General features: G+C 63.3%; 114 protein-coding genes, 1 tRNA gene and 1 riboswitch (1 of these 116 only partly in view). Of the genes, 49 read left to right on the top strand and 66 right to left on the bottom strand.

The features are described from left to right. Positions 1–456: the final stretch of a diguanylate cyclase domain-containing protein gene (locus tag BSY16_RS10555; protein ID WP_069059615.1), read on the top strand. The gene continues 603 nt to the left of window position 1, outside the view; 456 of the gene's 1,059 nt are visible here — the last part of the coding sequence; its start codon lies beyond the left edge, outside the window; it ends in the stop codon at positions 454–456. A 46-nt stretch (positions 457–502) separates the two neighbouring features. On the opposite strand, the gene BSY16_RS10550 is transcribed toward BSY16_RS10555, so the two are convergent. Further along, entirely contained in the window at positions 503–1,108 is a 606-nt protein-coding gene (locus BSY16_RS10550) for a DUF6656 family protein (protein WP_286157120.1), read from the bottom strand. Between the two features lie 299 nt (positions 1,109–1,407). After that, positions 1,408–1,656, top strand: a riboswitch (cobalamin riboswitch). A 162-nt stretch (positions 1,657–1,818) separates the two neighbouring features. Between BSY16_RS10550 and BSY16_RS10545 the strand changes: the two genes are divergently transcribed. Further along, complete coding sequence (locus tag BSY16_RS10545) at positions 1,819–3,063, top strand: aromatic ring-hydroxylating oxygenase subunit alpha (protein WP_069059613.1); 1,245 nt, start codon at positions 1,819–1,821, stop codon at positions 3,061–3,063. A 1-nt stretch (position 3,064) separates the two neighbouring features. Further along, on the top strand, positions 3,065–4,168 hold the full coding sequence (locus tag BSY16_RS10540; RefSeq protein WP_069059612.1) for an FAD-binding oxidoreductase: 1,104 nt from the start codon (positions 3,065–3,067) through the stop codon (positions 4,166–4,168). Positions 4,169–4,183: 15 nt separating this feature from the next. Here the strand turns inward: BSY16_RS10540 and BSY16_RS10535 are convergent, their stop codons facing one another. After that, complete coding sequence (locus BSY16_RS10535; RefSeq protein WP_069059611.1) at positions 4,184–4,837, bottom strand: metallophosphoesterase family protein; 654 nt, start codon at positions 4,835–4,837, stop codon at positions 4,184–4,186. A 32-nt stretch (positions 4,838–4,869) separates the two neighbouring features. Next, on the bottom strand, positions 4,870–5,961 hold the full coding sequence (locus BSY16_RS10530) for a glycoside hydrolase family 25 protein (protein ID WP_069059610.1): 1,092 nt from the start codon (positions 5,959–5,961) through the stop codon (positions 4,870–4,872). 205 nt (positions 5,962–6,166) lie between these two features. Here BSY16_RS10530 and BSY16_RS10525 point away from each other — a divergent pair, with 205 nt between their 5' ends. The 4 genes from BSY16_RS10525 (at position 6,167) to mcpU (ending at position 11,739) form a co-directional block, all read left to right on the top strand. Further along, on the top strand, positions 6,167–6,721 hold the full coding sequence (locus BSY16_RS10525; RefSeq protein WP_502696006.1) for a BA14K family protein: 555 nt from the start codon (positions 6,167–6,169) through the stop codon (positions 6,719–6,721). Positions 6,722–6,907: 186 nt separating this feature from the next. Continuing rightward, positions 6,908–8,680, top strand: coding sequence for an acyl-CoA dehydrogenase family protein (locus BSY16_RS10520; RefSeq protein ID WP_069059608.1), 1,773 nt, complete (start codon positions 6,908–6,910; stop codon positions 8,678–8,680). Positions 8,681–8,690: 10 nt separating this feature from the next. Then, on the top strand, positions 8,691–9,446 hold the full coding sequence (locus BSY16_RS10515) for a crotonase/enoyl-CoA hydratase family protein (RefSeq protein ID WP_069059607.1): 756 nt from the start codon (positions 8,691–8,693) through the stop codon (positions 9,444–9,446). 199 nt (positions 9,447–9,645) lie between these two features. After that, positions 9,646–11,739, top strand: a complete 2,094-nt coding sequence (gene mcpU / locus BSY16_RS10510; RefSeq protein ID WP_069059606.1) for a methyl-accepting chemotaxis protein McpU — start codon at positions 9,646–9,648, stop codon at positions 11,737–11,739. A gap of 64 nt (positions 11,740–11,803) precedes the next feature. On the opposite strand, the gene BSY16_RS10505 is transcribed toward mcpU, so the two are convergent. Continuing rightward, complete coding sequence (locus BSY16_RS10505) at positions 11,804–12,286, bottom strand: RidA family protein (protein ID WP_069059605.1); 483 nt, start codon at positions 12,284–12,286, stop codon at positions 11,804–11,806. A 189-nt stretch (positions 12,287–12,475) separates the two neighbouring features. On the opposite strand from BSY16_RS10505, the gene BSY16_RS10500 reads away from it, so the two are divergent. Further along, positions 12,476–13,174, top strand: a complete 699-nt coding sequence (locus BSY16_RS10500; protein ID WP_069059604.1) for a TetR/AcrR family transcriptional regulator — start codon at positions 12,476–12,478, stop codon at positions 13,172–13,174. A 61-nt stretch (positions 13,175–13,235) separates the two neighbouring features. Here the strand turns inward: BSY16_RS10500 and BSY16_RS10495 are convergent, their stop codons facing one another. Next, positions 13,236–14,486 (bottom strand): class I SAM-dependent RNA methyltransferase, encoded by a 1,251-nt coding sequence (locus BSY16_RS10495; protein ID WP_069059603.1) that lies wholly within the window; start codon positions 14,484–14,486, stop codon positions 13,236–13,238. Further along, positions 14,483–15,235, bottom strand: coding sequence for a TlyA family RNA methyltransferase (locus tag BSY16_RS10490; protein ID WP_069059602.1), 753 nt, complete (start codon positions 15,233–15,235; stop codon positions 14,483–14,485). The genes BSY16_RS10495 and BSY16_RS10490 overlap by 4 nt, the downstream gene beginning before the upstream one ends. Positions 15,236–15,481: 246 nt before the next feature. Here BSY16_RS10490 and BSY16_RS10485 point away from each other — a divergent pair, with 246 nt between their 5' ends. Beyond that, on the top strand, positions 15,482–17,671 hold the full coding sequence (locus BSY16_RS10485) for a methyl-accepting chemotaxis protein (RefSeq protein ID WP_069059601.1): 2,190 nt from the start codon (positions 15,482–15,484) through the stop codon (positions 17,669–17,671). A 60-nt stretch (positions 17,672–17,731) separates the two neighbouring features. Here the strand turns inward: BSY16_RS10485 and BSY16_RS10480 are convergent, their stop codons facing one another. Together BSY16_RS10480 and BSY16_RS10475 are read right to left on the bottom strand one after the other, a co-directional pair. Beyond that, on the bottom strand, positions 17,732–18,049 hold the full coding sequence (locus BSY16_RS10480; RefSeq protein ID WP_069059600.1) for a hypothetical protein: 318 nt from the start codon (positions 18,047–18,049) through the stop codon (positions 17,732–17,734). 219 nt (positions 18,050–18,268) lie between these two features. Continuing rightward, complete coding sequence (locus tag BSY16_RS10475) at positions 18,269–18,727, bottom strand: hypothetical protein (RefSeq protein WP_069059599.1); 459 nt, start codon at positions 18,725–18,727, stop codon at positions 18,269–18,271. Positions 18,728–19,022: 295 nt separating this feature from the next. On the opposite strand from BSY16_RS10475, the gene BSY16_RS10470 reads away from it, so the two are divergent. The 3 genes from BSY16_RS10470 (at position 19,023) to BSY16_RS10460 (ending at position 20,854) form a co-directional block, all read left to right on the top strand. Continuing rightward, complete coding sequence (locus BSY16_RS10470; RefSeq protein WP_069059598.1) at positions 19,023–20,033, top strand: DUF4424 domain-containing protein; 1,011 nt, start codon at positions 19,023–19,025, stop codon at positions 20,031–20,033. A gap of 75 nt (positions 20,034–20,108) precedes the next feature. Beyond that, on the top strand, positions 20,109–20,330 hold the full coding sequence (locus BSY16_RS10465; protein ID WP_069059597.1) for a hypothetical protein: 222 nt from the start codon (positions 20,109–20,111) through the stop codon (positions 20,328–20,330). An 11-nt stretch (positions 20,331–20,341) separates the two neighbouring features. Then, positions 20,342–20,854 carry a Clp protease N-terminal domain-containing protein gene (locus BSY16_RS10460; RefSeq protein ID WP_069059596.1) on the top strand — a complete coding sequence of 171 codons (513 nt, stop codon included), beginning with the start codon at positions 20,342–20,344 and terminating at the stop codon, positions 20,852–20,854. A gap of 12 nt (positions 20,855–20,866) precedes the next feature. Here BSY16_RS10460 and dxs read toward each other — a convergent pair whose 3' ends face one another. The 7 genes from dxs to BSY16_RS10425 form a co-directional block, all read right to left on the bottom strand. Then, positions 20,867–22,786: a 1-deoxy-D-xylulose-5-phosphate synthase gene (dxs, locus tag BSY16_RS10455; RefSeq protein WP_069061491.1), complete on the bottom strand. Its 1,920-nt coding sequence runs from the start codon at positions 22,784–22,786 to the stop codon at positions 20,867–20,869. 263 nt (positions 22,787–23,049) lie between these two features. Further along, the gene (locus tag BSY16_RS10450; RefSeq protein WP_069059595.1) at positions 23,050–23,454 is read right to left on the bottom strand and encodes a DUF1801 domain-containing protein; all 405 of its coding nucleotides are present in this window, start codon (positions 23,452–23,454) and stop codon (positions 23,050–23,052) included. A gap of 19 nt (positions 23,455–23,473) precedes the next feature. Then, a complete protein-coding gene (locus BSY16_RS10445; protein WP_069059594.1) occupies positions 23,474–23,896 on the bottom strand; it encodes a DUF1801 domain-containing protein in 423 nt (140 codons plus the stop codon). A 9-nt stretch (positions 23,897–23,905) separates the two neighbouring features. Further along, positions 23,906–24,112 (bottom strand): hypothetical protein, encoded by a 207-nt coding sequence (locus BSY16_RS10440; RefSeq protein ID WP_069059593.1) that lies wholly within the window; start codon positions 24,110–24,112, stop codon positions 23,906–23,908. A 13-nt stretch (positions 24,113–24,125) separates the two neighbouring features. Beyond that, a complete protein-coding gene (locus BSY16_RS10435; RefSeq protein WP_069059592.1) occupies positions 24,126–24,554 on the bottom strand; it encodes an SRPBCC family protein in 429 nt (142 codons plus the stop codon). Continuing rightward, a complete protein-coding gene (locus tag BSY16_RS10430) occupies positions 24,551–24,874 on the bottom strand; it encodes an ArsR/SmtB family transcription factor (RefSeq protein ID WP_069059591.1) in 324 nt (107 codons plus the stop codon). The genes BSY16_RS10435 and BSY16_RS10430 overlap by 4 nt, the downstream gene beginning before the upstream one ends. A 188-nt stretch (positions 24,875–25,062) precedes the next feature. After that, positions 25,063–25,986 (bottom strand): pirin family protein, encoded by a 924-nt coding sequence (locus tag BSY16_RS10425; RefSeq protein WP_069059590.1) that lies wholly within the window; start codon positions 25,984–25,986, stop codon positions 25,063–25,065. 161 nt (positions 25,987–26,147) lie between these two features. On the opposite strand from BSY16_RS10425, the gene BSY16_RS10420 reads away from it, so the two are divergent. After that, positions 26,148–26,534: an ester cyclase gene (locus tag BSY16_RS10420; RefSeq protein WP_069059589.1), complete on the top strand. Its 387-nt coding sequence runs from the start codon at positions 26,148–26,150 to the stop codon at positions 26,532–26,534. A 46-nt stretch (positions 26,535–26,580) separates the two neighbouring features. Here the strand turns inward: BSY16_RS10420 and BSY16_RS10415 are convergent, their stop codons facing one another. From BSY16_RS10415 to BSY16_RS10400, 4 genes are all read right to left on the bottom strand, one after another. Then, the gene (locus BSY16_RS10415) at positions 26,581–28,737 is read right to left on the bottom strand and encodes a calcium-binding protein (protein WP_069059588.1); all 2,157 of its coding nucleotides are present in this window, start codon (positions 28,735–28,737) and stop codon (positions 26,581–26,583) included. 218 nt (positions 28,738–28,955) lie between these two features. Beyond that, positions 28,956–29,213: an exodeoxyribonuclease VII small subunit gene (locus BSY16_RS10410; RefSeq protein ID WP_069059587.1), complete on the bottom strand. Its 258-nt coding sequence runs from the start codon at positions 29,211–29,213 to the stop codon at positions 28,956–28,958. Between the two features lie 2 nt (positions 29,214–29,215). Continuing rightward, a complete protein-coding gene (locus BSY16_RS10405; protein WP_069059586.1) occupies positions 29,216–30,142 on the bottom strand; it encodes a histone deacetylase family protein in 927 nt (308 codons plus the stop codon). A gap of 69 nt (positions 30,143–30,211) precedes the next feature. After that, entirely contained in the window at positions 30,212–31,162 is a 951-nt protein-coding gene (locus tag BSY16_RS10400) for a zinc-dependent alcohol dehydrogenase family protein (RefSeq protein ID WP_069059585.1), read from the bottom strand. A 20-nt stretch (positions 31,163–31,182) separates the two neighbouring features. Between BSY16_RS10400 and BSY16_RS10395 the strand changes: the two genes are divergently transcribed. Further along, positions 31,183–31,584: an acyl-CoA thioesterase gene (locus tag BSY16_RS10395; RefSeq protein ID WP_286157118.1), complete on the top strand. Its 402-nt coding sequence runs from the start codon at positions 31,183–31,185 to the stop codon at positions 31,582–31,584. Here the strand turns inward: BSY16_RS10395 and BSY16_RS10390 are convergent. Genes BSY16_RS10390 through BSY16_RS10365 form a run of 6 tightly spaced genes read right to left on the bottom strand, consistent with a single transcriptional unit; the run spans position 31,570 to position 36,510 of the window. After that, complete coding sequence (locus BSY16_RS10390; protein WP_069059583.1) at positions 31,570–31,965, bottom strand: GFA family protein; 396 nt, start codon at positions 31,963–31,965, stop codon at positions 31,570–31,572. The two genes, BSY16_RS10395 and BSY16_RS10390, sit on opposite strands and share 15 nt — an antisense overlap. Continuing rightward, positions 31,962–33,155: a thiolase family protein gene (locus tag BSY16_RS10385; RefSeq protein WP_069059582.1), complete on the bottom strand. Its 1,194-nt coding sequence runs from the start codon at positions 33,153–33,155 to the stop codon at positions 31,962–31,964. Before BSY16_RS10385 ends, BSY16_RS10390 begins: the two co-directional genes overlap by 4 nt. Further along, the gene (locus tag BSY16_RS10380; protein WP_069059581.1) at positions 33,133–34,620 is read right to left on the bottom strand and encodes a class I adenylate-forming enzyme family protein; all 1,488 of its coding nucleotides are present in this window, start codon (positions 34,618–34,620) and stop codon (positions 33,133–33,135) included. The genes BSY16_RS10385 and BSY16_RS10380 overlap by 23 nt, the downstream gene beginning before the upstream one ends. Positions 34,621–34,630: 10 nt before the next feature. Further along, on the bottom strand, positions 34,631–35,194 hold the full coding sequence (locus BSY16_RS10375; protein ID WP_069059580.1) for a biotin transporter BioY: 564 nt from the start codon (positions 35,192–35,194) through the stop codon (positions 34,631–34,633). A gap of 36 nt (positions 35,195–35,230) precedes the next feature. After that, the gene (locus tag BSY16_RS10370) at positions 35,231–35,836 is read right to left on the bottom strand and encodes an energy-coupling factor transporter transmembrane component T family protein (RefSeq protein ID WP_069059579.1); all 606 of its coding nucleotides are present in this window, start codon (positions 35,834–35,836) and stop codon (positions 35,231–35,233) included. Then, on the bottom strand, positions 35,830–36,510 hold the full coding sequence (locus BSY16_RS10365; protein WP_069059578.1) for an energy-coupling factor ABC transporter ATP-binding protein: 681 nt from the start codon (positions 36,508–36,510) through the stop codon (positions 35,830–35,832). Before BSY16_RS10365 ends, BSY16_RS10370 begins: the two co-directional genes overlap by 7 nt. Positions 36,511–36,703: 193 nt before the next feature. Between BSY16_RS10365 and BSY16_RS10360 the strand changes: the two genes are divergently transcribed. Continuing rightward, positions 36,704–37,900, top strand: coding sequence for a winged helix-turn-helix domain-containing protein (locus tag BSY16_RS10360; RefSeq protein ID WP_069059577.1), 1,197 nt, complete (start codon positions 36,704–36,706; stop codon positions 37,898–37,900). On the opposite strand, the gene BSY16_RS10355 is transcribed toward BSY16_RS10360, so the two are convergent. From BSY16_RS10355 to BSY16_RS10325, 7 genes are all read right to left on the bottom strand, one after another. Then, complete coding sequence (locus BSY16_RS10355) at positions 37,897–38,550, bottom strand: hypothetical protein (protein WP_069059576.1); 654 nt, start codon at positions 38,548–38,550, stop codon at positions 37,897–37,899. The two genes, BSY16_RS10360 and BSY16_RS10355, sit on opposite strands and share 4 nt — an antisense overlap. Before the next feature lie 120 nt (positions 38,551–38,670). Further along, positions 38,671–39,630 carry a hypothetical protein gene (locus BSY16_RS10350; RefSeq protein ID WP_069059575.1) on the bottom strand — a complete coding sequence of 320 codons (960 nt, stop codon included), beginning with the start codon at positions 39,628–39,630 and terminating at the stop codon, positions 38,671–38,673. Positions 39,631–39,710: 80 nt separating this feature from the next. Beyond that, positions 39,711–41,699, bottom strand: coding sequence for a C1 family peptidase (locus BSY16_RS10345; protein ID WP_083242882.1), 1,989 nt, complete (start codon positions 41,697–41,699; stop codon positions 39,711–39,713). Between the two features lie 88 nt (positions 41,700–41,787). Beyond that, complete coding sequence (ribB, locus tag BSY16_RS10340; RefSeq protein ID WP_069059574.1) at positions 41,788–42,888, bottom strand: 3,4-dihydroxy-2-butanone-4-phosphate synthase; 1,101 nt, start codon at positions 42,886–42,888, stop codon at positions 41,788–41,790. Positions 42,889–42,897: 9 nt separating this feature from the next. Further along, the gene (gene aroC / locus BSY16_RS10335; RefSeq protein ID WP_069059573.1) at positions 42,898–43,995 is read right to left on the bottom strand and encodes a chorismate synthase; all 1,098 of its coding nucleotides are present in this window, start codon (positions 43,993–43,995) and stop codon (positions 42,898–42,900) included. A gap of 108 nt (positions 43,996–44,103) precedes the next feature. Continuing rightward, positions 44,104–44,628, bottom strand: coding sequence for a hypothetical protein (locus BSY16_RS31930; protein WP_150129926.1), 525 nt, complete (start codon positions 44,626–44,628; stop codon positions 44,104–44,106). A 125-nt stretch (positions 44,629–44,753) separates the two neighbouring features. Next, entirely contained in the window at positions 44,754–48,308 is a 3,555-nt protein-coding gene (locus BSY16_RS10325) for a bifunctional diguanylate cyclase/phosphodiesterase (RefSeq protein ID WP_069059571.1), read from the bottom strand. A 270-nt stretch (positions 48,309–48,578) separates the two neighbouring features. Between BSY16_RS10325 and BSY16_RS10320 the strand changes: the two genes are divergently transcribed. Continuing rightward, positions 48,579–48,839 (top strand): DUF1344 domain-containing protein, encoded by a 261-nt coding sequence (locus BSY16_RS10320; RefSeq protein WP_069061489.1) that lies wholly within the window; start codon positions 48,579–48,581, stop codon positions 48,837–48,839. Positions 48,840–48,853: 14 nt separating this feature from the next. Here the strand turns inward: BSY16_RS10320 and BSY16_RS10315 are convergent, their stop codons facing one another. From BSY16_RS10315 to BSY16_RS10300, 4 genes are all read right to left on the bottom strand, one after another. After that, on the bottom strand, positions 48,854–49,435 hold the full coding sequence (locus tag BSY16_RS10315; RefSeq protein ID WP_069059570.1) for a histidine phosphatase family protein: 582 nt from the start codon (positions 49,433–49,435) through the stop codon (positions 48,854–48,856). A gap of 22 nt (positions 49,436–49,457) precedes the next feature. After that, positions 49,458–50,276, bottom strand: a complete 819-nt coding sequence (fabI, locus tag BSY16_RS10310) for an enoyl-ACP reductase FabI (RefSeq protein WP_069059569.1) — start codon at positions 50,274–50,276, stop codon at positions 49,458–49,460. A 132-nt stretch (positions 50,277–50,408) separates the two neighbouring features. Next, complete coding sequence (locus tag BSY16_RS10305; protein WP_069059568.1) at positions 50,409–51,455, bottom strand: DnaJ C-terminal domain-containing protein; 1,047 nt, start codon at positions 51,453–51,455, stop codon at positions 50,409–50,411. A gap of 114 nt (positions 51,456–51,569) precedes the next feature. Then, a complete protein-coding gene (locus BSY16_RS10300; protein ID WP_069059567.1) occupies positions 51,570–52,013 on the bottom strand; it encodes an RT0821/Lpp0805 family surface protein in 444 nt (147 codons plus the stop codon). A 44-nt stretch (positions 52,014–52,057) separates the two neighbouring features. On the opposite strand from BSY16_RS10300, the gene pdxH reads away from it, so the two are divergent. Next, on the top strand, positions 52,058–52,678 hold the full coding sequence (pdxH, locus tag BSY16_RS10295; RefSeq protein ID WP_069059566.1) for a pyridoxamine 5'-phosphate oxidase: 621 nt from the start codon (positions 52,058–52,060) through the stop codon (positions 52,676–52,678). 3 nt (positions 52,679–52,681) lie between these two features. On the opposite strand, the gene BSY16_RS10290 is transcribed toward pdxH, so the two are convergent. Beyond that, positions 52,682–53,737: a polysaccharide deacetylase family protein gene (locus tag BSY16_RS10290; protein ID WP_069059565.1), complete on the bottom strand. Its 1,056-nt coding sequence runs from the start codon at positions 53,735–53,737 to the stop codon at positions 52,682–52,684. Positions 53,738–53,770: 33 nt separating this feature from the next. Beyond that, positions 53,771–53,929, bottom strand: coding sequence for a hypothetical protein (locus tag BSY16_RS32395; protein ID WP_171902406.1), 159 nt, complete (start codon positions 53,927–53,929; stop codon positions 53,771–53,773). A gap of 72 nt (positions 53,930–54,001) precedes the next feature. Here BSY16_RS32395 and BSY16_RS10285 point away from each other — a divergent pair, with 72 nt between their 5' ends. After that, positions 54,002–54,907, top strand: coding sequence for a LysR substrate-binding domain-containing protein (locus tag BSY16_RS10285; RefSeq protein ID WP_069059564.1), 906 nt, complete (start codon positions 54,002–54,004; stop codon positions 54,905–54,907). Here the strand turns inward: BSY16_RS10285 and tldD are convergent. Together tldD and BSY16_RS10275 are read right to left on the bottom strand one after the other, a co-directional pair. Continuing rightward, on the bottom strand, positions 54,904–56,319 hold the full coding sequence (gene tldD / locus BSY16_RS10280; RefSeq protein ID WP_069061488.1) for a metalloprotease TldD: 1,416 nt from the start codon (positions 56,317–56,319) through the stop codon (positions 54,904–54,906). The two genes, BSY16_RS10285 and tldD, sit on opposite strands and share 4 nt — an antisense overlap. Before the next feature lie 78 nt (positions 56,320–56,397). Beyond that, positions 56,398–56,928, bottom strand: coding sequence for an invasion associated locus B family protein (locus tag BSY16_RS10275; RefSeq protein WP_069059563.1), 531 nt, complete (start codon positions 56,926–56,928; stop codon positions 56,398–56,400). 407 nt (positions 56,929–57,335) lie between these two features. On the opposite strand from BSY16_RS10275, the gene coxB reads away from it, so the two are divergent. The 12 genes from coxB (at position 57,336) to rnhA (ending at position 66,807) form a co-directional block, all read left to right on the top strand. Further along, the gene (gene coxB / locus BSY16_RS10270; protein ID WP_069059562.1) at positions 57,336–58,220 is read left to right on the top strand and encodes a cytochrome c oxidase subunit II; all 885 of its coding nucleotides are present in this window, start codon (positions 57,336–57,338) and stop codon (positions 58,218–58,220) included. Between the two features lie 19 nt (positions 58,221–58,239). Next, positions 58,240–59,907: a cytochrome c oxidase subunit I gene (ctaD, locus tag BSY16_RS10265; RefSeq protein WP_069059561.1), complete on the top strand. Its 1,668-nt coding sequence runs from the start codon at positions 58,240–58,242 to the stop codon at positions 59,905–59,907. 66 nt (positions 59,908–59,973) lie between these two features. Beyond that, positions 59,974–60,915 (top strand): heme o synthase, encoded by a 942-nt coding sequence (locus tag BSY16_RS10260; RefSeq protein ID WP_069059560.1) that lies wholly within the window; start codon positions 59,974–59,976, stop codon positions 60,913–60,915. Positions 60,916–60,917: 2 nt separating this feature from the next. After that, positions 60,918–61,058 carry a cytochrome c oxidase system small membrane protein gene (locus BSY16_RS31925; protein ID WP_150129925.1) on the top strand — a complete coding sequence of 47 codons (141 nt, stop codon included), beginning with the start codon at positions 60,918–60,920 and terminating at the stop codon, positions 61,056–61,058. A 2-nt stretch (positions 61,059–61,060) separates the two neighbouring features. Further along, on the top strand, positions 61,061–61,666 hold the full coding sequence (locus BSY16_RS10255; protein ID WP_069059559.1) for a cytochrome c oxidase assembly protein: 606 nt from the start codon (positions 61,061–61,063) through the stop codon (positions 61,664–61,666). Positions 61,667–61,724: 58 nt separating this feature from the next. Further along, entirely contained in the window at positions 61,725–62,603 is an 879-nt protein-coding gene (locus BSY16_RS10250) for a cytochrome c oxidase subunit 3 (RefSeq protein WP_069059558.1), read from the top strand. Between the two features lie 168 nt (positions 62,604–62,771). Then, positions 62,772–63,155, top strand: coding sequence for a DUF983 domain-containing protein (locus tag BSY16_RS10245; RefSeq protein WP_069059557.1), 384 nt, complete (start codon positions 62,772–62,774; stop codon positions 63,153–63,155). A gap of 16 nt (positions 63,156–63,171) precedes the next feature. Continuing rightward, complete coding sequence (locus BSY16_RS10240; protein ID WP_069061487.1) at positions 63,172–63,924, top strand: SURF1 family protein; 753 nt, start codon at positions 63,172–63,174, stop codon at positions 63,922–63,924. A 40-nt stretch (positions 63,925–63,964) separates the two neighbouring features. Continuing rightward, positions 63,965–64,330 (top strand): DUF1304 domain-containing protein, encoded by a 366-nt coding sequence (locus tag BSY16_RS10235; protein WP_069059556.1) that lies wholly within the window; start codon positions 63,965–63,967, stop codon positions 64,328–64,330. A gap of 3 nt (positions 64,331–64,333) precedes the next feature. Beyond that, positions 64,334–65,341 carry a 4-hydroxy-3-methylbut-2-enyl diphosphate reductase gene (gene ispH, locus BSY16_RS10230; protein ID WP_069059555.1) on the top strand — a complete coding sequence of 336 codons (1,008 nt, stop codon included), beginning with the start codon at positions 64,334–64,336 and terminating at the stop codon, positions 65,339–65,341. Between the two features lie 63 nt (positions 65,342–65,404). Then, positions 65,405–66,370 (top strand): homoserine kinase, encoded by a 966-nt coding sequence (locus tag BSY16_RS10225; RefSeq protein ID WP_069059554.1) that lies wholly within the window; start codon positions 65,405–65,407, stop codon positions 66,368–66,370. Beyond that, positions 66,367–66,807, top strand: coding sequence for a ribonuclease HI (gene rnhA, locus BSY16_RS10220; RefSeq protein WP_069059553.1), 441 nt, complete (start codon positions 66,367–66,369; stop codon positions 66,805–66,807). The genes BSY16_RS10225 and rnhA overlap by 4 nt, the downstream gene beginning before the upstream one ends. A 34-nt stretch (positions 66,808–66,841) precedes the next feature. Here rnhA and BSY16_RS10215 read toward each other — a convergent pair whose 3' ends face one another. Next, the gene (locus BSY16_RS10215) at positions 66,842–67,327 is read right to left on the bottom strand and encodes a peroxiredoxin (protein ID WP_069059552.1); all 486 of its coding nucleotides are present in this window, start codon (positions 67,325–67,327) and stop codon (positions 66,842–66,844) included. Positions 67,328–67,399: 72 nt separating this feature from the next. Beyond that, positions 67,400–68,185, bottom strand: coding sequence for a protein-disulfide reductase DsbD domain-containing protein (locus BSY16_RS10210; RefSeq protein ID WP_069059551.1), 786 nt, complete (start codon positions 68,183–68,185; stop codon positions 67,400–67,402). Positions 68,186–68,358: 173 nt separating this feature from the next. Between BSY16_RS10210 and BSY16_RS10205 the strand changes: the two genes are divergently transcribed. From BSY16_RS10205 to BSY16_RS10195, 3 genes are all read left to right on the top strand, one after another. Beyond that, positions 68,359–68,964 (top strand): YqgE/AlgH family protein, encoded by a 606-nt coding sequence (locus BSY16_RS10205; RefSeq protein WP_069059550.1) that lies wholly within the window; start codon positions 68,359–68,361, stop codon positions 68,962–68,964. A 92-nt stretch (positions 68,965–69,056) separates the two neighbouring features. Continuing rightward, positions 69,057–69,248: a CsbD family protein gene (locus BSY16_RS10200; protein ID WP_069059549.1), complete on the top strand. Its 192-nt coding sequence runs from the start codon at positions 69,057–69,059 to the stop codon at positions 69,246–69,248. Positions 69,249–69,363: 115 nt separating this feature from the next. After that, complete coding sequence (locus BSY16_RS10195; protein WP_069059548.1) at positions 69,364–70,431, top strand: zinc-binding metallopeptidase family protein; 1,068 nt, start codon at positions 69,364–69,366, stop codon at positions 70,429–70,431. 13 nt (positions 70,432–70,444) lie between these two features. Here the strand turns inward: BSY16_RS10195 and BSY16_RS10190 are convergent, their stop codons facing one another. From BSY16_RS10190 to thrC, 7 genes are all read right to left on the bottom strand, one after another. Next, entirely contained in the window at positions 70,445–70,846 is a 402-nt protein-coding gene (locus BSY16_RS10190) for a VOC family protein (RefSeq protein ID WP_069059547.1), read from the bottom strand. 66 nt (positions 70,847–70,912) lie between these two features. Continuing rightward, entirely contained in the window at positions 70,913–73,771 is a 2,859-nt protein-coding gene (locus BSY16_RS10185; RefSeq protein ID WP_286157214.1) for an EAL domain-containing protein, read from the bottom strand. Between the two features lie 162 nt (positions 73,772–73,933). Further along, positions 73,934–74,527, bottom strand: a complete 594-nt coding sequence (locus tag BSY16_RS10180; RefSeq protein WP_069059545.1) for a GNAT family N-acetyltransferase — start codon at positions 74,525–74,527, stop codon at positions 73,934–73,936. A gap of 292 nt (positions 74,528–74,819) precedes the next feature. Then, positions 74,820–74,969 (bottom strand): DUF1127 domain-containing protein, encoded by a 150-nt coding sequence (locus BSY16_RS10175; RefSeq protein WP_069061486.1) that lies wholly within the window; start codon positions 74,967–74,969, stop codon positions 74,820–74,822. A gap of 122 nt (positions 74,970–75,091) precedes the next feature. Then, a complete protein-coding gene (locus BSY16_RS10170; protein ID WP_069059544.1) occupies positions 75,092–77,266 on the bottom strand; it encodes a mechanosensitive ion channel family protein in 2,175 nt (724 codons plus the stop codon). Positions 77,267–77,506: 240 nt separating this feature from the next. Then, entirely contained in the window at positions 77,507–78,805 is a 1,299-nt protein-coding gene (locus tag BSY16_RS10165) for a M16 family metallopeptidase (RefSeq protein ID WP_150129923.1), read from the bottom strand. Positions 78,806–78,902: 97 nt separating this feature from the next. Further along, positions 78,903–80,300 carry a threonine synthase gene (gene thrC, locus BSY16_RS10160; RefSeq protein WP_069061484.1) on the bottom strand — a complete coding sequence of 466 codons (1,398 nt, stop codon included), beginning with the start codon at positions 80,298–80,300 and terminating at the stop codon, positions 78,903–78,905. A 325-nt stretch (positions 80,301–80,625) separates the two neighbouring features. Between thrC and BSY16_RS10155 the strand changes: the two genes are divergently transcribed. Continuing rightward, a complete protein-coding gene (locus tag BSY16_RS10155) occupies positions 80,626–81,180 on the top strand; it encodes a hypothetical protein (protein WP_069059543.1) in 555 nt (184 codons plus the stop codon). A gap of 77 nt (positions 81,181–81,257) precedes the next feature. Here BSY16_RS10155 and BSY16_RS10150 read toward each other — a convergent pair whose 3' ends face one another. Further along, positions 81,258–81,947: an HAD family hydrolase gene (locus tag BSY16_RS10150; RefSeq protein ID WP_069059542.1), complete on the bottom strand. Its 690-nt coding sequence runs from the start codon at positions 81,945–81,947 to the stop codon at positions 81,258–81,260. Positions 81,948–82,186: 239 nt separating this feature from the next. Here BSY16_RS10150 and BSY16_RS10145 point away from each other — a divergent pair, with 239 nt between their 5' ends. After that, entirely contained in the window at positions 82,187–83,647 is a 1,461-nt protein-coding gene (locus tag BSY16_RS10145) for a calcium-binding protein (RefSeq protein WP_069059541.1), read from the top strand. A gap of 84 nt (positions 83,648–83,731) precedes the next feature. Here BSY16_RS10145 and BSY16_RS10140 read toward each other — a convergent pair whose 3' ends face one another. Further along, positions 83,732–84,409, bottom strand: a complete 678-nt coding sequence (locus BSY16_RS10140; protein ID WP_069059540.1) for an ArsR/SmtB family transcription factor — start codon at positions 84,407–84,409, stop codon at positions 83,732–83,734. A gap of 129 nt (positions 84,410–84,538) precedes the next feature. Between BSY16_RS10140 and BSY16_RS10135 the strand changes: the two genes are divergently transcribed. Next, positions 84,539–84,868, top strand: coding sequence for an NIPSNAP family protein (locus BSY16_RS10135; RefSeq protein WP_069061483.1), 330 nt, complete (start codon positions 84,539–84,541; stop codon positions 84,866–84,868). Further along, entirely contained in the window at positions 84,865–85,212 is a 348-nt protein-coding gene (locus tag BSY16_RS10130) for an antibiotic biosynthesis monooxygenase family protein (RefSeq protein WP_069059539.1), read from the top strand. The genes BSY16_RS10135 and BSY16_RS10130 overlap by 4 nt, the downstream gene beginning before the upstream one ends. 248 nt (positions 85,213–85,460) lie before the next feature. Here the strand turns inward: BSY16_RS10130 and BSY16_RS10125 are convergent, their stop codons facing one another. Then, on the bottom strand, positions 85,461–87,131 hold the full coding sequence (locus BSY16_RS10125; RefSeq protein ID WP_286157117.1) for a vWA domain-containing protein: 1,671 nt from the start codon (positions 87,129–87,131) through the stop codon (positions 85,461–85,463). 231 nt (positions 87,132–87,362) lie between these two features. Between BSY16_RS10125 and BSY16_RS10120 the strand changes: the two genes are divergently transcribed. Next, on the top strand, positions 87,363–88,493 hold the full coding sequence (locus tag BSY16_RS10120) for a site-specific DNA-methyltransferase (RefSeq protein ID WP_069059538.1): 1,131 nt from the start codon (positions 87,363–87,365) through the stop codon (positions 88,491–88,493). Between the two features lie 337 nt (positions 88,494–88,830). Here BSY16_RS10120 and BSY16_RS10115 read toward each other — a convergent pair whose 3' ends face one another. Both BSY16_RS10115 and mutY read right to left on the bottom strand, forming a co-directional pair. Beyond that, positions 88,831–89,448 carry an HAD family hydrolase gene (locus tag BSY16_RS10115; RefSeq protein ID WP_069059537.1) on the bottom strand — a complete coding sequence of 206 codons (618 nt, stop codon included), beginning with the start codon at positions 89,446–89,448 and terminating at the stop codon, positions 88,831–88,833. Then, a complete protein-coding gene (mutY, locus tag BSY16_RS10110; RefSeq protein ID WP_069059536.1) occupies positions 89,445–90,539 on the bottom strand; it encodes an A/G-specific adenine glycosylase in 1,095 nt (364 codons plus the stop codon). Before mutY ends, BSY16_RS10115 begins: the two co-directional genes overlap by 4 nt. 166 nt (positions 90,540–90,705) lie before the next feature. Between mutY and BSY16_RS10105 the strand changes: the two genes are divergently transcribed. The 3 genes from BSY16_RS10105 to smc all read left to right on the top strand — a co-directional run bounded on the left by BSY16_RS10105 (position 90,706) and on the right by smc (position 95,786). Continuing rightward, the gene (locus tag BSY16_RS10105) at positions 90,706–91,227 is read left to right on the top strand and encodes a DUF721 domain-containing protein (RefSeq protein WP_069059535.1); all 522 of its coding nucleotides are present in this window, start codon (positions 90,706–90,708) and stop codon (positions 91,225–91,227) included. Between the two features lie 173 nt (positions 91,228–91,400). Next, positions 91,401–92,246: a DsbA family protein gene (locus tag BSY16_RS10100; RefSeq protein ID WP_069059534.1), complete on the top strand. Its 846-nt coding sequence runs from the start codon at positions 91,401–91,403 to the stop codon at positions 92,244–92,246. A gap of 75 nt (positions 92,247–92,321) precedes the next feature. Further along, entirely contained in the window at positions 92,322–95,786 is a 3,465-nt protein-coding gene (smc, locus tag BSY16_RS10095; RefSeq protein WP_069061481.1) for a chromosome segregation protein SMC, read from the top strand. Positions 95,787–95,810: 24 nt separating this feature from the next. On the opposite strand, the gene BSY16_RS10090 is transcribed toward smc, so the two are convergent. Next, positions 95,811–96,581 carry an N-acetylmuramoyl-L-alanine amidase gene (locus BSY16_RS10090; protein WP_150129922.1) on the bottom strand — a complete coding sequence of 257 codons (771 nt, stop codon included), beginning with the start codon at positions 96,579–96,581 and terminating at the stop codon, positions 95,811–95,813. Positions 96,582–96,949: 368 nt separating this feature from the next. Between BSY16_RS10090 and BSY16_RS32390 the strand changes: the two genes are divergently transcribed. Both BSY16_RS32390 and ppdK read left to right on the top strand, forming a co-directional pair. Then, on the top strand, positions 96,950–97,096 hold the full coding sequence (locus BSY16_RS32390) for a hypothetical protein (RefSeq protein ID WP_171902405.1): 147 nt from the start codon (positions 96,950–96,952) through the stop codon (positions 97,094–97,096). A 180-nt stretch (positions 97,097–97,276) separates the two neighbouring features. After that, positions 97,277–99,946, top strand: coding sequence for a pyruvate, phosphate dikinase (gene ppdK / locus BSY16_RS10085; RefSeq protein ID WP_069059532.1), 2,670 nt, complete (start codon positions 97,277–97,279; stop codon positions 99,944–99,946). A gap of 58 nt (positions 99,947–100,004) precedes the next feature. On the opposite strand, the gene BSY16_RS10080 is transcribed toward ppdK, so the two are convergent. From BSY16_RS10080 to BSY16_RS10070, 3 genes are all read right to left on the bottom strand, one after another. Beyond that, positions 100,005–100,262, bottom strand: a complete 258-nt coding sequence (locus tag BSY16_RS10080) for a hypothetical protein (protein ID WP_150129921.1) — start codon at positions 100,260–100,262, stop codon at positions 100,005–100,007. Between the two features lie 61 nt (positions 100,263–100,323). After that, positions 100,324–100,704, bottom strand: coding sequence for a hypothetical protein (locus BSY16_RS10075; protein WP_069059531.1), 381 nt, complete (start codon positions 100,702–100,704; stop codon positions 100,324–100,326). A gap of 183 nt (positions 100,705–100,887) precedes the next feature. Then, positions 100,888–101,586: a pentapeptide repeat-containing protein gene (locus BSY16_RS10070; protein WP_069059530.1), complete on the bottom strand. Its 699-nt coding sequence runs from the start codon at positions 101,584–101,586 to the stop codon at positions 100,888–100,890. Positions 101,587–102,014: 428 nt separating this feature from the next. Between BSY16_RS10070 and BSY16_RS10065 the strand changes: the two genes are divergently transcribed. Next, complete coding sequence (locus tag BSY16_RS10065) at positions 102,015–102,920, top strand: DUF1499 domain-containing protein (protein WP_069061479.1); 906 nt, start codon at positions 102,015–102,017, stop codon at positions 102,918–102,920. Here BSY16_RS10065 and BSY16_RS10060 read toward each other — a convergent pair whose 3' ends face one another. Next, positions 102,921–103,862, bottom strand: coding sequence for an MBL fold metallo-hydrolase (locus tag BSY16_RS10060; RefSeq protein ID WP_069061478.1), 942 nt, complete (start codon positions 103,860–103,862; stop codon positions 102,921–102,923). An 11-nt stretch (positions 103,863–103,873) separates the two neighbouring features. Beyond that, positions 103,874–104,170: a cupin domain-containing protein gene (locus BSY16_RS10055; protein WP_069059529.1), complete on the bottom strand. Its 297-nt coding sequence runs from the start codon at positions 104,168–104,170 to the stop codon at positions 103,874–103,876. Between the two features lie 228 nt (positions 104,171–104,398). On the opposite strand from BSY16_RS10055, the gene BSY16_RS10050 reads away from it, so the two are divergent. The 4 genes from BSY16_RS10050 (at position 104,399) to BSY16_RS10040 (ending at position 107,324) form a co-directional block, all read left to right on the top strand. Further along, positions 104,399–104,473: transfer RNA gene (locus BSY16_RS10050), tRNA-Gln, on the top strand. A 223-nt stretch (positions 104,474–104,696) separates the two neighbouring features. Then, the gene (locus BSY16_RS31390) at positions 104,697–105,359 is read left to right on the top strand and encodes a hypothetical protein (protein ID WP_502695974.1); all 663 of its coding nucleotides are present in this window, start codon (positions 104,697–104,699) and stop codon (positions 105,357–105,359) included. Between the two features lie 172 nt (positions 105,360–105,531). Beyond that, the gene (locus tag BSY16_RS10045) at positions 105,532–105,975 is read left to right on the top strand and encodes a DUF3597 domain-containing protein (RefSeq protein ID WP_069059528.1); all 444 of its coding nucleotides are present in this window, start codon (positions 105,532–105,534) and stop codon (positions 105,973–105,975) included. 248 nt (positions 105,976–106,223) lie between these two features. After that, the gene (locus tag BSY16_RS10040) at positions 106,224–107,324 is read left to right on the top strand and encodes a thioesterase domain-containing protein (protein ID WP_069059527.1); all 1,101 of its coding nucleotides are present in this window, start codon (positions 106,224–106,226) and stop codon (positions 107,322–107,324) included. Here BSY16_RS10040 and BSY16_RS10035 read toward each other — a convergent pair. Continuing rightward, positions 107,321–108,043 (bottom strand): hypothetical protein, encoded by a 723-nt coding sequence (locus BSY16_RS10035; RefSeq protein WP_069059526.1) that lies wholly within the window; start codon positions 108,041–108,043, stop codon positions 107,321–107,323. The two genes, BSY16_RS10040 and BSY16_RS10035, sit on opposite strands and share 4 nt — an antisense overlap. Before the next feature lie 203 nt (positions 108,044–108,246). Further along, positions 108,247–108,852: a hypothetical protein gene (locus tag BSY16_RS10030; RefSeq protein WP_069059525.1), complete on the bottom strand. Its 606-nt coding sequence runs from the start codon at positions 108,850–108,852 to the stop codon at positions 108,247–108,249. Positions 108,853–109,166: 314 nt separating this feature from the next. Between BSY16_RS10030 and BSY16_RS10025 the strand changes: the two genes are divergently transcribed. Continuing rightward, positions 109,167–109,871 (top strand): SDR family oxidoreductase, encoded by a 705-nt coding sequence (locus BSY16_RS10025; RefSeq protein ID WP_069059524.1) that lies wholly within the window; start codon positions 109,167–109,169, stop codon positions 109,869–109,871. A gap of 81 nt (positions 109,872–109,952) precedes the next feature. Here the strand turns inward: BSY16_RS10025 and BSY16_RS10020 are convergent, their stop codons facing one another. The 4 genes from BSY16_RS10020 to BSY16_RS32385 all read right to left on the bottom strand — a co-directional run bounded on the left by BSY16_RS10020 (position 109,953) and on the right by BSY16_RS32385 (position 111,858). Then, positions 109,953–110,699 carry a class I SAM-dependent methyltransferase gene (locus BSY16_RS10020; RefSeq protein WP_069059523.1) on the bottom strand — a complete coding sequence of 249 codons (747 nt, stop codon included), beginning with the start codon at positions 110,697–110,699 and terminating at the stop codon, positions 109,953–109,955. Positions 110,700–110,766: 67 nt separating this feature from the next. Next, complete coding sequence (locus BSY16_RS10015) at positions 110,767–111,102, bottom strand: hypothetical protein (protein WP_069061477.1); 336 nt, start codon at positions 111,100–111,102, stop codon at positions 110,767–110,769. 406 nt (positions 111,103–111,508) lie between these two features. After that, on the bottom strand, positions 111,509–111,694 hold the full coding sequence (locus BSY16_RS10010) for a hypothetical protein (protein WP_069059522.1): 186 nt from the start codon (positions 111,692–111,694) through the stop codon (positions 111,509–111,511). Beyond that, a complete protein-coding gene (locus BSY16_RS32385; protein WP_171902404.1) occupies positions 111,691–111,858 on the bottom strand; it encodes a hypothetical protein in 168 nt (55 codons plus the stop codon). Before BSY16_RS32385 ends, BSY16_RS10010 begins: the two co-directional genes overlap by 4 nt. Between the last annotated feature and the right edge of the window lie 102 nt (positions 111,859–111,960).

Here is a 111,960-nt window from a genome sequence, read left to right as displayed (position 1 = left end):
CTTTGTGGCGTCGTCGTCGCCGAGGTCGATGCCGATCGCCGTTTCTCGCCGGCCCAGATCGAGGCCCTTTCGGACCATCTCGTCACCTTCTACGGCGGTCTCATCCGCCAGGTATTTCCGGCCAACGATCTCGCCGTGCGCTTCGACGGCCTGCGCTTCGGCTTCCTGTTCCAGACGTCGGACGAGGGCGAGGTGACACGGCTTGTCGATCTGTTGCGCGCAGCGTTCCAGACGGTTGCGCTCCGCGACCCCCGCACCGGCCGCAATCTCGGCCATCTGACCTTGTCAGCCGGTGTGTGCATGTCGGACCGCGCCGACAGCGCGCTCGACCTCGCATCGGCCTGCGACCGGGCGCTTCTGGAGGCGAAGGGCGCCGGGGGTGATCTCGTCGTCGTCTACGGTCGCGGCGACGAAGTGCCGGTCGGCAAGGAATGGATGCTGTACCGGGCGTCCTAGAGCAATTCCAGCGAGGGTGCGCCGCGGTTCTATCCCCGGAAATGCTCTAAAGCGCGCGGATGATCTTGCGGAGCGCCTCGTTGCGGGCACCGAGCATCAGCACGTTCTTCATGGCAAGTTTCGGGTCGTCGGTGCGGAAGATCACGCCGTTGCCGCGCACCTTGCGGTCGATGGTGAGGCGGCCTTCCTCTTCCGTCGGGGTGATCGCGATGGCGAAATACATGCGGCCCGGCTTCTTCGAAATGCCGGCGAAGAACTGTTCCCCGTCGCCGATCTCGGCACGGAAATTGGTCATGTAGAAGGCCCATTGCACGTTCGGGAATTCCGCAAAGCGGGAATTGGCCACCGTGATGTGGCAGTAGCCGAGATGCGGCGTCTCGGCCAGCGTGCGGTGGAAGATCAGCTTGGGAAACTGGATCGTCTCATGAAAGCCGTTGATACGGTCATGGGTGACGCTGCCCGCCCGCTCCAGCTTGCGGCCGGTGCGCTCGGCCACTTCCTGATAGGAGAGGTAACGCTTCTCGCTTGGGCTCCAGCTGACGTCGCGGTCGATACGGCCGGTCCGGAGAAATTGCGTGTGTACGGCTGCTTTCGGCGGGTTCGCACGCTTGTAGGCAACGGCGTCGTAATATCGAAATTTCGTCTGCTGCACGTGGCGGCACTCCATCCTCGCGCCCTGATCGCAGACGAGTTTAGGAAAACGTCGTTAAGCAATCCTTGCTGTCGCACTCCCAATTCCTGTCCCGGCAACATCGTGGTCGCAATATGACAAGCGTGTGATGCTTGGCCACAGCATCGCCATTGTCGAGGCAATGCGCCGAAAAATTAGGCATATCGCTTTGGTATGACTGGAGAAAGTTACCCCGCCACGCCCTGGCTCTTCTGGAAACAGCTGTCGTCAAATCAGGAGGCCATGTCGTTTTCCGACATGTTGCGCGACGATTCTTGCGTTTAGATAGGAACACTCAAGGTGCCATTCCTCAGGGAGGGTGGAGAATTGGGAAGCCGGTTGAATTCCGGCGCTGCCCCCGCAACGGTGTTGGAGCAAGGTGCAGCAGAAGCCACTGGACGGGAGGTCTGGGAAGGCGCTGCACTGGTTCGGAAGGCATGACCCCGAAAGGTTTTCGACTTTTTGGACGCGGTCATGGCCCGACAAGAACACTCCTCAGCCCGGAAACCAGCCTGGAGAAACGATCGTGACTGGCTGCGGCGGGCGGCCGGGAAGCGTGCACTCCGTGCGGCTTGCCGCGTGGATGCCGTCTCCTTCTGTGCGCCTCATCCGAAAGCAGTTCCAGGAAAAGTGTGAAGCGGTTTTCCGTTCGGAATTGCGTGGCAATAATTTGGATATTCTGAGGATCCGGCATGGACATTCGCAGCGACGTGCTCCGCAAGCTCAAGAACCGGCGCGACGGCTACAGCCTCGAGCAGGCCTTCTACATCGACCAAGACCACTACAAGCTCGATCTGGAGACGATCTGGTATCGCGACTGGCTGTTCATCGGCCATGACTGCGAGATCCCCAAGGCCGGCAACTATTTCACCGTGCAGGTCGGCGATTATCCCGTCGTCATCACCCGCGACCGCTCGGGCACGGTGCGCGCGCTACACAATTCCTGCCGCCACCGCGGCTCGCGCGTCTGCACCCAGAACAAGGGTTCGTCGGCCAAACTCGTCTGTCCCTACCACCAGTGGACCTACGAACTCGACGGCTCGCTGCTCTTCGCCCGTCACATGGCGGAGGATTTCGACAGGACGCAGCATAGCCTGAAGCGCATGCATTGCGAGACCGTCGGCGGCTACATCTTCATCTGCCTTGCCGATGAGGCTCCGGATTTTGCGCCGTTCCGCGCCATGGTCGAGCCCTATCTCGCCCGTCACCGCCTCGGGGAGACCAAGGTCGCCTTCGAAAGCACGATCATCGAAAAGGGCAACTGGAAGCTCGTCTGGGAAAACAACCGCGAGTGCTACCACTGTGCCGCCAACCATCCGGAACTCTGCCGCACCTATCCGGAAGCGCCGAGCGCCACCGGCGTGCAGGGCGCCAAGGATGATCCGGTCATCGCCGAGCATTGGGCGAAGTGCGAGACCGCCGGCCTGCCGAGCGAATTCCGCATGTCGCCGACCGGCCAGTTCCGCGCCGCCCGCATGCCGCTGATCCAGGATGCGGAGAGCTATACCATGTCGGGCGCGCGCGCCGTTGCACGCCCGCTGTCGAGCGACGTGCTGGAAAGCCATATCGGCACGCTGCTGCTCTTCCACTACCCGACGACGTGGAACCACGTGCTGGCCGACCACGCCATCACCTTCCGCGTGCTGCCGCTAGGGCCCGAACTGACGCAGGTCACGACGAAGTGGCTGGTCAACAAGGATGCCGTGGAAGGCGTCGATTACCGTCTCGACGAACTCACCCATGTCTGGACCGAGACCAACGACCAGGACCGCCGGATCGTCGAGGAAAATGCCTTCGGCATCCGCTCGCCGGCCTACCAGCCCGGACCTTATTCGCCGGAAGATGAAGGTGGCGTCATGCAGTTCGTCGAATGGTACGCCAATTTCATGATCGAACGGCTCGACGGCGCCAAGCAACCGCTGTCGCGGGTGGCGTGAGATGACGATCGCCAGCCATTTCCGCCATTTCGACGAACTCAATCCCTGGCACGATCGCCACAACCTTCTCGAATGCGTTGCCGCGACCGTCGAGACGACGGATGTGATGACCTTCACCTTCCGTTCGGATCGCGACAACTGGTTCCGGTATCTGCCGGGCCAGTTCGTCACTCTGGAGCTGCCCGTCTCCGAAGACGAGCCGGTGATGCGCACCTACACGCTGTCCTCGACGCCCTCGCGGCCTTTCTCCGTCGCCGTGACGGTGAAGGCGCAGAAGAGCTCGATCGGCACGCGGTGGATGTTCGATCATCTGAAGCCGGGCATGAAGCTGAAGGCCTTCGGACCGCTCGGCGACTTTTCCTTCGTGCGCTATCCCGCTGAAAAATACCTCTTCATCTCGGCCGGCTCCGGCGTCACGCCAATGATGTCGATGACCCGCTGGATGTCGGATTGCGCACCGCAGTCGGACGTCGCCTTCGTCACCTGCGCGCGCAGGCCGGACGACCTGCTGTTCAAGGCCGAACTCGAATGTCTGGCGGCCCACATGCCGAACCTGGCACTCGGTTTCGTCGTCGAGGGCCACAATCCGCGCGATGGCTGGCATGGCCTGCGCGGCCGCATCGACGCGGCGCGTCTGTCGCTGCTCGCCCCGGATTTCCGCGACCGCACCGTCTTCTGCTGCGGCCCGGAACCGTTCATGCGCGGCGTCAGGGATATGCTGAAGGTCTGCGGCTTCAACATGGAGCGCTACCACGAGGAGAGCTTCCAGCCGGCAGCAGCACCGGCACCGGAGGAGATCGCCATCCGTGCCGGCGCCGGCGAGATCGAGGTCGATGCCAATGCGGTGGCCACCATCTCCTTCACCATGGCCGGCAAGGAAGGCAAATGCCCGCCCGGCCAGACGATCCTGCAGACGGCGCGCGCCGCCGGCGTGCGCATCGGTGCGGCCTGCGAGGGCGGCCTGTGCGGCACCTGCCGTGTCCTGAAGATTTCCGGCGACGTGGACATGCGCCACAATGGCGGCATTCTCGACGACGAGATCGAGGAGGGCTACATCCTCGCCTGCTGCTCGCGGCCGATCGGCGACGTGTCGATCGAGGCGTGACGGACGGTACTCGACCTATCCATCGTCGGTGGCCGCGACTTCGATGAAGTCGATCGGTGCACCGGCGATGTCGTCGTCGAAAACCGCACAGACGAGCTTGCCGCCGAACACGCAGGCGCCATCGACATTCGTGCGATTGCCAACGGTCTGGGGGTTGTATTTCGATGGCGTGTGGCCGTGGACCAGGTGCCTGCCCCAATAGTCTTCTGGCTCATCGGATCGAAACCGTAGCCACAGCAGGTCGCGCCTGCTTTGCCGATCCAGCGGGAAGGCGGGGGATACGCCGGCATGGACGAACAGCCTGCGCGCGTCGATATGCATGAGCGGCAGCTTTGCCGCCCAGTCGAGACAGCCGGCCGGCACCTTGCCGCCGAACGACATTTCGGTTTCAAGGCCGCCATTGTCGAGCCACCAGTCGCGGTCGCTGCGCCCGTCATAGGCCCCGCACATCATGTCCTCATGGTTGCCCATCAGGCATATCCACCGGAAATTGGCGGAGGGGCCGGCCATCAGCCGGTCGAGCACCGCGCGGCTGTCCGGCCCGCGATCGATGTAGTCACCGAGAAAGACCACCGTGCCCGACGCGGCATAGCCGTCGATCCGGGCGAGCAGCCTGTTCAGCGGATCGATACAGCCGTGAATGTCGCCAACGGCGAACGTATAGCTCATTCGGACGCTCTTGCGGGGCTGCGGGCTGGCCCTCAGAAATCCTGGTAGTTCATCGGTGTAACCTCGACCACGCGAGGCCCGAGCAGGGTGGTCGTGGTGCCGTTCGCCATAATGCCGGCGCGAACCTCTGCGCTGACCGTCACCGGAAATGGTGTCTTGCCGCCGGCGAGCGTGACGATGCCGGCCGTCTGGGCGGCCGTGCCGACAGAGGCGGTCGCTTCGGCCGTGGCGTTGAGTGCGCCGCCCGTCGGGATGGACGCGGTGAGCATCTCATCCAGCGGCTCGAAGGGCTTTTCCGGCAGCAGGGCGCCGAACGTCCAGGCCTTTTGCAGCTCTGCCCTGGTCATCGGCGCGACGTTGACGTCGATGTCGTTTTCCGCACCCTTGACGCGATAGGGGCAGCGGCGCTTGGAGCAGTTCGCGGCGGCGGAGAACTGCCAGAGCGCATAATTGTCCCAGTTGCCCATCGGGAATGCGCCCTCGATACCGGGCTTGTAGCGGGCATACCAGAGCGGCAGGCGAGAGAGGATGCGGTATGTGTCGCGGTTGAGCGCGATGTACCGGGCGGTGGAATGGTTGGTATAGAGCACCGGGTAGCGGCCGGTGCGCGTCTTCACATGGCCGGCAAAGATCTGCGCATCCTCGAGCGACATATAGTTTTCCGCATCGATGCCCTCGATGTCGAGCACCATCATCTCGTCGTCCTGCGGCTTGGCATAGTCGAGGAAATGATTTGCCTGATCGATCGGGTTGCCAGGGCGGGCGAGGTGATAGGCGCCCCACAGCAGCCCTTTGGCGCGGGCAAGCAGGCGGCGCGTTTCGTAGAGTTCGCGGCTCACAGCATATTTGCGCCACATGGTCTTGCAGTGCGCCACCGTGTCGCCGCTATGCTCGCCCTTGCAGCTATAGCTCTCCGGCAGGCCGTCGGAGGCTTTCGAGATGAAGCCGGCGATGCGCTTGTCGGACAGCATTTCGGACCAGTCGATCTCGTTCAGCTCGTAGGCGTCGATGACGATGGCGTTTTCCGGCGTCTTCCACGGTTCCACATCCGCTGCCTTGGCGGGAAAAGACAGGGCCGCTAGCGCCATGAGGGCGGCCAGCCCGGAAAGATGCTTGGGGTTCATGGACGCTCCTGTTCGATCCTCACGCCTCCGCAAGCGAGCATGGTGCGACAGACATGGTTAATGGAGCGCTAATGCTGGCGGCGCATTGAATAGGAAGGCCGACAAACACATATGGAACGAAAGGGACTCCAAGGCGTTCCAGGTTCAAATTGCCGTTTGAGCAAGGCTTGAGAGGCATTGATTAGGGAGAAGTGTGATGAAGTTGCTGAGAAAAGTTATCGTCGTGGCGATGTCGGCTTTGTTTGCCGCAACGCCCGTCGTGCCCGCAAACGCGATGCCGGTGGCGAGTTCCGTCAGCCAGCCCATCACGTCCACCGGCGGAAGCGATGTGCAATTGGTGCGTGATCGCGATCACCGTCGCTGGATCAAACGTGGCGATCGCGGATGGCGCGGCGATCGCGGCTGGCGTGGTGACCGCGGATGGCGCGGTGATCGCGGCTGGCGGGAGGGCCGTAGATGGGACCGGAATCGACATGTCGGCTGGCGTGACCGCGGCGATCGTCGTGGTTGGTACGGCGGCCACCGCGGATATCGTTACCAGCGGCGCGGCTACCGCTATCATGATGGCTACTGGTTCCCGCTCGCAGCGTTTGGCGCCGGTGCCATTATCGGTGGCGCGATTGCCAACGACCGCGGTTATGTCGGCGGCGGTTCGCATGTGAACTGGTGCGCCAATCGCTATCGTTCCTACCGCGCATACGACAACACGTTCCAGCCTTACAACGGCCCGCGCCAGCAGTGCATTTCGCCGTATAGCTGATGGGCTTACATAAAGTTGCCGGTGTCCCGGCACAGCAAACAGGTCGACCGGTTCACCAACCGGCCGGCCTTTTTGCATTTCAGGCTTTGGTCTGCATTATTGACGTTTACGTAAAAATCAATAATCTGCCCGCCAGCAAATCGCCGTGCCCGCTCGTTCGGGGAGGGCGCATGGAGGAGGATAGAGATGTACAAGGCGCCGGTCGAGGAGATTGCGTTCACGCTGAAACACGTCGCGGGGCTGACGCCGGCGCTTGACGGGGGCCATCTCGGCGACCTCACCGACGACCTCGTCGATGCCATCCTGTCAGAAGCCGGCCGGTTCGCGACCGAGGAAGTCGCGCCGCTCGCGGCGATCGGTGACACGCAAGGTGCGCGTTTCGTCGACGGCAACGTCTCCATGCCCGATGGCTGGCCGGCGCTCTACAAGGCCTGGGCGGAAGGCGGCTGGAACTCGCTGACGGCCTCGCCGGACTTCGGCGGCCAGGGCCTGCCGCACATGCTGCATGTCGCAGCGCTTGAAATGTGGAACAGCGGCTCGATGGCTTTCGCGATCGGCCCGACGCTGACGATCGGCGCGATCGAGGCGCTGACGGCGCACGGTTCCGACCACCTCAAGAGCACCTATCTGCCCAAAATGGTCTCGGGTGAATGGATGGGTTCGATGAATCTCACCGAACCGCATGCCGGCTCGGATCTCGGCGTCATGAAGACCCGCGCCGAACGCCGCGACGACGGCACCTACCGTCTCTTTGGCCAGAAGATCTTCATCACCTATGGCGAACACGATTTTACCGACAACATCGTGCATCTGGTGCTTGCCCGCCTGCCGGATGCGCCGGCCGGCACGCGCGGCATCTCGCTCTTCCTGGTGCCGAAATTCCTCGTGAACGAAGACGGTTCGCTGGGGCCTCGCAACGATGCGCATTGCCATTCCATCGAACACAAGCTCGGCATCCACGCTTCGCCGACCTGCACCATGATCTACGGCGACGGCCGCTTCGGTGACGAGCCGGGCGCCATCGGCTGGCTGATCGGCGAGGAGAACCGCGGCCTTGCCTGCATGTTCACCATGATGAACAACGCCCGCCTTGCCGTCGGCATGCAGGGCGTGGCGATTGCCGAAGCCGCGACGCAGAAGGCGATCGCCTATGCCAAGGAGCGCACGCAGGGCAAGGCACCCGGCTGGCAGGGGGCCGGCATGAGCCCGATCATCGAGCACCCGGACGTCGCCCGCATGCTGCTGACCATGAAGGTGCTGACCCAGGGTGCGCGGGCCATCACCTATGCCTGCGCCCACGCCGTCGATCTGTCGCATGGCGATGATGCAGAACACTGGACCGACCGCGCCAGCCTGCTCACCCCCATCGCGAAAAGCTTTGCCACTGATGCCGGTGTCGATGTCTCCTCGCTTGGCGTGCAGGTGCATGGCGGCATGGGCTTCATCGAGGAGACGGGTGCCGCTCGCCTCTATCGCGACGCCCGTATCGCGCCGATCTACGAGGGCACGAACGGCATCCAGGCCATCGACCTCGTGACCCGCAAGCTGCCGCTCGCCGAGGGTAGTCACATCCGCGGCTTCATCGCCGAACTGCGCGACATTGCAGCGAGGGCCCGCGCGGCGAACACGCCTGAACTCGGCGACACCGGCGCGCGCCTGGAAGCCAGCATCGCAGACCTCGAAGCCGCCACCGAATGGCTGCTTGCCACGCTCGCCGAGGGCAAGCAGGCCGAAGCGCTGGCCGGCGCCACGCCGTATCAACGGCTCTTCGGTCTGGTGCTGACCGGCGCCTATCTCGCCAAGGGCGCGCTCGCCGATGGCGGCGACGGTCGCAATTCGGAACGCGCAGCCCTCTGCCGCTTTGCCGCGGAAAATGTCATCGGGGAAACGGTCGCGCTCAAGGACCGTGTCATGAGCGGTGCCGCAAGCCTTGCGGCGGCGCGTACGGTTCTGGGCTGAAGGAAAAAGCATGACCGACCATATTCTGATCGAACGCCCGGAAAATGCTCCCGGTGTGCAGGTAATCCGCCTCAACCGCGTGGAAAAGAAGAACGCCATCACACGCGCCATGTACCAGGCGATGACGGACGCGCTGAAGGCGGGTGACGCGGATGAAAGCGTGCGCGCCACCGTCTTCCTCGGCTCGGAAGGCTGCTTTTCCGCCGGCAACGACCTCAACGATTTCATGGCGTTTGCCATGGGCGGCACGATGGGTCGCGAGGTCATAGACTTTCTCCATGCGCTCGCCGCCCATACGAAGCCGCTCGTTTCCGGCGTCGATGGCCTGGCGATCGGTATCGGCACGACGATCCATCTGCATTGCGACCTGACCTATGCCTCGATCCGCACAGAATTCCGCACGCCCTTCGTCGATCTGGCGCTGGTGCCGGAAGCGGCCTCCAGCCTGTTTGCGCCACGCCTGATGGGTCACCAGCGCGCCTTCGCACTGCTTGCTGCGGGTGACGGTTTTTCTGCGACAGCTGCACGGGATGCCGGGCTCATCTACGCCGTCGTCGAGCCGGCCGCGGTGGAGGAGCAGGCGCTGGCGGCCGCAAAGCGCTTGGCCGCCAAGCCCCCGCAGGCGCTCGCCATCGCGCGAAACCTCATCCGTGGCGACCGGGCCGACGTCGCCGCCCGGATCGACGAGGAGGCGGGGCACTTCGCGGCACAGCTGAAAAGCCCGGAAGCCCGCGCCGCCTTCGAGGCCTTCATGGCACGGCGCTGAGGGGGCATCCGGCAAGCCGTTTGCGATTTGTGGTCTGTCAATTTTAACAGGCTCTTAAACACGTTTTCCTATGGTGCGGCCACTCTCCGGCGTCCTGCCGGCGGCCGCATGATGCGTCCGATCCTCGCCCTCCGGCATGCCGTTCAGCATCGCGTTACCGCCCTCTGGCGGAGCGCGCCCCGAAGGAACATCGCGCCCCATGTCCAAGCGCTCCAATCTGATGACGCGCATCCTCGTCGTCGCGTCTCTCGTCGTTATTGCCGCCTTTACCGGCTTCTCCGTCTATATCGATAGCCTGCAACGCAGCGTGCTGACGAATTCCGTCGAGGAAAGCATCGACAGTTCCGGCAAGCAGGCGGCCCAAAGCATTGCCAACTGGCTGAACGCCCGCGTGGCGCTGACCGAAATGGCGGGCAATGCCGCTGGCAAGGCCGCCGATCCCGCCGGCATCGAGGCAGTGCTGCAAAACGACGTGCTGGTCGGCCAGTTCATGACCACCTATGTCGGCGACGAAGCGGGCATCTTCACCCAATGGCCGAAGTCGGAGATGCCGGAGGGCTACGACCCGCGCCAGCGTCCCTGGTATCAGGATGCCGTCAAGGCGAACGGCAGCGTGCTGACGGAGCCCTATATCGACGCCTCCACCAACGACCTGATCATCAGCGCCGCCGTGCCGGTCAAGCGCGATGGCACGCTCGTCGGTGTCGCCGGCAGCGACTTTTCGCTGAAATCCCTCGTCGAGATGGTCAATTCGGTCGATCTCGGCGGCATGGGCTTCGCCTTTCTGGTCAACAAGGACGGTCAGGTTCTCGTCCACCAGGACAAGGCGCTCGTCACCAAGACGCTTGGCGATGCCTTCCCAGAGGCGACGCCCGCCATCGGCGGCGGCATCGCGCACACGACCTATGCCGGCAAGCCGGTGCTGGTCTCCTTCGTGCCGGTCACCGGCCTGCCGTCGGTGGAATGGTATCTCGGTTTCACCATCGACAGCGGCATGGCTTTCGCGGCTATCGACCAGTTCCGCATCGCCGCGACGATCGCCACCGTGCTTGCGGTCATCGTCATGATGGGCTTCCTCGCCACCGTGCTGTCGCGCCTCGTCGTGCGCCCGGTCAAGGAGATGACCCTCGCCATGGACAAGCTCGCTTCGGGTGACGTGCGTACGGAAATCCCCGGCCAGGACCGCACCGACGAGATCGGCCGCATGGCCGCGGCCGTCGCCGTCTTCCGCGACAATGCCATCGAGCGCACCCGCCTCGAAAATGCCGCCGAGGAGGGCCGCGTGCTGTCCGAAAGCGAACGCCGCGAGCGCGAGGCAGCCAAGGCCCGCGAAGCCGCCGAAATCCACCACGCCGTCGAAGCGCTGGCGGACGGCCTGGGTCGGCTGGCGGAGGGCGATCTCGCCCACCGCATCGATGCCCCCTTCGCCGGCCATCTCGATCGCCTGCGCACCGACTTCAACCACTCCGTCACCAAGCTGCACACGGCGATGACGACGGTCGGCCAGAACGCCCGCGCCATCGACGCCGGCGCCATGGAAATCCGCACGGCCGCCGACGACCTCGCCCGCCGCACGGAGCAGCAGGCCGCCTCCGTCGAGGAGACCGCCGCCGCGCTGGAGGAGATCACCACCACCGTGAAGGATTCCACCCGCCGCGCGGAAGAGGTCGGCTCGCTGGTCTCGCGCACCCGCACCGGTGCCGAAAAGTCGGGCGAGGTGGTGCGTCGCGCCGTCTCGGCCATGCAGGGCATCGAAAGGTCCTCGAGCGAGATCACCAACATCATCGGCGTGATCGACGACATCGCCTTCCAGACCAACCTCTTGGCGCTGAATGCCGGCGTGGAAGCGGCACGTGCCGGTGAAGCCGGCAAGGGCTTTGCGGTCGTCGCACAGGAGGTGCGCGAGCTTGCCCAGCGCTCCGCCAATGCGGCGAAGGAGATCAAGGCGCTGATCACCACGTCCAGCGATCAGGTCCGCTCCGGCGTCTCGCTGGTCGATGAGACGGGTGCTGCCCTCGAAGCCATCGTGCGCGAGGTGCAGGAGATCAACGGCCACGTCAACGCCATCGTCACCGCTGCCCGCGAGCAGTCGACGGGTCTCCAGGAAATCAACACCGCCGTCAACACGATGGACCAGGGCACGCAGCAGAACGCCGCCATGGTGGAGGAACAGACCGCCGCGAGCCACGGCCTCGCCGCCGAGGCCGCAGCCCTCAACGCGCTGCTGGCGCAGTTCCGGCTCGGCCAGGGTGGCGCAACCTATGTCGCCAACCCGGTGCGCCGGGCGGCATGATCGGCTGAATCTCAGAAACAAAGGCCCGGGAGCGATCCCGGGCCTTTGTTCATTGCGGAAGGCTTTACTCCAGGACGACGACGGCCTCGACCTCGAAGAGCATGGGGTCGATCGCAAGTTTGGGAACGGGGATCAGTGTCTGTGCTGGCAGCGCCGCACCGAACATCTCCTTGACGTTTCTGGTCAGCACCTCAAGCTTGGACATGTCGTGATCGACGACAAAGACCGTGAGCTTGGCGACCTGATCCGGCTTTGCGCCCAGCGCGTCGAGGGCAGTGCGCAGGTTCGCGTAGGCCTGCTGAACCTGGACGGCAAAGTCCGGCGACAAAGCGCCGGTGCTGTCCTGGCCGCCCTGTCCTGAAATATAGGCGATCCGGGCGTTGCCGGGCACGATCACCGCCGTGCTGTAGCCATTCGGCGTCGGATCGTAGAGGTTTTGCGGATTGACGATGGTCAGCTTGAGATCACTCGCTGTCGCCGTCGTGGAAATGCCCGTGGTCATGATGAGTAGCCCTCCGATAAGCAGCTGCCTGATTGTGCGTGACATGTTTTTTCCTGGCTCCGGGAGCTCCGAGCAATGGTATCTCGTGGCCGGCCGGGTTGATTGAACGCATTTCCAAATTTTCTCGTACGATGTACGATTAAATTGCATCGTACATCGTACGAGTCAATCGCTCGGAATCGACATTCGATTCTTGTCGGCTTAAATCGATGGTCTGATCAGCAGGAAAGTCGGATGACAACCAAACGCAGCGGCGCTCGGGGCAAGGGATTTCAACCGGCAGAGGCGACACCGCAGCCCGCGCAGGAACCGCGCACTGAACCGCCTCTCTCCCTGGACCGGATCGTGGCGACCGCGGTCGACCTGCTGGACGCCGAAGGCATCGAGGGCTTGAAAATGCGCCGCCTGGCCGATCGCCTCGGCGCAGGCGCGATGAGCCTCTATTGGCACGTCGACAACAAGGAGAAGGTTTTCGATCTGGCGCTCGATTCGGTGCTGGATTATCGCGGGCCGGCGCAACTGGCCGACACACAAGACTGGCGCGGCGATGTCGTTCACATGCTGGAAGACTGGCGCGCCAGCATGCTGCGCCATCCCTGGTCGGCATCGCTGCTGCCGCGCCGGGCACTTGGCCCGAACATCCTCGCTCGACTGGAATTGCTGAGCAAAGCCTTGTCCGCGGCCGGTGTCGCGGAGACAGACCTGAACGCCGCGATATGGTCGCTCTGGAACTATGTGATGGGCGCCACCATCACCCGGGCGAGCTTCAACCTTTCGGACGACGACAAGGCCGCCGCGCAGCAGCGCCTGACACGTCTCGGCGAACAGTACCCGACGATCGAACGCTCGCGTCTGCTGTTGGATAACGATTGGGACGGCGCTTTCCGAAAAGGCCTCGACTTCCTGCTCGACGGCCTCGTTCCAAGGCCCTGAGCGGGGAAGGTTTAGCCGCCGCTGGAGCGCGTCGTGCACAATGGAACGGCAGAATGCCTGGTTACTTCTGCAGCACCGCCACGGCCTCGACATGGGCCGACCAGAGGAACTGGTCGATTGGCGTCACGATACGAATGCGGTAGCCGGCGGCCGTCAGGATCGCGAGGTCGCGGGCAAGGCTGACGGGATTGCACGACACGGCGACGATGGTCTTCACGCCGGACCGGGCGAGTTCCTTGCACTGGTCTTCCGCCCCCGCGCGCGGCGGATCGAACACGACGGCGTCGTAGACCTTCAGTTCTGAGGCCATCAGCGGTCGGCGGAAGAGGTCGCGCCTTTCCACCGTCACGGGCTTCAGGCCCTGCGTGTTGCGGGCAGCATGATCCAGCGCCTTCAGCGCCTTCTCCTCGCCTTCCACCGCATGCACCTTGGCCTGCCGGGCGATGCGCAAGGCAAACGTGCCGGAGCCGGCGAACAGGTCGGCAACGCGCTTGGCCTTGCCGAGGGCCGCCAGCACCAGTTCGGACATGGCATCCTCGGCGGGCTTCGTCGCCTGCGTGAAACCGCCAGCGGGCGGCGAGACGCGCACTCCGGCGAAATCGATCTCCGGTTTCTGGGGCTCGATGAGGATTTCACCGTCGCTGGAAACGCGCGCGATGCTGCGCAGCGAGAGCACGCATTCGGTGACGGCGCGGCGCTCCTTGTCTCCCACCTTCTTCACGCCTTCGAAGGCGAGGTCGAGGCCGGGGGCGGTTTCAAGCACGGTCACGCGGAACGGCTCGGCCGAGGTCGCGATGGCGCCGGCGACCCGGCGGATTGCCTCGAGCTGGGAGATGATGCCGTCACTGCTGATCGGACAGTGGTCGATCGAGACGATATGATGGCTGCCGGCCTGGTTGAAGCCGAGCAGCACGCCTTTTTCCGTCTTGCGCGCGGTGAAGACGACGCGGCGGCGTTCGCCCGGGCGGGCAATGACCAGCGGCGCCACTTCCGGTGTCAGGCCCTTCGACTTGAGGGCCTGCACGACGAGGTTACGCTTGAAATCGTGATAGAGCGCATCGCCCGCATGCTGCAAGGTGCAGCCGCCGCAGGTGCCGTTCTTGCCATCAGGGCCGAAATGCACGCAGGGCGGCTCGACCCGGTCGGGCGAGGTGACTGACATGGACATGATGGTGCCGTGGCTCTTCACGCGGGCGACGGCGACCGTCTCGCCGGGCAGGGTGAAGGGCACATAGACCGGACCGTCCGTCGTCTCGGCTATCCCGTCGCCGCCACTGCCGAGACGGGCGATGGTGAGCGTCTCCGTCGTCATGGCTTGCGGCCTCCGAGAAGGAACTCGACATTGCCGTCACCGCCGGTAATGGGCGAGGGGATGAGGCCGAGGCTCTGCCAGCCCATGTCTTCCGTGAGCCAGCGTTCCAGCTCGGCCGCAACCGCCGGCGCGCTGTCCGGATCCTTGAGAAGCCCCGCCTTGCTGATCGCCTCGCGGCCGGCCTCGAACTGCGGCTTGACGAGCAGCACGCAGAAAGCGCCCGGTTCGGCGAAGGTCAGGGCCGGCGGCAGCGCCAGCTTCAGCGAGATGAAGGAGACGTCGGAGACGACCGCGCCGATCGTGCGGTCTTCGAGATGGTCTTCCTCGAGCACGCGGGCGTTCAGGCCTTCGTAATTGGTGATGCGCTCGTCGGCCCGCAGCCGCGGGTGAAGCTGATCATGGCCGACATCGACCGCGATGACATGCGCAGCACCGCGCTCCAGCAGGATATCCGTGAAGCCGCCCGTCGAGGCGCCGATGTCGAGACAGTCGAGGCCTGTGGGATCAAGCCCGAATGCGTCGAGCGCAGCCTTCAGCTTCAGCGCCGCGCGCGAGACATAGGCCTGGGCGGGATCGTCGATCTCGATGACGGCGGAGGCGGGGAAGGTGGAGCTTGGCTTGGTGACGACGCGGCCGTTGACACGCACGGTGCCGCGCGAAATTGCATCGCGCGCCCGCGAACGGCTGGCAACGAGGCCGGCATTCAGCAGGAGCTGGTCGAGGCGGATGGTTTCTACAGGTTGGGACATTGCCTCTCATGACGCCTTGCGTCGCGGGTGGCAAGCCCCGTCCAGCGCATTCCACCCCACATGATTCGTTGAGGGCGAACGGAAACACAAGAAGCGGCAATCCTACATTCACGTTTCCTTAAATTATGACAGTCAGGATTCATTAAGCATATGCTGGCATGAGGCCGGTGCCTGGCCCCATGCGACGGGGACTTTTCGAACATTTTTGTGGATTGGACCCGTGGCGAGCGGGCGCAAGGAGCACGCATGACCCTACGTCTGTCCCACCGGATCGGCCTGATGGCGCCGATTGCCGTCGCGGGCATTCTTCTTATCGTCGGCATCTTTTCCGTCGAGCAGCGCATCGCCGATGACTATCGCACAAGGGTCGAGCGCCATCGCAGCGCCGAGACGGAGCTGCGCGCGCTGGAGATCGAGTTCCTGCAAAACCGCCGGGCCGAAAAGGATTTTCTGCTGCGGCGCGATGAAAAATACGTCGCCGCCCACAAGGAGATTTCTGCCCGCGCGGAAACGACGCTCGCCACGCTGGGTGGTCTTGTCGAGAACCCCGCGACCCGCGCCGACCTCCAGAAGATTTCCGACGGCTACACCACCTATCAGCAAAGCTTTGCAACGCTCGCCGAGGCCAGCATCGCGCTCGGCCTCGATCCGTCCTCGGGTCGCGAAGGCGCCATGCGCGCGGCGGTGCACTCCATCGAGGAACTGCTGAAATCCGTCGATGACAAGGGCCTTCAGGCGAGCATGCTGACAATGCGCCGCCATGAGAAGGATTTTATCATGCGGCGCGATGCGAAATACCTCGCCAAGCATGCGGAAGAGCGCGCGGCCTTTGCCAAGACGCCGGCCGAAAAATTCGGCGGCGCGGCAAACCAGGCGGCGATCCTCAAGGCGCTCGACGACTACGGCAAGGCCTTCGATGACTATGCCGCCATCGCTGGCACGGAAGCCGCCGCCAGCAAGGACGTTTCCGACGCCTTCGCCGCCGTCGAACCGATCTTCGACCAGATGGCATCCGGCATTGCGAGCGACAAGGCGAAGGCCGAGGCGGACAGCGCGGCTGCCCTCGCCAAGACCCGTAGCATCGCGATTGCCGCAATCCTCGCGGCCATCGCCGCCATTGCCGCGACGGTCCTTCTCATCGGCCGCTCGGTCTCCCGGCCGATCGTCGCCACAACGAAGGCGATGACGCTGCTTGCTGGCGGCGACACGGCTTCGGCCATCCCCTATGCCGGCCGCCGCGACGAGATCGGCGAGATGGCCGGCGCGGTGGAAGTCTTCCGCCAGGCCGCCATCGCCAATCGCCGGCTGGAAGCGGAAGCTGCGGAAAACCGCAGCCGGGCCGAAGCGGAGCGGATTCGCTTGCAGGAAGATGCGGAGGCCGCCGCCCAGGCGCGGCTCCAGCAGGCGACATCCGGCCTTGCCGGCGGCCTGCGCCGCCTGGCTGCCGGCGATCTCAGCTTCCAGCTCACCGAATCCTTCGCCCCGGATTTCGAGCAGTTGCGCCACGACCTCAACACGGCGGTCGCCCAGCTTGGCGAGACACTTGGCGCGGTGGCAGCCTCGAGCGGCTCGATCGACAACGGCTCGCGCGAAATCAGCATGAGCGCCGACGACCTTTCCAAGCGCACCGAGCAGCAGGCGGCCTCGCTGGAAGAGACCGCGGCCGCCCTCGACGAGATCACCGCCAACGTCGCCAATTCGGCGAAGCGGGCCGACGAGGCGCGCACCGTTGCCGGCGAAGCCAACCGCAGCGCCCAGAAATCCGGCGAGATCGTCGCCGGTGCCATCGAGGCGATGAAGCGCATCGAGCACTCGTCCGGCCAGATTTCCAACATCATCGGCGTGATCGACGAGATCGCCTTCCAGACCAACCTGCTCGCCCTCAATGCCGGCGTCGAGGCGGCACGGGCTGGCGAGGCGGGCAAGGGCTTTGCCGTGGTGGCGCAGGAGGTGCGGGAGTTGGCGCAGCGTTCGGCCCAGGCCGCTCGCGAGATCAAGGAACTCATCCGCAAGTCCAGCACCGAGGTCGAGGGCGGCGTGCGACTGGTACAGGATACCGGCGCCTCGCTCCAGGCGATCGGCCTGCATGTCGGGACCATCAACCAGCACATGGATGCCATTGCCATTTCCGCCCGCGAGCAGTCGGTCGGCCTCAGCGAGGTGAACACCGCCGTCAACCAGATGGACCAGGTGACGCAGCGCAACGCCGCGATGGTGGAGGAGACGAATGCCGCCAGCGCGTCTCTCGCCAACGAAGCCGTGCGGCTGCGCGAGCAGATTTCCCGTTTCGCGCTGCCCAATGCCGCCAACGACACCGGAGCGCGCGACTTGCGCGCCGTCCATCGCCAGATGGAGACGGCGGCACGGCCCGCCTACCGATCCGCACCGGCGGCTCGCGGAAATACCGCTGTCGCACAGGAATGGACGGAATTCTAACACGATGGAAACCAACAAAACGCCCCGGTGATAAGCGGGGCGTTTTGCTTGGAACAGGGCTCAGAGCCAGATGATGCGGCCCGCGAAACCAGCCAGCGAATCGAGGTCGGCGAGCGCGGAAATGCCCTGCGGCTGCATCTCGGGCCGGGCTTCGCGCACGAACCCCGGATCATCGCCGATATCATGCGTCTTGCGAATATCCGGCAGCTTCTTCTGCAGGATGGCGATCGCCGCCGCCTCGATGGCGGGGTCGTGCGCTGGCCGCTCTTCGGCGGCTGCGATGGAGGCATGGCAAAGCGTGGCGGCAAGAGCCGCAAGCAACGCATATCGCATGATGGAAATCCCTGTCCGGTCGTTCTTGTCGTTGCTGCAACTCATAACAGCCGGAGGTTTCCGGACGCCCAAGGGACGTGGTTACGGGGTGGCAAAACGGCATGGTTGAGAAAGCGTGCACCGTGTGCTGCAGGCTGGACGGCGAACTGCGGTAGCGCGGCCGGGTTCGCCGTGACCGGTTTCTAAGGCTCCATCAAAAACGTTCTTCTGCGAATGCGGCGGGCGTTCAAACCGCGGCACGCGCGCCCGATCAGATGGCGCGGTTTAGTTTGGGCCGTCCTGGATGGTCTCCACCTTCACATCAAAATTCTTGCAGTCATTGTCCGTGCAGATGCCGCTAATCCAGACCTGGCCGTCGCCGAACATGACGCCCTGATAGTTGACGAAGAGATCGCCATACTTCTGGTCGGTGACCGCCTTGGCAATGCGGGGGGTGATGATGCCGCTATAGTGTTTCTCGAACGCGGCTGCGGATTTGACGTTGGTTTCCTTGCCGTTGATCTTGACGCCGATCGGGTAGCTCACCATTGCGGCGACGCCTTTGGCATCCTGTGCTGCGACAGCCTTTTGCAGGGCGATGATGACCGCCTGGTACTTCGTGTGATCTCCCAGCAGTTGATCAATCGACTGATTGACGCTGCTTTCATCGGCAAAGGCGGGAACCATGCCGGCGATGATCAGTGGCGCAGCGAGAAACAGATGACGAATTCGGTTAGCGTTCATAGCCTTGTCCTTTGATGGATTCCGATTTCACGACGCGACAGGGAAGGGCGTTGGAGGTGGGTGACATCAGCATCATAGAGGCCGATGTCTGGAAGGGCGTGGTCTTTCGGGTTCAGTGTTATCAAGCGCTTTAAAGCTGTTGTGCAATCGTAGCGTGTTGAAACACCTTGTCACGCACAAATGTGATTCCCGTCTTTGAAGGCGCGAAACGGGGCTGTGCTGGCATCGCGCCTTCGGCTTGCCGCAGCCAAGGAATTCGGCTCATATCGCCCGCACCAATGCTTCGAGGACGCCCATGAAAAATGCTCTGCGCCTTCTACCGCTTCTCCTTGCCCTCTCGGCCGCGCCGGCCTTTGCCAACGATACGATGGCGGAGCTGAAGACCGGCGGGCTGACCTTCGTGCGCACGCCGGACGTGGAGATGACGAGCGAGGCGCTGTTCATCTCGCCGCAGGAAATCCGCGTCGACTACGTGTTCACCAACACGTCAGGCAAGGAGGTCTCCGGCCTCGTCGCCTTCCCGATGCCCGATATCGGCGGCGATCCCTATGCCAACATCGCGATCGACGATTTCGAGACGGACAACTACCTCGCCTTCACGGCGTCGCAGGATGGCAAGGCGGTCACCACAAATCTCCAGCAGCGCGCCTATGCCTCCGACATCGACGTGACCGAGGACCTGAAGGCGCAAGGTATTTCGCTGCTGCCCTACGCCAAGGCGACGAAGGAAGCGTTGAAGAAACTGCCGGACGACGTGGCAGCGGACTGGATCGCCCGGGGCCTGATCTTCATCGACACCTATGACGACGACGGCACCGGCATGAAGGACTACCGCACGCCGCTCTGGTCGCTGAAATCCGTCTACTGGTGGCGCACGACTTTCCCTTCCGGAAGGGAGGTGAAGGTGCAGCATCGCTACAGGCCGAGCGTCGGCGGCACGGTCGGCATTTCCTTCCTGGAAGAGGGCAAGGCGAAGGGCGAGCGCTATGAGGACTATGTGAAGCGCTACTGCATCGAAGACAGCATCGTGCGCCGCGCCGAACAAGCCGAAAAAGACATGCAGGCCGGTAAACCCTATCTCACCGAGAGCTGGATTTCCTACATCCTGACCACCGGCGCCAACTGGAACGGCCCGATCAAGGACTTTTCGCTGACCATCGACAAGGGGGCTGCGGAAAACCTCGTCAGCTTCTGCGGCGAGGGCGTGAAGAAGACCGGCCCGACGACCTTCGAGATGAAGGCAAAGGATTTCTCGCCGGACAAGGATATCGAAATCCTGCTGCTGAAGCCGAGCGGCGCCCAGTAGGCAGGGCTTCCTTGCAGGGTGGGTATTTCGTCAACCATCATTGACGGACGCCTCATCGTCAACTAAGGTTGACGAATGGTCGATATCAGCAGCCTGCCCGATCCCGAAGACCCGGAGACCGCCTTGGCGGCGGTGATCGCGCTCCGTCGCCTCGCGGACGGACTGGAGCGGCGTACCGTGCGGTCGGCCTTGCGACAGGGCTGGTCCTGGGCGCGGATCGCGCAGGCGCTCGGCGTCACCAAGCAGGCTGCCCATAAACGGCTCTCGGACATCGTCGCGAGTGATGATTCCCCATAGGAGGATAACCCATGTTCAATCGGATCAAGGCTCGCTTTGAAAGCATGAGCACGATCAGGGCCTTGTGCGAGCAGGCGGAACAGCACGCAAGACAAGACCAGCAGCGCGAGCCCGGAGCGGAGCATTTTATGCTCGCGGCACTCGACCTGCCGGATGGGACCGCCCGGCGGGCGTTCGAGGCGGTCGGCGCCGATGCCGCCGGCTTCCGGCCGGCGATCGAGCGTCAGTATGGCGAGGCGCTCCGGCTGGTCGGCCTCGATCCAGCGGTGTCGGTGCATGCGGCGGAGCCCGAGCCGCTGCCCTCCCGGCATGGGGTATTCGATGCGGCGCCATCGGGCCAGGCGGTCATGCAGCGTCTGGCGGAGGGGCGCAAGGAGCACAATCCCCTGCTCGGCGCCCACGTCGTGTCGGTCGTGGCCGGCATGCCGCATGGCGTTGCAGCGCGGACGTTGCGCGTCATGGGCATAGATGCAAAGGCGCTTCAGGACGCGGCGGACCGCATCATCCGAGACGTGCAGGGATAGCCGAACCGGCGATCAGCCGGCCGCCACGACATCCACGGCCTTCTGGCCGAGCGCCTGGAAGACGGTGGAGACGATGCCGGCGCGGTCGAGGCCGGCCTTGGCATACATGGCATCGGGCTTGGCCTGTTCCATCCAGATATCCGGCAGCACCAGCGGGCGCACCTTCAGGCCGTGGTCGAGCAGACCCTCCATGGCGAGGAACTGCAGCACATGGCTGCCGAAGCCGCCGACCGCGCCTTCCTCGATGGTGATCAGCACCTCGTGGTGGCGTGCAAGCTGGCGGATCAGGTCGTGGTCGAGCGGCTTTGCGAAGCGCGCATCGGCAACCGTGGTGGAAAGCCCGGCGGCATCGAGGTCTTCGGCCGCTAGCAAACAGTCGGCGAGCCGCGTGCCGAAGGAGAGGAGGGCGACCTTGGTGCCCTGCTTGACGACGCGGCCCTTGCCGATTTCGAGGATTTCGCCACGCACCGGCATTTCGACACCGACGCCTTCGCCGCGCGGATAGCGGAAGGAAATCGGGCCGTCGTCATAGGCGGCTGCCGTGCGCACCATGTGCTTCAGCTCCGCCTCGTCGGCGGCGGCCATCACCACGAAGCCGGGCAGCGTCGCGAGATAGGTCGTGTCGAAGGAGCCGGCATGGGTCGGGCCATCGGCACCGACGAAGCCGGCGCGGTCGATCGGGAAACGCACCGGCAGGCCCTGGATGGCCACATCGTGCACGACCTGGTCGTAGCCGCGTTGCAGGAAGGTGGAGTAGAGAGCGCAGAACGGCTTGTAGCCCTCGGCCGCAAGGCCGGCGGCGAAGGTCACCGCATGCTGCTCGGCAATGCCGACATCGAAGGTGCGGGCCGGATAGGCGGCGGCCAGCTTGTCGAGGCCGGTGCCGTTCGGCATGGCGGCGGTAACGGCGACGATCTTCTCGTCGAAACCGGCTTCCTGCACCAGCGCTTCGGCGAAGACGGAGGTATAGGCCGGCGCATTCGGCTTGGCCTTGGCCTGCGCGCCGGTGATGACGTCAAACGTGTTGACGCCGTGATACTTGTCGGCGGCGGCTTCGGCCGGCGGATAGCCCTTGCCCTTCTGGGTGACGACGTGGATCAGCACAGGGCCCTTGGAATTGTCGCGCACATTGCGCAGCACCGGCAGCAGATGCTCGAAGGAATGACCGTCGATCGGGCCGATATGGTAGAAACCCATTTCCTCGAAGAGTGTGCCGCCGGTGACATAACCGCGCGCATGCTCGACGGCACGGGTGATGGCGCGGTCGACCTTCTTTCCGAGATAGGCCGTCAGTTTCTTGCCGAAATCGCGGAAGCCCATATAGGTGCGGCCGGAGGCGAGGCGCGCGAGATAGGCGCTCATCGCGCCGGTCGGCGGGGCGATCGACATGTCGTTGTCGTTGAGGATGACGATGAGGCGCGCATCGAGCGCACCGGCATTGTTCAGCGCCTCGTAGGCCATGCCGGCGGACATCGCGCCATCGCCGATGACGGCGATGACATTGCGGTGGTCGCCGGAAAGATCGGCCGCCACCGCCATGCCGAGGCCGGCGGAAATCGAGGTGGAGGAATGGGCGGCGCCGAACGGGTCGTATTCGCTTTCCGCGCGGCGGGTGAAGCCGGACAGGCCGTCTTCCTGGCGCAGCGTGCGGATGCGGTCGCGCCGGCCGGTGAGGATCTTGTGCGGATAGCACTGGTGGCCGACGTCGAAGATCAACCGGTCCTTCGGCGTGTCAAAAACCTTGTGAATGGCGATGGTCAGTTCCACCACGCCGAGGCCTGCGCCAAGGTGCCCGCCGGTGCGCGACACGGCATCGATCATTTCCGCGCGAAGCTCGCTGGCGAGTTGCGGCAGGTCACGATCGTCGACGGCCTTCAGGTCTGCGGGAATGCGAACCTTGTCGAGCAGCGGGGTGGCTGGCGTTTGTGTCACTCTCATGCCTCGTTGTCACGCCCGCTGGCGATGGCTCCCTTGCGGAGACACGGCCCGGGCATGCGGTCTATATAGTGCGCTAGCCTGTCACATGCAGAATGCGGCGCGCGATTTCAACCGTTTCAGCAAGTCTAGAGCGTATTTCGCCGGATTGATACTATGCAAACCGACGCAGGGCCGCCTTCTGTCCGGCAATTCGGGCATTTTGCAGACAGCGTTGGACCCTGTTGCAGGAGCGCAATTTTTTGTGAGAGCGAAGCGGGCTACTTCTTCTTGCCTGCGCGTGACGACTGATTGAGGGCGACGGCCGCGCGGATCAGCGCTTTCAAGGCCTCTTCGTTGATCGCTTCGCCCTCACGGAAATCGATGGCGCGCCGCGTGTTGCCTTCGAGACTGGAATTGAACAGGCCCGCCGGATCCTCGACCGACGCACCCTTGGCAAAGGTCATCTTCACCACCGCCTTGTAAGTCTCACCGGTGCAGATGATGCCGTCGTGCTCCCAGACCGGAACGCCGCGCCACTTCCACTCCTCGACGACCTCGGGGTCCGCCTCCTTCACCAGCGCGCGCAGCCGGGCGAGCGTCCCGCCGCGCCAGTCGGCGAGGTCTGCGATCCTCTTGTCGATCTGCCTGGAAGGGGATTCCGTTTCGCTGCTGGCCTGGTCCATGGTTGTATCCTCTCGTTTCCTACAGCCGCTCGCCGGGAAGCTCACTCGCCTGCCTGATCCAGCTGGCAAGCTGCGCCTCGTCGAGATCGTCATCCTCATGAATGTGAAAGTACCGCGTTTCCGGCGTCTTGGAGGCGACCGGCGGCACCGGATCGAGCGAGGTGCCGCGAAAGAACGTCAGCTTGATGTATTTCGCAAAGCAGTGATAGCCGAGAAACCAGCCTTCGCCCTCGATGCCGTAGAACGGTGAGTTCCATTTCACCGCCTTGTAGACATTCGGTACGCTTTTCTCGATCAACGCATCGAGCCTGCGGCCGACATCGCTCTTCCAGCCGGGCATGGCGGCGATATAGGCCTGGATCGGGCCATCGCCGTAGCCTTTGGCAATCTGCGGATTGCCGCCCGAGAGAAGCCCGGGCTTTTCCGGTGTCTTGTCTGCCATGAGGTCCTCCTAGCTCCGCTGTGCCCGGGCCAGATAGGGCAGGGCGAACAGGTAGAGCCCGCTGAGCAACAGCAGGATGAGGGGGAAGAGCGCAAGCAGGCCGACCCAGATGGCCGGCTCCGTCTGCGTCATCGCCGCGATGTTGATGATCACGGCGAGCGTGAAGACGATCGACAGCCAGCGGTGAACCTGGCGGATCCGCATGTTCCAGCGCATTGCCGTTCCTCCCTTATTCCAGTCCCGCCAGAACCCGTTCGAGGTTCGTGAAATGCGCCTGCCAGCCGTGGCGGGCGCCACCGAAGGCCTGCTTCTGTTCCGGCCGGAAGCCTGTCTGCTCCATGCGCAGAAGCGTGCCGTTGGCCGTCGGCGTGAGCGTGAAGGATACCACGCTGCGCAGATCAAAGGCAGGATCGTCATGCATGTAGTTCCAAGTATAGGTCAGCGTTTTGCCCGGCTCGACGGTCAAGACCTCGCAATCGACACCGCCCCAGTCGCCGCTGAGCCTGAACGTTTTACCGACGGCGGGCTGAAAATCCTCATTCCGCATCAGCCATTCCGTAATCAGGTGCGGCTGCGTCAACGCACGCCACAGCTTTTCCGGCGGGTGGGCGATATCGCGCTCGACGACGACGGAACGCGTCTCTGATGCAACGGTCATTGGTCCATTCTCCTCAGCAAATTTTCAAGATCATCGAACCGCGATTCCCAGAACCGCGCCATCTGGCTGGTCCAGTCGATCAGCGGGGCAAGCGCACCGAGCTGGGCGCTGTAGTGCGTCTGGCGACCCTCGTGGCGGTCGCGCACGAGGCCGGCCTGCTTGAGCAGGCTGAGGTGTTTGGAAACGACTGGCTGTGAAACGCCGGCCTGGGCCGTCAGTGCGCCGACGGTCTTTTCGCCTTCGCGGCAAAGCCGCTCGAACAGCGCCCGGCGCGTCGGGTCCGCCAGCGTGCGGAACAGGGTGTCTTGCGGTTCGGTCACTAATCCATACCTCGGTGGCTATGGATTTTCTTATAGCTGTATGGCTATGAATTAGTCAAGGCCGCTTATTCCCCTTTCGTCATCCGCGGCTCTCAACGCGCCGAAGAGCATACTCGAAGATAGGGTGTGCGGGCGGGAGAGATGCAAATCGCAATCGCATCTCAACTAAATAGTCAATCGCCTATGCATCATCCCGCCGGCAACGGTACGAACTCTTCCTCGTCGCCGGGCACGATATCGAAACGGCCGGTGCGCCATTCCTCCTTGGCCTGCTCGATGCGCTCCTTGGAGGAGGAGACGAAGTTCCACCAGATATAGCGTTTCGAGCCGAGCGCCGCGCCGCCGAACAGCATGATGTGACAGCCTTGCGGCCCCGCCTTCAGGGTAATCGCATCGCCGGGGCGGAAGACGAGCAGGCGGTCCGCCTCGAACACATCGCCCGCCACGTCGAGCGTGCCGGAGAGTACATAGACCGCACGCTCCTCCCAGTCCGCCGCGAGCGGCGCGGCAGCACCCGGCGCCAGCATCAGGTCGGTGTAGAGCGTATCGGTCGGCACGCTGACGGGCGAGGCGTGGCCTTCGTACTTGCCGATGATGGTGCGTCCGGTGATGCCGTCGGCCGAGAAAGCCGGAAGCTCGGCCTTCGTCGTGTGGGCAAAGACCGGGGCCATCTCCTCATGGCTGTCGGGCAAGGCGAGCCAAGTCTGGAGCCCGGAGATGGATTGCGGATGGCCGCGCAGGTTTTCCGGCGAGCGCTCCGAATGCACGATGCCGCGTCCCGCCGTCATCAGGTTCAGGTCACCGGGGGCGATCACCATCTCGGTGCCGAGACTGTCGCGGTGCTTGATCTCGCCGTCGAAGAGATAGGTGACGGTGGAAAGCCCGATATGCGGATGCGGCTTGACGTCGATCGCCTCGCCGGCGCGCAGGAGCGCCGGGCCCATCCGGTCGAAGAAGATGAACGGGCCGACCAGCCGCCGCTTTGCCGTCGGCAGCGCACGCCGTACCTCCAGCCCGCCGATATCGCTGGTGCGCGGAATGATCAGCAGCTCCAGTGCGTCGCACGCCGGTGCATCGCCAGCCTCGGGGTCCTTGCCGGGAAAGAAGCTCATTACGCCCTCCTGTCGTTGGTTTGTGACGGCATGCTAGCCGGCGGAGAGGGGGAGGGATAGGGCAGCCGCTGTTGACGCTGTGGTCAGGCTTTCATGCCTCTGGCCTTTATTGCGGGCCGCGCCATATTGGAGACATCCACTGCCGGAAGCAGGAAAAACGCATGACCAAGGACGAAATTGCAGCCCTCTATCGCGGCTATATCGGCTGTCTCAACAAGCAGGATTGGCCGAACCTCGGCAGCTTCGTCCACCAGGACGTGCATTACAATGGCGCGCGCATCGGCCTGTCGGGCTACCGCACCATGCTGGAAGGCGATTTTCGCGCCATTCCCGACCTGCGCTTCAACATCGATTTCCTGGTCACCGACCCGCCGCACGTCGCCAGCCGGCTGCTGTTCGAATGCACGCCGGTCGGCACTCTCTTCGGCCTGCCGGTGAACGGCCGAAAAGTCTTGTTCACGGAGAATGTCTTCTACGAATTCGAGGATGCGCGTATCCGCAATGTCTGGTCGATCATCGACAAGGCCGCGATCGCCGCACAGCTCTGAGGCTCACGCCCCGTCGAGCGGCTCCGTGCCCTGCGGCTTGCCGGGGCTATAGTATGAAATCACTTTGCGTGAGGGTTACCGTTCCGACGAGTATAATACCCAGATCTGCAACGCCATCACCGTCCACGTCGAGCTGCACATAGGTCTTGCCAGTCGAAACAAAGCTTCGCACCTCTCCTACCTTGCCGCTGAAGGGGCTGGCTCCAACGAAGGAATATGCAGGTGATCCCTCATGCAGGAGATGGATCTTGTCGCCTTCGCTTTGTTTGAAGTCGGTGATGACGTCGCGCGCTCCCGTTGTCGGAAGCGAATCGGAGGCATCGGCGAAAACGAAATGATCCGCGCCCTTGCCGCCTGTAAGTCTGTCCGAACCCTTGTTGCCGGTCAGAGCGTCGTCGCCATCGCCGCCACGCAACGTGTCGTTTGCGCGTCCGCCAGAAAGGACATCATCGCCCTTGCCGCCGATGATCTGCACGGAAGCCCTGGCAGAACGCCCCTCAGCGACCAGGCTATCATTGGCACCAAGCCGGCTGCCATTAATCGTTATGGCTTCGGCTGTCGCTAGAACGACGTCCGTTTTATCGCCGCTGGCGGATGTATTGACGATCTTCAATTCCTCGACGCCGGTGATCTTGCGGCCGAGCGTGCTTTTGCGTCCTTCCAGAACGAGGATCGTATCGAACCCGCCGCCACCTGTTATGGTGTCAATGGTGGTCAACCCGCTCGAATCTGAGAACCGCTTTTTGCTGGTAAGCGAGTAGTCGAAAATATCATTACCCATGCCGCCGGAAAGAACGTCTACTCCTGGCGAGCGAACAGCAATATGCACCGAATATTTAGTATCCGTCACGCCCGAGGCGTCGATTGTTACCGTGCCGCCGGACATGCCGGCTTTATTCTGGATCCACAGCCGCCCGTTTTCGTCATGGTTTTTCTTCAGAAACGCTTGGCCGACGGTAAAGGTAACCTCGTTTTCGACGAAGTCGATAATTTCAATGCCAGAGACGGTCATGGTATTCAGTATATCTGCCGGAATGTCTCGTCCTGAAATCTGTATCGTGTCGATTCCGGCGCCCCCCGCAACCAAGTCTGTATTGTATTTCGGGTTCCAGTACTCCCATGACAGCTTGAAGACGTCGTTCCCTTCGCCGCCATACATTTTGTCGACACCGGGTCTACCTGTGAACATCCAAAGGATTTCATAATCACCGGCGTAAAGGCTGGAATCGCCGATAAAGGTGTCATTTCCTGAGCCGCCGTAAAGCCGGTCTGCTCCGCTTCCGCCGACCAGAATATCATTTCCCTTGCCGCCGGACAGGCTGTCATCGGCGGCTCCGCCGATCAGGATATCTCCCGCGTTGCCACCCGTGACGTCGAGCATGCTCTGCAGAGATTTAATTCCCGATCCATCGATGATCAGCTTCCCGTCAACGGCCTTTGCGGCCTTCTCCGTCCCATAGTTGTGGTCCGTCGAGATTTCGATCGCGTTGCGACCCACATAACGACTGCTATCACCAAAATCGATTGTACGAGACTGCCCTGCGGATAAATCCGTGACGACGATTTTCTCGACATTCTTGACCCCGGTCAGCGTGGTAAAGCCATTCGGGGCCATCTTTTCCTTACCGTTCACGGTCGTCGTGCCGCCCGCGCCAACCAGCACGATTGTATCGGTTCCGGCTCCGCCATCGATTTTGTCGTCTATCAGCGAGTTGGCGTAGTAGATGAATCTGTCGTTTTTGCTGCCCGTTCGCAGGTTGTCGTAGCTGTCCCGCTCGAAGCCATCGGTTGAGTAGCGTCCCATGGAGCCATAAATGTCGAACGACATGTTCGTGACGGTGGAGGCAGAGAGTTCCAGTCGTCCGCCATCGAGGTCGAGCCTGGACGCATCCAGGGTGAATTGCTCGACCTTGTTCATTTTGAAGAATGTGTTGTCGAAAGCCAGCTTGAAACCGGCGTGATCGTACCCTTCGGTGTTCCGCGAAATGAGAGCGATGCCTTGGATATTCGACAGGGTTGGCCAGTCGGTTTGGAAAATCTTCCATGGCTGGGCAAAATCGTTGATCAGAACCAGGGCGTTGTCGCCCCCACCACCGCGGACCTTGTCGGTTGGCGTCATGAAGCCGGGAAAGAAATAGAAATAGTCGTCTTCGCTTCCGCCGACGAAACGGTCGATACCCTCGGTGCCGGTAAATTCAGCCATTGCAAGCAGCCCCTTTATGCCAACGCGTTCTTTTTATGGGGTTATGCCGATGCGCAGGCACGCTATCCATTCAATGAATCGAGGGCAGTCCAAAACGTTACTCGATCAAGGGCTCCAGCGCTGTACGAAAGAGAGCTCTAGCCGCCGATCATACGGTGGCTAGAGGTAAAATTGCAGCGTGTTTTATGTCAAGGAAAAATTCAACCTTCGCGGGCCAACTACGCCCCGTCGAGCGGCTCCGTGCCCTGCGGCTTGCCGGCGCGGTCGAGGCGGATCTTTTCGATGCGGTTTTCGGCGGCCGACAGCAGCGTCTCGCAATGTTTCTTCAGTGCTTCGCCACGCTCGTAGATCTCGATCGAACGGTCGAGCGGCACGTCGCCGCGCTCGAGGGCGGCGACGATCTTTTCCAGTTCCTCGACGGCCTGTTCGAAGGAGAGCGCGGAAACATCCGGGGCGGCAGGGGCGGGGTTGCTCATGGTCAGCCTCTCATCAGGCGGTAGATATGGGTGGCGGCGGATTCGGCAAGGCCCGTGAGGTCGTAGCCGCCTTCCAGCAGGCTGACCACCCGGTTGTTAGCCGATTTTTCGGAAAGTTCCATCAGCTTTGCCGTCGCCCAGTCGAAATCGTCGGCGACGAGATTGATCTGCGCCAGCGGGTCGCGGTGATGCGCATCGAAGCCGGCGGAGATGATGATGATGTCGGGCTTGAAGTCCGCGACGCGCGGCAGCACACGCGACTTGAAGGCCTCGCGAAAATGGTCGCTGCCGTCATTGGCGGAAAGCGGCGCGTTGACGATGTTGCCGGCGCCCGTCTCGCCCTTCGCGCCGCTGCCGGGATAGAGCGGCATCTGGTGCGTCGAACAGAACAGCACGGAGCGGTCGTCGTAGAAAATGTCCTGCGTGCCGTTGCCGTGGTGCACATCCCAGTCGACGATGGCGACGCGCTCGGCGCCGTGCGCCTTCTGGGCATGGCGGGCGGCGATGGCGGCATTGTTGAAGAAGCAGAAGCCCATCGCCTTGTTGCGCTCGGCATGGTGGCCGGGCGGGCGGGCGGCGACGAAGGCATTGTCCGCCTTGCCGGAAAACACGGCGTCAACGGCGGCGATCGCACCGCCGATACCCGTCAGCGCGGCCTGGAAGCTGGCGGGGCTGGCATAGGTATCCGCCTCGACCTGGTTGATGTCCTCTTCGGGAATCGCCGACATCACCGCCCTGAGGTGACTTTCGGGATGGGCGAGCAGCACGAAATCCTCGTTCGCCTGCGGGGCCTTTTCGCGCACCAGGGGCGCAAAGCGCTCATGCTCCAGCGCAAGATTGATCGCCCGGATGCGGTCCGATCGCTCCGGGTGGCCCTCAGGCGTGTGATGCTCGAGGAAGATCGGGTTCTCGAAGAGAAACGTCGTCATGGCCGGAAGCTACCCATTGCGGTTGGCGAGGTCCACGGGAAATGGGCCGATGTCCACCCTTTTCAACCGTCACGGCGCAAGGAGCAGTTTTCCGCTGCGCGCCGGATCGTCCTGCCGGGCAAGCGCTGCGGCAAGCGCGGACAAGGCGAAAACCCTGTCGACGGCGGAACCGAGCACACCGGTGCGGATGCCGGCAAAGCTGCGCGCAAAGGCTGCCTCGATCTCGGCGCGCGGGGCGGAATGCACCCAGTTGCGCAGCCAGAGGAAGGAGAAGGCGACGTCTTCGCGGCGCCTGGCAACCAGCATCGGATCGAGTTGCAGGCCGGAGAGCGCACCATACTGGATGAACGCGCCGCCGGGGCGGATATGCCGGAACAGCGCATTGCCGGGCTCTCCGCCGACAGCATCGAGAACCGCGTCAAGCGGCGGTGAGGATTGCACGACGACATCGCCCGAAAAGCTTTCCTTCAGCCGGGCCGCGGTCGCGGCGCTGCGCACGAGGGCGACGGGCTGAAAACCGGCCTCCGCCAGCAGCACCAGCAGCATCTTTCCGATCGCCGAGGCGGCGGCGGTGACACCGATGCGCTGGCCGCGCACGCTGCCGAATTGCGCCTGCACGGCATTGACCAGCTGGAAGGCCGTCAACGGATTGACATAGGCCATGGCCGCCTGGTCGTCGGAAAGATCGTCGGGCACCGCAAAACACCGCTCAGCCGGGCGGACGAGATAGTCCTGCCACAGCCCGCTCGCACCGATCGGCAGCACGCGCTGGCCCGGCGCAAGGCCGGTGACACCCTCGCCAAGCCCGACGATTTCGCCGACACCTTCGAAACCGGGCACGAAGGGCAGGGCGGTGCGGCTGCGATAGGCGCCGGTGACGGGAATGAGGTCGGAGGGGTTGATGGCCGCGCGCCGGATGCGGATCTCCACCTCGCCGGGGCCGGGTGCGGACCGCTCCGTCTCTTCGAGGCCGATCACTTGCCGGGGATCGCCGAACGCTCTAACAACGGCACGAAGCATGGTTTATCCCGGGGGTCGACGTGGAACAGACGGTAGACATCACGGTGAGCGATATCAGGATACCCTTCCGCGATATAGACATGCACGGGCATATGCACAATGCCGCCTACTACGCCCATGCCGAAGCCGCCGTCGCCGGCCTCTGGCGGCATCGGCCGGATGGTGCGAACGATCCGGTCTATTTTGTCCGCAAATCCGGCTGCACCTTCCATCGCGGCCTCCGGCTCGACGATCTCGCCCGCCTGAAGGTCTCGGTCGCGCGCATCGGCGCGACCTCGCTGAGCTTTGCCGTCGCTATGTCCTGCGAGGGCGCTCCGGTCGCCGATCTGGAGATCGTCTGGGTCGCCGTCGATCCGGCGACCCGCCAGCCCGTCAATGTGCCGCAGCCGGTGCGCGATTGGCTGAAATTATTCCTCGGCTGACGCCGTCTCGACCTGCAGCCAGCCCGGCCGGCAATCCTCGAACGAATGGTATTGCGGCGCCAGCGCCGGATCGGCCGGGTCGTCGAAGCCGCCGATGAGCAGCGCCACGACCGGTTCGTCGTCGATCGCGCCGATGGAACTGCCGCAGGCCGGGCAGAAGGCGCGGCTGGAATAGTCGGAGGAGCGCCAGGTCGAGGGTGTTCCGCCGGCACCTGTCCATTGCAGGCGCTCTGCGGGAAACTCCACCCAAGCGGCGGTCGGCGCGCCGGTATGCTGCTGGCAGAAGCGGCAGGAGCAGGTATGCGGCTTTTCCGCCGGCCCCGTCGCCGCGAAACGGACGGCGCCGCACAGGCAGCCGCCTGAATAAATCTTGTCGCTCAAATCGTTCCTCCCGTTTTTTGAAACAAAGTCGCAATACCCATGCCGCCGCCGATGCCCATCATGGCGAGTGCCGTGGTCCCGGCATCGGCCGCCCGCATCTGCGCGAAAAGCCGCGTGACGAGGATCGCGCCGGAGGCGCCATAGGGATGGCCGAGCGCCAGCGCCCCGCCGCCGCGGTTGACCGCCGCGGGATCGACCCCGAGCGCATCGAGGCTTGCCAGCACCTGCGAGGCGAAGGCCTCGTTGAACTCGAGGAACGGGATAGCCGCGACGTCGAGCCCCGGATTGCGCGCAACGAGTTTTTGCATCGCCGGCACCGGTCCAAGGCCGAGCAGGTTGGGGTCGACGCCCGCCACCGCGCTGTCGATAATCTCCAGCAACACCGTCAGGCCAAGATTGCGCGCCTCGGCAAGCGAGGTGACCAGCACGACCGATGCGCCATCATTGACCGGGCAGGCATTGCCCGCCGTCACGGTGCCGTTCGGCCGGAAGACGGGTTTCAGCGCGGCGAGTTTCTCCAGCGAGGTGTTTTCGCGCGGGCATTCATCGCGGGAGACCATACCGGAGGGCGTCTCGACCGGCACGATCTCGCCGTCAAACTGGCCTGCCTTTGCGGCCGCGACGGCGCGGCGGTGGCTTTCGAGCGCGAAGGCATCCTGCCGCGCGCGGCTGATACCGGCGTGCGCAGCGACATTCTCGGCGGCGATGCCCATGTCCGGATCGCCGACGGCATCCGGCGCCATGCGGGCGCGGCGCACCGGCTCCGGTTCACCGCCGGGCGTGGTGGACGGGCGAAAGCGCAGATGCGCCCGGCTGCTGCTCTCCGTGCCGCCGGCAAGGTAGAAGCGGCCGGCGCCCGCCTGCACGAGCCGGGCCGCCAGCGCGATCGCCTCCAGCCCCGAGCCGCATTGCCGGTCCACCGTTATGCCCGGCACGCTGATCGGCAGGCCCGCCTCCAGCGCGGCGAGGCGGGCGAGATTGCCCGCACTGTTGGCGGCATTGCCGAGGATCACGTCATCCACGGCCTCGGGCGCGAGCCCGGTCTCGGCGAGGATATGGCGAATGAGGGGCGCGGCGAGATTGGCCGGCTCGATAGCCGAAAGCGAACCGTTGACGCGGCCGATCGGCGTGCGAAACGCCGCGGCGATGACGGGAATCCGGCTGGGGTCAGAAGAGCCGTTCGAGCGCATTGCTGCCCTCCACCACCCACTGCCGCACCATCTTCGCCTCGACCTTGCCGGAGGGTGTCACCGGCATGGCGCGGCAAAGCCAGAGCCGCCGCGGTTGCTTGTAGCGTGGCAGCACTTCGGCCATCGCTGCCGAAAGCCCGTCCGGCGTCAGGTCCGATCCGCTCGGTTCGATGACGGCGACCAGCTCGCTGCCGAGATCGGCATGCTCGACACCGAAGACATGGGCGGCGCGAACATGCGGCAGGCCGAGGAGCGCTGCTTCCACTTCGGACGGATAGATATTGTTGCCGCCCGAGAGCACCATGCCGCCGGAGCGGCCGAGGAGATGCAGCGTACCGTCCGCCTCGAGAAATCCAAGGTCGCCCACGGTGGCAAGGCTGCCGAAACGGGCAAGCCCCGCGCCGTCGCCAGCACCAAGATAGCCGGTGGCGACAAGCGGGCTTTCGACGAAGATGGTGCCGGTTTCGCCCGCGGGCAGCGCCTTGCCGGCGCCGTCCAGAATGGAGAGCCGAACGCCGGGAAAAGCCGTGCCGACGGCGGTGGAGGAGGCGGGATCGCCCGGCGCGGTGGCGGTGATGAAGCCGAGCTCCGAGGCCCCATAATATTCGCGAAGCGCAGCCCCGGGAAATGTCTTGCTGCACAGCGCGTGGTCGGCAGCCGTCAGTTTGGCGCTGGCAATGGTGATCGCCGTCACCCCTTCCGCGCCGTCGCTCTCGCAAAGCCGGCGCAGCACCGTGGGCACGAGGACCAGGCGGCGCACGGCGTTGCCCCGGATGGTTTTCAGCGCCTCCGCGGCCTCGAAATGCCTGGCGGAATGGAAGGTACCCCCGGCAAGCAGCGTCTCCGTCATCGCGTAGAGCGCAAGGCCGTGCGCGAGCGGGCCGGGTGCATAGGTGCTCGCCGTCGCGTCGATGCCGAAGAAGGGGGCACCGGTTGCGAGGCTGGCACGCCAGGAGCGGCGATCACGGATGATCGGTTTCGGGTCGGCGGTGGTGCCGGACGTGAAGACGATCAGGAACGGATCGTCGCCATTGCCCTCCGGGAGCGGCGGCGCGCCGAAGGAGGCTTCTTCGGCGATGGTCGCGTTGTTGCCGTCGCGTGGGCTGCGGACAAGAAGGGCAGGGCCGTCTGCGATGACGATGAGATCGGGATCGAGCTTTTCGATCATCCGGCGGCGAACCGGTTCCGGCAGGTGCGGATCGATCAGGGCGGCGCAATTGTTGCCGGCCGTCGCTGCGGCGAAGGCGGCGGGAAAGAGCGCGTGGTTACCGGTGACGATGGCGATGAGCCGGTTTTGCGGCCCGATCGTACTGCAGCCTTCAGGCGTCAGATTGGAGAACGCTGCGAAGAGACGCCGCGCCGTCGCAGTCAACGCACGGTAGGAGAGAACCCGGTCCTCCAGATGGAAGGCCGGGTTCGCAGGATTGTTGGCGGCGTGCTGTTCGAGTGCGCCGGAAAGCGGCATGGGCTCAGGCTCAGGCACGCTGCGGCAGGAGCGGATAACCTGCAAGCACGGCGCGGCCGGCCAGCATGGCGACAAACGCCTTGATGAGGTCGCCGGGAATGAAGACAAGCGAGGCGAGGGCCGTTTGGAAAAACGCCTTGCCGCTCACATAGGCGAGCCACGGAATGCCGAAGAGGTAGACGACGGCGATGCCGCCGATGACGGATGCGCCCAGGAAGGCGAGAAACTGCGTAAGCTCCCCCTGGTCTTCCCGAACGAAGCGCTCGGCGATCAGGCCGCAGACGAGGGCGCCGAAGACCCAGCCGACGAGGTAGCCGCCGGTCGGGCTTGCGAAAATGGCAAGGCCACCGCGACCGCCGGAGAGAACCGGCAGGCCGATCGCCACGAGCAGCAGGACGAGCAGCACGGCGCCAGCACCGCGCTTGGCGCCGAGGATGCAGCCGGCCAGCATGACGCCGAGCGACTGCGCGGTGATCGGCACCGGTATGAAACCGAGCGTGATCGGCGGCAGCAGGCCCAGTACCACGATGATCGCGGCGAAGAGGGCGACGAGGACGATGTCTCTGGTGGTCATGTCGAGGTTCCCGGATGGACAAAATTGGGTTGGCATTTAGTGCCGCCGAAAACCGCGGGCGTCAATCGCCATGGCGATCGTATCCGCATCCTTCAGCGTCAGGATGATGAGCGGCGTCAGTGTGGAAAGCGGTCGCACCGGCAGGCCGCGCGCCCTGTGCGCGTCGGCGATATCCTGATAGCGCGCAAAAATCTCGGGAACGAAACGGATGACGAGGCCAACGGCAAGGCTGACATCCGCCGCCCGCACGAAACCGAATCGCTCCAGCGGCGTGATGAGCCGGGTGATCTCGTCCATGAAGGCGGAAATGCCCGTCGTCGCGGTGACGGCCGCGGCCAGCAGCACCAGCGTGGACAGGCGGCAAAACACGACGAGCGCCTCATGCAGCGAATGAAAGAGATAGTTCGCCACTGCGACAATCAGCACTGTGAACAGCACGAACCGTGTGCGCCGCGCTGCTTCCCGGATGCCGATGCCGGTCGACAGATAGAGCCCTGCAGCCAGCACAAGCGCGGGTACGAGAAGGCGCAGGTCCGAGGTAACGAAGAGCACAATGGCCGCGACGAAAAGCACAATCAGCTTGCCGCGCACGGGCATGCGATGCAGCAGCGAAGTGCCCTCGATGTCGAGCCCGTTCAGCATGCGGCGATTTCCCGGTAGGCGCGGATCGCTTCGGCCGGGTCGCTGTCTGCGGCAAGCCGCCCTTCGTGGAAGACCAGCACCCGGTCGAAGCCTTCGAGTAGCGCAAGGTCGTGCGTGATCACGAGCACCTGCTCCGGCAGGCCTTCGATGGTGCGCGCGATGAGCGCGCGGTTCTTCAGGTCGAGCTGGTTGGTCGGCTCGTCGAGGATCAGAAGCTCCGGGCCGGTGACGAGCACGCTTGCAATGGCGCCAAGCTGCGTTTCTCCGCCGGAAAGCTCATGGACACGCCGGCGCGCCAGGTGCGAAATGCCGAAACGCGCAAGCACCGCCTCGGTCTTCTCCGCGATCTCGACCTTGCCGAAGCCGCGATTCTTCAGGCCGAAGGCGATGTCTTCGGAGAGGATCGGCAGGATCATCTGGTGCTGCGGGTTCTGGAAGATGAAGCCGGTTTTTCCGCGCGCGGCAACCTCGTCCGCCATCGTATCGAGCCCGCCCACCGTCACTGTGCCGGTCGTCGGTTTGACGAGGCCGTTGATCAGCCGCGCCATGGTCGTCTTGCCGGAACCGTTGAGGCCCACGACACCGATGCGCTGCTCGGCAAGCCGTAAATCCAGCGGCTGGAGCGCGGTGCGTCCGGCATAGCTCACCGTGGCGGCAGAGAAAACGATGTCCAAGAGCGGGGTCCCGGTTCGCAGATGGGTGGTGGACCTATAAGCAATTCCAAGGGAACTGCGAAGCGCTTTTGTGTCGGTGCCTGCAATAATGTTGAACAATCGACGGAAAATGTTGAAGGAGCTCGCATCGGCCTGATGTCCGCCGACAGAAAATGACTGGAACAAAACGGGAATATGTGTCTATCATCCAGCCATGACGATTCTGCTTTCCAATGCCGAGGCCCGGCGCATCTTCCTCGCCCGCCAGGGCCTCAGCGGACCACCCGGTCGCCTGCTCGGCAAGGCAGGGCTGTTGCAGCTCATCCACGATATCGGCTTCGTGCAGGTGGACAGCATCGCCACCGTCGAACGGGCACATCACCAGATCCTCTTCTCGCGCAACCAGACATACCGGCGCGAGCACCTGACGGAACTGCTGGAGACGGATGGCGAGCTCTTTGAGCACTGGACGCACGATGCCTCCATCATCCCGAGTGAATTCTACCGCTATTGGAAACATCGTTTCCGCCGCAAGGAAGCGTCGATCCTGGAACGGTGGCGCAGATGGCAGGGCGAGGGTTTTGACGCCACATTCGAGGAAACCTATGAGCGCATCGCCTCCGGTGGGCCTGTCCTATCGCGCGATCTGAAAACGGACGAGCATAAGTCCGGCGGCTGGTGGAACTGGCATCCGAACAAGACGGCGCTCGAATTTCTCTGGCACACCGGCAGGCTGGCGATCGCCCGGCGGGAAAACTTCCAGAAGGTCTATGACCTTACCGAACGGGTCGTGCCGGCGCATCACCATGAGCCGGATGTCGAACATGACGCCTTCGTCGACTGGGCTTGCCGCAGCGCGCTGACAAGGCTGGGCTTTGCCACCCATGGCGAGCTTGCCGCCTTCTGGGCGCTGATCTCGCCGGAGGAGGCGAAAGCCTGGGTGGAAACGCACCGAGACGAACTGCGCCCCGTCGCCATCGAAACGGCGGACGGCGACAAGCCGCGTGCCTCCCATGCTTTCGCCGACTTTCCGCAAAACCTCGGCGATATCCCCGAGCCGCCCGCAAGACTACGCGTGCTCTCGCCCTTCGATCCGCTGATCCGTGACCGCAATCGCACGGAACGGCTGTTCGGTTATTTCTACCGCATCGAAGTCTTCGTGCCGGAGCCCAAGCGGCAATACGGCTACTATGTTTTTCCGCTGCTCGAAGGCGACCGCCTCGTCGGCCGCATCGACATGAAGGCCGACCGCAAGGCCGGCACGCTCGACGTCAAGCGGCTGTGGTGGGAGCCGAAGGTCCGCGCCTCGGCGGGGCGGCTGGAGAAGCTGGAGGCCGAGCTGGCCCGTCTGGCGAAGTTCTCGGGCGTGGAGGAGGTGCGGTATCTCGATGGGTGGCGCGGGGAGGGCTAACGCCTTTTCCCAAAGGCGTTGGCTGGAACGGCGCGGCTGAAGGATGGTGCGGCCGATTGCGCGCGCGGCACCGCCGCCATGTTCGGCTTTAGCTGGAGAGATGGCTCCGCTCTGCCAGCGGAAAAGCGCCGCTCGTCGAGGTCATCCTCTGTTTCCGTTCGGCCCCGCGGGGTGAAAATGGCGCGGCGCAGGCCCGACGAGCGCAGCAGGGCGAAGCCAGCGGCGACAACCGCTCCGATGATCCAGAGGAGCCCGACCATCAGCTGGCCGCCGACCCCGCGTGTGGGTGTGTCGGCTTCCGTCAGTCCGACTGCCGGCAGTACGAACTGTTTGACCTTTTCCTGATCAAGTCTGACATAGCTGGACTTGCTCTTGAAATAGCCGACCCATTCTCCGCCACCGAACGTGCTGAACTTGTAGCCGAGATCGTAGAAGCCCTTGTCCTGGAACTTGAACGCCGTGATATCTGGCAGTTCCTTGACGAAGACGACGGATGAACCGCCGCCCGGGATGGGAATGATGACGGGCAGGGATTGAGGTTTCGCCCGGCTGCCGCTGAAGGAAAAGCCGCGACGGCGGGCCTCGGCATCATCGGTGAACGACAGCGCGGCCAGCATTGTCGCCAGCAAGAGAACGACGAACAGACGCATGGAAATCCCCCAGCGGTTTGCTGAAAGGGGATGGTAGAGTCAAATCTACAACTTCCGGTAATCGGAATAGTTAAAACTCTTTCCATTCCGTAGCGGTGGGGAAAAATGCGCGGCGTGGCTCTACGCCGAGACCGGCCGTCCACCGAAGGCACCCCTGGCGCTTTCCGTGAGCGCCCGGAATTTCTCCGACGCGCCGGCGAGCTTCGCGTCCCATTCGGGGTCCGGCACCTGGCCGCGGATCGTGTCGAAATAGACGGCCATCAGCGCGGTGATCGCAAAGGGCTCCAGCACGGCTGCCTTGAAGGCCCAGGCGAAGACGAGCGCGATGATGAAGCTGTAGCCGGCGATCTCGCCAGGGAAGACGTAGAGGATGGCGGCCGCCGGCGCGAGGGCCAGCAGGAACACGCCGATCGAGAGGATCCAGAGGAAGATGGAGAGCCAGACGGCGTTCTTCACCATCTTCAGCCCGTTCTGCGCATAGAGCACGAGGCCGCGGCGCGAACTTTCCCAGGCATTGTCGCTTTTGGTGCGGATGTTGTAGCCGAGGATGATCTCGTCGACATAGGTCAGCGACAGGCGGATGACCGTATTGGCAAAGCGCGTGATGCCGTCGAGGCCCGGGATCGGCAGGAAGGCGGCAACGCCGCCGATGAGCCCGGTGATGGCGGCGATGACGCCCTTGATGAGCTGGTCGAGCGCAAAAAGCATGTTCGCCTCGCCGAAGCGGGCGGTGACGATCTCGCGGCCATAGGCAACCTGCCCCTTGCCGTCCGGCAGGGCCTCGCCGTCGATCAGCTTGACGATGACGGCGATATGCGCGGTCTTGACCATGTAGAGCAGCCATTCCCGCGCCCAGTAGACGGCCGTGCCGACCAACCCCATGCCGAAGAAACCGCCCCAGACCGCAAAGGATTCCGGGCTATCAGTGACCGAGCCCACGCCATAGCCGATACCGGCACCCACCCCCGTTGCCAGGATGAAGGCAAGTGTGATCGAGAAGTAGATTACCATCCGGGTGAGGATGAAGGGCATGGTCTTCAGCAGAATGCCGATGGTCTTGCCGATGCTGAAATCCCACATGCCGTATTGCCCCCGATGGTTGCGTCGCTGCGAGGCAAACGTTTCATGGCCGCAGGATATTCTGCCAGATCGTCCTGGGGTCAATATCCCTCCATCTCGCTTGGAATGGGCGGTTTCTTCGGCTTTGCCCCCAGGATGCGCTCCATGATGGTCGCAAGCGTCGCCGCGTCGTTGTCGAACCCGCCATGCGACGTCGATTGGGTCTTCGCGCCGGAAGCGCCGGACGAGAGGTCAACGGTCATTTTGCTCGATTTCGGTATGTCGGGTTGGAAAATCTCCATGCCGGCGAGCGGCGTGCCTGGCTTCTCTTCATAGGCGCGGGAGACCAGATAGAGCAGCGAACGGCTGTAGGCGGGCAGGAGGACCGTATCAAGCCCGACGATGTCGTCCTGTTCCAGCTTGTCGGTCATCATGTAGAGATGGATCTTGCCCGACAGGGTCGCCTTGCCCTTGCCGGAGAGCAGCGGTTGGTAATGGTCCTCGAAGAACTTGACCGTGCAAGCCGGCGCCATCAGGTGGACGCTGGCGATTTCGGTATTCTTCAGCCCGAACTTGTCGAAGGCCGAAAGCAGCCGCCCGAGAACGATGGAACCAGCGCTGTGCCCGACGAGATGGAGTCGTGGTCTGTTTTCGGCGGTGTCGAGAGCCTTCAGCAGCGGTCTCAGGCCCTTGATCCCGCCGCCATATTCCTCCTCGTCGGACAGGGTGGAGTTGGTGCCCCGGTCGAAAAAGGCGGCCTCGGCGTCCCCCTTCATGTTGCGCCATGCCTTCTGACCGGCATCTTTGCCGAGCCCCGTTTCGAAAACGGGGTCCCATAGCCCCCCACCGGCGAGACCGGCCAGCTTGTTCGACATCGACCCGAAGACCTCATCGAAGAATCCGGAGGCCCACATGAGATGAAAATTGTAGATGCGGTTGCGCGTAAAGATTTCGCTGCGTTTCCAGGCGGAAATGCGCTTGGACTCCGCCACCGTGGTGTTGAGCCCGCCATGGGCGTAGATCACGAGATCGGAAAAGCCCTTGCCGCCGTTCGAATCCGTTCTGGTCAGCCGGTCAACCGTCTCCAGCATCTCGGTCGATGAAGGGGAATAGTATTTGCCCTGGGTGATCAGCCGTCCGTCGTCGATATTGATGAAATGGCCGAGAATGTCGTCCCGCTTCGGATCCCCGAAGCCGAACAGCCCAGTGGCCTCGGCCGCGGTGACCTTCGGCACGGCGCTGAAGGCATTCGGCGCGGGCACGCCGAGTTGGAGGACCCAGGCGTCCATCACCGTGGCCGCCCAATCCTCGTAGGACCAGTGGGCGGTGCCGTCCTTGCCCCATTCCTCGCCCCAGGAGTTGAGGATCCAGAAGCCTTCCGCATCATAGCCGACGATCACGAAGGCATGCCCGCCCTTGGGAGTGCCGCCGGGCGCGATGCGGCCGTTCTTCGGCTTGTCCCAGTTCGAATGGATCTGCGCCGAGATGTAGACCGCGCCGACCTCCTGAAGGGCGGCGTGATAGTCGCTGATATCCGGCTGGACGCGGAAATAGGCGCCGAGCCGTGTTGCCCGAGCCGCTTTGGCGATGTCGTAGGTCAGAACCCAAGGCGCGGCATCTTCACCGGGTGTCCCCTCGGTGCAGACGCCATTGCGGAAGAAACCCTTGAGCCCGCCGCGCAGGCTGGATCCGTCGTGTATCGTCTCGGCCCACTCGTCGTTCTTGCGTGCCATTTCGTAAAGCATCTGCGCGCTGACGCGCTCGGGCTCTGGCCCGTCCGGTTCGGCAAAGCGCAAGACGTCGATGATATGGGCGAGCGAATGGCCGACGCAGCTTTGCGTCTGGCCCTGGTTTCTCACGGAAAAGGCGATCCGCGGCGTCTTTTGGGGGGCAAGCCTTTGCAGGTGCGGCTGGTAGGCGCGGTCCCGAATGTCGGGAAGGTCGGGCAGAATGTCGAGCACGCGCCCGCCCGCAGTCGCAGATGCAAGACTGGTCAGATAAAAGCGGCCACCGATGTGGACGCCCCCGCTCTTGCCAGATGTCGGTCCCTTGCCTGATGGAATACCCTTGCGTGGGCCGCCCCTTGCCATGCTGTGTCCTCCCCTGACAGATGCATGGCTAATTTAATCACAGGTTGTATTCTGTGTTAAGGGCAATTTACAGCGTGATCGACAGAGTTCAGCAGAGGTCCGTCGCGCTGATCTGGATGCCGAACCCTTCGAGGCCGACATAGTGGCGCTCGCGGGAGGCCAGCAGGCGGATCGAGGTGATGCCGAGATCTTTCAGGATCTGCGCGCCGAGACCGATTTCCAGCCATTCGCTTTCGCGCGCCTGCGCCTCGTCGTGGCCTTCGCCCTCATGCTTGCTTCTGCGGGCGGTCTGCGAGGCGCCGACGCCGACCGAGCCCTCGCGCAGGTAGACGATGACGCCCCGGCCTTCGCCGGCAATGCGCTTCATGATGCCGTCGATCTGGCGGTCCGCGCCAAAAACGTCGCCGCCGACATTTTCGAGATGCAGGCGCACCGGAATGTCCACACCGTCGCGGATGTCGCCGAAGACGACGGCGAGGTGGTGCATCGGGTCCCAGGGCAGGGTGTAGGTCATCGCCTTGGCCTTGCCGTAGGGTGTGTCGATGGTGAAGCTGTCGACCTGTTCGATCAGCGTTTCCTTGCGCTGGCGATAGGCGATGAGGTCGGCGACGGAGACCTGCTTGAGGCCATGCGTCTCGGCAAAGCTCGCCACCTGCGGACCGCGCATGACGGTACCGTCGTCGTTGACGAGTTCACTGATCACGCCGATCGGCGGCAGGCTTGCAAGCTTGCAGAGATCGACGGCGGCTTCGGTATGGCCCGAACGCATCAGCACGCCGCCCTCGCGGGCGACGAGCGGGAAGATGTGGCCGGGGCGCACGAAATCCGTCGGACCAACATTCGGATTGGCGAGGTTGCGCACCGTCAGCGTACGATCGTCGGCGGAAATGCCGGTGGTCGTGCCGTGCTTGAAATCGACGGAAACGGTGAAGGCGGTGGTGTGCGCCGAATCGTTTTCCGCCACCATGGCGTTGAGGTTGAGGCGCTTGGCTTCCTCGCGCGGCATCGGCGTGCAGACGATGCCGGAGGTGTGGCGCACGATGAAGGCCATCTTTTCCGGCGTGCAATGCACGGCCGCGACGATCAGATCGCCCTCGTTCTCGCGGCCGTCGTCATCCATGACGACGACGATTTCGCCGGCCTCGAAGGCGCGGATAGCATCGACGACACGCTTCTGGTCGTAGCTCATGGCAGGCTCCTATTTAAGACGGCCGGTTTGGCCCCGGTCGCGCAAGTAGTGATCGGCAACGGCGCAGGCAACCATGGCCTCGCCGATCGGCACGGCACGGATGCCGACGCAGGGATCGTGCCGGCCCTTGGTGCGCAGGTCGACATTGTTGCCGTCGGCGTCGATCGAGCGGCGCTCGGTGAGAATGGAGGAGGTCGGCTTGATGGCAAAGCGGGCGATCACCGGCTGGCCGGTCGAGATTCCGCCCAGGATACCGCCGGCATGGTTGGACAGGAAGATCGGATTGCCGTCATTGCCCATGCGCATCTCGTCGGCGTTTTCTTCGCCGCTCAGTTCGGCGGAGGCAAACCCGTCGCCGATCTCCACACCCTTCACGGCGTTGATCGACATCAGGAGGGAGGCGATGTCCTGGTCGAGCTTGCCGTAGATCGGCGCGCCGATGCCGGCCGGCACGCCTTCCGCGACGACTTCCACGACGGCGCCGATGGAGGAGCCGGCCTTGCGGACGCTGTCGAGATACGCTTCCCAGACGGGAACGATGGCGGGGTCGGGCGCGAAGAACGGGTTGTTGTTGACCTCGTTCCAGTCCCAGTTGTTGCGGTCGATCTTGTGCTTGCCGATCTGCACCAGTGCTGCGCGGACAGTGAGGCCCGGCACCACCTTGCGGGCAAGGCCGCCGGCGGCGACGCGCGCCGCGGTCTCGCGGGCGGAGGAACGGCCGCCGCCGCGATAGTCGCGGATGCCGTATTTGGTGTCATAGGTGTAGTCGGCGTGGCCGGGGCGATACTGCCGTGCGATCTCGCCATAATCCTTGGAGCGCTGGTCGGTGTTCTCGATCATCATGGAGATCGGCGTGCCGGTTGTGATCATCGTCTCGCCGTCCTCGTCCATCATCACGCCGGAGAGCACCTTGACGAGGTCGTCCTCGCGGCGCTGCGTCACGAAACGCGACTGGCCGGGCTTGCGCTTGTCGAGCCAGGCCTGGATTTCGGCGAGCGTGAAACGGATGCCGGGCGGGCAACCGTCCACCACGCAGCCGAGCGCGATGCCATGGCTTTCGCCCCAGGTGGTGACGCGGAAAAGATGACCGAAAGTGTTGTGCGACATGAGCGGAACCGGACCCGATAGAAGTGGTCCCTCTCTTAGTGGAAAAGAGAGGGGTGGGACAAGGGTTTCGCACAGTATGTCGGCTTTTGCGCGAGCCGGCCGCTCGGGCTACGCCTTCGAAACGTTGGGTGAATAGGTTCCGTCGTCGGTCTCCGCATCCCGGCGCTCCTGAAGCCAGATGATGAACTGCGTCATCGACGTCGTCGTCTGGTCGCCATTCTTTCCGAAGAATGCGAATTCTTCTGTGCGGCCGCTGTGTCTCACATGAGCAAAAAGCTCGATTTGTTGCTCGACCTGCTCGTCGCTCAGGGCGGTGATATCGGCCTTGCCAATCGCCTCGCGTATCTTTGTATCCGTGAAGTCCTTCGACCTGTCAGGTGGCATGAGGTGCAAGCCAGCCCTTACTCGCTTAGCATTTTCGATTGCGCGACCCACACTCTCTCGAGCCTCCGGTGGAAGTTCATCGAGAGTGCGGACAGCCGATGCTGGTGGAGTTCTCCAGTTCGAGAAATCTGAAATCTTTGGGCCAGATCTGTGCCGATCAAGCTCCGCCATGATGCTCGGGCCTATGGTGCTCGCATTCAACATATGGAGTTCCCGTAGATTGTGGGTTCGTGATGTCGATTCCAGCATAGCGCGAAATCCTTACATATGGTTACCAAAGGATTTAGGCGGCAGGATCAGCATGGCGGCATAAACGAAGCTCTCGAAGGGACCCTGCCCGACGAGAGGGGAAGCCGCCGATTGAAGGAAGAGACCTAAGACGCCAGTTTCCAGCGCATCTCGGTGCCGAAGGCCAGGAACGCATCGCGCGATAGCGGCTTGGCGAAGGCGTAGCCCTGCAGGAGGTCGCAACCCAGCAGGCCGAGCATTTCGGCGTGTTCCATGGTCTCGACGCCTTCGGCGACGATCTCGATATTGAGCGAGCGGCCGATCTCGATGATCGAGCGCACCAGTGCCTGTTCGTCGCGCGAGGACAGGATAGGCGCGACGAGTTGGCGGTCGATCTTCAGGCGCTTGGGCTTCAGCTTCAGCAGGCTGACGATGGAGGTGTGGCCGGTGCCGAAATCATCGATCTCGATGTCGATGCCGAGCGCCTTGATGCGCTCGAGATTGGAGAGAACGATGTCGTCGCTCTCGTCGAGGAAGATCGATTCGACCAGTTCGAAGGCGATCTGGCCGGGCTGGATGGAAAGGCCGGTGAGGCTGTCGATCAGGCTTTCGTCACGCAGGCGTTTGGCGGAGACGTTGACCGAGATCTTCGGCATGATCAGGCCGCGCGCCGCCCAGCGGGCACAGTCGAGCAGCGCCTTTTCCAGCACGATGCGGTCGAGCGTCGCCATGACGTTGAGGTCCTCGGCGATCTTCAGGAAGCGGTCAGGTGTCAGCAGGCCGTCGCGCGGGTGGTTCCAGCGGATGAGCGCCTCGGCACCGGCGAGCTTCAGCGTACCGGCATCGATCTGCGGCTGGTAGTAGGGAACGAATTCGTTGTTCTCGATGCCGGACAGAATGTCGTCGGCGATGCGCTTGTTCGAGATGATTTCGGCTTGCAGCGCCTGCGTGAAGAATTCGTGCCGGTTGCGCCCCATCGCCTTGGCGCGGTAGAGCGCGATGTCGGCGTTGACCAGCAGCTTGGCGGTGTCGACCGCCCGGCCCTCGGCGAGCGCGATGCCGATGCTGACGCCGAAGCGGCAGAGATGGCCTTCATACTCGACGGGCTGCTGCATCAGCGTGATGATGCGGCGCGACAATCCGCTGAGATAGGCCTCGTCCGTCGTATCGGCCACCACCACGACAAATTCGTCGCCGCCGATGCGGGCAACAAGATCGCCCTCGCGCACCGAGGCGCGCAGCACCTGCGAGGCATGCACGAGCAGGGCATCGCCGGCTGCATGGCCGAGCGTGTCGTTGATCTGCTTGAAGCGGTCGAGGTCGATATGGAGGATGCCGACGCGCACGTCAGCGGTCGTGCTGAGCGCGGCGATGGCTGTCAGTTCGTCGTCGAGCTTGCGACGGTTGCCAAGGCTGGTCAGCGGGTCGTGCAGGGCGTTGTGCTCGATGCGGACCTTCGCCTGTTCGAGTTCCAGGTTCTTGGCGTCGGTCTGCGTCTTGGCGGCCTTGAGATGTTCGCGCAGCACGACGTCCTCGGTGACGTCGAAGGCGAGGCCGATGAGCCTGCGGGTAGCGCCATGACCATAGTGGATCTTGCCGACGGAACGCACATGGCGGATTTCTCCCCCGGGCAGAACGACGCGCGCCTCGTGCACATAGGGCAGGTCCTGCGCGATGCAGCGTTCGACGTTTTCGATGATCGCTGCCCGGTCATCCGGGTGCATGGCACCAAGCCAGGCTTCCTGCGTAACGATGCCATCGGTGAAGGTCAGCCCATAGAGCTGATGCATGCGGAGGTCCCAGAAGGTCCGGCCGCGGTTCAGGTCGGCTTCCCACAGGCCGCACTGGTAGGAATCGAGCGCGAGGTCGAGGCGGCGGGTCGTCTGCTCCAGCTCGGTGTTCTGCAGCTCGGAGCGCTCCTTGGCCTCCTTGAGGCGGGCGGTCATCTGCACGTCGCTGGTGACGTCGAAGGCGAGGCCGACGAGCTTGCGGCGGCCGTCCTGCCCGACATGGAGCTTGCCGACCGACTGCACATGGCGGATCGTCCCATCGGGGTGAACCACCCGTGAGGTGCGCATGTAGGGCACGTTTTCGCGGATGGTCTGGTCGGCCTTGCCTTCCGCCTCCTCCCGGTCGTCGGGATGGATGGCGTTGATCCAGGTGTCGTGCGTGATGCGGCTTCCCGTGTTGGTGACGCCGTAGAGCTGGTGCATGCGCTCGTCCCACAGGGTAAGCCCATCCTCCAGATCGGCCTCCCAGAGGCCGCATTCATAGGAATCGAGCGCCAGGTCGAGGCGCTGCGTCAGCTTGGCAAGCTCGGCGTTCTGGATGTCGGCCTGTTCCTTGGCGGTCTTCAGGGCCTGATTGAGCAGCACGTCCTCGGTGACGTCCCAGCTGATGCCGGTCAGCTTGTCTTCGCCGTTCGGGCCGGCGAGGCGCGAGCCGACATTGCGGATATAGTGCCAGCTGCCGTCCGGCATGAGGATGCGGTATTGCGACTTGTATTCGCTGCCGCCGGCGCAGATCAGGTCCATCTGGGCCTTGGCGGTGGCGACGTCGTCCGGGTGGAGAACCGAGCGCCATTCGTGATCGTTCGGCGTCGCCTCTTCAGAGAAGCCATGCAGGCGGTGCATCTGGGCGTCCCAGTTGCGCGCGCCGGTTGCAAGCTCGATTTCCCAGATGCCGATCTTGGACGCGTCAAGCGCAATGTCGAGACGTTGCGAGAGCGACTTCACTTGCCGTTCGCGCGCCCTGAGCCGGGCAATGTTGCGCTGGCGCTCGCTGACGAGGCCGCCGGTCAGGAAGATCGGTACGATGATGATGAGAGCGGCGGCGATGATGATGAGCCGGATCTGCGTCAGGTTTTCCGGCGGATGATGCCAGCCCTTCGCCGGAATGGCGGCCAGCTCCCAGCGACCGCCTGGAAAATCCAGCACCTGGACGATGGGTGTGCTTTCAAAAATCTCGGCATCGCCGAAGAAGGGGTCGACGATGTTGTCCGGTACGCTGACATCGCGGATGGCCAGTTGGATATCGGCGGAGTGCGCTGAAAAGCCCGGCGGGTTGTGCCGGTCGGGATCGATCAGGCCGGCATCGGTGAAGAGCTTGCGCTCGTCTATCACCCCGTCGATGTAACCCCAGAAGTAAGGTCGGGCGTCGACATTGGTGAAGACCGGCATGAAGAGGTTGAAGCCGCGCCCGCCCTTGGCGAATTCCACCGGCCCGAACATCAGCGGGCGCCCGCGCGAGCGATCGGTCTGGGCGGCCATGCGGAAGGAGTTGAAGCGGCTGAAATTGGTGCCGAGATAATGCTGGTTGCCATCGAGCGGGAAGGCCTGCGTGACCTTGCCGCCGGGTGCGACGCCGACACGGCGGAAATGGGTGTTCTGCAGCATCAGCTTGCGGGCGAAGACATTGAACTGCAGGGTCGCCTGCTCCGGCGCCACGGCGAACATGTTGGCGACGCTCCGCAGCGCCGCCACATTGCTGTTCACCTCGCTCTGCAGGCGGGCGCCGACGAGTGCGAGGTCGCCCGCGACATGGTTCTGCAGCTCGTTGCGGTAAATGTTCGCGTTCTGCCGCTCGTAGATGATGCCCGCCGTCAGGATGACGCAGCCGGCAATCGCCGCGGGAACGAGCGACGGCCGCGCCCATTCTGCAATGGACGCCAGATGGCGGCGAAGGGCGGCAGGCAGGTGCAAAAGACAGTTCCCGTTTGTTGCAAAACGGTACGGCTTGTTTCCTTAAAATTGCATTTATAAGCAGCTGAAATACTTGCATTTCCGCTCGACAAGGCGCGGCTGTGCCGCATTTGTCCGACAATCCCGGGGATGAGCGCTGCGCCCGCCTTGATTCACGGGGCCTTTCCGGCCATCCATTTCACACGACCGCGGGGGCGGGCAAATTTCGCCATATTTGGGGGGCATCTGATGGCCAGCAAAAAGACCGATTCATTTCCAGGGATTCGCACGATGCGCCTTCTGATCGCCGCTCTGATGGCTATGGCTGTTTTCCTCTCGCCACTGACTGCATCGGCAGAAAGCGCCGACGTCGAGGCCACCATCACGAATGTCGATACGACGAACCTCAGCCTGTCGCTCGACGACGGCAAGAAGTACCAGGCGCCGGAAGAGTTCAACTTCGAAGGCCTGACACCGGGCGTGAAGGTGCTGGTGTTCTACACCGAAGTGGATGGCAAGCGCGTCATCAACGACCTCGAAATCATCCAGTAGGATTTAATCGCTCCTCACAGCCAGTGCATGCCAGTCGCATCGATGCGTAGCAGCCGGTCCTGATGGATCGGCGTGTTGGCTGCCTCTTCCTCACCCATGCCATGCAGGCGGAAGGCCGCGCGGAACACGCCGCCATGGCTGACGCAGACGGTCGGCTGGCGCACGTCGGCAAGCCATGAGGCGATGCGCCAGGAGAGGATCTCGTAACTCTCGGCATCGTCGCCCGGCGGTATGAAGTTCCACTTCGCGTGGCGGCGCTCCTCGACGCGCTCCGGCGCCTGCGCCGCAAGCTCGGGCAACGTATGGCCTTCCCAGTCACCGAAGGAGACTTCGACGAGGCGCGGATCGGTGCGGTAGGCGAGGGGATCGAGGCCCATGGCGCGGCGCAGGATCTCCATCGTCTCGCGCGTGCGCCCAAGCGGGCTTGCCACGAAATCGAAATCGGAAACCGTCTTGCCGAGAATGCCCTTGAGGGCCGTGCCGTTACCGGCCGCCTGCTTGCGGCCGGTATCATTCAGCGGGATATCCTTCTGCCCTTGCAGCCTGCCCTCTGCATTCCACGCGGTCTGGCCGTGTCGGATCATGTAGATAAGCAAGGCAGAGGGTCCCGCGGTCCGTTTAATCCTTGGCGACAGAAATGTCCGGCGCGTCCACGGCCTTCATGCCGACGACATGGTAGCCGCTGTCGGCATGGTGCGTTTCGCCGGTCACCGAGCGCGACAGGTCGGACAGCATGTAGAGGCCGACATCGCCCACTTCCTCGATGGTGACGGTACGGCGCAGCGGCGCGTTGTACTCGTTCCACTTGAGGATATAGCGGAAGTCGCCGATGCCGGCGGCCGCGAGCGTCTTGATCGGGCCGGCCGAAATGGCATTGACGCGGATGTTCTTCGGGCCGAGGTCGACGGCGAGGTATTTCACGCTCGCCTCGAGTGCAGCCTTGGCAACGCCCATGACGTTGTAGTTCGGCATGACCTTTTCCGCGCCGTAATAGGTCAGCGTCAGCATCGAGCCGCCGTCGGTCATCAGCTTTTCCGCACGGCGGGCGACCGACGTGAAGGAATAGACCGAGATCTGCATCGTCTTGGCGAAGTTGCCCGGCGTCGTGTCGACGTAGCGGCCGGTCAGCTCGTCCTTGTCGGAAAAGCCGATGGCGTGCACGATGAAGTCGATCTTGCCCCACATCTTCTCGACATTGTCGAAGACCGCATCGATCGACGCTTCGTCGGAAACATCGCAATCACCCGCCAGCACGGCGCCGATTTCGGCAGCCAGCGGCTCGACGCGCTTCTTCAGCGCATCGCCCTGATAGGTGAAGGCGATCTCGGCGCCCTGTGCGTGGATAGCCTTGGCGATGCCCCAGGCGATGGAACGGTTGTTGGCGACGCCCATGATGACGCCGCGCTTGCCCTTCATCAGACCAGATGCCTGAACCATGGTTTGCCCCCTGAACTTAAAGTCGAAACTGCCTATGGCATAGGCGGCACGGTGGTTCAAGCGCGGGAGGCTTCAGGAACTGTTAGCACACGTAACAATGGGTGCATGTTTTACCGAAGCGTCACAAAAGGCTTAAAGATAAAGGCCTTCGCGCAGCGAACGCATGAGATCGATCATCTTGGCGTCCGGCTTTTCCCACAGCAGAAGGCGGATTTCGGCGATGAGATCGCCGCGCTCGCCGTTTTCCTTGACGAGGCCTTCGCCCGCAATGGTGATCTTCTGGTCGGAACCCGACCAGGCCGGCACCGTCACGGGAAGCGACCCGAGAGGGCCCTCGATCGTCGTCTCGCAGCCGAGCACGGCGTTTTCGATGGTGATCGGCAGGTCCACCTTCAGGTCGAAGCCATCGACGCGGAAGCGGCCCGGCGCCACGCGCACGGTGATGATCGCATCGCCACGTCTCAGGTTTTCCAGGCGATAGCCCGCTTCCCGGAGGCGGATCACCTGGCCGTCGGTCGAGCCGGCGCCGATCGGCACGCGCAATGTCTGCCCGTCCGGTGTTTCGAGCGTCTGGCGCACCCGGTTCAGGATATCCTCGACCGTGACGGTGACGTCGGCGACGAGATCCGGGGCCTTCTCCACCTTGGCGCGGCTGCCGCGAATGCGGCGGATGATGGCGGAGATGATCGCTGCCGCGGGCGCGGCGGCGCGCGCCGGCGCCGTCTCGTCCAGCGGGGTGTCGCCTGCGGCCTTGCGCGCGTCCTGTGCGGTGGCGGCGGTCGGCTGCTGAGCCTGCGGCTGCGGGCGGGCCTCCGGTTTGGCTTCCGCCGGCTGGCCGCGGGAATCGACGCCGAAGATGCGGGCGATCATGTCTTCCGCGCCTTCGTCCGCCATGCGCGGCGGGGCTTCGGCCTGGGCCTTGCGCTCGGCCTGCTGGCGACGCATCTGCTCCATGCGGCGAAGCTCGGCCTCGCGCTGTTGGCGGTCGTAGCGGCTGCGCTTGTCCGGGTCGCGCAACAGGTCGTAGGCCCGGCCGGCCTCGGTGAAGCGCACGGTTGCGTTGGGGTCGTCGTGATTCTGGTCGGGATGCACCGCTTTTGCGACCGAGCGCCAGGCGGCCTTGATTTCATCTTGTCCGGCGCTTCGCTTCACGCCGAGCACTGAATAGGGGTCACGCATAACTTCCACCCGTTGACGTTTTGCCGATCACGATAGCGAGCAACGTCCTAATCACTGGTTACGGGTCAGGGTTGAGAAATCGCAAAGATTTCGCGCAAGCCCCGGGAGGTGCCCTCAGCCCTGCAGGTCGAAGGCGAGCAGCATCCATTCGCCGGAACTGCCAAGGCAGGTGCGGCCGGTATAGTTGGCGATGCCCTGGTAGGAATGCCTGGTCGTCACGAAGTCGCGGCAGGTACGTCCCGTCGTGTCGCGGTTTTCGGCGATGGTGCTGATCACGCCGGCGCTGCCCGAAGCGGAGTTTGCCCAGGGAATGGCGCTACCGGCGGTGCGCGCAAGATCGGCGGAGGAGACGGCGTTGCGCACGGTGATCTCGTCGGTCAACCGCTCCGCGTTGTTCGGCACGGCGCTGGTGCGTACGGTATCCACCTTGTCGTCAAACAGGTCGAGGCCACTCATGCAGCCGGATACGAGCGCACCGGACATCATCACGGTAACGATCGCAAGGCAGCGCGCCCAGTATGGCTTTGTCTCCGGTCGCGACTTTGCTATGACGTCCACTCCATCCTGCTTCATGCAGCCAATAGATCGGCATTGAATCGAATATGAGCGAAAACGCGTTAACAAGCGGTGACTTCACCGAGGAAAACGAACCTTACTCCCTGTTCGGCACCTGGCTGGAAGAGGCCGGAAAGACCGAGCCGAACGATGCGAGCGCGCTGTCGCTGGCAACCGTCGACGAAACCGGATTGCCCAACGTCCGCATGGTCCTGCTCAAGGGATTCGACGAGCGCGGCTTCGTTTTCTACACGAATTTCGAAAGCCGAAAGGGCGAGGAACTTCTCTCCGCCCGCAAGGCCGCCATGTGCTTCCACTGGAAATCGCTGCGCCGCCAGGTGCGCATTCGCGGCGAAGTGGAGATCGTCACCGACGCCGAGGCCGACGAATATTACGCCTCGCGCCCGCGCGGCAGCCGTATCGGTGCCTGGGCGTCGAAACAGTCCCGCCTGCTCGAAAGCCGCTTCGCGCTGGAAAAGGCGGTCGCCGAATACACCGCACGCTACGCGATCGGCAACATCCCCCGCCCGCCATACTGGTCCGGCTTCCGGATAAAGCCCGTCTCGATCGAGTTCTGGCACGACCGCGCCTTCCGCCTGCACGACCGCGTGGAATTCCGCCGTACCGAAGACGGCAAGGGCTGGACGAAGGTCCGGATGTATCCGTAACGATTAGCGCCGCAGCAGCCGGAACGGGATGCCGGAGGCCAGTGCGCCGACATATTTCGGTTTCTGGTAGAGCCCATTCAGCGAGATGCGGGGGAGCGTCGTCGGCGCGTCGAAGGAGCGGGGCGAGAGCGTGCCGGGTTCCGTCGTCACTGCGAGGCGGAAGCCAAGCTCCTTGGCGATGCGGTGTTCGCGTGACGAGACGGCGGCGCGGTCGCCATAGGGATAGGCGAAGGTTTCCGGGCGGTGGCCGATGATCGCGGCGATGCGGTCGGCCGATTCATCCATCTCGCGGCGGGCTTCCTGGTCGCTGAGGCGCGCGAGCGAGCGGTGGCTGACCGTATGGGCGCCGATCGAGGCGAGGGGGTTGAGCACGAGGCTTTTCAGCTCCGGTTCGCGCATGACGAGCCGTTCGGTGATCATCATCGGATCGATGCCGTGCGCCTTTGCGGCCGTATCGAGCCTTTCGATCGCGGTCGCCTCGTCTGTTTCCACCTGGACGAAGCGGGTCATCCGGCTGAAGGCCGCCTGCTTCTGAAAGGGGGTGGCAAGCGGCATGGTGACCGCGCCGGTGCCGAAATCGAACTCCAGATGCGGCGCCACGCGCAGCAACTCCGTCAGCGTCTCCCACCAGATGCCATGGGTCTTGCAGCAGAAGCCCGGCGCCACGAACACCGTGAACGGCACCTTGTGGCGGGTAAAGACCGGCTGGGCGTGCATGGCGTTGTTGCGATAGCCGTCGTCAAGCGTGAAGGCCGCAAAACGCTCGCCGGGCCGCGCAATGGCAAGACGCGCCGGCATGTCGGCAAGCGCCACGAACTGGTAGCCTTCCTCGCGCAGGTGCTCGATCGCCGCTTCGAGGAATTCCGGGGTTATTTCCAGATGCGCATTGGGATCGAAGACGTGCGGCACCTTCGGGCGCACATGATGCAGCGTGAAGATCGCGCCCATGCCGCGCGCCGTGGACATCAGCCCGGCGCGGCCCGCAAAGTGCGCAAACTCCAGCCCGCCGGTGATGACGGCGCGCTTGAGCCCCTGGCGCATGACATTGCGGATTGGCATGTTTCTTCGGTCTTTCTTGTCGTTTCCTGGCCGTTATCGCATCCGGTCGGTATCCGATGGGTTAACAACGGCTTTCCTGTGGCGCGGCGGTGCCGCCCGCCCGGACTGGAAGGTGAGGATGCGAACCACCTCCATCATGATGGTTGTGACAGCGTCGAACATTGTCTCGTTCTCCATGCGTTTGAACTGCATGGATTGTCCGCCCGCTTGCCTCTTTCGCTCAAACGAGTTTATCGTCGATCTCGAATGACTTGAGGTTATGCGATGAAACGCGGACGGCTGCCCCTGACGGCGCTGAGAAGTTTCGAGGCGGCGGGCCGGCTTGGAAGTTTTACGCTTGCCGCCGACGAACTGCTGGTGTCGCAGGCCGCGGTCAGTCGGCAGGTGAAGGAGCTGGAGGCCGAACTCGGCAAGCAGCTGTTCGAGCGGCGCCACCGCAACGTCCGCCTGACACCGTCCGGCCGCGCACTTCTCGACGTGCTGTCCCGCGCCTTCGATGCCATGGATGCCAGCCTGTCGGAAATCCGCGGTCGCCGGGGTGGCGGGCTACTGGAAATCAGTGCCGAACCCTCCTTCGCCGCCTGCTGGCTCGTGCCGCATCTCGACGATTTCCATGCCGACCATCCCGAGATCGACGTCGTGGTCGATTCCGACGCGCGGCTTATCGAGTTCCGCACGCAGGATGCCGAGATCGCCATTCGCCACGGGGCGGATGCAAAGGCCTGGCCGCGGGCCGTAGCCGACCATCTGGCAGATGTGGAAATGGTGCCGGTGATGATGCCGTGCCTGCTGGCGGATGGCCCGCCCCTGAACGAACCCGCCGACCTTCTGGCCTACACCCTGTTGCACGAGGAGAACCGCAGCGCCTGGCAACACTGGTTTGCCACCGCAGGTCTGCCGGACGCGGCCCGCGGGCGCGCCCAGATTTTCACGGAGGGCAATCTGGTGCTGCAGGCGGCCCTTCGCGGCCACGGCGTCGCCTTGGTCGACCGGTCCTTCGCCGCCGAGGATTTGGCCGAGGGCCGCCTGGTGCAGCCCTTCGACATCTCGATTCCCTTTGGCGCCTATTGGCTGGTCGCCCGTGACTTCAAACGCCTGTCACCGGAGGCGCGTGCCTTCCGGGAATGGCTGTTGCAGAGTTTTGGCGTAGGAGGCGGGGAGGGCGTTTAAGCCTTCGTCCCACCCACCGTGATCTGGTCCATCCGAAGATGCGGCTGGCCAACACCGACCGGCACCCATTGGCCGGCCTTGCCGCAATTGCCGATGCCGGTGTCGAGCTTGGTATCGTTGCCGACCATCGAGACGCGGCGCATGGCGTCCGGGCCGTTGCCGATCAGCATGGCACCCTTGACCGGTGCCGTTACCTTGCCATTTTCGATCAGGTAGGCTTCTGTACAGCCGAAGACGAACTTGCCCGATGTGATGTCCACCTGGCCGCCACCAAAGGAGACGGCATAGATGCCGTTCTTCACCGAGGCGATGATCTCGTCCGGCGTCTTGTCGCCGGAGAGCATGTAGGTGTTGGTCATGCGCGGCATGGGGCGATAGGCATAACCCTGCCGGCGGCCGTTACCGGTCGCCTTCATGCCCATCAGGCGGGCATTCTGCCGGTCCTGCATATAGCCGACCAGTTTTCCGTCCTCGATCAGCACATTGTAGGCCGACGGGGTGCCTTCATCATCGACCGTGATCGAGCCGCGCCGGTTGTCGATCGTGCCGTCGTCGACGACGGTGACGCCCTTGGAGGCGACCTGTTCGCCAAGCAGGCCGGCGAAGGCCGAGGTCTTCTTGCGGTTGAAGTCGCCCTCCAGGCCATGGCCGACGGCCTCGTGCAGCATCACGCCCGGCCAGCCGGAGGCCAGCACCACATCCATCGTGCCGGCCGGCGCCTCGACGGCTTCGAGATTGACCAGCGCCTGGCGCAGCGCATCGTCGGCGCCCGCCCGCCAGCTTTCCTGGGTTAGGAAGGCGTCGAAGGTCGTGCGTCCGCCGATGCCGTAGCTGCCGGTCTCCTGCCGGTCGCCTTCTCCGGCGACGACGGAAATGTTGATGCGGGTCATCGGGCGCACGTCGGTGACGCGGTGTCCGTCGGCGCGCAGGATGTTGACGACCTGCCAACTCGCGGCAATCGAGGCCGTCACCTGCCGCACCTTCGGATCCTTGTCGCGCAGATAGGCGTCGATCTCGGTGAGCAGCGCCACCTTCTGCTCGAAGGTCGGCGCGCCGATCGGGTTGTCCTGGGTGTAGAGCTGGCGGTTCGTGCCCTGCGGCGCATCCGTATAGTCGCCGGAGTAACCACGCGTAACGGCACCGGCCGCATCGGAGGCCCGCTTCAGCGCGGCGAGTGTCATCTCGCCGGAATGCGCATAGCCGACCGCTTCGCCGGCAACGGCGCGCAGGCCAAAACCCTGGTCGGTGTTGAAGCTGCCCCCCTTGAGGCGGCCATTGTCGAAGGAGAGCGACTCGGCCTGCGCGTGCTCGAGGAAGAGCTCGCCGTCGTCCGCGTTTTTCAGCGTCTCCCGGAGCATCGCCTGCACGGACGCCTCGTCGGCATCGAAGAGGGAGAGGAGGTCGGTGTTCATGAGAGGCTCCGCAAGCATTTATGTACGGGCTTCATGTAAGTCCCCCGGCGGCGGGCGGCAAGCCCGCCGGGTGATTGCTTACGGCAGCGCGTCGTAGCCCTCGCCGAAACCCTTGAGGTCGACGGGGATGCCGATGCCTTCTTCCGGCGACTGGAAGACGATGAAGGTGGCGGTCGCGCCCGAGCGGAAGGTCTTCAGGAGTTCGTCTTCGAGAACCACTTCCGCGTAGCAGCCATCGGCGAAGCAGCGGACGAAGTAAGCGCGCCCGATATCCTTGCCGTCGACATTGAGGCCAAGCCCGTTCGGCAGCAACACGCCAAGGGGAGCCAGCACGCGAAGGATCTTCGCCTTGCGGTCGGCGGTCTTGAGGACGACGACGGAGAGGCCGAGTTCCGGGCGGTCTTCAGCCAGCACGTTCTGCATCAGCGCGCACTGTTCGCCGGAGGCGCCGGCGGGCTGATCGCAGACGATCGACCAGGCACCATGGTTCGATTTCACCGTGCCGGGCTGCTGGGCCACTGAGGCGGACGGAAGCGCCGCGGTGCCGAGCCCGAGCGCGGCGAGGCCAAATGCCGCCCGGGACAGCCGGGAAAGGGAAGAAAAACCCATGAAAACCTCGAAAATCTCGAATCAGTCGCGGTATATTTGAAGGGGCGGCGGTGAAATGAAAAGCCCCAAGCGCTCCTTTCCGATTGATTGAAGGCGGAAATTGGACCTGGCGCGGACACTTTATAATATAGCGCGGCCCCGCTGTGTCGGCCGTATGCTGCCGCAGCACGAATCGGCGAGGGAAGGGGCTCCGGGCGGGATCGCCGCGGCCAAACCTTTCATGCTATAGGGAAATGTGAAGAAACTGTGGGGTTCCGCCCTAGGCTTTTGCTTTTGCGCAAAAATGCCGCATGGGGGGTCGTCCATGGCGGTTGCGGCGAGCATGAAACTGTGGTTTTAAGCACTCAGTATAGCAGGGATTCTGCGCGCCTGTTTGATCCCAATCAAACGCCTTGGGGAGATACGTTGTGAAAAACAAAGCTTTTGCAGTTCTGGCCGCTCTAGGCTGTCTGCTCTTTGCTTCGACCGCTTTCGCTGATCAGCCGTTCGAGTGGCAGAAGGGCCTCCAGCCCCCCGCAACCTCGATCATGGAAGAGATTCGCTGGTTCGAGCAGTACACACTCTGGTTTATCGTACCGGTCACCCTGCTGGTCCTCATCCTGCTCATCATCGTCGTCGTGAAGTTCCGCGAAAGCGCAAACCCGGTCCCGTCCAAGACCAGCCACAACACGGCGATCGAAATCGTCTGGACGCTCGGTCCGGTCGTTGCTCTGCTGTTTCTGGCGGTTCCCTCCTTCCAGCTCCTCAACAAGCAGCTTGCGCCCACCGAAGAGCCGGAATTGACCATCAAGGCGACCGGCTTCCAGTGGTACTGGGGTTATGAATACCAGGTCGGCGAAAGCCCGCTCTCCTTCGACAGCCTGCTCCTGCAGGACGGCGACCGCGCCAGCGCCGGCAAGGAAGACAAGTCGGTCTATCCCCGTCTTCTCGCCGTCGACAACGAACTCGTCGTTCCGGTCGGCAAGCATGTCCGTCTCCTCGTCACCGCCGCCGACGTGATCCACGCCTACGCCATGCCGTCCTTCGGCATCAAGATCGATGCCGTTCCGGGCCGTCTCAACGAGACCTGGTTCAAGGCCGATCGCGAAGGCCTGTTCTACGGCCAGTGTTCCGAGCTCTGCGGCAAGGACCACGCATTCATGCCGATCGCCATCCGCGTCGTCTCGCAGGAGAAGTACGATACCTGGCTTGCTGCCGCCGCGACGAATGTCGGCGAGGCAAACAAGGCCCTGATGGCGTCTGTCGACGGTGCGGACAAATCCGTCAACGTCGCCCAGAACGCCGCGCAGTAATTCCAAGGGAGTCTGATCCATGGCCGGAACATCCGCTGCCCACGGCGATCACCACGATCACCACGAACACAAGCCGCTCACCTTCTTTCAGCGTTGGTTCCTCTCGACCAACCACAAGGACATCGGCACCCTCTACCTGATCTTCGCGATCTGTGCGGGCATCATCGGCGGCACGCTGTCGGTGGTGATGCGCATGGAACTGCAGGAGCCGGGCATCCAGATCTTCCACGGCCTGGCCTCGATGGTCTACGGCTTCGAAGGTGATGCTGCCATCGACGGCGGCAAGCACATGTTCAACGTCTTCACGACGGCACATGCGCTTATCATGATCTTCTTCATGGTCATGCCGGCCCTCATCGGCGGCTTCGCCAACTGGATGGTGCCGATCATGATCGGCGCGCCGGACATGGCGTTCCCGCGCATGAACAACATCTCGTTCTGGCTGATCATCCCGGCCTTCCTGCTCGTGCTGCTCTCGATGTTCGTCGAAGGTCCGGCGGGTGGTTATGGCGCAGGCGGCGGCTGGACGATCTATCCACCATTCTCCACTGCGGGCCAGCCCGGTCCTGCCATGGACTTCGTGATCCTCGGCCTGCACATTGCCGGCGCGTCCTCGATCCTCGGTGCGATCAACTTCATCACCACGATCCTGAACATGCGCGCTCCGGGCATGACGCTGCACAAGATGCCGCTCTTTGCCTGGTCGGTTCTGATCACCGCCTTCCTGCTTCTGCTCTCGCTGCCGGTTCTGGCAGGCGGCATCACCATGCTGCTCACCGACCGCAACTTCGGCACGGCCTTCTTCGCGCCGGAAAACGGTGGTGACCCGATCCTCTTCCAGCACCTTTTCTGGTTCTTCGGTCACCCGGAAGTGTACATCCTGATCCTGCCCGGCTTCGGCATCGTCAGCCACATCGTGTCGACCTTCTCGAAGAAGCCGATCTTCGGCTATCTCGGCATGGCCTACGCCATGGTCGCCATCGGCGCCGTCGGCTTCATCGTGTGGGCGCACCACATGTACACGGTCGGCATGTCGCTCGACACGCAGCGCTACTTCGTCTTCGCCACGATGGTCATCGCGGTTCCGACGGGCATCAAGATCTTCTCGTGGATCGCGACGATGTGGGGTGGTTCGATCCGCTTCACGACGCCGATGGTCTGGGCGATCGGCTTCATCTTCCTGTTCACCGTCGGTGGCGTCACGGGCGTTCAGCTCGCCAACGCCGGCCTCGACCGTGCCCTGCACGACACCTACTACGTGGTTGCCCACTTCCACTACGTTCTGTCGCTCGGCGCCGTCTTCGCCATCTTCGCAGCCTGGTACTACTGGTTCCCGAAGATGACCGGCTACATGTACTCGGAATTCCTCGGCAAGCTGCACTTCTGGGTGATGTTCGTGGGCGTGAACCTCGTGTTCTTCCCGCAGCACTTCCTCGGCCTCGCCGGCATGCCGCGCCGCTACATCGACTATCCGGATGCATTCGCCGGCTGGAACGCGGTTTCGTCCTACGGTTCGTACATCTCGGCCTTCGGCGTCCTGATCTTCCTCTTCTGCGTCTTCGAAGCCTTCGCCAAGAAGCGCGTCGCTGGCGACAACCCGTGGGGTGAGGGTGCAAACACGCTGGAATGGCAGCTGTCTTCGCCGCCGCCGTTCCACCAGTGGGAACAGCTCCCGAAGATCAAGTAAGATCTTTCAACACTTGGGCCGCCGGCAACGGCGGCCCTGTCACTACCAAGAGACGACGGAAAGAACATGGCGGTCATCGAGCATCACGATACAGCAGCGGGCAGCGGCGAGGTCTATCTCTCCGAAGCATCGCCGCGTGACTTCTTCGAACTGCTGAAGCCGCGCGTCATGTCGCTCGTCGTCTTCACGGCCTTTGCCGGCCTGGTCGTTGCACCGGGCACGATCAATCCGTTCATCGGTGCCATAGCGATCCTCTGTATCGCCGTGGGCGCCGGTGCATCCGGTGCCCTGAACATGTGGTACGACGCGGATATTGATGCGATCATGACCCGCACGGCCACCCGTCCCATTCCCTCCGGCCGCATCCGCCCGGAAGAAGCGCTCGCCTTCGGCCTGACGCTCTCCGCGTTTTCGGTCGCGATCCTCGGTCTTGCCGTCAACTGGCTTGCCGCTGGCCTGCTCGCCTTCACCATCTTCTTCTACGCCGTCGTCTATACGATGTGGCTCAAGCGCTCGACGCCGCAGAACATTGTCATCGGCGGTGCTGCCGGCGCCTTCCCGCCGATGATCGGCTGGGCCTGTGTCACCGGTGGCGTCTCGATCGAGAGCACCGTCCTCTTCCTCATCACCTTCCTCTGGACGCCGGCGCATTTCTGGGCGCTCGCGCTCTTCAAGATGCGCGACTACGAGGCCGTCGGCGTGCCGATGCTGCCGAACGTTTCGGGCGAGTGGACGACGAAGGTGCAGATCCTGATCTATGCCGTCCTGACCGCCGTCATCGCCGTCGTGCCGACCTTCCTCGGCTTTGCGAGCCTCGGCTACGGTCTCTTTGCCGCAGGGCTTGGCCTCGGCTTCGTGTGGTATTCTGTCGGCGTGTTGCGCATGCCGGAAGGCGACCGCGCGATGGTGCCGGCCAAGAAACTGTTTGCCTTCTCCATCGTCTATCTGTTTGCGGTCTTCTCCGGCCTGATGGTCGATCACCTGATCGCGTCATTCGGATGGGTATAGTCATGGAAACGGTAAATCTCACGGAACGCCAGAAGAAGTCTCGCCGCGGCCGCAACATTGCGCTCGGCGTGGTGCTGCTGGGCCTCGTCGTGCTGTTCTACATTGTCACGCTGGTGAAGTTCGCCGGCGGAATGGTGGGCTGAACATGAGCGAGACGAAAAAGACTGAAAAGACGAGAATGGGCAACGGCGCGGTCGTCGCGATGTGCTGTTCCTTCGTCATCGGCATGGGCGCAATGGCCTATGCCGCCGTGCCGCTCTACGAAATGTTCTGCAAGGTGACGGGTTACGGCGGCACGACGCAGCGCGTCGAACAGGCGTCCGATGTCATCCTCGACAAGAAGATCAAGGTGCGTTTCGACGCCAATGTCGGCCCGGGCCTAGCCTGGACTTTCGAGCCGGTGCAGCGCGAAGTCGAGATGAAGATCGGCGAGACCGTGCAGATCATGTACAAGGCTCGCAACATGGCCTCGACAGCGACGACCGGCCAGGCGACGTTCAACGTCACGCCACAGGCCGCCGGCGCCTATTTCAACAAGGTCCAGTGCTTCTGCTTCACCGAAACGACGCTGAAGCCGGGCGAGGAACTGATCATGCCCGTCGTCTTCTTTGTCGATCCGGAGATCGTCAAGCCGGTCGAGACCAAGGGCATCCACACGATCACGCTGTCCTATACCTTCTATCCGCATGAGGCGTCGAAGCCGGTGGTTTCGGCTGTGGACGTGAAGACGGACAACGCGAACAAGCTTTGAAATACATACGTTTCCGGCTATGCCGGGAGCCGAACGCGATATATTCGGGGATAAGCAAATGGCCGATGCGCATCAGAAGAAACACGACTACCACATCATCGACCCCAGCCCGTGGCCGCTTCTCGCCTCCATCGGCGCCTTTGTCATGGCGCTCGGCGGCATCGGCTACATGCGCTACATTTCCGGCGGCGCGTTCCACCTGTTCGGTGCCAACCTCGCCAATCCGTGGATCTTCTACATCGGTCTCCTGATCGTGCTCTACACCATGTACGCCTGGTGGGCGGACACGGTGAAGGAAGCGCATGAGGGCCACCACACCCGCGTCGTCGCGCTGCACCTGCGCTACGGCATGATCATGTTTATCGCCTCCGAAGTGATGTTCTTCGTCGCCTGGTTCTGGGCCTTCTTCGACGCCAGCCTGTTCCCGGGCGAAGCCATCCAGGCTGCGCGCGTCGAGCATACCGGTGGCGTCTGGCCGCCGCAGGGCATCGAGGTCCTCGATCCCTGGCACCTGCCGCTCTACAACACCGTCATCCTGCTGCTTTCGGGCACCTGCGTGACCTGGGCGCACCATGCGCTGCTGCACAATGACCGCAAGGGCCTCACCAATGGCCTCGCGCTGACGGTCGTTCTCGGCGTGCTGTTCTCCTTCGTTCAGGCCTACGAATACGCCCATGCACCGTTCGCCTTCAAGGATTCGATCTACGGCGCGACCTTCTTCATGGCGACCGGCTTCCACGGCTTCCACGTTCTGGTCGGTACGATCTTCCTGATCGTCTGCCTCATCCGCGCCATGCGCGGCGACTTCACCCCGAAGCAGCATTTCGGCTTCGAGGCCGCCGCCTGGTACTGGCACTTCGTTGACGTCGTCTGGCTCTTCCTCTTCTTCTCCATCTACATCTGGGGTGGTTGGGGCGCGCCGATCGCTCATATGTGATCAGCCGATACGAGACTTCCGAACGGCCGCAGCGATGCGGCCGTTTGCTTTTGGGGCACTGCCCGGCCGCTTTGTCGCAGCTTTTCGGTTGGACGCGGCGCCACGCGGGCGCTACCTATCGGGAATGCGGCCGTTAGGCCGGAAGACCTGTTTGATTGGACTTGCATCATGGACGAGGACAAGGCGCTCTTTCCGCCCGTCGATCCCTTCAGCGCCGGCGCGCGCGGCTGTTGCCCGCGCTGCGGCCAGGGCAAGCTGTTCGACGGCCTGCTGAAGGTGCGGCCGGCCTGCACGAATTGCGGGCTCGACTATTCCTTCGCCGATTCCGGTGACGGCCCGGTCGTCTTCGTGCTGCTGATCGTCGGTTTCATCGTCGTCGGTGCAGCACTGTGGGCGGAGGTGAATTACGGCCTGCCGATGTGGCTGCATTTCATCCTGTGGGTTCCGCTGGCGATCGGCCTTGGCCTGTGGCTGACACGCATCCTCAAGGGCCTGCTGATCACCCTGCAATACAAGAACAATGCCCGGCCGGGCGAGATCGACCGTGGCTGAGGTGCCGGCAGCCCATATGCCGCGCAAGGGCAGGGGTGGAGGCAAGGGCAAGGCGATCCTGGCCGGTATCGCCTTCCTCATCGCGCTGGCCATTCTGCTTGCGCTCGGCACCTGGCAGCTCCAGCGCCTGCACTGGAAGGAACAGCTCCTCGCCGACATGGCCGAGCGCCGCATCGCGGCCCCGGCGGTGCTTGCCGATATCGAGGCGATGGCGGCGAAGGGCGAGGACATCGAATACCGCCCGGTCACCGCGACGGGCGTCTTCGCCAACAACCGGGAACGCCACTTCTTCGCCACCTGGCGTGGCCAGACCGGCTATTACGTCTATACGCCGCTCCAGCTAGCCGACGGCCGCTTCCTCTTCGTCAACAGGGGGTTTGTGCCCTTCGAGGCGAAGGAGCCGGAGATGCGCAAGCAGGGCCAGTTGACGGGCGAGCAGACCGTGACCGGTCTCGCCCGCGCCCGCCTTGCCGAAAAGCCGTCCTCCATCGTGCCGGACAACGATCTTTCCAAGAACATCTTCTACTGGAAGGACCTCGGCGTCATGGCGTCGAGCGTCGATATCCCGGCCGACAAGCTGGTGCCGTTCTTCGTCGATGCCGGCGATGCGCTGAACCCCAAGGGTCTGCCGATCGGCGCCGTCACCCAGTTCGACCTGCCGAACAACCACCTGCAATACGCCGTAACCTGGTACGGCCTTGCCGCAGCGCTCGTGGGCGTCGCGCTCTACGCGCTCTTCCGGCGAAAAGACGATCGCCCGACGTCCTGAAATGTCTTAGAAAAGGCGAGGGGACAAAAGGGGCAAAGACATGCAGACACTCGCGACCATACTCGTGGCGATCATCGCCCTCGAACACGTCTACATCCTCGTCCTCGAAATGTTCCTCTGGACGACGCCCAAGGGCCTCAAGGCCTTCGGCATGACGCCGACGCAGGCGGAGGCCACAAAGGTACTCGCCGCCAACCAGGGCCTCTATAACGGCTTCCTCGCCGCCGGCCTGTTCTGGTCGCTCGTCCACCCCGATCCGGCCTTCGCCTACCAGATCAAATTGTTTTTCCTTGGCGCGGTCGTGGTCGCCGGCCTATATGGGGGCGCAACGGCCTCGCGGAAAATTTTCGTCATCCAGGCGCTTCCCGCGGCCATCGCCCTTGTTGCTGTCCTGATTGCCGGATAACCGATGCGCATGATTGAAAACCGTTCGGACTTGACCATCAGGCTGTGTGGCCCGCGTGGCTTCTGCGCTGGCGTCGACCGCGCCATCCAGATCGTCGTGCTGGCGCTGAAGGCCTATGGCGCGCCGGTCTACGTGCGCCACGAGATCGTGCACAACCGCTATGTCGTGGAAGGCCTCGAGGCCAAGGGGGCGATCTTTGTCGAGGAACTCGACGAGATCCCGGAAGAACACCGCAAGCAGCCGGTCGTCTTCTCCGCCCATGGCGTGCCGAAGTCGGTTCCGGCAGATGCCGAGAGCCGCAACCTGTTCTATCTCGACGCGACCTGCCCGCTCGTCTCCAAGGTCCACAAGCAGGCGATGCGCCACCAGCGGCTTGGACGCCACGTCGTGCTGATCGGCCATGCCGGCCATCCGGAGGTCATCGGCACGATGGGCCAGCTGCCGGATGGCTCCGTCGACCTCATCGAGACTGTCGAGGACGCTGATAGATACGTGCCGCCGGATCCGGACAATCTCGGCTTCGTCACCCAGACGACGCTCTCCGTCGATGATACGGCCGGCGTCATCAAGCGCCTGCACGAGCGCTTCCCGAATCTCACCGCACCCGCCGCCGATTCGATCTGCTACGCCACCACCAACCGGCAGGAGGCCGTCAAGCAGGCTGCGCCCGGCTGCGACCTCTTCCTCATTGTCGGTGCGCCGAACTCGTCGAATTCCAAGCGCCTCGTCGAAGTGGCGCTCAGGGCCGGTGCCACGAAATCCGTGCTGGTGCAGCGCGCCTCGGAAATCGACTGGGAGACGATCGGCGATATCAGAACCGTCGGCCTGTCGGCTGGCGCATCTGCGCCGGAGGTCATCGTCAACGAGATCATTGAAGCGTTTCGCGCCCGCTACAATGCGGTGGTGGAGCTTGCCGATACGGTCGAGGAAAACGAACACTTCCTCGTCAATCGCGAGCTGCGCAGCATTGAACTCACCTCCGCCGACATGGCCTTCGTCAATGGGGAGTGAAGCCGCGAACACGTGTTTGCCGGCCTCCACCCCTGATTTCACCCCGCAAGCCTGAGAGCCGCCGTGGCCGTCTATACCGACATCACCGAAGACGATCTTTCCCGCTTCCTGACGGCCTATGACGCCGGCACGCTGACGTCCTACAAGGGCATTGCCGAGGGCGTGGAGAACACCAATTTCCTGCTGCACACCACGAAGGGCGCTTTCATCCTGACGCTCTACGAAAAGCGCGTCGACCGCAGCGACCTGCCGTTCTTCCTCGGCCTGATGCACCATCTGGCGGAGCGTGGCCTGTCGTGCCCGCTCCCGCTGCCACGCAATGACGGCGCGCTGCTCGGCGAACTCTCCGGCCGCCCGGCCGCGATGATTTCCTTCCTCGAAGGCATGTGGCTGCGCAAGCCCGCGGCACAACATTGCCGCGAGGTCGGCCGCGCGCTTGCCGAAATGCATCTGGCGGGAGAAGGCTTCGAGATCACCCGTAAGAACGCGTTGTCCGTCGGCGGCTGGCGTCTGCTCTGGGATAAGTCGGCCGATCGCGCCGACGAGGTGGAAAAGGGCCTGCAGGACGAAATCGCCGGCGAACTGGCATTGCTGGAAGCGAACTGGCCGAAGGATCTGCCCGCCGGCATCATTCATGCCGATCTCTTCCCGGACAACGTGTTCTTCCTCGGCGACGAGCTGTCCGGCCTGATCGACTTCTACTTCGCCTGCAACGACCTGCTCGCCTACGACGTCGCCATCTGCCTCAATGCCTGGTGCTTCGAGAAGGACGGTGCGTTCAACCTCACCAAGGGCATGGCACTGCTCGCCGGCTACGAAAGCGTGCGTCCGCTCTCCGATGAAGAGGCTGCCGCGCTACCGCTCCTAGCGCGAGGCTCGGCGCTGCGCTTCTTCCTGACGCGGCTCTACGATTGGCTGATGACGCCGCCCGGCGCGCTGGTCGTGAAGAAGGACCCGCTCGAATATCTGCGCAAGCTGCGCTTCCACCGGCAGGTCGCAAACCCTGCGGAATACGGTCTTTCCCGATGAAACATGTCGATATCTACACAGACGGCGCCTGCTCGGGCAATCCGGGTCCCGGCGGCTGGGGCGCGGTGCTGCGCTACGGCGACGTCGAGAAGGAACTCTCCGGCGGCGAGGCCCAGACCACCAACAACCGTATGGAGCTTTCTGCGGCCGTCGCCGCGCTCGACGCGCTGAAATCGCCCTGCGAGGTCGATCTCTACACGGACTCGAAATACGTCATGGACGGCATTTCGAAGTGGATTTTCGGCTGGAAGAAAAACGGCTGGAAGACCGCCGACAAGAAACCCGTCAAAAACGGCGACCTCTGGCAGGCCCTCGACGCGGCACGTCTGCGCCACAAGGTCGAATGGCACTGGGTAAAAGGCCACGCCGGCCACCCGGAAAATGAACGCGCCGACGAACTCGCCCGCACCGGCATGGCGCCGTTCAAGCGGGGGTGACGGAGGGCGCTGCCGCCCCCCGCCAAAAGCTGGCTCAAAGCTGCTCGATCATCGCCGCAGCGCCTGAGACAGTCGCCTGGCCGGGGCTTTCCTCGACGTTCAGGCTCTTCACCACACCATCTTCGACGAGCATGGAGTAGCGCTTGGAGCGAACGCCCAGCGTGCCGGCGGAGAGGTCGACATCCATGCCGAGCGCCTTTGTGAAGGCGGCGTCCCAGTCGGCGAGGAAACGCAGCTTGCCGGCGCCGCCGGTCGAGTTGGCCCAGGCGCCCATGACATGATGGTCGTTGACGGCGACGACGGCGATGTCGTCGACGCCCTTGGCGAGGATGGCGTCACGGTTTTCGAGATAACCGGGCAGGTGGTTCAGCGAGCAGGTCGGCGTGAAAGCGCCCGGAACGGCGAAGAGCACGACGCGCTTGCCCTTGAACAGGTCTTCGGTCGAGATTTCAGCGGGACCGTCCGGCGTGCGCTCCTTGAGCTTGAGGGCGGGCAGCTTGTCTCCAACGGCAATGGTCACGAGGCGTCTCCTGTCAGATCGTTCGTCATGGCGGGCGGCCGGAAGGCCGTGCGACGGGACTATAGGCGACAGTCATTCGATGGCAAGCGGGCTTTCCATCGTCTTGTCGCCGGCGCGCAGGGTCAGCTGGATCGGGTTCTTCGCGAGGTCGAAGACTTTCGGCCTGTGCAGCACCGGTATGTCCGAAACAAGCGCGTCGCCATCGCGGCGGACCGGGCCGGCGGCGCCGAACTCGAAAGGTGCGCCGGATAGGAAGACATCCGGCATCGGTCCGTTCGCCGGCGCCTCGAAGTGCACCGTCACCATCTTGTTGTCCGCCGACCATTGGCCGGAAAGGGGCCGGAAGCCATCTTCCGCGCCACCGGGAAGTGTCGCTTCGGCACCGGCGATCGCGGTCTCCTCGAGCGGATTGGCAAAACTCTCCGCGCTGGCATCGGCCGTCAGTTCGGCCTGCACGGGAATACAGATTTCCTTGCACACACCGAGGAAGACCGTCGCCTTGATCGCCCCGTCCGCCTTGTCCAGCTTCATCGGCAGGCGAACCGGTTTGTCATAGCCGATGTAGTGGTTCTCGACGTCTCCCAGCCGTTTCGGTGCGGGAAAGCCGACCGAGACGAGATTCGCTCCCGTCACGACAATCGATGGTGGAATGCCGCTGCCGCCCGGATCGCGCCAGTAGGTCTTCCAGCCGTCGTGCAGGCGAATGTCGAGCATTGCGCGCACCGTGCCGTCCGTCGCTGCCGGCAGCGTGACGAGGCGCACGTCGCCGCCCGGCGTCTCGACCCAGGCAGAGGTCGCGGCCATTGCGGCGGAGGGCAGGAAAAGCAGGGCGAGGGCGGCGGTTTGCAGGCGTTTCATGCATCCACATCTAGCGCCGGACCCCGCCGCTTTCCAGCAGCAAACGCTCGCGCGTCAATCATAAAAGCTTGATCGTGCATCTCGCCGCCGGTCGTTCTCCTCGGGGGCCGGTCTTCCGCATGGGCGAAAAGAACGCTTTTCATTTGCCGGCGCTTTGATAGGCTATCGGCATTATGGCTATGTCGGTTCTGAAAAACAGACGAGAACGCGGCTTCCTTGACGGTCAGTTCCTGATCGCCATGCCGGGCATGGCCGACGCAAATTTCGCCCGCACGGTCATCTATATCTGCGCCCATTCGGATGATGGCGCGATGGGTTTCATCATCAACCGGCCGCAGCAATTGAACTTCTCCGACGTGCTGCTGCATCTCGATATCGTCGAAGAAGACGAAGTCATCCGTCTGCCCGGCACGACACGCGATTTCCCGATCCGCGCCGGCGGCCCGGTCGAGAGCGGCCGCGGCTTCGTGCTGCATTCGGACGACTACATGTCCGAATCGAGCATTCCTGTCAGTGACGACATCTGCCTGACGGCGACGCTAGATATCGTGCGCGCCATTTCGCGTGGGCGCGGGCCGCAGCGCGGCTTGATGATGCTCGGTTATGCCGGCTGGGGCGCCGGGCAGATCGAAAACGAGATCGGTGCCAATGGCTGGCTGTCCTGCCCGGCGCAGGAAGAGATGATCTTCGACAAGAACCTCGACAGCAAATACGAGCGTGCGCTCGGCCTCATGGGCATCAAGCCCGCCATGCTGTCGGCCGAAGCCGGTCACGCCTGATCACAGCAGTCCGGATTTCCCTGGAACTTGTTGGCGCCTGCGTCGTTGTCCTGCCGCGTGGAAAACACGCCTCGAACAACAGGAGTACGACGGTGGGTAGCACGAGCGACAAGATCAAGGGCACGGCAAACGAACTCGCTGGCAAGGCCAAGCAGGCCGCCGGTAAGGCGACAGACAATCCGAAGCTGCGCGCAGAAGGCGCTGGCCAGGAAGCCAAGGGCAAGACCCAGAAGGCTGTCGGCAAGGCCAAGGATGCCGTCAAGGGCGCGGTCGATCGCCTCTGATCGACATCGGGATGACACGACGGTGTCATCCAGCATTCGCGACTGAAGAATACCCGTATCGCCATTGGTCGATGCGGGTATTTTGCAAGAGGCCATACCGCAATTTGGGAACGCCATGAAACTCTTCACCTGCACGACCTGCGGCCAGACCATCCATTTCGACAATCGTGTCTGCGTGCGCTGCGGCTCCTCCCTCGGTTTCCTCGCCGAGGACGTGACGCTGCATGCACTGGTGCCGGAGGGCGACGGTTTCTGGAAGATCGCGCCGGGCGAGGGCGTCTATCGGTTCTGCGAGAATGCCGCGCACGACGTCTGTAACTGGCTGCTGCCGGCCGACAGTTCCCATGCCTTCTGCCAGGCCTGCCGGCATAACCGCATCGTGCCGACCACGGACCCGAAGGGGTTGGAGCGCTGGCGGCGCATCGGCGGGGCACAGCAGCATCTGTTCTATTCCATTCTGCGCTGGGGGCTGCCGCACCCGACGCGCGAGGAGGATCCGAACGGCGGTCTGGTCTTCGATTTCCTTGCGGACGAGGTGGACTTGAACGGCAACGTCGTCAACGCCGCCATGACCGGCCACGAGGACGGCCTCATCAGCCTGCGCGCGGCGGAGGCTGATGACGAGGTGCGCGAAAGCGTTCGCGTCTCCATGGGCGAGCCATACCGTTCGCTGCTTGGCCATTTCCGCCACGAGATCGGGCATTTCTACTGGGCGCTGCTGGTTCGAGACGATGCGACGCTGGAGGAGGCGCGCCGCCTCTTCGGTGACGAGCGCGAGGACTACGCGGCCGCCCTGCAACGCAACTACGAGCAGGGGCCGCCTGCCGACTGGTCATCGAATTTCATCAGCACCTATGCAAGCGCGCATCCGGCAGAGGACTTCGCCGAGTGCTGGGCGCATTTCTTCCACATCGCCGATACGCTGGAAACCGCGCGTGCCTTCGGCCTCAACACGGACCCCAGAGGCCACGAGGAGCTGGAAGCCGAAGTCAACTTCGATCCCTATCGCGCGCCGAATGCCGGCCGCCTCGTCGAAGCCTGGATCCCGCTCAGCGTCGCCCTCAACGCCATCCAGCGTTCCATGGGACAGCCGGACAGCTATCCGTTCGTGCTGCCGCCGCCGGTCGTGGAGAAGCTGGATTTCATCAACCGGCTGGTGCGGACGGCGGGCGGTAGAAACTAGCCGGCGGCGAAAATCAGGACTTTTGCGAATTGTCCGGAGACGCAAGATCTTGCGGCTCGCCGATCTCGACCGCGTGCCCGTCCGGATCATAGAACCGGAACACGCGTTGCCCCCATGCCTGACGCTCGATGGGGTGTATCAGCTCCACATAGGGCGCGATGGCCTCGAAGGCCGCGTCGACATCGTCGTGCTCGAAATACAACAACAGATTTCTTCGACCGTAGGGCTCTTCCGTCGCAAACTCTTTTCGCCAGACAGTTTGTTCGAGCGACCGCCCCTCATGGATGGCAAAGCCGGTCTCAAAGAGGACGAAGTTCCCAAAATCTTCCCGTACTTTTAGGCCGAGCCTCTTTTGGTAAAATTCCTTGGAACGGCTGATGTCGCGCACGAAAGGGATTGGGTTGATAAACTGCATCGCATTCGTCCCGCGGCGTTCTGGTCTCGCGACGAAGCGCAGGGTGCACGCAAAGCGGCCGCGCCGTTACGCCCGCTTCATCAGTGGAAAGCGCTCTTTCAGCAGCCGCAGGACCGAGTCGTAGCCGATCGGCGGACCGAACAGATAGCTCTGGCCGAACTCGCAGCCCATATTGCCGAGCTCGATTGCGTCTTCTTCCGACTCGATGCCTTCGGCAACGACCTGCATCTCCAGCTCGCGCGCCATGGAAATGACGGACCGCAGCAGCACGGAGCGCTTGTCGGAACCGTCGCGCACCAGCGCCTTGTCGATCTTGATCGTGTCGAAGGGGAAGCGGGTGAGGTAGGAGAGCGAGGAGTGGCCCGTGCCGAAATCGTCGAGCGCCAAGCCGAGGCCGACATCCTTCAGCTTAGTGAGGATCAGGCGGGCCTGTTCGGCATTCTCCATCACGACGGATTCGGTGAGTTCCAGCTTGATCTTCTGCGGCTCGCAGCGCGTCTTGGCGAGCACGGCGCGCACGTCGTTATAAAGTTCGTTGTTGAGCAGCTGCGCACTCGACACGTTGACCGACACGAAGACCGGCAGGTCACCGGTCTGGAGCTGCCAGTCCATCAGGTCGCTTGCCGCCTTGTCGATGGCGAACAGGCCGAGCTGGCCGATCAGGTCGGACGATTCCGCGATCGGAATGAATTCGGTCGGCGAAATGTTGCCGCGCTTGGGATGATCCCAGCGCATCAGCGCCTCGAACCCAGCAATCTCGGCATCCGACAGACGCACGATCGGCTGGTAGACGAGGGAGAGTTCCTTGCGCTCGATGGCGCGGCGAAGGTCCGTCTCGATCTGCAGCCGGTCGGCACCGAAGGTGCGGAAGGCCGGGCGGAACGGTTCCACGCGGTTGCCGCCGGCCTTCTTCGCCCGGTACATGGCAAGTTCGGCATCGTTCAGCAGGCCTTGCGCGTCCTCCTGCTGGTCGACCCAGGAAACGAGGCCGATCGACGCCGTCAGGATGATTTCGCGACCGCCGAAATTGATCGGCACCATGATCGCCTTGCTGACCGCATCGGCAAAATCCGCAACCTTGGCGGGGTCGCGCTCGGACATCAGGATCAGGCCGAACTGGTCGCCGGCGAGCCGCGCCAGCGTATCCTGCGGCTTGAGCAGGCGGCGCAGGCGGCGGGTCAGCGCGATCAGGATATTGTCGCCGGCGGCAATGCCGAGCGCATCGTTGACCTGTTTGTAGCGGTCGATATCGATGGTCAGCACCGTCGGACGTACGGCTTCGGAGCTCGCGGTCAATGCCAGGACCGCCTGCAGGCGATCGAGGAAGACCTGGCGGTTCGGCAGGCCGGTCAGGTTGTCGTGCAGCGCGTCCTGCAGCAGGCGGTCGACGGAATTGCGCTGCTCGGTGATGTCGATGATCGTGCCGACGCAGCGGATGATCTCGCCATTGGCGCCGAGCACCGGCCGGGCGCGGATCGACAGCCAATGATAATGGCCATCCTCGGCACGCACGCGGAACTGATGGTTGAGCCGGCCCTTGCGGTGTTCGAGCAGCACGTCGAGCGTCGCGCGGAACCGGTCGCGGTCGTCCGGGTGCAGGCGCGGCAGCCAGTTGCGCGCCGGCCCATGCATGACGCCGGGGGCGAGGCCGAGCTGGATCGAGATGTCGGGAATGGTGACGACGCGGTCGCGCGCCACGTCCCAGTCCCACACCGTATCGCCCGAACCTGTCAGCGCCAGCGACTGGCGCTCGAGATCGGAGAACAGGCCCTGGCTATAGGCGCCACCGGCAAAGGCATGCTGCATCACCGTGAAGCCGATGAGGAGCACGATAAGCACGAGGCCGCCGCCGAGTGCCGGCTGGATGATGTCGTTGTTGAGCTGGCCTGTCACCGTCAGCCAGGCGCCGAACAGCCAGACGAGGATCAGCGCCCAGGCGGGCACCAGGAGGATGGCGCGGTCATAGCGGTTGAAGCCGAGATAGGCGATCAGCACGATGCCCACCGTACCGGTCAGTGCGAAGGAGAGACGCGCAATGCCGGACGCGATCGGCGGGTCGTAGATCGCGACGCCGAACAGCAGGCCGAGGCCGAGGATCCAGGCGAGCGTCGCATAGGACAGATGCGCGTGCCAGCGGTTGAGGTTGAGATAGGTGAACAGGAAGACGACAAGGCCGGCAGCGAGGAACACCTCCGTGCCCGCGCGCCATATGCGCTCGTCGCCTGCCGTGATGCTGATGAGCTTCGACAGGAAGCCGAAATCGACGCAGATATAGCCGAGCACCGCCCAGGCAAGCGCCGCCGTCGCCGGCAGCATGGAGGTGCCCTTCACCACGAACAGGATGGTGAGGAACACGGCGAGCAGGCCGGCAATGCCGAGCACGATGCCGCGATAGAGCGTGAAGGCGTTGACCGTGTCCTTGTAGGCATCCGGCTGCCAGAGGTAGATCTGCGGCAGGTCGGGCGTGGCAAGCTCGGCGACGAAAGTGACGACGGAACCGGGGTCGAGCGTGATGCGGAAGACGTCGGCTTCCTCGCTCGGCTGCCGGTCGAGCGCAAAGCCCTGGCTCGGCGTGATCGAGATGATGCGCTTGGCACCAAGGTCCGGCCAGAAGATCTTCGACTGCACGAGACGGAAATGCGGCGCGACGATCAGGCGGTCGATCTGCTCCTCGGAGACGTTGGCGAGCGCGAAGACGGCCCAGTCGCCCTGATGATCCTCGGAGGTGGCGCGCACCTCGATGCGCCGCACGATGCCGTCCGTGCCCGGCGCTGTGGACACCTGGAAGGCTTCGCCCCGGCCGGTATAGATCTCGGTGGTCGCGGTAAGGTCGAGTGCGGTGTCGTCACGCGAGATTTTCACCGGCTCGACCGCAAGCGCGCGCGCTACCGGCATGCCGGCGAAGAGCATCGTTGCGAGGAGCATGAGGGCGAGCAAGCGGCTGGCACGCAGCGTTTGCAGCACGAATGAAGACGTCATTGAAAGCGCATTGTCCTTAGGTACTGCCCAGTCCTGTCGCGCCGTGTGCTCCAGCTTTGTTTACGCAATTCCGGATGCAAACCGCACAAGCGCTTTTGCCGGAACTGCTCACGGCCGCCTGTCGGCTGCCAGAAGCGAAAACATCACGTGGTCGCGCCACTCCCCGTTTATCTTCAGATACTCCCGAAGGTAGCCTTCCTGCTGAAAGCCGGCCTTTTCAAGGAGGCGGATGCTTCTTGTATTGTCTGGAATACAGGCTGCCTCGATACGGTGCAACTGAAGGCTCGAAAAGATATAGGGGATGGCCAGTTTCAGGGCACCATACATATGGCCTTGCCCGGCATGCCGCTCGCCCATCCAGTAGCCGACCATGCAACATTGCGCGGCACCCCGCCTTATATAGCCGACAGTCAGCCCGCCGAGCAGGATGTTTTCCCCACGCTCGAAAATGAGGAGCGGCACGGCCTGGCCGGAGGAAAATTCCTGTTCATTCCGGACGACACGGGCGCGAAAGGAACTCTCGGTCAGCTCATCCCCCCGCCAGGTCGGCTCCCACGGCTCGAGGAATCGTCGGCTTCCGGAGCGCAGGGCATACCATTGGCGATAATCGTTGAAACGGGGAAGGCGCAGCAGGTGGCGATCGCTCGCAAGCTCAACGGTGTCGGACTGCCGCGACAGAAACCGAAAAACCGACCGTGTCATTCAATCCTCCGCGTATGCCGGACCCTGCGGCACGCCTGATGTTCAGAGTATGACAGCGGGTGTGATGGCGTCAAATGGTGTTGCGGGATAAGGCAATGCATCTGCTTACAGGGCGGGGCCGTGTGCAGATCCGTGCACGGTTTCAGCACGGGGAGCATGCCCTGGCAGGGCATCCGGCGCGATGCATGAACCGGCGGGGCAAAACAAAACCCGCCTTGTGGCGGGTTGTTTCATTCTGAACAGGCGCGTCCCTATCGGCGCGCCATTATCATCATGCCTGGCGTGGGCTGTCTCAACCGAATACCAGGAAGCCCTTGACGGCGGACTGGATGTTCGAGCGCGAGATGCCGAGGTCCTGGAGGGCGCGGTCGTCGAGAGCGCTGAGTTCGCGGACGGCACGGCGGTTGGCGACGTTCTTTTTAAGCTTTGCGAAGATGTTCATGGTCAACTCCTTTGGGTTGCCCATTATGTATACGATCTCGAGCTCGGAAAATATGCATATGCTTGCAGCGGAGGCATGCTATTGTTGCATAGCGCCCGCTGCAAGTCGTCAGATACGCGGTCTCAGGCCTCTTCCTCCGAGGCTGCAGGATCCTTTTTCCGGCGCTGGAGATGAACCTGTGCAGCCACGGCTTCGTTTTCCGGGCCGATCGGCAGTGCACCCGTCGACTGGCCGTGGATATGCACCGTGGGCACGGGCAGCTCGATGCCGTTCTGCTTGAAGACCTCGCGAACGCGCAGATAGAACTTGCGCTTCATGCCGAAGGCACCGCCCGGACGCGTCGTCGCCTTGATGCGCAGGACAATGCCGTATTCGCCGAATTCCTGCACGCCCTGCAACTTGATCGGCTCGATGATCCAGGGCTTGTATTCCGGGTCCTCGGCGAGTTCCAGGCCGATCCGCTTGATCAGCTTGCGCGCGAAATCGAGGTCCGTTTCGAAGCCGACGGTGATGTTGAACTTGTCGGTGGCCCAATCGCGGCTTCCGTTGCGCACGGCACCCAGCTCCCCGAAGGGAATGGTGTAGAGCGACCCGCGATGGTGGCGCAGCTTCACGGAGCGCAGCGAGAAGCTCTCGACCGTGCCGCTGAACTTGCCGGTGGAAATGTATTCCCCGACCCGGAAGGCGTCGTCGAGCAGATAAAACACACCGGAGATCACATCCTTGACGATCGTCTGGGCGCCGAAGCCGACGGCAACGCCGACGACGCCCGCGCCCGCGATCAGCGGCCCGATCTGAATTCCGACCGATGACAGCACCATCAGGACCGCCATGACGAGAATGATTGCGAGCATGATGTTCTGGAGGATCGGCAACAGCGTGCGCAAACGCGCCTGCTGCGGATCGAGCACCGGCGCGGCTTCTCCATCGTTCATCGCGACCGGCGCCTGGATGCCGATCTTGCGCTGGATGACTGCCTTGATGATCGACCAGATGAAATCGGCCCCGAGCGCGATGACCGCCGCATTGAGGAGGCCGCGCAAAACGAGGGTCATGCGCGGGCTGGTTTCCGCCATGCTCGACATGTCGAGACCCCACACCTTTGCCAGGAGATAGGCGGCCAGAACGATCAGGCTCAGCCGGATGGCACGATCGACGACCGCGACGGTAACAGCGGGAAGGGGAGGTGTCTTGTTCTCGGCCAACGGTGGCCTCAGCACGTAGTTGACGGCACGCGTCGCCACCACGACGGCGGCTGGCGCGGCAAATGCTGCCAGGACAAACCAGAAGGCCACGTTGGCGCCGCTGACGCGAATGAGAAACAGCAGCACGATATAGACGGTCAGCAGCCAGGACGTCGCCTTGTGGCCGAACATGCCGGGGTGCTCCTGATCCTCGGGCCGCGCCACGGGCCGCTTCCAGATCGCGAGCAACGCGATGACCAGCAGAGCGAGGTCGATCGGGACGGCGAGAGCGAGCACGTCATCCGGCGTGAAGCCGAAGCGCGAACGAAGCGATATCGTCGCCGCGGCGATGGCGACCACGGATGAGAAGATGACGATCCAGCGGTTCCAGTGATCGGCACGGGCATCGCTGATGTTGAAGGCCCGCACTTCCCGCGCGCGCACCACACCCATGAAGGAAGGCAGAAGAACGACCCGCAACACGATGCGGATCGCCCAGATGGCGATGGCGGCCGTCAGATAGGCGAGCACGATCTCGCGCAACAAGGGCGGCCATTCGAACAGCAGAAACGCGCCGGCACTGCCGATCGTAAATGCGCCCAGCATGAGCAGGCCGACCAGAAAACGCCCACCGAACTTACCGACCCTGCCCTGTGGGGTCTCCATGTCCTGCGCGATGACCCAGAGGCGCAGGGGGCGCGCCAGGCGGAAGGCTATATAGGAGAGGACGGCCCCGACGCCGACGAAGAGTGCGATCAGCGCAACGACGCTCAATCCGCCCCTCTCGCCGACATCCTTCATGACCACCTGGCGCACCGTATCGAAGCGCTGCGGCATGAGCGGCCAGGAATGTGCAAGGCGCGTCAGGTGCCCCTTCACGCGCTCAAGCGCAGACGACATCATGCCCCGATCGGTATCGTCCGCGGGCGCGGCTGCGGTCACGTCGCCGGCAGGTGCCTGCGTTCGCCTGGCGGCGAGCCAGTCCTTGACCGTGGGATCATCGAGCAGGTCCAGCAGTTGCTCGACTTTGTCGGGGGCCGGGGGCGACACTTGCGCCAATACCGGCGTTGCCAGGAAATGGAACGCCAGGAGGCTCGCGAGGAGGGCAAGCATTGCCCTTGCCGGCGCCGCCAAAAATCGTTTCCGTGGCCGATCATTCGTGAAGGGTAAGGCGCTTTTCATGGACAGGGCGATCCGCGAGTCATGGATGTTGTAATCCGCAAGGACTCAATGAAAAGCGGCTGTGCGTCAATCGAATATCGCGGACACACCGAAGCGAAACGCCGATCTGGGCGCTTCGCGTAAGTGGTCGCGTGTCAGTCGAAGGTGGGGATGGTCCGGATGAGGCTCAGTTCAGCCCGCCGCGCGCTCCGGCACCGTCCCGCGCGCCAGAGAGCGCGCGATATCGCCGGTGGGCACGAGATGTTCCAGCGGGCCGATCGCCGAGATCGTCGGGGCCGTGTCGAAGAACAGCCGGCCGGCGAGGTCGGTGAGGCGTTCGATGGTGATGCCTTGCAGGCGTTCCATCAGTTCCTCATTGGGGATCGGGCGGCCGTAGAGCATCATCTGGCGGGCGATCTGGCCGGCGCGGGCGGCCGGGCTTTCCTGGCCCATCAGGAGCTGGGCGCGGATCTGCGCGCGGGCGCGCTCGATTTCCTGCTGCTCGATATTGTCCGAGGTTTTTTTGAGTTCGTCGAAGATGACGGGCATCAGTTCCGGCAGGTTCTCGCCGCCGGTTGCGGCATGGATGCCGAAGATGCCGGTATCGGAAAAGCCCCAGTGGAAGGCGTAGATCGAATAACACAGGCCGCGATGCTCGCGCACTTCCTGGAAGAGGCGGGAGGACATGCCGCCACCGAGGATGTTGGCGAGGATCTGCGAACAGTAGAAGTCGCGCGCATGGTAGGCCTTGCCCTCGAAGCCGAGCAGCACCTGCGCATCCATCAGGTCGCGCGTCTCGCGAATGTCGCCGCCGGTATAGCGGGCGGGCTCGAACACCGGCGAGATCTTCGGCGCGGTCGGCAGGGTCGAAAAGCGATCCTCGACCTGGCGCACGAATTCATCGTGGTTCACCGCACCGGCCGCGACGACGAACATGCGGTCCGTCGTGTAGTTGCGGTCGAGATAGTGGCGGATTTCGCCGGGCGAGAAGGAGAGCACCGATTCCGGCGTGCCGAGGATGGCGCGGCCGATGATCTGGTCGCGGTAGGCGACCTCGGAGAACTTGTCGAAGACCACGTCGTCGGGCGTATCGTTCGCCGCGCCGATTTCCTGCAGGATGACGTGTTTTTCGCGGCGCAGCTCTTCTTCGTCGAAGACGGATTCCGTCAGGATGTCGGCGAGGATATCGACCGCGAGCGGAACGTGGTCCTTCAGCACGCGGGCATAGTAGGAGGTGGTTTCCGTCGATGTCGCGGCGTTGACCTCGCCGCCGACATTTTCGATTTCCTCGGCGATCTGGCGGGCGGAGCGGCGGTCCGTGCCCTTGAAGGCCATGTGTTCCAGAAGGTGGGCGATGCCGTGCTCGTCCGTGGTTTCGTTTCGCGACCCGGACTTGATCCACACGCCGAGAGCGACACTCTCCAGATGCGGCATGTTTTCGGTCACCACGGTCAACCCGGAAGCAAGCCGGGTGCACTCAACTTTCATCATGCGCACTTTCTGCGTTTCAGCATGTCCGCTCGCTCGGAGACGGGACATGCCCTCTTGTGATCACACAATCCCTGACGAAACCGCTTCTGGAATTGCTCTAGCCCCGGATTCGCGAATGGTCGCCGATGAAGGCCTCCACGACGTCGAGTTCAGCACTCAGCACGTCAAAACGCTCCTCCCTTTGCATCATGTCAGCAAGCCATGATGGAAGCGCCGGGTCAATACCGCATGCCGATTTTACTGCGGCGGGGAATTTTGCCGGGTGGGCGGTGGCAAGCGTAACCATTGGCGAACCGGGCTTTTCGTGCTTGGCGGCGACGAAAACGCCGACCGCCGAATGCGGATCGAGCAGGTAGCCGGTATCCTTGAGCGTGTCCTTGATCGTCTGGGCGACCTGTTTTTCGGTGGCGCGGCCGGCACGGAACTTCTTGCGGATCGTCTTCAGCGCATGCGCCTCGATTTCGAAGGCGTTGGACTGCTTGAGGCTCGCCATGGCGCGGCGCACCGCGCCCGCATCGCGATCGCTGGCCTCGAACAGCAGGCGCTCGAAGTTGGACGAGATCTGGATGTCCATCGAGGGCGACGTGGTGGCCTTCACGCCCTTCATCTCGTAGCGGCCGGTCTTCAGCGTGCGGGCGAGAATGTCGTTCTCGTTGGTGGCGATGACCAGCTTGTCGATCGGCAGGCCCATGCGCTTGGCGGCATAGCCGGCGAAGATGTCGCCGAAATTGCCGGTCGGCACGGTAAACGAGATCTTGCGGTCCGGCCCGCCGAGTGCCACGGCGCTGGTGAAGTAATAGACGATCTGGGCCATGATGCGCGCCCAGTTGATCGAGTTGACGCCGGAAAGCTTCATCCGGTCGCGGAACTTCGTGTCGTTGAACATCGCCTTCACGAGGTCCTGGCAGTCGTCGAAATTGCCCTGGATGGCCAGCGCATGCACATTCTTCTGCTTGGACGTGGTCATCTGGCGCTGCTGCACCGGCGAGACCTTGCCCTCGGGGAAGAGGATGAAGATGTCGGTGCGCTCGCGGCCGGCAAAGGCATCGATCGCCGCTCCGCCGGTATCGCCCGACGTGGCGCCGACAATGGTGGCGCGCTCGCCACGCACGGCCAGCGCATGGTCCATCAGGCGGGCAAGCAGTTGCATCGCCACATCCTTGAAGGCGAGCGTCGTGCCGTGGAAGAGTTCCAGGACGAAGGCATTCGGCCCGGTCTGCACCAGCGGCGCGATCGCCGGATGGCGGAAGGTGGCATAGGCCTCGTCGATCATCGCGCGGAACTTGTCGGCGGGAATATCACCCTCGACGAAGGGCGTCAGGACGGTAAACGCGATCTCCTGGTAGGATTTGCCACGCAGCGCCCGGATTTCCTTCTTCGAGAAGGTCGGCCATTCGCGCGGCACATAGAGGCCGCCATCGCGGGCAAGCCCCGCCAGAAGCGCATCGGAGAAACCGAGGGAAGGGGCTTCGCCCCGCGTCGAAACATAATCCACGTTCACAGGTCCTTGGAATTGTTGGGATTTGCGGAGGCTCTCGCCCTCCGGTCGTTCGGTCGCTGTGCTGCCATCGTCCGTCCGACCTTACCCGAAAGGCCACGCATACCGCAGGTCTCTTTGCGGCAGATCGTGGCAATGCCGTTGCGTCACGCCCGCGGGACACGGGCTTCTTGGAAATTCTGCGGGCGGTTTCATTCGACAATCGATTTTTCGCCACGCCGCTGCTATAGACCATCGCCTAGGGTCGTGAAAAGACCCGCTAAAAGAGTTCCGAAAGGCTTGGTCGCCGGGGGCGGGGCCTGATCGCAGGGGTACAAGTAACGTGTTTGGACTGAATATCCGCCGCTTTCTCGGCATCTCCCTTCTTGCTGTCGTCGCCGGCTGCAACCAGACCGACAATTCCAACATGGGCGTGACGACCGACCCATCCGGTGTGCAGACCGCACACCAGCAGCAGACCGGCACCGCGGTCGTGCAGGGCTCTTGCCCGCAGGTCTACCTGCGGGATGGCACGGCCGTGCTGCGCCGCTATGCCAAGGGTGCCAAGGACGATCCGCAGAAGCTGCTCTATCAGGTGACGCTTGCCGATTCGACGCGCCAGTGCGTGCTGAACGAAAACCAGCTCGTCGTGACCGTCATGGTGCAGGGCCGCGTGGTCGAGGGACCGGCCGGCACGGGCGGTACTGTCAACGTGCCGATCCGGGTCGCCGCGACGGACGAACAGAAGACGCTCTATTCCGAACTCGTGCAACATTCGGTCGATATCGGGGCCGGCCAGTTCATCTTCACGCAGGCCAATATCGCCTTGCCGGGCGGTTCCGGTGGCTTCACGAAGGTCTATGTCGGCTTCGACGAAGGCCCGTACAATACGAAGTAATTGCTTGAATCAATTCGAAAGAAAGGCCGCGGAAGATAGCTTCCGCGGCCTTTTTCATGTCCTGCAGGTGAAAGCGCTCAGATCGCTTCCTGCCATTCGGCAAGCGCCGTGATGACGCCGGGCAGCTCGCTCATGCGCGAGATCACCGTCTCTGCGCCGGCTTCCGTCAGGCGGTCGGCATGGGAGGGATAGGTGTGCGAGGCGCCGGTAAAGCCGACGACGCGCATGCCGGCGGCGCGCGCACCTGCAATGCCATGCACCGAATCCTCGATGACCAGGGTGTTGGCCGGGTCGGCACCGAACTGCTTGGCGCCATGCAGGAAGATGTCCGGCTTCGGCTTCACGCGGTCCGGCCCGAGATCCTTGGCCGAATAGATATGCGGTGCGAAAACCTGCTTGAGGCCGACCTTCGAGAGCATCATGTCGAGGCGATGCGAGGATGAGTTCGAGCAGATGCAATAGGGCTTGCGGATGCGTGAGAGCATCAGCTTGACGCCGTCGATCACCTTCACCTCGGCGGCAAGCCGCGCATCGAGCAGCTTTTCCGACTTGTCGAGCAGCGAGGCGGAGAGAGGAATGGCGGCCTCGCGTTCGATGCTCAGAAGAATATTGTGCCAGGTCATGCCGGCAAAGCGCTCGCCCATCTCCTCGACGCTGATCGGGTAACCCGCCTCGGTGAGCAGCCGCGATTCCACTTCCGCCGCGATGATTTCCGAATCGACCAGAACGCCGTCGCAGTCGAAGATGATGAGGTCGAAACCGTCCATGTCGTCGTCTTTCCAGATGGGGGGCAAAGGCCCGGCAGGCGCGGCTTCCCTACACGAAAGGGCACGACGCGACAATTGCCAGAATGACAGGGTTGCCTTGTTCGCGACCCTGTGTTGCGAGGCGCGCGCGTGCGGGTTGTATTTTAGCAAAGGACGCTGTTACCTGCGGAACAGGGGGGCTACGGCGCTGCCCTATAGTGCGGGGGCATTGTCAGCAACAGTTCCATCGGGAGATCGACATGGCAAGGGATCCTAAGGGCAAGATCACGGGTACCAATGGCAATGACCTCCTGTGGGGCACGGCGCGCGTTCTGGGCGACGGGACCTACGACAACTTCGTAGATGCCGACAGCGCAAACGTTAAAGGCGCCATTCGCGGTTTCGGCGGCAACGACGTCATCTTCGGCGACATCTACCAGAACCCGAAGGAAACCACCGAAGGCGACGTTGCCTATGGCGGAGATGGCGATGACCGCATCTTCGGTGATACCGGTTTCGACGAGCCCAACTGGCAATACAACGCCAAGGGTGGATCCGACACGCTCTATGGCGATGCCGGCAACGACAGGATTTACGGGCAGGGCGGCCACGACCGGCTCCACGGCGATGCCGGCAACGATCTGCTTGTCGGCGGCACCGGTGGAGATTACCTGTACGGAGGCGCCGGAAACGACGTTCTCTGGGCGGATATCGAGAATGAGACCTATGCCGCGCAGTCGAACAACTATCTCTATGGCGGTACAGGCAACGACCGTCTCTACGGCGGCGCGGGGATCGATGAACTGTACGGTGACGCCGGGACAGATACGCTTTACGGCGGTGCCGGCAACGATGACATGGCCGGTGGCGACGGGGCCGACATCCTCTATGGCGGTGCGGGCAACGATACCCTGGATGGTGCCGATCTGGGCGCCTCGGCCGACGGCGCCGACCGCCTCTATGGACAAGACGGCAACGACACCATGAATGGCGGTGCCGCCAATGACTTTCTGTCCGGCGGCTCGGGCAATGACATCATGGACGGCGGTGCGGGCAACGACACGATGGACGGTGGAACGGGTGCCGACACCTTCGTCTGCGGCGCCGGAAACGACACCTACTTCATCGACAATGCCAATGACAGCTTTCGCTTCGATTATCTCGATTCCGGGACGGACATGGTTCAATCCTCGGTCAGCTGGCGACTTGGCAATTACCAGGAAAACCTCACGCTGACCGGCAGCAGCGCGATCGGCGGCGTGGGCAATGACGGGCGAAACGTCATTCGCGGCAATGCTGCGGCAAATACATTGACCGGCAACGGCGGAGATGACGCCCTCTTCGGGGGCGCGGGCAAGGATGTGATCGTTGGGGGGATCGGCGCGGACGATCTTTCAGGCGGGGCCGACGGCGACACCTTCGTCTTCAGGTCGATCGGCGAATCGACGGTCGGGGGAGCCGGCAGGGACACGATCTTCGACTTCACCAGCGCCGACCGCATCAACCTCTCATCCATCGATGCCAACACGAAGGTTTCGGGCAACCAGGCTTTCGACTTCATCGGCACCCAGGATTTCACGGGCAAGGCCGGCGAACTGACCTACGACAAGATGACATCGGATACCTACATTTATGGCGACGTGAACGGGGACCGGAAGGCGGATTTTGCGATCCATCTGGACGACGCACTCGCCCTTCAGAAAGGGTACTTCGTCCTGTAGGGCGCGAGGCTCCAGGTGTCGCAAAATCAGGGGCGGCCTTCAGGCTCGTCCCTGATTTTGCGCCAAGTCCTCAATGATCATCCATCACGGAAACAGCGCCACGAAGCGTCGTTCGCCCTCCGCCGTGAAGCGGATGGCGCGGCTGTCCTTCTCGCGCTTCGCCCAGCCGTCGGCGATGAAACGGCCGAGCAGCGCTTCGCCAAGCGAGCCGGCGAGATGGGACCGTCGTTCGCTCCAGTCGAGGCACGTGCGGCAGACGGGGCGGCGTTGGGCACGAAGGGCAGGGACGTCGATGCCGATGGCGGCAATGCGGGCCTCGCCGCGTTGCGTCAGCGCGGCATCGTCGCCATCGAGCGTCACGTCGCCGTCCGCCACCAGCCGGTCCAGCATGCGCACGCCAAAATCGCCGGCGAGGTGGTTGTAACAGACGCGCGCCTTGCGCAGCGCCGGGTCCTTCGGCCCCGGACGGGTGCGCAGGTGCCCGCGATTGGCGGCAAACCCCATGATGTTTTCGAGCAGCAGGCCCACCTCGTCGTCGGCGAGCGCAAAATAGCGGTGCCGGCCCTGCTTGCGCTGGGCGATGAGCGCGCCGGCCTCCAGCTTGGAAAGGTGCGAGCTTGCGGTCTGCAAGGTGATGCCGGCGGCACCGGCAAGCTCGGTCGCCGTCAGCGCCTGCCCGCCCATCAAGGCAGTCAGCATGTTGGCGCGGGCGGGATCACCGATGAGCGCGCCGATCTGGGAAATGTCCGGTCCTTCTTTCATACTTCGATGCTAGCCGAAGCATTCGCGTCGAGCAATATGGGAAAACACGTCATCGCAAACGAAGCAATTCCAGCAAAAATGCCTGAGCGGTTTTGCGTCCGGGATTGCTAAACACAAAGAGAGATGATGATGATCACCTGCTTCATCCGCTACGAGATCGATCCCTTCAAGAAGGACGCCTTCGCCACCTACGCCCGCAATTGGGGCCAGGCGATCCCGCGCTGCGGCGCCGACCTGATCGGCTATTTCGGCCCACACGAGGGCTCCGCCACCACCGCCTACGGTGTCTACAACATCGAAAATCTCGCCGCCTACGAGGCCTACCGCGCACGCCTTGTCACCGATCCGCTCGGCCGGGAAAACTACGAATTCGCCAGAAGCGAGCGCTTCATCCTGAAGGAAGACCGCATCTTCCTAAAAAACGTCTCGCTGCCGCACGCACCGAAGGTGACCCCATGATCGCCGTCATCTTCGAAGTGGTGCCGGCCCCTGGCCGCATGGACCGCTATCTCGAAACCGCGCGCGACCTCCGCCCGCTGCTCGACGATATCGATGGCTTCATTTCCATAGAGCGCTTCCGCAGCCTCACCGACCCGACACGCCTGCTCTCGCTGTCCTTCTGGCGCGACGAGGCGGGGGTGAAGGCCTGGCGCACGACCGAAGAACACCGCGCCGCCCAATCCCTCGGCCGCCACGGCGTGTTCGATGCCTACCGGCTGCGCATCGCGAGCGTGGTGCGAGATTATGGGCTGAACGACCGGGATCAGGCGCCGGAGGATAGCCGAAGTTTTCATGCGGCGTAGGAGGAAGAGCGCCGCTCGATATGGGCATGCGAAGACCACGCGTGGCAACCTACCTCCCCCTTGAGGGGGGAGGTCGCCGCGAAGCGGCGGGTGGGGGTGACCGCATCCGCACCGGCGGAACGAACGGAGACGCTGCGTCACCCCACCCCGGACCTACGGTCCGACCCTCCCCCTCAAGGGGAGGGTGGGGCGTTTACAGCCACGGCGATACCAAATGGCCCGCTCGAAGCGCGCCGCTCTGGCGTATCTTACTGCACCGTCACTTCTGACCGCTCCCCGGCTTTGACCGTCGCCTTCGCCTCCTTCGGCGCCACGTCGCCCTCATACTTCACCACGACGACATAGTCGCCGGGCGGGAGCGTCTCCTGGTATTCGGCGCCGTAGTTGGTCGACATGGACTTCTGGTTGCCCTGGATGTCCTTCTTGGCATTGAGGATTTCGATGCTGTAGGCGCCAGGTGCCGTGATCGCCAGCACGCCGGCATTGATGTTGACGACGACCTCCTTCATTTCGCCGGCCTTGAGGTTGAAGGGGATTTCGCCGGTTGCCAGGCCGAGCTTGGCCGTCAGCACATGGTCGCCGGGTGGAACGTCGATCTTCGTGCCGGTGCCGTAGCTGTTGGCGATGCTTTTGCGCGAGCCGTCGATGGCCTTCGTGGCCTCCACCACCTCGAAGAACATATTGCCGGAATCGACCTCCGGCCCGCCTTCCGCATAGATCGCCTTGTTGAGCACGATGCCCGAGCCGATGACGAGATCGCGCTCGATCGTCTCGCCCGCCTTGACGCTCAGGGTTTCCACCACCTTGGCCGGGCCGATGGAACCGTTGAGCTTCACCTCGCCGGCGGAGGCGTAGAATTTTGCCGTGCCGTAATAGGTCGTGGAATAGTCGCCGAAGGCGATTTCGATTGCCGCGTTGGGATCGGCGTCGGCATCTTCAGGTGTGCGCTTCGGCATGATGACCAGCCGGGCCGCATCGAAGTTCACGAAGGGCTTTGCCACTGCGCCGTCCTTCACCTCGAAGGGCGCCTGGCGCTTGATCGAACTCTGCAACGTGGCAACGGCAATGTATTTGCCCGGCGGGTAATTGCCGGAAAACGCGCCCTTGTACTGGCTTTCGATATAGTCGCCGGCAGGCGCCCCGTTCGCGTCCGCCTTGTAGATTTCCCAGAAGACATCGTTGTTGTCGCCAAGCGACGGGCCGCCTTCGGACAGCACGCTGTCGAGCTCGGTGTTGAATTCGATTGCCGGCGCCGGCTCGGGCTCCGCGACCGCCACTTCCTGCACAGGCTTCGACATCGGCGCTTCCGCCACCGTTTCCGTCAGCGCCGCGACGAGCTGTGTCGCGTCGGAGGCCTGGAAGTATTTGCCGCCGGTGTTTTCGGCAAGGCAGGCGACCTGCCTGCCTTCTTCCTCCGTCAAACCGAAGCCGACGACGTGGGTGGTGAAGTCTACCCCCTTGCTTTCGAGCGCCGAGGCAAGTGCGCAGGGATCCGCCTCGCAGGTCTCCAGCCCGTCCGTCACCAGCACGACGGTCGCCTTGTCCTCGGTATATTTGAGGATATCGGCCGCCTGTTCGACAGCGTGCGAAATCGGCGTCTTGCCCTTCGGGCTGAGGCCGGCGACGAAGGAATTGATGGCATCCTCGGTTCCCGCACCCGGCGGCACAGCAAGCTCGATATCGCTGCACGAACCCTTTTCACGGTGGCCATAGACCATCAGGCCGAGCTCCGTTCCGACCGGCACGGATTTCAGCACGGTGCCCAGCGTCTCGCGGGCGAGGTCGATCTTGGCGCGACCATCGATCTGTCCCCACATGGAGCCGGATGCATCGAGCACGATCATCGTCTTGTCGGCGGCGATCGTCTGCGTGGCGGCAAGAAGCCCCGCCAGAAGCATGAAGACGGTCTTCAGTCGCACATCGTTCTCCTCGGTCCCCGGAAAGCCCGGTCGTTCACGCCGGCAGGGGCGCGGCATGTTCATCGAATGACGGACGGGAAGGACCATCTATTCGCGGCTGCTTGAATTCCGTCAAAGGTCCCGCCGCGGAACGAATTTCGCTTTTTCTCCAATCCTTTCAGTCTTTGGTAACCATCTTCGGTAACCATAAGGATCAGTTCAGCCCCGAGTAAGCGTATCAGCGAGTATCAAATGCCATCTGTTCTTTCGCTTGCAGACGTCTCCCGTTCGCCCCGCAAAAGCGGTTGGCTTGACTCGATCATCAAGGGAGATTGCGTTGCAGCCCTTGAGGCCCTGCCGGATCAGTCCGTCGACGTGATCTTCGCCGATCCGCCATACAACCTCCAGCTCGGCGGCATGCTCACCCGGCCGGACCAGTCGCTGGTCGATGCCGTCGATGACGAATGGGACCAGTTCGCCTCCTTCGAAGCCTATGATGCCTTCACCCGCGCCTGGCTGCTCGCCTGCCGCCGCGTGCTGAAACCATCCGGCACGATCTGGGTCATCGGCTCCTACCACAATATTTTCCGCGTTGGCGCCACGCTTCAGGACCTCAATTTCTGGATCCTGAACGACGTCATCTGGCGCAAGGCGAACCCGATGCCGAACTTCAAGGGCCGCCGGTTCCAGAACGCGCACGAGACAATGATCTGGGCGACTCGCGACCCGAAGGCCAAGGGCTATACCTTCAACTACGATGCCATGAAGGCCGCCAACGACGACGTGCAGATGCGCTCGGACTGGCTGTTCCCGATCTGCAACGGCGGCGAACGCCTGAAGGACGCGGACGGCAAGAAGGTGCATCCGACGCAGAAGCCGGAGGCGCTGCTCGCCCGTATCCTGATGGCCTCCTCCAAGCCCGGTGACGTGGTGCTCGACCCGTTCTTCGGCTCCGGCACGACGGGTGCGGTCGCAAAACGCCTCGGCCGCCACTTCGTCGGCATCGAGCGCGAGCAGGCTTACATCGATGCCGCCCGTGAACGCATCGACGCCGTCGAGCCGCTCGGCAGCGGCATGCTTTCCGTGATGACCGGCAAGAAGGCCGAACCGCGCGTCGCCTTCAACACGCTGATCGAAAGCGGCCTGATTGCCCCCGGCACGGTGCTGACGGATGAACGCCGCCGCTACAGCGCCATCGTTCGCGCCGATGGTACGCTCGCCTCGGGCAGCGATGCCGGCTCCATCCACCGCGTCGGCGCCCGCGTCCAGGGCCATGATGCCTGCAACGGCTGGACCTTCTGGCACTATGCGGAAGGTGCCGCGCTGAAGCCGATCGATGCATTGCGCGCCGTCGTGCGCGCCGGCATGGCCGGCATCGAATAGGCCTGTCGCCCACGAAACACGCTTTCTCCAGCCGCGGCCTCCGGTGTTCCCTGCACCGGGGGCTGTGGCTTTTGAGGGGAGGGCGCGCGCGTCATTTGACGGGATCCCCCAACTTCCACAGGCGCGATTCAGGTGATGTTAACCATCAGGCGCTTACTGTGATCTGGTAAACACGTCAGGCCAAGCAACGGAAATCGTTGCGGAAAGCCAGGGCCGATCAACCGGCCGGGCAGGCCGGATATCGCTTTTCCGGTTTTTGTACCTTCAGTCCCGGAAAAGTGAAAACGCCCGGAGCCGCAAAGCTCCGGGCGTTTCGGTTTCAGCAGATGCCCTTCAATCAAAGCGCAATGCCGTGCGCTGCAAGGTCGCTCTTCAGCTTCTCCGGGTCGGTGAACTGGACAGCGTGCCAGCCGGCATTCCGGGCACCCTCGACATTTGCCGCCGCGTCGTCGATGAACAGCGTATGGGCGGGCGAGAGGCCGAAATCGTTGCTGTGCTTCTCGTAGATCGCAAGGTCCGGCTTGATGAGGCCGATCTCCCCGGAAACCGTCACGCCGCGCGGCATGTCGAGGAAGGGGAAGAGCTGGCGCGCTTGCCTGAACGTATCGGCGGCGAAGTTCGTGAGCATGGTCACGTCATGACCTTCGGCGATGAGCGTCTCCATGATCGCGACGCTCTCCACATAGGCATGCGAGACCATTTCGTGCCAGTATCTGCGGAAGGCGCGGATCTGCTCGATGCGGTCGGGATGTTCCGCAATCAGCAGGGCTTCCGCCTCCGCCCAGTCACGCCCGCGGTCCTGCTCGAGGTTCCAGTCGTGCGTGCAGACATTGGCGAAGAACCAGTTGCGCTCGGCATCATCGGGGATCAGGCGGGCGAAAGGGATGTGCGGGTCGTAATGGATCAGCACCTTGCCGATGTCGAAGACGACGTGTCTGATTTCGATGCTGCTCATGCTGTCCTCGTCGTTTGAAACGCGTCGGGTATGGCTTGTTTTATTGCCTTCTTCATGACGGTCGGCAGTGCCTCGCCATCGAGCGTGTCCTTTGCCTGCCACCATCCTTCACCGGCGCCGGCATTCCGCGGCACCTTGGAACGGTAGATGGTGAGGCGCAACTCGAAATGCGTGAAGACATGGGTGACGGTGCCGCAGGCCTGCCAGTTCGCTTGAAACGGTGCGGCATCGGTGCCGGTCTCGCCATCGATGCGCGCCGTCCAGGCGCTGCCCGGCACTTCCGTCATGCCGCCGAGCAGGCCGCTCTCGATCCGCTTGCGCAGGAAAACCGCGCCCGTCTCATCCTCGGCGATGAAGGCGGCACCCAGTCGCACCGGCTTTTCCTTCTTCGCTGCCTTGCGCGGAAACAGTTCGGGGTCTTCACGGCCGAGCACGCGACAGTTCGCATTGAACGGACAGAGCGCGCAGGCGGGTCGCCGCGGCGTGCAGATCGTCGCGCCGAGATCCATCATCGCCTGGGCGAAATCGCCCGGCCGGTCCTCCGGTGTCATGGCAGCGACCAGCGCCCGCATTTCCGGCTTTGCCGCAGGAAGCGGCGTCGTGATGGCATGCAGGCGCGAGATGACGCGCTCGACATTGCCATCGAGCACTGCGCTTTTCCGGTTGAAGGCGATGGCCGCGATCGCCGCCGCCGTATAGTCGCCGATGCCGGGAAGCGCCTTCAGGCCGTCCTCGGTATCGGGGAACACGCCGCCATGCTCGAAGGCGACCGCCTCGGCGCATTTCTTGAGGTTGCGGGCACGTGCGTAATAGCCAAGCCCCGCCCAGGACTTCATCACGTCTTCATTGTCGGCTTTCGCGAGATCGGTGACCGTCGGCCAGCGGGAGGTGAACAGCGCGAAATAGGATTTGACCGCCTGCACTGTCGTCTGCTGCAGCATGACCTCGGACAACCAGATCCGGTAGGGATCGGGTTCGATGCCGCGCGCCGCCATCGGCGGGCTCACCCGCCACGGCAGGTCCCGGTGATGCCGGTCGTACCAGGCAAGAAGCAGGTCGGCGGGCGCCGCTGTCCGGTGGGCTTGGGTCATGATTTGCCTGAACGGGGTCGGAGCGCCTATAACTGGCGGAGTGATCCGCGATCTTCAAGTGCTTCGCGGTAAAAACAGGAATATTTTCCCTGCCGGCAATTCCAGCAAAAGCGCGCAATGCGGTTTTACTCGTGGCGAATTGCCTAACAAGGGGACAAGGTAAAACGTGAACGCCAAAGCCCAAAAACCGAGATACGGCATCGTCCAGATCAGCGAAGTGGCGAACGCGCTGATCGATCCGGTGCTGGCGAAACGCGCCGGCATCAACACGATGCTGCTTGGCTCGTGGGATGAAATTGCCGGTACGCAATTTGCCGATTGCACGCGGCCGGAACGCATTGCCTGGCCGCGCCGCGCCTCGGAAATGACGGGTGAAGGCGGCGGCTACCAGCCGGGTGTATTGACGATCGCCTGCGAGGGCGCACGCGCGCTGTTCCTCAGCCATCAGCAGGGCGAGATCATCCAGCGCATCAACGGCTTCTTCGGTTTTCCGGCGATCAGCCAAATCAAGATTGTGCAGAAACCGGTGGCGGCACAGCCGCGCCGCAAGCCAAAGCCGCGCCCGCTGACCGGCGCGGCAGCCCGCCATCTCGACGATCTGGTCGAGGGCATCGAGGGCGAAGCGCTGAAGGCGGCGCTGAAGCGCCTCGGCACGGCGGTGCTTGGCATGCCCCGAAAAGCGCCGTGAGCAACCATTGAACGGTCACAATTCTTTGAAGTTACTAGCCTTAACTCCGCTTGTTCCTGCCCCAAAGCAGGTATAACGGGAGTGCCAAGAGCAATTTCGGGTGCGAAGCGGTTTTCCGTCCGGGCTTGCGTCGATGGACCCAAGAATTCTTATCCCTTCCGACAGGAGAGACCATGTCCCTTTCCGAAATGAGCCTGATGAAGCGCCTCCTGACCGGCGCTGCCGTTGCGGCGCTCGCCGTGACGCTGGCTGCCTGCTCCGACGAGAAGAAGGAGGAGACCGCCAAGGCTCCCGAGACCAGCCAGACGACGACCGGCGAAAGCGCAAGCTCGACGCCTGCAACGTCTACCGGCACGGCGACCGAAACCTCCACGACGACGACCACCACCACCACGACTCCGGCCGAGACGGCTCAGAAGCCTGCGGCAGAAGTTCCGTCCGCTGAGGGCGACGTCGATATGGCGGAAGTGCTAAAGCCCGGCGCGCTGCCGGACATGGTGATCGGCGAGGCGAATGCCCCCGTCACCATCGTCGAATACATGTCGACGACCTGCCCGCACTGCGCGGCCTTCCACAACAATACCTTCGATGCGATCAAGGCGAAGTATGTCGATAGCGGCAAGGCTCGTTTCATCGTACGCGAATTCCCGTTCGATCCGCGTGCCGCTGCCGCCTTCATGCTGGCGCGCTGCAAGCCGCAGAACCCGGCCGAGCTGACGGATGCCGCACAGTATTATCCGATGATCTCGATGCTCATGAAGCAGCAGGAAACCTGGGCCGCCGCACAGGATGGCCGCGAAGCACTGCTCCAGATGTCGAAACTCGCCGGTTTTACACAGGAGAGCTTCCAGGCCTGCTTGACGAACCAGAAGCTTCTGGATGATGTGAACGCGGTACGTGAACGCGGTGCCAAGGAATTCGGCGTCGCAGCGACCCCGACCTTCCTGATCAACGGCAAGCGCTATTCGGGAGACATGTCGGTTGACTCCATGTCGGCCCTCATCGAAAGCCTTCTTTGATCCTTCGACCGGATTTCCGGCGGGCGACGGCGAAAGCCGTGCGCCCGCTTTTTGCTTTTTGGCACGGGTGAACGCATGAAGTTCACCAAGCTCCGTGTGCTCGGTTTCAAGTCCTTCGTCGAACCCATCGAATTTGTCATCGAGCGCGGCCTCACCGGCATTGTCGGGCCGAACGGCTGCGGCAAGTCGAACCTCGTCGAGGCGCTGCGCTGGGTGATGGGGGAGAATTCCTACAAGAACATGCGCGCGTCCGGCATGGACGACGTCATCTTCTCCGGCTCCGGCCACCGCCCTGCACGCAACACCGCCGAAGTCGGCCTCTATCTCGACAATTCCGACCGCACCGCGCCCGCCGCCTTCAACGACCAGGACGAAATCCAGGTCACGCGCCGCATCGAGCGCGAGAACGGCTCGGTCTACCGTATCAACGGCAAGGAAGCGCGCGCCAAGGATGTGCAGCTGCTCTTCGCCGACGCCTCCACCGGCGCCCGCTCGCCCTCGATGGTGGGCCAGGGCCGTATCGGCGAACTCATCCAGGCAAAACCCCAGGCCCGCCGCCAGCTGCTCGAAGAGGCGGCCGGCATTTCCGGCCTGCATTCGCGCCGCCACGAGGCGGAACTGCGCCTGCGTGCCGCCGAAACCAATCTCGAACGGCTCGACGACGTCACCTCGCAGCTCGAAAGCCAGATCGAGAGCCTGAAGCGCCAGTCGCGCCAGGCGAACCGCTTCAAGGCGCTCTCCGCCGATATCCGCCGCCACGAGGCGATGTTGCTGCACATTCGTTGGGTGCAGGCGAAGGAGGCGGAAGGCGAGGCGGAAAGCCAGCTCAACCAGGCGACCTCGCTCGTTGCCGAGCGGGCGAATGCGCAGATGCAGGCGGCCAAGGACCAGGCCATTGCCAGCCTGAAACTGCCGGAACTGCGCGAGAACGAGGCCAAACTCGCCGCCGTGCTGCAGCGTCTGCAGATCGCGCGCGCGCAACTGGAAGAGGATTCCGCCCGGCTGCTGCGCCGCCGCGACGAACTGACCCGCCGCCTCGCGCAACTTGGCGAGGACATTGTTCGCGAGGAGCGCATGGTGGCCGACAATGCCGCCGTACTGGAGCGACTGACGACGGAAGAGGAAGAGATCGGCGAAATCCTCGCCGAGGCTGACGAACGCGCCGAGGCCGCCCGCGAAACGATGGACGAGGCCGCGGCAAAACTCTCCGAGAGCGAAGCGGCCCTTGCCGCCGTCACCGCCGAGCGGGCCGAGGCGTCAGCGTCACGCAACCAGCTCGAAAAGGCGATCCGCGACCTCTCCGAACGCCACCTGCGCCTCGGCCAGCAGCTTGATGCGCAGGCCCGCGAACTCGATGAGATGGACGCCCGCATTTCGGATCTTCCCGATCCCGAAGAGCGGCGCGCTGCCGTGCAGTCGGCGGAAGAGGCGCTGGAGACGGCTGGCGAGATGCTCGTCGCCGTCGAGGAGGCGCTGGAGGAAGCCCGTTTCAGCGAATCCGCCCTGCGCAGCCCGGTCGATACGGCGCGTGCGCGCCTCGCCGGCATCGAAACGGAGGCGCGCACCATTCGCCGCATGCTGGAGGCCGGCAGCGGTGACGGTTCCTTTGCGCCGGTCGTCGACGACGTGCATGTCGATCGCGGGTTTGAGACGGCTCTCGGGGCAGCCCTTGGCGACGATCTCGATTCACCCGCCGATAGTGCGGCACCCGTGCATTGGCGGCTCACCGGCAACATGTCCGACGATCCGCACCTGCCGGCCGGCGTGACCGCGCTCACCACCCATGTCCGCGCGCCAAACGTGCTGCACCGCCGTCTTGCCCAGATCGGCGTCGTTGCAAGCGTCGATGAAGCGCTTTCCCTCCTGCCGCATCTGCGGGCCGGCCAGCGGCTCGTCACCCGCGAAGGTGCCGTCGTCCGCTGGGATGGTCACGTCACCGGTGCCGATGCGCCAAGTGCTGCCGCCCTTCGCCTGGAACAGAAGAACCGCCTCGCCGAACTCGAGGCGGAGCTGGACGCTGCCCGGGCAGCATTAGCCGATGCGCAAGCCGATCTCGCCCGCGCCGGCGAGGTGATCCGCGCCGAGACTCAGCGCCAGCAGCAGGCGCGCGAGGCGCAGCGCAACGCCACCCGCACGCTTGCCGAAGCGCGCGACGCCCTGGAGGCCGCCGAACGCGCCTCCGGCGACCTCATCCGCCGTCGCGACGTGCTCGCGGAAACCCGGGTGCAGATCGAGGCGCAGGTCGAGGAGGCCGCGCAGTCGCTGGAGGATGCGCGTGCAGCGTTGGAAGACGCCCCCGACCTCGCCGATCTCGATCTCAGCCTCCGCACCCGCACGATGGAGGTCGCGACCGACCGGGCGACGCTGGCCGAAGCGCGCGCCGCCCACGACGGCCTTGCCCGCGAAATGGCCGACCGCCGTCGCCGGCTGATGGCGATTTCCGCCGAGCGCGAAACGTGGAGGGGCCGCGCCGCCAATGCGGAAAGCCACATCGCCACGCTGCGCGACCGCGAGGGGGAAGCGCGCGAAGAGATGGAAGGGCTTGCCGAGGCGCCCGACGAGATCGAGGAAAAACGCCGCGAGCTGCTGACCGGCCTGACCAATGCCGAAGCTGCCCGCCGGGAAGCCGCCGACGCCTTGCAGGAGGCGGAAAACCACCAGCGCGAAGCCGACCGCACCGCCACGACCGCCCTTTCGCAGCTTGCCGAATCGCGCGAAACCCGCGGCCGCGTGGAAGAACGCCTCGTCTCCGCCCGCGAGCGCCGCGTCGAGGGCGAGGCGCGTATCCGCGAGGCGCTGTCCTGCGCACCGCACGAAGCGCTGAGGCTCACGGGGCATCCGGCGGGTGCGCCGCTGCCGGACCCGCGCGATCGTGAAAGGGACCTCGATCGGTTGAGGATCGAGCGCGAACGTCTCGGCGCCGTCAACCTGCGCGCCGAGGAAGAGCAGAAGGAACTGACCGAAAAACTCGATGCCATCGTCGCCGAGCGCGAGGATATCATCGAGGCCATCCGCAAGCTGCGTTCGGCGATCCAGAGCCTCAACCGCGAGGGCCGCGAGCGCCTGCTTGCCGCCTTCGATGTGGTCAACGTGCAGTTCCAGCGCCTGTTCACCCACCTCTTCGGCGGCGGCACGGCGGAGCTGCAATTGATCGAGAGTGATGACCCGCTCGACGCCGGCCTCGAAATTCTCGCCCGCCCGCCCGGCAAGAAGCCGCAGACCATGACGCTGCTGTCCGGTGGCGAACAGGCATTGACCGCGATGGCGCTGATCTTCGCCGTTTTCCTCACCAACCCGGCGCCGATCTGCGTGCTGGACGAAGTGGATGCGCCGCTCGATGACCACAATGTCGAACGCTACTGCAACCTGATGGACGAGATGGCGGCCTCCACCGAGACCCGCTTCGTCATCATCACCCACAACCCCATCACCATGGCCCGCATGAACCGCCTCTTCGGCGTCACCATGGCCGAACAGGGCGTGTCGCAGCTGGTGTCGGTGGACCTGCAGACGGCCGAGCAGCTGCGCGAGGCATCCTAGGCTTCGGCCGTCGTTTTTTCGGTCTTACGATACCGCGACGAGGAAGTCGGACGAAACCCACCCGACATGGCCCTGCGGTGTTCGAACCTGCCACCAGGCTTGCTGCATGGCGATACGCTCGACCAGAGTATTCTCCGGCAGTTCGCCGACCTTGTCTCCGCCGGGGCTGGACCTGAAATTCAACGTCGAAGGAGCCACGCCCTTGACGCGAAAACGGGGCAGCCTGAGATCGGACGAGAGGGCGCCATGCATCGACGGGTTCAATCCGTCGAGTTCTATGGCAATGCGGCGACGCATCTCGTCGCCAATGGGGCGGTGGCCGACGAAGGCATTCGTAAAAGACAGACGGGTTATATCCCACTTGCCATTCTGCAATATGCCGAGCGTTGGCTGAACCTCGGCATGGGTCAGTATTGTTTGCCGGGTTACAGGGATGTCGTAGCGTTTCGCCAACTGGGCAGCCGCTTTTATCATGGTGTCCCACTGTATTTCCTGGAGCGGATTGCTTCCGCTGGAAAATGGGCTCTCACGGGCGCCGGTCATCGAGCACACCGATATGCCTATTGCCCCTGTATTGGCATTCTTCGTGTGGGAAGCATGCCCCGAACTGGGAGCGCCCGGAGCATTCGCTGCAATCGATTTGTCGCCACGGACGAGATTTCCATCGCCCTCGACAAGTATATGGTAGGATTTCTTGTCGGTGCTGTTGGCCGTGTGGCCACCGGCAGTCCAATGCACATGAACACGTTTCATGGCGGCATCCGGCATCCATGAACTGGGGATACTTGTTGGCATGATCCTCTCCCTATGTTTTGTAAGCTGACTCCAATTTCCATCAATAAATATTCAGGCGAGCAGGCTCACCGTGAGGCCACTACTACTCGCGTCATGGGGTGTTTTTCTTCAGAAGATGGCAGCGCTTCGCTCTTCCGGGCAGGAAGTGACACTTCCTCGTCCAGATGGCCTCGTTCATTCTGCATGCTCGGCTATGGTGATCGCAAAAATACCATTTCCACCTCGGCTTGCACAAGATGTCCGTGATGTTCGCCGAGATGTTTTTTGCGGGTCGGTTTCGCGATCCTGGCGCGGAACAAAGCCTTGCCTCGTGCATTTATGGGCACCTGCAGGCTTTTGCAGACGCGTGATACAACTGGGGACCAAACGTGGATAGAAACGCACTTTACATGCTCATCGGCGCACTCATCGTCGTGGTGGCCGGCTTTTCCTATTATGCCTATCAGCAGGAAAAGCAGCCGGACGGCGTCGAGATCAAGCTCAACGAGCAGGGGCTTTCCATCGAGGGAAACTGAGCGACCTTGTCTGGCTAACCACAAGCCGTGTTCCCGCAGGAGCACGGCTTTTATATTTGGTTTCTATAATTTTGCATCGCCGTCGTAATTTTGATGCAATGCAGCAAAAAACTCATCATCTCGCGTTTTCAAAGACATGCTGTTCATGTAGATTGAGAAAACGCATTTGGGGAGGCGTCGATGGAGAAGTGGGTCTATACCTTTGGGGATGGTCGTGCCGAAGGCAGTGCGGGCGATCGCAATCTGCTCGGTGGCAAGGGCGCAAACCTTGCCGAAATGAGCAATCTCGGCCTGCCGGTGCCGCCCGGCCTCACCATCGTTACCTCCGCCTGCAACCACTATTACGATAACGGCCGCATGCTGCCGGAGGGCTTGAAGGACCAGGTCCGCGCCGGCATTCGCCACATGGAGGCGATCACCGGCCGCAATTTCGGCGATACGGCAAAGCCGCTGCTGCTCTCCGTGCGGTCCGGCGCGCGTGCCTCCATGCCGGGCATGATGGACACCGTGCTCAATCTCGGCCTCAACGATCACACGGTACAGGCGCTTGGCCACGATGCGGGCGATGCGCGCTTTGCCTGGGACAGCTACCGCCGCTTCATCCAGATGTACAGCGATGTCGTCATGGGCCTCGACCACGAGGTTTTCGAGGAAATCCTGGAAGACGAAAAGGGCCGGCTCGGCCATGAGCAGGACACCGAGCTTTCGGCCGTCGAGTGGCAGCATGTCGTCGGGCGCTACAAGGAAACCATCCGGGAAGAGTTGGGTGAAGAATTCCCGCAGGACCCGGAAGTCCAGCTCTGGGGTGCGATCGGCGCCGTTTTCGCAAGCTGGATGAATGCCCGCGCCGTCACCTATCGCCACCTGCACAATATCCCGGCCGTCTGGGGCACCGCGGTCAACGTCCAGGCCATGGTCTTCGGCAATCTCGGCAATGCGTCGGCCACCGGCGTTGCCTTCACGCGCAATCCCTCGACGGGCGAAAATTCGCTCTATGGCGAGTTTCTCGTCAATGCGCAGGGCGAGGATGTCGTCGCCGGCATTCGCACGCCGCAGAACATCACGGAAGAGGCGCGCATCGCCTCCGGTTCCGACCGGCCGTCGCTGGAAAAGCTGATGCCGGAGGCCTTTGCCGAATTCTGCGGCATCTGCGACCGGCTGGAGCGGCACTACCGCGACATGCAGGACCTCGAATTCACCATCGAGCGCGGCAAGCTCTGGATGCTCCAGACCCGTTCGGGAAAACGCACCGCCAAGGCGGCGCTGCGGATCGCCGTCGACATGGCGACGGAAGGACTGATCAGCGAGGGGGAGGCCGTCGCGCGCATCGATCCCGCCTCGCTCGACCAGCTGCTGCACCCGACGATCGATCCGCGCGCGCGCCGTGACGTCATCGGCTCCGGCCTGCCGGCCTCGCCGGGGGCCGCAACGGGTGCGATCGTCTTCACCTCGGAGGACGCCGTGCAGGCGCAGGAGGAAGGCCGCAAGGTCATTCTCGTGCGTATCGAGACGAGCCCGGAAGACATTCACGGCATGCACGCCGCCGAGGGTATTTTGACCACGCGCGGCGGCATGACGAGCCATGCGGCCGTCGTTGCCCGCGGCATGGGCACGCCCTGCGTTTCCGGCGCCGGCACGCTGCGCGTCGACCTGCGCAACGAACTGCTGGTCGCCCATGGCGTGACGCTGAAGCGTGGCGAGATCATCACCATCGATGGCTCGTCCGGCCAGGTGCTGAAGGGCGAAATCCCCATGCTCCAGCCGGAGCTTTCCGGTGATTTCGGCCGCATCATGGAATGGGCCGACCGCACGCGCCGCATGAAGGTGCGCACCAATGCCGAAACGCCGGCGGATGCCCGCGCGGCACGCTCCTTCGGCGCCGAAGGCATCGGCCTCTGCCGCACGGAACACATGTTCTTCGAGGGCAGCCGCATCAATGTGATGCGCGAGATGATCCTTGCCGAGGACGAGGCCGGCCGCCGCGCATCGCTGGCAAAACTCCTGCCCATGCAGCGCTCCGACTTCGTCGAACTGTTCGAGATCATGCATGGCCTGCCGGTGACCATTCGCCTGCTCGATCCGCCGCTGCACGAATTCCTGCCGAAGACGGACGAGGAGATCGCCGACGTGGCGACGGCGCTGTCGATCGACGAAGCGGTGCTGCGCCGGCGTGTCGATACGCTGCACGAATTCAACCCCATGCTCGGCCACCGCGGCTGCCGACTGGCGATCTCCTATCCGGAAATCGCCGAAATGCAGGCGCGCGCCATCTTCGAGGCGGCGGCGGAAGCCGCCCGTGCGACGGGTGCCGCCGTCGTGCCGGAAATCATGGTGCCGCTCGTCGGCCTGAAGGCGGAACTGGACTATGTGAAGGCCCGCATCGAAAGCGTGGCAAAGGCGGTCATCGCCGAGAGCGGCGTTGAGATCGACTATCTCGTCGGCACGATGATCGAGCTGCCGCGTGCGGCACTCCGCGCCCATGTCATTGCCGAATCGGCGGAGTTCTTCTCCTTTGGCACCAACGACCTGACGCAGACGACCTTCGGCATCTCGCGTGACGACGCCTCGGCCTTCCTGTCGACCTATATCCAGAAGGGCATCATCGAGCAGGACCCGTTCGTCCAGCTCGATTTCGACGGGGTGGGGGAACTCATCCGCATCGCCGCCGAACGCGGCCGGCGCACGCGGGGCGACCTGAAGCTCGGCATCTGCGGCGAACATGGCGGAGACCCGGCATCGATCCACTTTTGCGAAGAGGCGGGTCTCGATTATGTGTCGTGCTCACCCTTCCGCGTGCCGATTGCGCGGCTCGCCGCCGCACAGGCCGCCTTCAAGAGCGTCAAGGGCTGAGAGAAGACAGGCGCCGCGCTCGGCGGCGCCAAGGTCCGCAAAAAGTCAGGCGTCGCGTTCAGCGGCGCCGGTCACGCACGTAGATATAGGTCGGCCCACCCCAGAACGGATCGTTCACCCGGGCTGAGCGGAAATCCGCGCGTCGGTCGAGATCGATGCGTTGCAAGCACTCGGCAAACGCATCCGTGCCCGCGCGAAAACCGTAGGAGCGGCATTTGTTCTCGTCGTTGGCGCGCACCTCTGCGGCTGTCTGGCAGCCGGCAAGCAGGAGGGCGGTGGTGGCGAGGACGGCAAGGCGAATCAGCATCTTGGACATGCGAACTCCGGCAAACTGTTGCGCGCCTTGGATAGGCCTGTCCGCGCCGCGCCGCAAGTCCTCAGATGCGTTGTAGAACGTCGATGAAGGCGTCCGCGAAACGCTTCAGGTCCTTGGTCTTCTCATCGGGATTTTCCACCCGGATGGAGGCACCTTCCGCGTCGAGCAACGCGAAAACCACGGCAAGCGCACCATCTTCGCCCTTCGGCACGCGCAGCGCCGCGATACGCCGGCAGTCCTCCGCCAGGCCCGAGGCCGGCAGGTCGAACAGGAAATCGCCGCCGACCTGACCGGCCGCCGTGCGCACGGCCTCGGTAAAACCGGCATCGTCGCCGGAAAAGCCATCGAGCGAGAGTTCGAGTTCCAGAAGCTCCAGGGGAAGGGCGGGTTCTCCAGCCGGAATGGCGGCAGGTGTCTCGGCGACCGTCTGCGTCGGCAACATCGTCTTGCTCCTTTACTACCCCCGTTTGTGAACGTTCGTTAACGAGCGTGGCAAATTTGCGGCACGCAAGGAAATTCGTGTCGCATGCGGGAGAAACGGAGCCGGTCAACGCCCATTTCGGACTGAGGGCGGAGTTCCGTACGATACGACGACTGTCGACGTCTACCGCGGCGGCCCTTGAGATCAGAGAACGTTCAAACCGAGTTCGGAGAGCAAGTCGGCCGCCTGTGCCCGCGAAATGACCGCGCCCTTGAACTGTTTGGCATTGTTCAGACGCACGCCGCCAAGGTCAGCACCGCGCAGGTCGGCGCCATCGAACCGGCTGTCGACCAGATGCGCTTCACGAAGGCTGCAAGCCTCGAAAACGGCCTCGCGGAAATCGCAGCGGGAAACATCGGCGCCGCTGAAGTCGAGGTGCTTCAGGTGCAACTTGCGGAAGGAAAAACCCGGCAGGCGCGCATCTGCGAAGATGATTTCCTCGAAGTCGCAGCCAAGCGTGCGGGCTTCCGCGAAATTTGCACCGGACAACTTGCAGCGCTTCAAAGACGAGGAGGTCAAGATCACGCCGCGAAAGCCGCCATTGTTGAAGTCGCATCCCGCGATTTCGGACTCCGACAGATTCGCCCCGGTGAAGTCGGCAAAAGGTCCGCGGCAGCTCGACCAACGGCTCTCGGTCAGCGTCGCCCCGGTGAACTTCGCGCGCGTCAACCGGCACGCATCGAAGGTCCATCCCGTGAAAGCGAGGCGGGACAGGTCGGCCTCTTCGAGATTGCAACGCTGCAGCGTCACCGGGATATTGCGGGCAACCAATGCTGAGATCGCCTCTCTGTCGAGCGTCTGTTCCGTGACGATGAAGCTGTTCGGCGGGCTTTCAGATTGCATTGGTCAGTTCCTTTCATGCGGACACCTCCCATCCGGCCTGGAGGCGAGGTTCAATACCATGGTTTTGTGCTGCCGCCCGAAATGCTCGACGTCCTCTCGCGCTGCCGCACGGCACGCGGATGCAACCCCAAAGCCAGCGCGCGGCCGTTGTGTCGGCCAGATCCTGCCCGCGTTCGATTGATGCCGCCTGGCCGAAGCCGGTCCAGCTCAAATGGGGCGTCCAGCGTCTTCGTAGTGGCGACTTTGTTGCCTGTTGATAACTGCTCGATTTCACGGCGAAAGAATCTGTTCAGGAACCGTGTCGCACGCGCCCCTTCGTGCATGCGGCGCCACCTCAATGGAAAGCCCCCCACGCAATGCCGATGGAAAAATCTGCCGTCCTGCGTTAGGGAGAGGAGACGGCAGACGCATCCGGTGAGGCCATGGCGATCACGATCCAGTATGAACGGCCTGTTTCGCATGCGGCGTATTGGGCGCGACGCTTGGCGCTGTTGTCCTGCGTGCTGTTCATTGCCGTCGTACTGTCGCACCGCTTCGGCCCGCTGACGACGCCGCATTTCCTTGCACTGGCAGGGTTTGCCGCGGCGATGGCCGGGCTTGCCGTGCTGCTGGCGGCGACCGGGCTCGCCCGCCTCTGGCATGTCGGCGCGCGCGGCGGCAAAGCCGCCCTTGCGGCGCTGCTGTTTGCGCTGCTGCCGCTCGGCGTGACGGGAGCTGCCGCCTATGCCTATTTCTACAAGCCGGCGATCTACGACGTGACGACCGATACGGTATCGCCGCCGCCCTGGTTGTCTCAACCTTCTGCCGCGCAGGATTGGCTGCCGCGCCTCGGCACAATCACGCCGCGCGACCGCGAGGTGCAGCTCGATGCTTATCCCGGTCTTTCCGGCCGGCGCTACGAGGGCGCGCTCGACCGCGTCTATCAGGGCGTGCGCAAGGTCGCCACGGCCTATGGCATCACGATTACCGCCGAGGACGGGCTCGACAACATACTCGCCGATCTCGAAGACCTCGTGGTCGATCCGAAGAAGGTAACGCAGAGCGCCGAGGCATTGGGCGAGGTACCGATCCCCGAGGCGCGCCCGCTCGAAACGCCGCTGATCCCCTCTGTCGGTGGCGCCGGCGATGTTCTCCTGCAGGGGGAATGGCGCTCGCCGGTCTTCGGCTTCCGCTTCGACGTGGTCATTCGCTTGCGCGAAGAGGCCGAGACGACGCTTGTCGACATGCGCGCGGCCTCGCGCTACGGGCCACACGACCTGGGCATCGGTGCGTCTCTTGTCGAAGGTTACCTGAAGGCGCTCGACGCCGAGCTGCTCGGCATCGCGGGCGATTGATCAGAGGCCGGGTGCGGGGAAATACAGTCCCGTCAGCGAGGGCGGTCCCTCGGTCACCACTTCGCCGCGCGCGACCAGGTCCTCCAGATGCGCCAGCACCGAAAGTGCTGCCGCGCCATGCAGGCGGGGGTCGGTTTCGCGGTAGATCACCTTCACCATGTCGGCGATCAGCCGGTCGCCGGCGCGAATACGTTCGCGCACCGCCCGCTCGCGCATGCGCCGATGGGTGCGCAGGCCACGCAGGAACGCGGCCGGCTCGGTCACCGGCCCGCCATGGCCGGGAAAATAGAGGCGGTCGTCCCGCTCCAGCAGCCGATCGAGCGAGGCCATGTAATCCGCCATGGCCCCGTCCGGCGGCGCCACGATGCTGGTTGCCCACGCCATGACATGGTCGGCGGAAAACACGATGCCCTCCGGCCCGTCGAGGGCGAAGGCGGCATGGTTTGCGGTGTGGCCGGGCGTCAGCAGCGCCGTCAGTGCCCAGCCGTCACCCTCCACCCGGTCGCCATGGGCAAGTGCAACATCCGGCACGAAGTCCACGTCCGAGCTCTCTGCGAAGGGATTGCTCTCGCCGGCATGCAGCGGCCGGGACGCCCGGTGCGGGCCTTCCGCAACGACAATCGCGCCGGTCTCCGCCTTCAGCCGGCGGGCGAGGGGAGAGTGGTCGCGGTGGGTGTGGCTGACGGCGATATGCGTCACCTCGCGGCCGGCAAGCGCCGTCATCAGCGCCTGGAAATGCGCCTCGTCCTCCGGGCCGGGGTCGATCACCGCGACCGACCGATCGCCGACGATGTAGCTGTTCGTGCCGTGAAAGGTGAAGGGGCTCGGATTGTTGACGGTAACGCGCTCGACACGCGCGGCGACCGGCACCGCCTCGCCATAGGCTGGCTTGAACTCGAGATTGAAATGCGGGGGTTCCCGGCTGTCGTCTTGCTTGGAGATCGCCACGGCCGTCACTTGTACTCGATTTCGATAAAGCTCATCGGCGTATCGCCGCCATTGACGACATTGTGCGCCACGCCGGCCTCGCGCCGGTAGACGGCGCCGGCCTTGCTATGCACCCGCCGCTCGCCCGTCTCCTCCTCGATCAGGAAGTCGCAATCGGTCATCGGCACCACGACATAGCCGAGCCCATGCACATGGTGGCCGGTATCGGCACCCGGCTCGAAATCCCAGCGCGTGACGCGCACCACCGCATCGTCGAGAAGAATGGTCGGCACGGCCGGCGGGCGGGCGCGGAACTTGGACATGGCGGCTCCTCATGAGGAAGCGGCAGTCTCACAACCCCGAATGGCCGGGCGACCTGCCGCCGAAAGGACGATCTAACGGCCGGACCCTAGCCCCGCCGTGTCCGCCTGCCAAGCGCGAAGCCCGCCGATCGCAGACGAATCAAGAGGATCCCGGCGAGAATAATCGCACAAACCGGAACTTAACCATTGTCCGCCCGCCCGCCCTTTGCTATCAGGCTCCCGCTATGTTGGGGCGTCGCCAAGCGGTAAGGCACCGGTTTTTGGTACCGGCATTCCCAGGTTCGAATCCTGGCGCCCCAGCCACCACATTTCTACGTTATTTCATTCAAAATTGTGTTGTGACGCTTTGCTTGCTCACATCAAAATAATTGGCATGATCGTTCTACGTTGAATATTTAACAATGAAAGTTGGATCGCCATGGAAACGGTATTTCCTCCGGTTTTCAGGTGCATTTATTGCGGGGATAGGGAAGGGCCTTTCTCCAAGGAACACGTAATACCTTATGGGTTGGGAGGGACGTGGATCTTGCCTCGTTCAAGTTGCGAGGATTGCAGAAAGAAAACTCAAAAAGTAGAGAATTTTTGCCTTAGAAATCATTTTGGGAACACCCGAATTGCGCTTGACCTAAAAACCCGGCATCCAGAACAAAGACCCGAAAGCGTTGCGTTCCAAGTTACAAAAAAAGACCTAAGTATCGAAAGCGTCTACTTGAACAAAAATGAGTTGCCTATTTTTCTTGTATTGCCTCAGTATCCTGTTTCTCGCCTTTTAAGAACATTGACTGATAAAGCGGTTGTTGATCCATTAACCGATGAGTGGGTGCATATCTCTGATTTTGACGCACTTTCTCGTGTCTCAGGCGATGGAGGCGCGGTAAAAATCGCGAGTATGGATTTCACGAAGTTCGCGCGATTCCTTGCTAAAATGGCCCATGGGTATCTGGTTTGTATATATGGTCTGGATGGTTTCCAGCATCTTCTAACGGATTTGATCTGTGAAAAAACTGAAGAATATTGGCATTGGGTGGGAAGTGCCGTTGATTGGTTCGTGTCATCACCCACGGATGACGTTTTTCAAATGCAGAGTATTACTCACACCGAAACGGGGCATTTGATTGTGCGCATTCGTTTATTCCCCAATTTAAGTGCTCCAGTATATCATGTGATAGGTGGCAAGTTGCGGTCATAGACGCTTAAAATGAAATTGCTCTTTCTGTTTGACCAGCATTAGAAATGGCAGAAACTCCTCGAATCTGTTTCTGGTGTCGCGTCAAACGAAGTCATTCATTGAAATGACGGCCTCAAGCCCTATTGTTCCTCCTGCCGGGTCAGGGCCGGTCGACATTAACAGGGAGTCAAATATGGGTATCTTCAGTTCCATCAAGGAAAAGCTCTTCGGCAAGGCGGAAGAGCAGAAGCCGGTCGAAACGATCACGGCTGACGCCGTGAAGCCGGCGACGGCTGACATGGCCGCGACGCCAACAGCCGGCAAGGATGCGGTCGTGACCCCCGCGGAAAGCCGCCCGGTGACGACGACGCCGAGCCAGCCGGTCGATGTGGCGGCAATCCTCGATGCGGCTGTTGCCAAGAATGGCCAGAAGCTCGATTGGCGCCGCTCCATCGTCGACATGATGAAGGCGCTCGGCATGGATGCCAGCCTTCAGGAGCGCAAGGAGCTTGCCGACGAGCTGGGCTATACCGGCGACAAGAGCGACTCCGCCAGCATGAACATCTGGCTGCACAAGGCCCTGCTGAAGGCGCTTGCCGACAATGGCGGGAAAGTTCCGGCCGACCTGCTGGATTAAACATGTGGCAGCCCGCCGAAAGCACTTCGGCGGGCTTCTCGCTTCATCCTCCCCGCGGTGGCCGGGTCCTCTTGGCTGCGCGACGGGGAGGGGCGCCTGACGGTTTCATCTTCAAATCGTTGGATAAGATTGTGCGGGCTCGCTCATGGGTTGCCGGGCGGGCTGTCGCGTGTAATGTGATTTGACAAAACGATGGGACGGTTCGGAGGATGGACTTGTCTCCAAGAGGAACGGGACTTGGAGTTGGCATGGACAGTGCGGCACAAGGACTTTCCCGCCGGCTTCTCGAGATTTTACAGGAAGAACTGAAAAAGCCGGTCGCGCTCAACGATCGGCTGCTCGGCAACGGCCTGACGATCAACCGCGCGCTGCGGCTCATCGCCCGGTTCTGGAGCGAAACCGGCATAGAGCTCGATGTGAACTGCTTCTATGCCCATGCGACGGTGGGCGCGTTCGTCAGCGCGGCGCCCGAAGACGGCACGCACAGCCTGCGCAAACTCATCGACGTGCGTCCAGGCGCCCCGGACGAGACGCTCATCGTCTTCGCCGGCGGTCTCAGCTGCTTTCTGGAAATACAGGATCTCATCGACCGGCTGGATTTTCCCGGCCAGGTTCTGGGCATGGTGCTGACGCAGTTCGGGCGGGGCAATCGGGATCCCGCTCTGGTGGCCGACGAGATTGCCGAATCGCTGCGCGGACTGGATGCCGCCGGCATCCGTGGACCCTATCGGCTGCTCGGCTATTCGTTCGGCGGTATTTTTGCCCTGGAACTGGCGCGGGCGCTGGCGGCACGCGGCGAGGACATCGCCTTCCTGGGGGTGATCGATGCGCCGCAGGGCGAGCATTGCTGGCCGCTGCCCGTCTGGTTGCGCTTCATGGCAAAACGCGCCGGACGTCGCTGGGCAACCGGCAAACAAAGCCGGGCCAATCCGGAAAGCGCATCCGAACCGGCCGCATCGGATCGACACGGGCGGGCCTCCCTGCTGTCGGCCGTGCGGCGGGCGCTGAGGCCGCTTGCGCTACGCTTCGCCGATCCCCGCTCCGAGCACTATCCGGGCCTGGCGCCGCAATGGATCGGCAACTATCCGCCGCGCTACGATGCCGCCGCGCGCCAGCTCCTGCGCATGAAGGGCCTCTACAGGCCATCGCGCTATACGGGCAAGCTCACCTACTATCGCGCGCTCGGCGGTTCACCGGTGGACTGCGACCCCAAAGCGATCTGGCCGCGTTTGCTGCCGCGCGCCGAATGGGTGGATATGCGGGGCAATCACCAAAGCGTCATCGTCGGCCGCAACGCCGAAATCCTTGCCCGGGACATTTCCCGGCGACTTGGTGGAGCCGGGCGTTAGGCTTCGCACAGCCTTTCCGTGGCCGCGACAAGGCGTTCAACCTCTTCCCGCGCCGCGTCCTGCGTCACCCGCGGCAAAACCCATTGCAGGGGTGACAGCAGGCAGAAGTGAAGCATCCCCTCGTAAGCCTGCGCAGCCTTGAGCAGGTTTCGGCCCATCTCGATGCGGGGCAGGTATTCGGACCATTCCGGCTGGTCCGCCTCCGGCAGCAGGCGCTGCGTCTGAATGGCCGCAACGACCGCCTTTACATCCCGGCTGACCGCCTTGGCCGCGCCGCGCAAGGCAAGGAGAGACCCGAGCGTCAAGGTCGCCGGCAGGCCATCCTCCCGGACGCTCAGCACCGGGCTATCCAGTTGCCGCAGGTTTGGGAACGGAAGGATGTCGCCCGTTGCCCGTCTCCGGGTGACCGGCCTGGCCTGCGCCTCGATCAGGTCATCGAGATCCTTGCCCCGCTCTGCTGCGAGCATCTCGGCACGCAGCAATCCTTCCCCCGTTAGTTGGTAGAGGACGGGTTGGCCCAGGGTGTAGGAACCGCGCAGAAGCCCGTTGTTACAAAGCACCTTCATGGCACTGTCCGGCCAGCTCTCATCGAAGGGAGCGTTGATGTAGTGCGCGGCAAAGGCGGCATCGATCAGCGTGTCTGTCTTCTTGTCGACACTGGCCGCGCAGGCGATGAGAAACTCGTCGAGAAAGGTATGAAAAGGCAGGCGTTTCTTCATGCTCGTGTCTTCCGGCAGGCAGCAATTGGCCAATCGCGCGCCGGATGTCCGGCGGCGGTTTTGACGTGCTTAACGCGTGTTTCAACCGTGGCGGCAGGATGCGGGAAGCGTGGGCGCAATGCAACTATATTGTGTATGCGGTTGTGTTCTTTACCGCTGGCCCCACACATTTCCACCGGCCATCGAATTCGCCGCCGCGAACGCTACTCGCCCACCAGGCTTTCAGTCATCTCTATGAGGCGTTTGATCTGCGCGCGTATGTGGTCTTCACCGACCTTTTCATGAAACCAGCGAAGGGCGGCCAGCAGAATATATTTGAGGAGGTCGAGGTCTACCTGTTCTGCCTTGAGCAGGCCGCTGGCGGCCTCCAGTTCATGGTAGTGCTGAGAGAAGGCGGGACTGTTTTCAGCTGGAAGCCGGTTGCTCGTGCGCAAGTCTTCGAGCGTTGCCTGGATATGCACATTCAGGCTTTTGGAAGCATCGGACAGCCGAAGGATGGTTTGCATTTTGGCACTATAGGCACCACCGCCCTCCTGGGCACTCCAGACGGGGCTATTGGTCTGGGAGAAAGAAGCAGGCTCCTGTTCGGTTTCCCGAGAACGGCCGGCCTTCTTAATGCCGGCAAGGGCGTAAAGGTCTTGCCCAAGCGCTGCCAAAAGTTCTGCAGCCCGCGTTAAGCCCGCGCCTGACAGCTCATAAATGGGGTCATGGCCCATGTAACGCGTACCTCTCAGCATGCCAGCGTCCGCAAGTTCGAGGATGGCAGGCCTAATCCAGGATGGGTCGTGGCGGGCCGTGACATACTCCATCGCGGCTTCTGCCTCGACAGGCTGGCCGATTTTTGCATCGGCTATCAGGGCGTAGGCGACCAGCAGTGCGTTCTTGAAATCAGGATATAGCTGCTCGTACTCCTTGACCGTTTCCTGCTCCCCGATTCACAACCGATTTCTACTTCAGGTTATGTAGGGCGGGGGATTTCTATTTTGCAACAATGTTGCGAACGGGAGTGCGAAGAAGACGGCGATCTCCGCAGATTGGCGGTGGATAATCCTGCGCAAACCCGTTCGTCCTTACCGATGGAAAATGCTATCACCGTCGCCTAACAGAGACGGGAGAACAGGGTATGAGCACGAACAAGGTCGCTGTCATCACGGCGGGCGGCAGCGGGATGGGGGCGGCGGCGGTGCGGCGGCTTTCGGCGGATGGTTTCAAGGTGGCGGTGCTGTCTTCCTCCGGTAAAGGCGAGGCGCTGGCCAAGGAACTCGGTGGCGTGGGCGTAACGGGCTCGAACCAGTCGGCCGATGACCTGAAGGCGCTTGTCGACCTCGCGGTCTCGACCTGGGGGCGCATCGACGTGCTCGTCAACAGCGCCGGCCACGGCCCGCGCGCGCAGATCATCGAGATCAGCGACGAGGACTGGCACAAGGGCATGGACACCTACCTGTTGAATGTCATCCGCCCCGTACGGCTGGTGGCGCCGATCATGCAGGCGCAGAAATCCGGGTCGATCATCAACATCTCCACCGCCTGGGCCTTCGAGCCGTCGGCGATGTTCCCGACCTCGGCCGTCTTCCGCGCAGGCCTTGCTGCCTATACGAAGATTTTTGCCGACACCTATGCCGGCGACAATGTCCGTATCAACAACGTGCTTCCAGGCTGGATCGACAGCCTGCCGGGCACCGAGGAGCGGCGCGCCAGCGTGCCGATGAAGCGCTACGGCACCAGCGAGGAAATCGCCGCCACCGTCGCCTTCCTCGCCTCCGAGGGCGCCGGCTACATCACCGGGCAGAACATCCGCGTCGATGGCGGCCTGACCCGCTCCGTCTGAGCCTGGCGCAGGCAGATGCGGGCGGGTCCGCATCTGCCTGGAATTCGCAGGGCAGGGCACATCGCCGAACAAGGCTTCCGCTCAGGCGAGCGTGCCGATCGGAATCAATTCTGCTGCGCCGGGTTGCCACGTGTTGCCATGCCAGTCGCCGAGCCAGCGCTCCACCGAGAGACCGGCTTCGGCGATCAGCGTCTCCAATTCGGGCTTTTCCGGAAAGGCGATGCGGGAGGCGGCGGAAAGCCGCTTGCCCGTCGCACGGATTTCGTAGTGCGTGCCATAGGTGACGATGCCGGTTTCCGGGTCGTGGGCAACGTCGTTCCATGCCGCGACGGCGCCGAAGCGCGGATGTTCGACCACCCGCATCGACTCCTCCGGCCCCCATTCCTCCCATTCCCGGCAGGCGGGGTTGCGGCTGTCGAAGACGAAGCGCCCGCCGGGCGCCAGATGCGCCGCGATGGTGGCAAGGGCTGCGCGCCGGTCATCCGGCGTGAGAAACACCTGAAAGGCATGGCCGGTCAGCACGATACGCTCGAAGCGGCGGCCGAGCCGCAGCGTGCGCGCATCGCCTTCGATGAAGTCCACGGCGTCCGCGCCGGGCTTTTCCCGGGCGATCGCAAGCATTGCCGGTGCCGGATCGACGCCGACCACCAAGCGCCCGCCAGACAGCGCGACAGCAAGCGCGCCGGTGCCGCAGCCGAGATCCAGCACGCTTTCGGCCGTGTCGGCGAAGGCCAGGCAATAGGCGAAGTCGGGCGACCGCTCCCAGCCGTTTTCGAGGTCGTAGAAATCGGCAAGGTCAGGGTCGTGGTAAAGGCGGTCTTCGTCCATTCTATCCTCCAAATGAAAAGGCCGCGCGTTTCCGCACGGCCTTGAAAGGGGTCATCGAACGCTGCGCTTACTTCACGGCGTCGAGAGCCTTTTCGCAGTGCGTCGGCCCGCCGTTCGGATCGACGCGGTCGCCGATGGCGCGGATGTTCTCGATCTTGTAGGCCTCGTTCACCGTCAGCTCGACCGTGCAGGACCGCCCCTTGGAAAAACCGCCGCGCCACTTGTAGAGCGTCGTGCCGCCCGGCCCGGAAATATCGGAGATCGGCGGGCCGTAGGCGGCAAAGAAGCTGCCGGCGGTCTTGCCGTTCCAGCGAGCCTGGAGCGGGTTGGAAGCGATGGTAACGGTGGTGCATCCTGCGAGAGCAAGCGTCAGGCCTGCCAGAATTGCAATGCGGGAGTTCATCTGTGCCATGTCCTTGGACTTCGGTGCGGCCGGAAAACGGGCGACTCGGAAATCGAGCCTCAATTTCGCCATAGCGCAGCGCGTGGCAAAGGGGAATCACCGCCCGCAAACTTTGTCGCTATCCCCGTCGAAGGCCCGTGAACCTTGCGGATTTGCAACAGTTCGTGCCGTGGCAGCCCTCTGCAAGCCGCAGGCTGGCAAGGCCCAACGCATGCGGCCGGTAAAGTCGGGAGCATGGGGCAAGCGTGAATGCGTGGATCAGGCGATCTTTAAGGACGGCCAGCGTGATCTCGCGGCAGCGACGTGACGTCAATCGGTCACCCGACCCCGATCTAAAACTATCGGCAGTCGCGTCCTGGGAGGCTTTTGCCAGAAGGAACGATGTTCGTCCACTCCCGTGTGACGATCATGGCCGCCGACCTCGTATGTGCATCCGGCCAGCAAGCCTTGCGAAGGTCAGCCGCTCTTCCACCGCGTCGCGCTCCGCGATCAATGTGCGCAGCGCCTCGAGAGCATCGCCCTTGTGAAGCTCGAGGATTTCCGCGGCCTCGTCGGGAATAGCGTCGTCCTGGCGTTTCGGCGCACGGATCATTGCAGGCGCAACTCCAGCTGCTTCTTGCTCTTGAGGACATAGAGCGGCTTGGCCGCCGCCTGGACCTTGCGTTGGATCTCGGCGCGATTGGCCAGCTGCTTTTCGCGAAGAGACTGGCCAGAGGCAATGATTTCACGCGCACGTTCGACCGCATCCATCTGCATGAGAACCTCCATTTGTTCTTGGTATGTTCTCATTATGGACCGAGGAAGTCAAGCGCCTCCGCTACGCGCTTTTGCGCCGGCAAATAAGCGTGAATCAGCGTG

It is taken from the genome of Sinorhizobium sp. RAC02 (assembly GCF_001713395.1).
GTDB lineage: Bacteria > Pseudomonadota > Alphaproteobacteria > Rhizobiales > Rhizobiaceae > Shinella.
Note: the sequence above shows the minus strand (reverse complement) of the source record. Positions and strands in the feature narration are given on the sequence as shown.

Bases quoted from the DNA above. Each gene is read 5' to 3' on its own strand.
- BSY16_RS10545 (WP_069059613.1), top strand. From the start codon at position 1,819: ATGGACATTCGCAGCGACGTGCTCCGCAAGCTCAAGAACCGGCGCGAC.
- BSY16_RS10540 (WP_069059612.1), top strand. From the start codon at position 3,065: ATGACGATCGCCAGCCATTTCCGCCATTTCGACGAACTCAATCCCTGG.
- BSY16_RS10535 (WP_069059611.1), bottom strand. From the start codon at position 4,837: ATGAGCTATACGTTCGCCGTTGGCGACATTCACGGCTGTATCGATCCG.
- BSY16_RS10530 (WP_069059610.1), bottom strand. From the start codon at position 5,961: ATGAACCCCAAGCATCTTTCCGGGCTGGCCGCCCTCATGGCGCTAGCG.
- BSY16_RS10520 (WP_069059608.1), top strand. From the start codon at position 6,908: ATGTACAAGGCGCCGGTCGAGGAGATTGCGTTCACGCTGAAACACGTC.
- BSY16_RS10515 (WP_069059607.1), top strand. From the start codon at position 8,691: ATGACCGACCATATTCTGATCGAACGCCCGGAAAATGCTCCCGGTGTG.
- mcpU (WP_069059606.1), top strand. From the start codon at position 9,646: ATGTCCAAGCGCTCCAATCTGATGACGCGCATCCTCGTCGTCGCGTCT.
- BSY16_RS10505 (WP_069059605.1), bottom strand. From the start codon at position 12,286: ATGTCACGCACAATCAGGCAGCTGCTTATCGGAGGGCTACTCATCATG.
- BSY16_RS10500 (WP_069059604.1), top strand. From the start codon at position 12,476: ATGACAACCAAACGCAGCGGCGCTCGGGGCAAGGGATTTCAACCGGCA.
- BSY16_RS10495 (WP_069059603.1), bottom strand. From the start codon at position 14,486: ATGACGACGGAGACGCTCACCATCGCCCGTCTCGGCAGTGGCGGCGAC.
- BSY16_RS10490 (WP_069059602.1), bottom strand. From the start codon at position 15,235: ATGTCCCAACCTGTAGAAACCATCCGCCTCGACCAGCTCCTGCTGAAT.
- BSY16_RS10485 (WP_069059601.1), top strand. From the start codon at position 15,482: ATGACCCTACGTCTGTCCCACCGGATCGGCCTGATGGCGCCGATTGCC.
- BSY16_RS10480 (WP_069059600.1), bottom strand. From the start codon at position 18,049: ATGAGTTGCAGCAACGACAAGAACGACCGGACAGGGATTTCCATCATG.
- BSY16_RS10475 (WP_069059599.1), bottom strand. From the start codon at position 18,727: ATGAACGCTAACCGAATTCGTCATCTGTTTCTCGCTGCGCCACTGATC.
- BSY16_RS10470 (WP_069059598.1), top strand. From the start codon at position 19,023: ATGAAAAATGCTCTGCGCCTTCTACCGCTTCTCCTTGCCCTCTCGGCC.
- BSY16_RS10465 (WP_069059597.1), top strand. From the start codon at position 20,109: ATGGTCGATATCAGCAGCCTGCCCGATCCCGAAGACCCGGAGACCGCC.
- BSY16_RS10460 (WP_069059596.1), top strand. From the start codon at position 20,342: ATGTTCAATCGGATCAAGGCTCGCTTTGAAAGCATGAGCACGATCAGG.
- BSY16_RS10450 (WP_069059595.1), bottom strand. From the start codon at position 23,454: ATGGACCAGGCCAGCAGCGAAACGGAATCCCCTTCCAGGCAGATCGAC.
- BSY16_RS10445 (WP_069059594.1), bottom strand. From the start codon at position 23,896: ATGGCAGACAAGACACCGGAAAAGCCCGGGCTTCTCTCGGGCGGCAAT.
- BSY16_RS10440 (WP_069059593.1), bottom strand. From the start codon at position 24,112: ATGCGCTGGAACATGCGGATCCGCCAGGTTCACCGCTGGCTGTCGATC.
- BSY16_RS10435 (WP_069059592.1), bottom strand. From the start codon at position 24,554: ATGACCGTTGCATCAGAGACGCGTTCCGTCGTCGTCGAGCGCGATATC.
- BSY16_RS10425 (WP_069059590.1), bottom strand. From the start codon at position 25,986: ATGAGCTTCTTTCCCGGCAAGGACCCCGAGGCTGGCGATGCACCGGCG.
- BSY16_RS10420 (WP_069059589.1), top strand. From the start codon at position 26,148: ATGACCAAGGACGAAATTGCAGCCCTCTATCGCGGCTATATCGGCTGT.
- BSY16_RS10415 (WP_069059588.1), bottom strand. From the start codon at position 28,737: ATGGCTGAATTTACCGGCACCGAGGGTATCGACCGTTTCGTCGGCGGA.
- BSY16_RS10410 (WP_069059587.1), bottom strand. From the start codon at position 29,213: ATGAGCAACCCCGCCCCTGCCGCCCCGGATGTTTCCGCGCTCTCCTTC.
- BSY16_RS10405 (WP_069059586.1), bottom strand. From the start codon at position 30,142: ATGACGACGTTTCTCTTCGAGAACCCGATCTTCCTCGAGCATCACACG.
- BSY16_RS10400 (WP_069059585.1), bottom strand. From the start codon at position 31,162: ATGCTTCGTGCCGTTGTTAGAGCGTTCGGCGATCCCCGGCAAGTGATC.
- BSY16_RS10385 (WP_069059582.1), bottom strand. From the start codon at position 33,155: ATGCGCTCGAACGGCTCTTCTGACCCCAGCCGGATTCCCGTCATCGCC.
- BSY16_RS10380 (WP_069059581.1), bottom strand. From the start codon at position 34,620: ATGCCGCTTTCCGGCGCACTCGAACAGCACGCCGCCAACAATCCTGCG.
- BSY16_RS10375 (WP_069059580.1), bottom strand. From the start codon at position 35,194: ATGACCACCAGAGACATCGTCCTCGTCGCCCTCTTCGCCGCGATCATC.
- BSY16_RS10370 (WP_069059579.1), bottom strand. From the start codon at position 35,836: ATGCTGAACGGGCTCGACATCGAGGGCACTTCGCTGCTGCATCGCATG.
- BSY16_RS10360 (WP_069059577.1), top strand. From the start codon at position 36,704: ATGACGATTCTGCTTTCCAATGCCGAGGCCCGGCGCATCTTCCTCGCC.
- BSY16_RS10355 (WP_069059576.1), bottom strand. From the start codon at position 38,550: ATGCGTCTGTTCGTCGTTCTCTTGCTGGCGACAATGCTGGCCGCGCTG.
- BSY16_RS10350 (WP_069059575.1), bottom strand. From the start codon at position 39,630: ATGTGGGATTTCAGCATCGGCAAGACCATCGGCATTCTGCTGAAGACC.
- BSY16_RS10345 (WP_083242882.1), bottom strand. From the start codon at position 41,699: ATGGCAAGGGGCGGCCCACGCAAGGGTATTCCATCAGGCAAGGGACCG.
- ribB (WP_069059574.1), bottom strand. From the start codon at position 42,888: ATGAGCTACGACCAGAAGCGTGTCGTCGATGCTATCCGCGCCTTCGAG.
- aroC (WP_069059573.1), bottom strand. From the start codon at position 43,995: ATGTCGCACAACACTTTCGGTCATCTTTTCCGCGTCACCACCTGGGGC.
- BSY16_RS31930 (WP_150129926.1), bottom strand. From the start codon at position 44,628: ATGCTGGAATCGACATCACGAACCCACAATCTACGGGAACTCCATATG.
- BSY16_RS10320 (WP_069061489.1), top strand. From the start codon at position 48,579: ATGCGCCTTCTGATCGCCGCTCTGATGGCTATGGCTGTTTTCCTCTCG.
- fabI (WP_069059569.1), bottom strand. From the start codon at position 50,276: ATGGTTCAGGCATCTGGTCTGATGAAGGGCAAGCGCGGCGTCATCATG.
- BSY16_RS10305 (WP_069059568.1), bottom strand. From the start codon at position 51,455: ATGCGTGACCCCTATTCAGTGCTCGGCGTGAAGCGAAGCGCCGGACAA.
- pdxH (WP_069059566.1), top strand. From the start codon at position 52,058: ATGAGCGAAAACGCGTTAACAAGCGGTGACTTCACCGAGGAAAACGAA.
- BSY16_RS10290 (WP_069059565.1), bottom strand. From the start codon at position 53,737: ATGCCAATCCGCAATGTCATGCGCCAGGGGCTCAAGCGCGCCGTCATC.
- BSY16_RS32395 (WP_171902406.1), bottom strand. From the start codon at position 53,929: ATGCAGTTCAAACGCATGGAGAACGAGACAATGTTCGACGCTGTCACA.
- BSY16_RS10285 (WP_069059564.1), top strand. From the start codon at position 54,002: ATGAAACGCGGACGGCTGCCCCTGACGGCGCTGAGAAGTTTCGAGGCG.
- tldD (WP_069061488.1), bottom strand. From the start codon at position 56,319: ATGAACACCGACCTCCTCTCCCTCTTCGATGCCGACGAGGCGTCCGTG.
- BSY16_RS10275 (WP_069059563.1), bottom strand. From the start codon at position 56,928: ATGGGTTTTTCTTCCCTTTCCCGGCTGTCCCGGGCGGCATTTGGCCTC.
- ctaD (WP_069059561.1), top strand. From the start codon at position 58,240: ATGGCCGGAACATCCGCTGCCCACGGCGATCACCACGATCACCACGAA.
- BSY16_RS10260 (WP_069059560.1), top strand. From the start codon at position 59,974: ATGGCGGTCATCGAGCATCACGATACAGCAGCGGGCAGCGGCGAGGTC.
- BSY16_RS31925 (WP_150129925.1), top strand. From the start codon at position 60,918: ATGGAAACGGTAAATCTCACGGAACGCCAGAAGAAGTCTCGCCGCGGC.
- BSY16_RS10255 (WP_069059559.1), top strand. From the start codon at position 61,061: ATGAGCGAGACGAAAAAGACTGAAAAGACGAGAATGGGCAACGGCGCG.
- BSY16_RS10250 (WP_069059558.1), top strand. From the start codon at position 61,725: ATGGCCGATGCGCATCAGAAGAAACACGACTACCACATCATCGACCCC.
- BSY16_RS10245 (WP_069059557.1), top strand. From the start codon at position 62,772: ATGGACGAGGACAAGGCGCTCTTTCCGCCCGTCGATCCCTTCAGCGCC.
- BSY16_RS10240 (WP_069061487.1), top strand. From the start codon at position 63,172: ATGCCGCGCAAGGGCAGGGGTGGAGGCAAGGGCAAGGCGATCCTGGCC.
- BSY16_RS10235 (WP_069059556.1), top strand. From the start codon at position 63,965: ATGCAGACACTCGCGACCATACTCGTGGCGATCATCGCCCTCGAACAC.
- ispH (WP_069059555.1), top strand. From the start codon at position 64,334: ATGCGCATGATTGAAAACCGTTCGGACTTGACCATCAGGCTGTGTGGC.
- rnhA (WP_069059553.1), top strand. From the start codon at position 66,367: ATGAAACATGTCGATATCTACACAGACGGCGCCTGCTCGGGCAATCCG.
- BSY16_RS10210 (WP_069059551.1), bottom strand. From the start codon at position 68,185: ATGAAACGCCTGCAAACCGCCGCCCTCGCCCTGCTTTTCCTGCCCTCC.
- BSY16_RS10205 (WP_069059550.1), top strand. From the start codon at position 68,359: ATGGCTATGTCGGTTCTGAAAAACAGACGAGAACGCGGCTTCCTTGAC.
- BSY16_RS10195 (WP_069059548.1), top strand. From the start codon at position 69,364: ATGAAACTCTTCACCTGCACGACCTGCGGCCAGACCATCCATTTCGAC.
- BSY16_RS10190 (WP_069059547.1), bottom strand. From the start codon at position 70,846: ATGCAGTTTATCAACCCAATCCCTTTCGTGCGCGACATCAGCCGTTCC.
- BSY16_RS10185 (WP_286157214.1), bottom strand. From the start codon at position 73,771: ATGCTCCTCGCAACGATGCTCTTCGCCGGCATGCCGGTAGCGCGCGCG.
- BSY16_RS10180 (WP_069059545.1), bottom strand. From the start codon at position 74,527: ATGACACGGTCGGTTTTTCGGTTTCTGTCGCGGCAGTCCGACACCGTT.
- BSY16_RS10175 (WP_069061486.1), bottom strand. From the start codon at position 74,969: ATGAACATCTTCGCAAAGCTTAAAAAGAACGTCGCCAACCGCCGTGCC.
- BSY16_RS10170 (WP_069059544.1), bottom strand. From the start codon at position 77,266: ATGCTTGCCCTCCTCGCGAGCCTCCTGGCGTTCCATTTCCTGGCAACG.
- BSY16_RS10165 (WP_150129923.1), bottom strand. From the start codon at position 78,805: ATGATGAAAGTTGAGTGCACCCGGCTTGCTTCCGGGTTGACCGTGGTG.
- BSY16_RS10150 (WP_069059542.1), bottom strand. From the start codon at position 81,947: ATGGACGGTTTCGACCTCATCATCTTCGACTGCGACGGCGTTCTGGTC.
- BSY16_RS10145 (WP_069059541.1), top strand. From the start codon at position 82,187: ATGGCAAGGGATCCTAAGGGCAAGATCACGGGTACCAATGGCAATGAC.
- BSY16_RS10140 (WP_069059540.1), bottom strand. From the start codon at position 84,409: ATGAAAGAAGGACCGGACATTTCCCAGATCGGCGCGCTCATCGGTGAT.
- BSY16_RS10135 (WP_069061483.1), top strand. From the start codon at position 84,539: ATGATCACCTGCTTCATCCGCTACGAGATCGATCCCTTCAAGAAGGAC.
- BSY16_RS10130 (WP_069059539.1), top strand. From the start codon at position 84,865: ATGATCGCCGTCATCTTCGAAGTGGTGCCGGCCCCTGGCCGCATGGAC.
- BSY16_RS10120 (WP_069059538.1), top strand. From the start codon at position 87,363: ATGCCATCTGTTCTTTCGCTTGCAGACGTCTCCCGTTCGCCCCGCAAA.
- BSY16_RS10115 (WP_069059537.1), bottom strand. From the start codon at position 89,448: ATGAGCAGCATCGAAATCAGACACGTCGTCTTCGACATCGGCAAGGTG.
- mutY (WP_069059536.1), bottom strand. From the start codon at position 90,539: ATGACCCAAGCCCACCGGACAGCGGCGCCCGCCGACCTGCTTCTTGCC.
- BSY16_RS10100 (WP_069059534.1), top strand. From the start codon at position 91,401: ATGTCCCTTTCCGAAATGAGCCTGATGAAGCGCCTCCTGACCGGCGCT.
- smc (WP_069061481.1), top strand. From the start codon at position 92,322: ATGAAGTTCACCAAGCTCCGTGTGCTCGGTTTCAAGTCCTTCGTCGAA.
- BSY16_RS10090 (WP_150129922.1), bottom strand. From the start codon at position 96,581: ATGCCAACAAGTATCCCCAGTTCATGGATGCCGGATGCCGCCATGAAA.
- ppdK (WP_069059532.1), top strand. From the start codon at position 97,277: ATGGAGAAGTGGGTCTATACCTTTGGGGATGGTCGTGCCGAAGGCAGT.
- BSY16_RS10080 (WP_150129921.1), bottom strand. From the start codon at position 100,262: ATGTCCAAGATGCTGATTCGCCTTGCCGTCCTCGCCACCACCGCCCTC.
- BSY16_RS10075 (WP_069059531.1), bottom strand. From the start codon at position 100,704: ATGTTGCCGACGCAGACGGTCGCCGAGACACCTGCCGCCATTCCGGCT.
- BSY16_RS10070 (WP_069059530.1), bottom strand. From the start codon at position 101,586: ATGCAATCTGAAAGCCCGCCGAACAGCTTCATCGTCACGGAACAGACG.
- BSY16_RS10055 (WP_069059529.1), bottom strand. From the start codon at position 104,170: ATGTCCAAGTTCCGCGCCCGCCCGCCGGCCGTGCCGACCATTCTTCTC.
- BSY16_RS10045 (WP_069059528.1), top strand. From the start codon at position 105,532: ATGGGTATCTTCAGTTCCATCAAGGAAAAGCTCTTCGGCAAGGCGGAA.
- BSY16_RS10040 (WP_069059527.1), top strand. From the start codon at position 106,224: ATGGACAGTGCGGCACAAGGACTTTCCCGCCGGCTTCTCGAGATTTTA.
- BSY16_RS10035 (WP_069059526.1), bottom strand. From the start codon at position 108,043: ATGAAGAAACGCCTGCCTTTTCATACCTTTCTCGACGAGTTTCTCATC.
- BSY16_RS10030 (WP_069059525.1), bottom strand. From the start codon at position 108,852: ATGGAGTATGTCACGGCCCGCCACGACCCATCCTGGATTAGGCCTGCC.
- BSY16_RS10025 (WP_069059524.1), top strand. From the start codon at position 109,167: ATGAGCACGAACAAGGTCGCTGTCATCACGGCGGGCGGCAGCGGGATG.
- BSY16_RS10020 (WP_069059523.1), bottom strand. From the start codon at position 110,699: ATGGACGAAGACCGCCTTTACCACGACCCTGACCTTGCCGATTTCTAC.
- BSY16_RS10015 (WP_069061477.1), bottom strand. From the start codon at position 111,102: ATGAACTCCCGCATTGCAATTCTGGCAGGCCTGACGCTTGCTCTCGCA.
- BSY16_RS10010 (WP_069059522.1), bottom strand. From the start codon at position 111,694: ATGATCCGTGCGCCGAAACGCCAGGACGACGCTATTCCCGACGAGGCC.
- BSY16_RS32385 (WP_171902404.1), bottom strand. From the start codon at position 111,858: ATGCAGATGGATGCGGTCGAACGTGCGCGTGAAATCATTGCCTCTGGC.